General features: G+C 52.6%; 98 protein-coding genes, 1 pseudogene and 1 riboswitch (1 of these 100 only partly in view). Of the genes and pseudogenes, 56 read left to right on the forward strand and 43 right to left on the reverse strand.

The features are described from left to right. The first annotated feature begins 346 nt into the window (after nucleotides 1–346). From MWU62_RS10620 to MWU62_RS10655, 8 genes are all read left to right on the forward strand, one after another. Nucleotides 347–646: an Rpn family recombination-promoting nuclease/putative transposase gene (locus MWU62_RS10620; RefSeq protein ID WP_200364974.1), complete on the forward strand. Its 300-nt coding sequence runs from the start codon at nucleotides 347–349 to the stop codon at nucleotides 644–646. A gap of 100 nt (nucleotides 647–746) precedes the next feature. Further along, the gene (locus MWU62_RS10625; protein ID WP_247114810.1) at nucleotides 747–1,700 is read left to right on the forward strand and encodes a hypothetical protein; all 954 of its coding nucleotides are present in this window, start codon (nucleotides 747–749) and stop codon (nucleotides 1,698–1,700) included. A 221-nt stretch (nucleotides 1,701–1,921) separates the two neighbouring features. Further along, nucleotides 1,922–2,161, forward strand: a complete 240-nt coding sequence (locus tag MWU62_RS10630) for a type II toxin-antitoxin system prevent-host-death family antitoxin (protein WP_200364972.1) — start codon at nucleotides 1,922–1,924, stop codon at nucleotides 2,159–2,161. Nucleotide 2,162: 1 nt separating this feature from the next. Beyond that, a complete protein-coding gene (locus tag MWU62_RS10635) occupies nucleotides 2,163–2,549 on the forward strand; it encodes a type II toxin-antitoxin system VapC family toxin (protein WP_247114811.1) in 387 nt (128 codons plus the stop codon). Nucleotides 2,550–2,879: 330 nt separating this feature from the next. Then, nucleotides 2,880–3,104 (forward strand): Rpn family recombination-promoting nuclease/putative transposase, encoded by a 225-nt coding sequence (locus tag MWU62_RS10640; RefSeq protein ID WP_348645645.1) that lies wholly within the window; start codon nucleotides 2,880–2,882, stop codon nucleotides 3,102–3,104. A gap of 74 nt (nucleotides 3,105–3,178) precedes the next feature. Further along, the gene (locus MWU62_RS10645; protein WP_247114976.1) at nucleotides 3,179–3,475 is read left to right on the forward strand and encodes a hypothetical protein; all 297 of its coding nucleotides are present in this window, start codon (nucleotides 3,179–3,181) and stop codon (nucleotides 3,473–3,475) included. Between the two features lie 175 nt (nucleotides 3,476–3,650). Next, entirely contained in the window at nucleotides 3,651–3,926 is a 276-nt protein-coding gene (locus tag MWU62_RS10650) for a DUF2281 domain-containing protein (protein WP_247114813.1), read from the forward strand. Continuing rightward, complete coding sequence (locus tag MWU62_RS10655) at nucleotides 3,923–4,267, forward strand: type II toxin-antitoxin system PemK/MazF family toxin (protein ID WP_247114814.1); 345 nt, start codon at nucleotides 3,923–3,925, stop codon at nucleotides 4,265–4,267. Before MWU62_RS10650 ends, MWU62_RS10655 begins: the two co-directional genes overlap by 4 nt. A 330-nt stretch (nucleotides 4,268–4,597) precedes the next feature. Here MWU62_RS10655 and MWU62_RS10660 read toward each other — a convergent pair whose 3' ends face one another. From MWU62_RS10660 to MWU62_RS10670, 3 genes are all read right to left on the reverse strand, one after another. Further along, nucleotides 4,598–4,987, reverse strand: coding sequence for a hypothetical protein (locus MWU62_RS10660; protein ID WP_247114815.1), 390 nt, complete (start codon nucleotides 4,985–4,987; stop codon nucleotides 4,598–4,600). A 152-nt stretch (nucleotides 4,988–5,139) separates the two neighbouring features. Further along, nucleotides 5,140–5,415: a type II toxin-antitoxin system RelE/ParE family toxin gene (locus MWU62_RS10665; protein WP_247114816.1), complete on the reverse strand. Its 276-nt coding sequence runs from the start codon at nucleotides 5,413–5,415 to the stop codon at nucleotides 5,140–5,142. Then, on the reverse strand, nucleotides 5,402–5,593 hold the full coding sequence (locus MWU62_RS10670; protein WP_200364976.1) for a stability determinant: 192 nt from the start codon (nucleotides 5,591–5,593) through the stop codon (nucleotides 5,402–5,404). The genes MWU62_RS10665 and MWU62_RS10670 overlap by 14 nt, the downstream gene beginning before the upstream one ends. Nucleotides 5,594–5,984: 391 nt before the next feature. On the opposite strand from MWU62_RS10670, the gene MWU62_RS10675 reads away from it, so the two are divergent. Then, entirely contained in the window at nucleotides 5,985–6,410 is a 426-nt protein-coding gene (locus MWU62_RS10675) for a type II toxin-antitoxin system HicB family antitoxin (protein WP_247114817.1), read from the forward strand. A 15-nt stretch (nucleotides 6,411–6,425) separates the two neighbouring features. Further along, complete coding sequence (locus MWU62_RS10680) at nucleotides 6,426–6,653, forward strand: helix-turn-helix transcriptional regulator (RefSeq protein ID WP_247114818.1); 228 nt, start codon at nucleotides 6,426–6,428, stop codon at nucleotides 6,651–6,653. A gap of 93 nt (nucleotides 6,654–6,746) precedes the next feature. Here MWU62_RS10680 and tviB read toward each other — a convergent pair whose 3' ends face one another. From tviB to MWU62_RS10695, 3 genes are all read right to left on the reverse strand, one after another. After that, the gene (tviB, locus tag MWU62_RS10685) at nucleotides 6,747–8,009 is read right to left on the reverse strand and encodes a Vi polysaccharide biosynthesis UDP-N-acetylglucosamine C-6 dehydrogenase TviB (RefSeq protein WP_247114819.1); all 1,263 of its coding nucleotides are present in this window, start codon (nucleotides 8,007–8,009) and stop codon (nucleotides 6,747–6,749) included. Nucleotides 8,010–8,203: 194 nt separating this feature from the next. Continuing rightward, entirely contained in the window at nucleotides 8,204–9,472 is a 1,269-nt protein-coding gene (locus MWU62_RS10690; RefSeq protein ID WP_247114820.1) for a type II toxin-antitoxin system HipA family toxin, read from the reverse strand. Further along, complete coding sequence (locus tag MWU62_RS10695; protein ID WP_247114821.1) at nucleotides 9,472–9,777, reverse strand: helix-turn-helix transcriptional regulator; 306 nt, start codon at nucleotides 9,775–9,777, stop codon at nucleotides 9,472–9,474. The genes MWU62_RS10690 and MWU62_RS10695 overlap by 1 nt, the downstream gene beginning before the upstream one ends. A gap of 191 nt (nucleotides 9,778–9,968) precedes the next feature. Here MWU62_RS10695 and MWU62_RS10700 point away from each other — a divergent pair, with 191 nt between their 5' ends. Next, nucleotides 9,969–10,664, forward strand: coding sequence for a Fic family protein (locus MWU62_RS10700; protein ID WP_247114822.1), 696 nt, complete (start codon nucleotides 9,969–9,971; stop codon nucleotides 10,662–10,664). A 77-nt stretch (nucleotides 10,665–10,741) separates the two neighbouring features. Here MWU62_RS10700 and MWU62_RS10705 read toward each other — a convergent pair whose 3' ends face one another. The 3 genes from MWU62_RS10705 to MWU62_RS10715 are packed head-to-tail and all read right to left on the reverse strand — an operon-like array spanning nucleotide 10,742 to nucleotide 12,243. Continuing rightward, nucleotides 10,742–11,068 (reverse strand): hypothetical protein, encoded by a 327-nt coding sequence (locus tag MWU62_RS10705; RefSeq protein ID WP_200364943.1) that lies wholly within the window; start codon nucleotides 11,066–11,068, stop codon nucleotides 10,742–10,744. Between the two features lie 60 nt (nucleotides 11,069–11,128). After that, the gene (locus MWU62_RS10710) at nucleotides 11,129–11,824 is read right to left on the reverse strand and encodes a PspA/IM30 family protein (RefSeq protein WP_247114823.1); all 696 of its coding nucleotides are present in this window, start codon (nucleotides 11,822–11,824) and stop codon (nucleotides 11,129–11,131) included. Nucleotides 11,825–11,838: 14 nt separating this feature from the next. Continuing rightward, nucleotides 11,839–12,243, reverse strand: a complete 405-nt coding sequence (locus tag MWU62_RS10715; RefSeq protein ID WP_247114824.1) for a DUF2170 family protein — start codon at nucleotides 12,241–12,243, stop codon at nucleotides 11,839–11,841. A gap of 205 nt (nucleotides 12,244–12,448) precedes the next feature. On the opposite strand from MWU62_RS10715, the gene MWU62_RS10720 reads away from it, so the two are divergent. From MWU62_RS10720 to MWU62_RS10795, 16 genes are all read left to right on the forward strand, one after another. Next, nucleotides 12,449–13,075 (forward strand): hypothetical protein, encoded by a 627-nt coding sequence (locus MWU62_RS10720; RefSeq protein ID WP_247114825.1) that lies wholly within the window; start codon nucleotides 12,449–12,451, stop codon nucleotides 13,073–13,075. Nucleotides 13,076–13,116: 41 nt separating this feature from the next. Further along, nucleotides 13,117–15,120: a hypothetical protein gene (locus MWU62_RS10725; protein ID WP_247114826.1), complete on the forward strand. Its 2,004-nt coding sequence runs from the start codon at nucleotides 13,117–13,119 to the stop codon at nucleotides 15,118–15,120. 99 nt (nucleotides 15,121–15,219) lie between these two features. Further along, nucleotides 15,220–20,496, forward strand: a complete 5,277-nt coding sequence (locus MWU62_RS10730) for a DNA repair ATPase (RefSeq protein WP_247114827.1) — start codon at nucleotides 15,220–15,222, stop codon at nucleotides 20,494–20,496. Nucleotides 20,497–20,558: 62 nt separating this feature from the next. Beyond that, nucleotides 20,559–21,002: a DUF4124 domain-containing protein gene (locus tag MWU62_RS10735; protein ID WP_247114828.1), complete on the forward strand. Its 444-nt coding sequence runs from the start codon at nucleotides 20,559–20,561 to the stop codon at nucleotides 21,000–21,002. 115 nt (nucleotides 21,003–21,117) lie between these two features. Next, complete coding sequence (locus MWU62_RS10740; protein WP_247114829.1) at nucleotides 21,118–22,230, forward strand: AI-2E family transporter; 1,113 nt, start codon at nucleotides 21,118–21,120, stop codon at nucleotides 22,228–22,230. Nucleotides 22,231–22,322: 92 nt separating this feature from the next. After that, nucleotides 22,323–23,468 carry a zinc-binding dehydrogenase gene (locus MWU62_RS10745; RefSeq protein WP_247114830.1) on the forward strand — a complete coding sequence of 382 codons (1,146 nt, stop codon included), beginning with the start codon at nucleotides 22,323–22,325 and terminating at the stop codon, nucleotides 23,466–23,468. Beyond that, nucleotides 23,465–24,508, forward strand: coding sequence for a proline racemase family protein (locus MWU62_RS10750; RefSeq protein WP_247114831.1), 1,044 nt, complete (start codon nucleotides 23,465–23,467; stop codon nucleotides 24,506–24,508). The genes MWU62_RS10745 and MWU62_RS10750 overlap by 4 nt, the downstream gene beginning before the upstream one ends. Nucleotides 24,509–24,601: 93 nt before the next feature. Next, nucleotides 24,602–26,251 carry an AMP-binding protein gene (locus MWU62_RS10755; RefSeq protein ID WP_247114832.1) on the forward strand — a complete coding sequence of 550 codons (1,650 nt, stop codon included), beginning with the start codon at nucleotides 24,602–24,604 and terminating at the stop codon, nucleotides 26,249–26,251. Continuing rightward, nucleotides 26,248–26,673 (forward strand): PaaI family thioesterase, encoded by a 426-nt coding sequence (locus MWU62_RS10760; protein WP_247114833.1) that lies wholly within the window; start codon nucleotides 26,248–26,250, stop codon nucleotides 26,671–26,673. The genes MWU62_RS10755 and MWU62_RS10760 overlap by 4 nt, the downstream gene beginning before the upstream one ends. 78 nt (nucleotides 26,674–26,751) lie before the next feature. Beyond that, complete coding sequence (locus MWU62_RS10765) at nucleotides 26,752–27,546, forward strand: ABC transporter ATP-binding protein (RefSeq protein ID WP_247114834.1); 795 nt, start codon at nucleotides 26,752–26,754, stop codon at nucleotides 27,544–27,546. Further along, a complete protein-coding gene (locus MWU62_RS10770) occupies nucleotides 27,543–28,265 on the forward strand; it encodes an ABC transporter ATP-binding protein (protein WP_216008567.1) in 723 nt (240 codons plus the stop codon). Before MWU62_RS10765 ends, MWU62_RS10770 begins: the two co-directional genes overlap by 4 nt. 81 nt (nucleotides 28,266–28,346) lie before the next feature. Next, nucleotides 28,347–29,558, forward strand: coding sequence for an ABC transporter substrate-binding protein (locus tag MWU62_RS10775; RefSeq protein WP_247114835.1), 1,212 nt, complete (start codon nucleotides 28,347–28,349; stop codon nucleotides 29,556–29,558). A 97-nt stretch (nucleotides 29,559–29,655) separates the two neighbouring features. Beyond that, nucleotides 29,656–30,543: a branched-chain amino acid ABC transporter permease gene (locus MWU62_RS10780; RefSeq protein WP_247114836.1), complete on the forward strand. Its 888-nt coding sequence runs from the start codon at nucleotides 29,656–29,658 to the stop codon at nucleotides 30,541–30,543. A gap of 2 nt (nucleotides 30,544–30,545) precedes the next feature. Further along, nucleotides 30,546–31,541: a branched-chain amino acid ABC transporter permease gene (locus MWU62_RS10785; protein ID WP_247114837.1), complete on the forward strand. Its 996-nt coding sequence runs from the start codon at nucleotides 30,546–30,548 to the stop codon at nucleotides 31,539–31,541. A 316-nt stretch (nucleotides 31,542–31,857) separates the two neighbouring features. Then, on the forward strand, nucleotides 31,858–32,928 hold the full coding sequence (locus MWU62_RS10790; protein ID WP_247114838.1) for an efflux RND transporter periplasmic adaptor subunit: 1,071 nt from the start codon (nucleotides 31,858–31,860) through the stop codon (nucleotides 32,926–32,928). Beyond that, nucleotides 32,925–36,023 (forward strand): multidrug efflux RND transporter permease subunit, encoded by a 3,099-nt coding sequence (locus MWU62_RS10795; protein WP_247114839.1) that lies wholly within the window; start codon nucleotides 32,925–32,927, stop codon nucleotides 36,021–36,023. Before MWU62_RS10790 ends, MWU62_RS10795 begins: the two co-directional genes overlap by 4 nt. 9 nt (nucleotides 36,024–36,032) lie before the next feature. Here MWU62_RS10795 and MWU62_RS10800 read toward each other — a convergent pair whose 3' ends face one another. From MWU62_RS10800 to MWU62_RS10880, 17 genes are all read right to left on the reverse strand, one after another. After that, the gene (locus MWU62_RS10800) at nucleotides 36,033–36,860 is read right to left on the reverse strand and encodes an ABC transporter permease subunit (protein ID WP_247114840.1); all 828 of its coding nucleotides are present in this window, start codon (nucleotides 36,858–36,860) and stop codon (nucleotides 36,033–36,035) included. Next, nucleotides 36,853–37,752, reverse strand: coding sequence for an ABC transporter permease subunit (locus MWU62_RS10805; RefSeq protein WP_247114972.1), 900 nt, complete (start codon nucleotides 37,750–37,752; stop codon nucleotides 36,853–36,855). The genes MWU62_RS10800 and MWU62_RS10805 overlap by 8 nt, the downstream gene beginning before the upstream one ends. Before the next feature lie 34 nt (nucleotides 37,753–37,786). Next, a complete protein-coding gene (potA, locus tag MWU62_RS10810; RefSeq protein ID WP_247114841.1) occupies nucleotides 37,787–38,905 on the reverse strand; it encodes a polyamine ABC transporter ATP-binding protein in 1,119 nt (372 codons plus the stop codon). A gap of 4 nt (nucleotides 38,906–38,909) precedes the next feature. Further along, nucleotides 38,910–40,016: a polyamine ABC transporter substrate-binding protein gene (locus MWU62_RS10815; protein WP_247114842.1), complete on the reverse strand. Its 1,107-nt coding sequence runs from the start codon at nucleotides 40,014–40,016 to the stop codon at nucleotides 38,910–38,912. A 316-nt stretch (nucleotides 40,017–40,332) separates the two neighbouring features. Beyond that, entirely contained in the window at nucleotides 40,333–40,563 is a 231-nt protein-coding gene (locus tag MWU62_RS10820) for a hexameric tyrosine-coordinated heme protein (protein WP_247114843.1), read from the reverse strand. An 87-nt stretch (nucleotides 40,564–40,650) separates the two neighbouring features. Further along, nucleotides 40,651–42,276 (reverse strand): NAD(P)/FAD-dependent oxidoreductase, encoded by a 1,626-nt coding sequence (locus MWU62_RS10825; RefSeq protein ID WP_247114844.1) that lies wholly within the window; start codon nucleotides 42,274–42,276, stop codon nucleotides 40,651–40,653. A 4-nt stretch (nucleotides 42,277–42,280) separates the two neighbouring features. Further along, nucleotides 42,281–42,895 carry a TetR/AcrR family transcriptional regulator gene (locus MWU62_RS10830; RefSeq protein ID WP_247114845.1) on the reverse strand — a complete coding sequence of 205 codons (615 nt, stop codon included), beginning with the start codon at nucleotides 42,893–42,895 and terminating at the stop codon, nucleotides 42,281–42,283. A gap of 154 nt (nucleotides 42,896–43,049) precedes the next feature. Continuing rightward, the gene (locus MWU62_RS10835; RefSeq protein WP_247114846.1) at nucleotides 43,050–44,735 is read right to left on the reverse strand and encodes an AMP-binding protein; all 1,686 of its coding nucleotides are present in this window, start codon (nucleotides 44,733–44,735) and stop codon (nucleotides 43,050–43,052) included. Between the two features lie 50 nt (nucleotides 44,736–44,785). Continuing rightward, nucleotides 44,786–45,364, reverse strand: a complete 579-nt coding sequence (locus MWU62_RS10840; protein ID WP_247114847.1) for a peroxidase-related enzyme — start codon at nucleotides 45,362–45,364, stop codon at nucleotides 44,786–44,788. A 9-nt stretch (nucleotides 45,365–45,373) separates the two neighbouring features. Then, nucleotides 45,374–46,273, reverse strand: coding sequence for a hydroxymethylglutaryl-CoA lyase (locus MWU62_RS10845; RefSeq protein ID WP_247114848.1), 900 nt, complete (start codon nucleotides 46,271–46,273; stop codon nucleotides 45,374–45,376). Continuing rightward, nucleotides 46,273–48,288: an acetyl/propionyl/methylcrotonyl-CoA carboxylase subunit alpha gene (locus MWU62_RS10850; protein ID WP_247114849.1), complete on the reverse strand. Its 2,016-nt coding sequence runs from the start codon at nucleotides 48,286–48,288 to the stop codon at nucleotides 46,273–46,275. The genes MWU62_RS10845 and MWU62_RS10850 overlap by 1 nt, the downstream gene beginning before the upstream one ends. 2 nt (nucleotides 48,289–48,290) lie before the next feature. Then, nucleotides 48,291–49,097, reverse strand: a complete 807-nt coding sequence (locus MWU62_RS10855; protein ID WP_200364868.1) for an enoyl-CoA hydratase-related protein — start codon at nucleotides 49,095–49,097, stop codon at nucleotides 48,291–48,293. Nucleotides 49,098–49,112: 15 nt separating this feature from the next. After that, nucleotides 49,113–50,720 carry a carboxyl transferase domain-containing protein gene (locus MWU62_RS10860; protein WP_247114850.1) on the reverse strand — a complete coding sequence of 536 codons (1,608 nt, stop codon included), beginning with the start codon at nucleotides 50,718–50,720 and terminating at the stop codon, nucleotides 49,113–49,115. A gap of 207 nt (nucleotides 50,721–50,927) precedes the next feature. Then, on the reverse strand, nucleotides 50,928–52,094 hold the full coding sequence (locus MWU62_RS10865; protein ID WP_216008548.1) for an isovaleryl-CoA dehydrogenase: 1,167 nt from the start codon (nucleotides 52,092–52,094) through the stop codon (nucleotides 50,928–50,930). A gap of 59 nt (nucleotides 52,095–52,153) precedes the next feature. After that, the gene (locus MWU62_RS10870) at nucleotides 52,154–52,609 is read right to left on the reverse strand and encodes a MerR family DNA-binding transcriptional regulator (RefSeq protein ID WP_247114852.1); all 456 of its coding nucleotides are present in this window, start codon (nucleotides 52,607–52,609) and stop codon (nucleotides 52,154–52,156) included. Between the two features lie 221 nt (nucleotides 52,610–52,830). Beyond that, on the reverse strand, nucleotides 52,831–54,414 hold the full coding sequence (locus MWU62_RS10875) for a fatty acyl-CoA synthetase (protein WP_247114854.1): 1,584 nt from the start codon (nucleotides 54,412–54,414) through the stop codon (nucleotides 52,831–52,833). Between the two features lie 133 nt (nucleotides 54,415–54,547). Further along, nucleotides 54,548–55,561, reverse strand: coding sequence for an AraC family transcriptional regulator (locus MWU62_RS10880; protein ID WP_247114856.1), 1,014 nt, complete (start codon nucleotides 55,559–55,561; stop codon nucleotides 54,548–54,550). 148 nt (nucleotides 55,562–55,709) lie between these two features. Here MWU62_RS10880 and MWU62_RS10885 point away from each other — a divergent pair, with 148 nt between their 5' ends. The 5 genes from MWU62_RS10885 to MWU62_RS10905 all read left to right on the forward strand — a co-directional run bounded on the left by MWU62_RS10885 (nucleotide 55,710) and on the right by MWU62_RS10905 (nucleotide 61,491). Beyond that, complete coding sequence (locus tag MWU62_RS10885; protein WP_247114858.1) at nucleotides 55,710–56,852, forward strand: acyl-CoA dehydrogenase family protein; 1,143 nt, start codon at nucleotides 55,710–55,712, stop codon at nucleotides 56,850–56,852. A gap of 50 nt (nucleotides 56,853–56,902) precedes the next feature. Beyond that, nucleotides 56,903–58,090, forward strand: coding sequence for a beta-ketothiolase BktB (bktB, locus tag MWU62_RS10890; RefSeq protein WP_247114859.1), 1,188 nt, complete (start codon nucleotides 56,903–56,905; stop codon nucleotides 58,088–58,090). A 109-nt stretch (nucleotides 58,091–58,199) separates the two neighbouring features. Next, nucleotides 58,200–58,961 (forward strand): SDR family NAD(P)-dependent oxidoreductase, encoded by a 762-nt coding sequence (locus MWU62_RS10895; protein ID WP_247114860.1) that lies wholly within the window; start codon nucleotides 58,200–58,202, stop codon nucleotides 58,959–58,961. 26 nt (nucleotides 58,962–58,987) lie between these two features. Then, a complete protein-coding gene (locus tag MWU62_RS10900; protein ID WP_247114861.1) occupies nucleotides 58,988–60,136 on the forward strand; it encodes an acyl-CoA dehydrogenase family protein in 1,149 nt (382 codons plus the stop codon). Nucleotides 60,137–60,309: 173 nt separating this feature from the next. Further along, complete coding sequence (locus MWU62_RS10905; protein ID WP_247114862.1) at nucleotides 60,310–61,491, forward strand: thiolase family protein; 1,182 nt, start codon at nucleotides 60,310–60,312, stop codon at nucleotides 61,489–61,491. A gap of 50 nt (nucleotides 61,492–61,541) precedes the next feature. On the opposite strand, the gene MWU62_RS10910 is transcribed toward MWU62_RS10905, so the two are convergent. Beyond that, nucleotides 61,542–61,823, reverse strand: a complete 282-nt coding sequence (locus MWU62_RS10910; RefSeq protein WP_247114863.1) for an ACT domain-containing protein — start codon at nucleotides 61,821–61,823, stop codon at nucleotides 61,542–61,544. Then, nucleotides 61,820–63,520 carry an acetolactate synthase 2 catalytic subunit gene (gene ilvG / locus MWU62_RS10915; RefSeq protein WP_247114864.1) on the reverse strand — a complete coding sequence of 567 codons (1,701 nt, stop codon included), beginning with the start codon at nucleotides 63,518–63,520 and terminating at the stop codon, nucleotides 61,820–61,822. The genes MWU62_RS10910 and ilvG overlap by 4 nt, the downstream gene beginning before the upstream one ends. Before the next feature lie 336 nt (nucleotides 63,521–63,856). On the opposite strand from ilvG, the gene MWU62_RS10920 reads away from it, so the two are divergent. From MWU62_RS10920 to MWU62_RS10930, 3 genes are all read left to right on the forward strand, one after another. Continuing rightward, complete coding sequence (locus MWU62_RS10920; RefSeq protein ID WP_247114866.1) at nucleotides 63,857–64,939, forward strand: efflux RND transporter periplasmic adaptor subunit; 1,083 nt, start codon at nucleotides 63,857–63,859, stop codon at nucleotides 64,937–64,939. Nucleotides 64,940–64,944: 5 nt separating this feature from the next. Further along, nucleotides 64,945–68,031 (forward strand): efflux RND transporter permease subunit, encoded by a 3,087-nt coding sequence (locus tag MWU62_RS10925; protein WP_247114867.1) that lies wholly within the window; start codon nucleotides 64,945–64,947, stop codon nucleotides 68,029–68,031. Nucleotides 68,032–68,182: 151 nt separating this feature from the next. Further along, the gene (locus MWU62_RS10930; protein WP_247114868.1) at nucleotides 68,183–70,075 is read left to right on the forward strand and encodes a diguanylate cyclase; all 1,893 of its coding nucleotides are present in this window, start codon (nucleotides 68,183–68,185) and stop codon (nucleotides 70,073–70,075) included. On the opposite strand, the gene MWU62_RS10935 is transcribed toward MWU62_RS10930, so the two are convergent. Next, on the reverse strand, nucleotides 70,072–71,520 hold the full coding sequence (locus MWU62_RS10935) for an amidase (protein WP_247114869.1): 1,449 nt from the start codon (nucleotides 71,518–71,520) through the stop codon (nucleotides 70,072–70,074). The genes MWU62_RS10930 and MWU62_RS10935 overlap by 4 nt on opposite strands. A 107-nt stretch (nucleotides 71,521–71,627) precedes the next feature. Then, nucleotides 71,628–72,404: a co-chaperone DjlA gene (gene djlA, locus MWU62_RS10940; protein WP_247114870.1), complete on the reverse strand. Its 777-nt coding sequence runs from the start codon at nucleotides 72,402–72,404 to the stop codon at nucleotides 71,628–71,630. A 143-nt stretch (nucleotides 72,405–72,547) separates the two neighbouring features. Here djlA and alkB point away from each other — a divergent pair, with 143 nt between their 5' ends. Next, nucleotides 72,548–73,198: a DNA oxidative demethylase AlkB gene (gene alkB / locus MWU62_RS10945; RefSeq protein WP_247114871.1), complete on the forward strand. Its 651-nt coding sequence runs from the start codon at nucleotides 72,548–72,550 to the stop codon at nucleotides 73,196–73,198. Between the two features lie 25 nt (nucleotides 73,199–73,223). Here alkB and MWU62_RS10950 read toward each other — a convergent pair whose 3' ends face one another. After that, nucleotides 73,224–74,504, reverse strand: a complete 1,281-nt coding sequence (locus tag MWU62_RS10950) for an MgtC/SapB family protein (RefSeq protein WP_247114872.1) — start codon at nucleotides 74,502–74,504, stop codon at nucleotides 73,224–73,226. Between the two features lie 194 nt (nucleotides 74,505–74,698). Here MWU62_RS10950 and MWU62_RS10955 point away from each other — a divergent pair, with 194 nt between their 5' ends. The 6 genes and pseudogenes from MWU62_RS10955 (at nucleotide 74,699) to MWU62_RS10980 (ending at nucleotide 81,621) form a co-directional block, all read left to right on the forward strand. Next, entirely contained in the window at nucleotides 74,699–76,186 is a 1,488-nt protein-coding gene (locus tag MWU62_RS10955; protein ID WP_247114873.1) for a SulP family inorganic anion transporter, read from the forward strand. Between the two features lies 1 nt (nucleotide 76,187). Further along, entirely contained in the window at nucleotides 76,188–77,081 is an 894-nt protein-coding gene (locus MWU62_RS10960) for a universal stress protein (protein ID WP_247114875.1), read from the forward strand. A gap of 347 nt (nucleotides 77,082–77,428) precedes the next feature. Further along, complete coding sequence (locus tag MWU62_RS10965; RefSeq protein ID WP_247114876.1) at nucleotides 77,429–78,520, forward strand: DUF2156 domain-containing protein; 1,092 nt, start codon at nucleotides 77,429–77,431, stop codon at nucleotides 78,518–78,520. Nucleotides 78,521–78,593: 73 nt separating this feature from the next. Next, nucleotides 78,594–78,799: riboswitch (cobalamin riboswitch) on the forward strand. 164 nt (nucleotides 78,800–78,963) lie between these two features. Then, nucleotides 78,964–80,676 (forward strand): annotated as a pseudogene (locus MWU62_RS10970) (ribonucleoside triphosphate reductase); the annotation flags it as partial. Between the two features lie 92 nt (nucleotides 80,677–80,768). Then, nucleotides 80,769–80,915, forward strand: a complete 147-nt coding sequence (nrdD, locus tag MWU62_RS10975) for an anaerobic ribonucleoside-triphosphate reductase (protein ID WP_247114877.1) — start codon at nucleotides 80,769–80,771, stop codon at nucleotides 80,913–80,915. A 1-nt stretch (nucleotide 80,916) separates the two neighbouring features. Beyond that, on the forward strand, nucleotides 80,917–81,621 hold the full coding sequence (locus tag MWU62_RS10980) for an anaerobic ribonucleoside-triphosphate reductase activating protein (protein ID WP_247114878.1): 705 nt from the start codon (nucleotides 80,917–80,919) through the stop codon (nucleotides 81,619–81,621). Between the two features lie 41 nt (nucleotides 81,622–81,662). On the opposite strand, the gene MWU62_RS10985 is transcribed toward MWU62_RS10980, so the two are convergent. Further along, nucleotides 81,663–83,729 carry a TonB-dependent receptor gene (locus tag MWU62_RS10985; RefSeq protein WP_247114880.1) on the reverse strand — a complete coding sequence of 689 codons (2,067 nt, stop codon included), beginning with the start codon at nucleotides 83,727–83,729 and terminating at the stop codon, nucleotides 81,663–81,665. A gap of 147 nt (nucleotides 83,730–83,876) precedes the next feature. Between MWU62_RS10985 and MWU62_RS10990 the strand changes: the two genes are divergently transcribed. The 4 genes from MWU62_RS10990 to MWU62_RS11005 are packed head-to-tail and all read left to right on the forward strand — an operon-like array spanning nucleotide 83,877 to nucleotide 87,617. After that, on the forward strand, nucleotides 83,877–84,659 hold the full coding sequence (locus MWU62_RS10990; RefSeq protein ID WP_247114881.1) for an ABC transporter permease subunit: 783 nt from the start codon (nucleotides 83,877–83,879) through the stop codon (nucleotides 84,657–84,659). Next, the gene (locus tag MWU62_RS10995; protein WP_247114882.1) at nucleotides 84,626–85,396 is read left to right on the forward strand and encodes an ATP-binding cassette domain-containing protein; all 771 of its coding nucleotides are present in this window, start codon (nucleotides 84,626–84,628) and stop codon (nucleotides 85,394–85,396) included. Before MWU62_RS10990 ends, MWU62_RS10995 begins: the two co-directional genes overlap by 34 nt. After that, the gene (locus MWU62_RS11000; RefSeq protein ID WP_247114883.1) at nucleotides 85,393–86,418 is read left to right on the forward strand and encodes an MqnA/MqnD/SBP family protein; all 1,026 of its coding nucleotides are present in this window, start codon (nucleotides 85,393–85,395) and stop codon (nucleotides 86,416–86,418) included. The genes MWU62_RS10995 and MWU62_RS11000 overlap by 4 nt, the downstream gene beginning before the upstream one ends. Further along, nucleotides 86,415–87,617 (forward strand): NnrS family protein, encoded by a 1,203-nt coding sequence (locus tag MWU62_RS11005; protein WP_247114884.1) that lies wholly within the window; start codon nucleotides 86,415–86,417, stop codon nucleotides 87,615–87,617. Before MWU62_RS11000 ends, MWU62_RS11005 begins: the two co-directional genes overlap by 4 nt. Nucleotides 87,618–87,622: 5 nt before the next feature. Here the strand turns inward: MWU62_RS11005 and trpB are convergent, their stop codons facing one another. Further along, entirely contained in the window at nucleotides 87,623–88,831 is a 1,209-nt protein-coding gene (gene trpB / locus MWU62_RS11010; RefSeq protein ID WP_247114885.1) for a tryptophan synthase subunit beta, read from the reverse strand. A 251-nt stretch (nucleotides 88,832–89,082) separates the two neighbouring features. On the opposite strand from trpB, the gene MWU62_RS11015 reads away from it, so the two are divergent. Next, nucleotides 89,083–91,980: an EAL domain-containing protein gene (locus MWU62_RS11015; protein ID WP_247114886.1), complete on the forward strand. Its 2,898-nt coding sequence runs from the start codon at nucleotides 89,083–89,085 to the stop codon at nucleotides 91,978–91,980. An 18-nt stretch (nucleotides 91,981–91,998) separates the two neighbouring features. Here the strand turns inward: MWU62_RS11015 and MWU62_RS11020 are convergent, their stop codons facing one another. From MWU62_RS11020 to MWU62_RS11030, 3 genes are all read right to left on the reverse strand, one after another. Continuing rightward, nucleotides 91,999–93,192: an NAD(P)/FAD-dependent oxidoreductase gene (locus MWU62_RS11020; RefSeq protein ID WP_247114887.1), complete on the reverse strand. Its 1,194-nt coding sequence runs from the start codon at nucleotides 93,190–93,192 to the stop codon at nucleotides 91,999–92,001. A 61-nt stretch (nucleotides 93,193–93,253) separates the two neighbouring features. After that, complete coding sequence (locus MWU62_RS11025; protein WP_247114889.1) at nucleotides 93,254–94,060, reverse strand: PhzF family phenazine biosynthesis protein; 807 nt, start codon at nucleotides 94,058–94,060, stop codon at nucleotides 93,254–93,256. Then, nucleotides 94,057–94,338 (reverse strand): hypothetical protein, encoded by a 282-nt coding sequence (locus MWU62_RS11030; protein ID WP_216008516.1) that lies wholly within the window; start codon nucleotides 94,336–94,338, stop codon nucleotides 94,057–94,059. The genes MWU62_RS11025 and MWU62_RS11030 overlap by 4 nt, the downstream gene beginning before the upstream one ends. Before the next feature lie 228 nt (nucleotides 94,339–94,566). Here MWU62_RS11030 and MWU62_RS11035 point away from each other — a divergent pair, with 228 nt between their 5' ends. Then, a complete protein-coding gene (locus MWU62_RS11035) occupies nucleotides 94,567–95,982 on the forward strand; it encodes a PLP-dependent aminotransferase family protein (protein WP_247114891.1) in 1,416 nt (471 codons plus the stop codon). On the opposite strand, the gene MWU62_RS11040 is transcribed toward MWU62_RS11035, so the two are convergent. Continuing rightward, a complete protein-coding gene (locus MWU62_RS11040; RefSeq protein WP_247114892.1) occupies nucleotides 95,979–96,626 on the reverse strand; it encodes a response regulator in 648 nt (215 codons plus the stop codon). The two genes, MWU62_RS11035 and MWU62_RS11040, sit on opposite strands and share 4 nt — an antisense overlap. Beyond that, complete coding sequence (locus MWU62_RS11045) at nucleotides 96,619–98,097, reverse strand: ATP-binding protein (protein WP_247114894.1); 1,479 nt, start codon at nucleotides 98,095–98,097, stop codon at nucleotides 96,619–96,621. The genes MWU62_RS11040 and MWU62_RS11045 overlap by 8 nt, the downstream gene beginning before the upstream one ends. A gap of 192 nt (nucleotides 98,098–98,289) precedes the next feature. On the opposite strand from MWU62_RS11045, the gene MWU62_RS11050 reads away from it, so the two are divergent. The 5 genes from MWU62_RS11050 (at nucleotide 98,290) to MWU62_RS11070 (ending at nucleotide 104,582) form a co-directional block, all read left to right on the forward strand. Then, nucleotides 98,290–99,918, forward strand: a complete 1,629-nt coding sequence (locus MWU62_RS11050) for an acyl-CoA synthetase (protein WP_247114895.1) — start codon at nucleotides 98,290–98,292, stop codon at nucleotides 99,916–99,918. Between the two features lie 97 nt (nucleotides 99,919–100,015). Continuing rightward, nucleotides 100,016–101,392 (forward strand): solute carrier family 23 protein, encoded by a 1,377-nt coding sequence (locus MWU62_RS11055; RefSeq protein ID WP_247114896.1) that lies wholly within the window; start codon nucleotides 100,016–100,018, stop codon nucleotides 101,390–101,392. A gap of 231 nt (nucleotides 101,393–101,623) precedes the next feature. Continuing rightward, nucleotides 101,624–102,454: a metal-dependent hydrolase gene (locus MWU62_RS11060; protein WP_247114897.1), complete on the forward strand. Its 831-nt coding sequence runs from the start codon at nucleotides 101,624–101,626 to the stop codon at nucleotides 102,452–102,454. Then, entirely contained in the window at nucleotides 102,451–103,401 is a 951-nt protein-coding gene (locus tag MWU62_RS11065) for a DegV family protein (RefSeq protein WP_247114899.1), read from the forward strand. The genes MWU62_RS11060 and MWU62_RS11065 overlap by 4 nt, the downstream gene beginning before the upstream one ends. Nucleotides 103,402–103,547: 146 nt before the next feature. Further along, nucleotides 103,548–104,582, forward strand: coding sequence for a hypothetical protein (locus MWU62_RS11070; RefSeq protein ID WP_247114900.1), 1,035 nt, complete (start codon nucleotides 103,548–103,550; stop codon nucleotides 104,580–104,582). Between the two features lie 121 nt (nucleotides 104,583–104,703). On the opposite strand, the gene fdxA is transcribed toward MWU62_RS11070, so the two are convergent. Continuing rightward, nucleotides 104,704–105,027, reverse strand: coding sequence for a ferredoxin FdxA (gene fdxA / locus MWU62_RS11075; RefSeq protein WP_247114902.1), 324 nt, complete (start codon nucleotides 105,025–105,027; stop codon nucleotides 104,704–104,706). Nucleotides 105,028–105,174: 147 nt separating this feature from the next. Further along, entirely contained in the window at nucleotides 105,175–107,793 is a 2,619-nt protein-coding gene (mutS, locus tag MWU62_RS11080) for a DNA mismatch repair protein MutS (protein WP_247114904.1), read from the reverse strand. A gap of 82 nt (nucleotides 107,794–107,875) precedes the next feature. Between mutS and MWU62_RS11085 the strand changes: the two genes are divergently transcribed. From MWU62_RS11085 to MWU62_RS11095, 3 genes are all read left to right on the forward strand, one after another. Further along, nucleotides 107,876–108,391, forward strand: a complete 516-nt coding sequence (locus MWU62_RS11085) for a nicotinamide-nucleotide amidohydrolase family protein (RefSeq protein WP_247114905.1) — start codon at nucleotides 107,876–107,878, stop codon at nucleotides 108,389–108,391. Nucleotides 108,392–108,540: 149 nt separating this feature from the next. Continuing rightward, nucleotides 108,541–109,587: a recombinase RecA gene (gene recA, locus MWU62_RS11090; protein ID WP_247114907.1), complete on the forward strand. Its 1,047-nt coding sequence runs from the start codon at nucleotides 108,541–108,543 to the stop codon at nucleotides 109,585–109,587. Between the two features lie 17 nt (nucleotides 109,588–109,604). Then, on the forward strand, nucleotides 109,605–110,075 hold the full coding sequence (locus MWU62_RS11095) for a flavodoxin family protein (protein ID WP_247114909.1): 471 nt from the start codon (nucleotides 109,605–109,607) through the stop codon (nucleotides 110,073–110,075). A gap of 196 nt (nucleotides 110,076–110,271) precedes the next feature. Here the strand turns inward: MWU62_RS11095 and MWU62_RS11100 are convergent, their stop codons facing one another. The 3 genes in view from MWU62_RS11100 to MWU62_RS11110 are tightly spaced (each overlapping or abutting the next) and all read right to left on the reverse strand, a layout consistent with a single transcriptional unit that may run on beyond the window. Continuing rightward, entirely contained in the window at nucleotides 110,272–111,606 is a 1,335-nt protein-coding gene (locus MWU62_RS11100; protein ID WP_247114911.1) for a HAMP domain-containing sensor histidine kinase, read from the reverse strand. Beyond that, on the reverse strand, nucleotides 111,566–112,255 hold the full coding sequence (locus MWU62_RS11105) for a response regulator transcription factor (RefSeq protein ID WP_247114913.1): 690 nt from the start codon (nucleotides 112,253–112,255) through the stop codon (nucleotides 111,566–111,568). Before MWU62_RS11105 ends, MWU62_RS11100 begins: the two co-directional genes overlap by 41 nt. Further along, a protein-coding gene (locus MWU62_RS11110; protein WP_247114914.1) for an efflux RND transporter permease subunit crosses the window boundary here: on the reverse strand, nucleotides 112,249–115,343 show its 3' portion. 73 nt of this gene lie beyond the right edge of the window; only the last 3,095 of its 3,168 coding nucleotides appear in the window; its start codon lies off the right edge, out of view; its stop codon occupies nucleotides 112,249–112,251. Before MWU62_RS11110 ends, MWU62_RS11105 begins: the two co-directional genes overlap by 7 nt.

Below are 115,343 nucleotides of genomic sequence, written 5' to 3' on the forward strand. Positions count from 1 at the left end.
AGTGGCTGGCAGACCAGAATGAACGAAGCTTTGCGGCAATATGTGTCGGAGCACAGTTGAATAACGATCATGGACAGGCACACGTAGCCTGACCTTGGTTTTCAAAGGCCCGGAGGTTTCTGACCAACGGGCCTTTGGCGTTTCTAAGCGTCTATTCGGCGTTACGTCAGAACAGCACCGACATTCCACCGAGATTTCTGGCAATTAGTAGATTTCAGACGAGCGCAACTGTCGGCGGGAGCGCCAATAAGCTGAGGACTAGAGAGAAGGGTTGGCAGTTAGGCCGTTCGTCGCTGCCGTTCAGGGTTTCGATAATCCTGATAACTGTCCTGTTAAGCAAGAATGGGTGAGGCAACTCGATTTCTCCACTCTGGAAAAAGTCAGCGGTTCCTATGTCACCGACGAACTTCGTGACAGGGAAGGCGATGTTATCTGGTGTGTGCGCTGGGGAGAGAGCTGGCTTTATGTGTATTTACTGCTGGAATTTCAGTCTACAGTGGATAAATACATGGCTGTCCGGGTTATGAGCTATCTGGGGCTGCTTTATCAGGATTTGATTCGCCAAAAAAATCTGACGCCTAATGGCAAGCTGCCTCCGGTATTGCCTTTGGTTCTATGCAATGGCGAAAAGCGTAGCCTGCCATAAGTGCTGAGGCTTGGAGCTGTATAAATAAACAGTATTTCTTGATTTCTGTAACAGGTTAAGGCGACAATGTCAGCCCAAGAAATCAGCAAGGAGCGTCATCGTGCCAAGGAATTCGGCCAGCCCACCTACGAGTCATGATCAGAACTTCAAAAACCTGATTCTGGACTATCCGGTTCAAGCTATACAGCTGTTCAGCCCGCAAGAATCGGAAGCGATTACGTGCGAAGCTCGCATTGTTCCGTTAAGGCAAGAGCAGTTAAAGGAACGGCTGGGTAAACGCTTCCGGGAGCTGGATGTGCCGCTACTGGCTGAGTGGCCGGATGGCCGAAGAGAAGCGCTCCTGTTTGTATTAGAGGAAGAGTCTGACCCTAGGCGATTCTCTATTCATCGTTTGGCTCACTATTGTTTGGATCTTGCAGAGCTGTGCAAGACAGACAGAGTTGTGCCGGTGGTGATTTTCCTGAACACCAACGGTAGTGAGGCGCGCCAGCTTTCGTTGGGTAGTGAACGCTATAAATATCTCTGCTTTAATTACATTCGCTGTGCATTGCCGGAACTCAGGGCAGAGGATCACTGGAACAGTAATAACCTCATCGCACGGCTTTGCCTGAGTCTGATGAGTTGGCGGGAAGAGCAGAAATTGGAAGTTTATGCCCGCGCAGTGCAGGGTTTAAGCACGCTAGAGCCCGACCCTGAGAAGCAGCTGAAGTATTTGGACTTCATCGACATCTATACAGCCTTGGATGATAATGAAATGGAATTGTACCAACAGAAATACCCGCAGGAGAGTAGCACCATGGCAAATTTGAGCGACCGGTTACGAGCCGAGGGGATGGAGAAAGGCTTGGAGCAAGGTCTGGAGCAGGGCATGGAAAAAGGCATGCACGAGGGTATTGAAGGCATGTTGCGCAAACAGATTCAGCTTAAATTTGGCCCGATTCCGGCATGGGCGGATGAACGCATCTCTTCCGCGACCAACGAACAGCTGGAAATATGGGTGACGGCAATTTTGTCTGAAGAAACGTTGGAATCGTTGCTCGCTTTGGAGAGTTGATTAGAGCTGGCTATAGATCGCCATGGAAACCTCAAAGGCCCGATGGTTTCTCGGTCAGAGTTGAATTCTGATTACGGAAGTGATCGACCCAAACTGAGGTGTCTACCAGAATGTTCATGGTGTGAGGGTGGTTTCGACTTCTGGGCCTTTGCTGTTCTCTGCTAGATTTACACAGTTATCCGATTTAAACTAACTATTGTAAACTAACCTAGGAGGGGTTCATGGAATCCGTAAATATGCATGAAGCGAAAACCCGGCTCTCGCAGTTGGTTGCCCGGGCTGTGAAAGGAGAGGCGTTCATTATTGCAAAAGCGGGTAAGCCAGTTGTGCGTGTTACGGCAATTGAAGCCCCCGAAACCGGGAAGCAGAGGCGGATTGGTTTCATGGCAGGTGAGTTTCAGGTTCCTGATGATTTCGATCGGATGGAGCAAGATGAGATAACCGAAATGTTCGAGGCCTGATGTGAACCTGCTCCTCGACACCCATGTATTGCTTTGGGCAGCGACCGGGCATCGGAGCTTGTCAGCTGAAGCAGTTGGGCTGATTAGCGATCACGCGAACACTTTATATTTCAGCGCGGCTAGTCTTTGGGAAGTTGTTATAAAAAACAATCTGGGCCGACAAGACTTTCAAGTGAGCCCCAGTATATTGAGGCGGGGGCTTATGGATAACGGCTATCTGGAGTTACCTATAACTTCTCGGCATACGTTGGCCGTGAGTTACCTGCCTGATATTCATAAAGATCCATTTGATCGGATTCTGGTTGCCCAGGCAGAATCTGAGGGCTTTCTATTACTCACTGCTGATGAACTGGTAGCCCGCTACCAAGGTTCTGTTCGGCGAGTGTGATGTGTAGAGGTAGGCTTGGACAGGCACCGCTCCGGGCCCAAACTCAGCCGTTCCAGAATCGACAATGCCTTGTCATCAATAGCGGTTTCAAAGAAGAGCTTCCTCGGTATCCAGAGCTTGAGACTTGAACCGGCTTTCCAACCAATTTGACGGGATCAAGTTGGAACAGCCGGATTTGCCCTTCAATCCATCCCCGCCGGTGTTCATAACATCGGCCTGTCGCTTGATCTTTCCCGTATAGACAGGTGCGGCGTACGCAGCGTGAGATCACGTGATGGAGGGGGTATCTGAAACGCTGACTAGTTCTGCTCGGGCTCTGGGCATGGTGAAATCCTTTCTTATGTCACTGACGAACTTCGTGACAGAGAAGGCGATGTTGTCTGGCGCGTGCGCTGGGGAGAGAGCTGGCTTTATGTGTATTTACTGTTGGAATTTCAGTCTACGGTGGATAAATACATGGCTGTCCGGGTTATGAGCTATCTGGGGCTGCTTTATCAGGATTTGATTCGCCAAAAACATCTGACAGCTAATGGCAAGCTGCCTCCGGTATTCTAGGGCGTCTGGTAGAATGGTTAAAAGCACCGGAGCAAACGTCTTTAAGGCGGGCTTTTGTAGTCTGGATACGCCGGGTGCTGCTGCCTGATAGAATGTCGGGCATGGAATTACCAGAATTCAATAGCCTGCAAGATTTGCACGAGGTACACGATATGTTGTCAGAGCGGATAAAAAAGTGGCCTGACCGTTGGCTTGCGGAGGGTAGGCGAGAAGGCAGGCAAGAAGGTAGGCAAGAAGGTAGGCAGGAAGCCAGACGGGAAATTGCCAGAAACCTGATTGCGAGCACTGATATGAGCGATAGTGCTATTTCTGAGGTATCGTTGTTGCCAGTTGAGGAGGTCGCGAAACTGAGGGTGGAAACTCAGCATTGATTCATGGCTTATGAAACAATCATAAACAGGCACTCATAGCCTGATCTGATTCCCAAGGGCCCGATGGTTCCCACCTCCGGACCTTTGTCGTTTCTGCGGTGCTTATTTTAGAGTGATGGTAAGTCGACGTCGGCTAATCAGATGCTGAATTTGCTTGTGGAAGTTGAAAACCCGCATGGTATCCTTATCCCTATATTCTTTGACAGATGGTGGCACTGTGCAACTTGATGAGCTTCTTATTAAGATTCGCCAGCTTCCGGTAGTGCGCCAGCAGGAAGTTATGGATTTTGTATTGTTTCTGGGGCAGCAATCTAAGCGAGAGAGAGAGGGGCATCACTCAGAGTGGACTGATCAGTCATTCCAAGCCATGAGTATTGATCAAGCTATGCGTGGTCTGGAAGATGAAGCAGAGCTCTATAATGAGGATGATCTGGTGGAGTATTGGCAATGAAGCGTGCTGGCCAGATCGCTCTGATGCCGTTTCCTTATACTAATCTCACGAGCAACAAGAGGCGTCCGGTATTATTGCTTCGAAAACTTAACCAAAAACAAGACGATTGGCTGGTTTGTATGGTTTCGTCGCAGCTTAGGCAGTTGCAGCCCGATCTTGATTGGGTGTTGACGCCAGAGGATAGCGAATTTAACGAGTCTGGCTTGAAAGTTTCAAGTGTTTTTAGGATATGTAGAGTCGCAGTGCTGGATGGTTCCCTGCTGATCGGAAAACTTGGTGCCATTCCAGATGCCCGCCTTCGGGATCTACAGCAGCGTCTGGCTAACTGGATTGTAAATTAAACAATCGTAGACAGGTACTCGAAACCTGACCTGATTCCCAAAGGCCCGGAGGTTTCTGGCCCTCGTATGAATGATCATGGACAGGCACAGGTTGACATGACTTGATCTCAGAAAGATCATGGACAGGCACTCGTAGTCTGCCCTGATTTTCAAAGGCCCACTGGTTTTCGACCTCCGGGCTTTCTATCGTTTCCAGTGTGTGTCTATTCGGCGTTACGTCAAAACAGCACCGAGATTCCATCGAGATTTCTGGAAATTAGTAGATTTCAGACGAGCGTATTTCTCGGCAGGCGCGCCGATAAGCTGGGTAATGCAGAGAAGGGTTGGCAGTTAGGCCGTTCGTCGCTGCCGTTCAGGATTCCGATAATCCTGACAACTGTCCTCAAAAGCGGTTGCCCGGTGGCACCACCGCTCCGGGTCCAAACTCAGCCGTTCCAGAATCGGCAGTGCCTTGTCATCAATAGCGCCGCGTTTGTCATTCCGGCTGATCCGCCCGGTGCAATCCACCAGTTCCAGATAATCTTCAAAGCTGAACAGGATCCCGCGCTGAAAGCCGTTCCGAATCACGCCCTCAAAGCTCAATAGCGGTTTTAGTGGTACTGAAAATTCATTCAGTGCCTGCTGCTCCGTTTGCCGTGCAATTGCATCTGTCAGGTTAAAGGCAGGGTGAATGTGCTCTTTGATGCTGGTGTGTTCAGAGGTTTCGGGCGTCTCGGCCATGGCCTTGTGATAAACAGTTTAGGGGAAGGCACCATGGACAGGCACAGCTTTAGCCTGACCTGAAGCCTGAAGTAAGCTGGGACAGGCGTTAGTCTGTTAGCTTCTCCCTCGACTGATCCGATGATGCCAGGAGGTATTCTAAGCGGCTGATGTCAGGGATATTCCCGGCGCGCGTGGAGCACGTCCAGGATGGCGATATGATCAGAAGTGATGCGATACACCAGCAGGTAGTTAGGGTGAACCACAGCCTCTCGCGTACCAAGGACACGTCCGTGGCGGTAGAGATAGGGGTGCTCAGGTAGCGTTTCAGCGGTCTCCTCGATAGCGTTGACGAGGGCTTCGGCAGCGTAAGGGTTGTGCTCGCTCAGGTAAGTGGCGATTTCCTCAAGCGCATCCAGTGCGTGAGCTCGCCACTCAACCGGTAGCATGTCGGCGCTTTTTGGACTCGATTGTGGCCCGGACACGAGCCATCACTTCGTCATGGGGAACATTGGGGCGTGGATCGTCGAGGCTCTGCTGGATGCGCTCGCGAAACCAGTGGTCGTAACTGTCGGCTTGCTCCTGTGTTTCAAACTCCGAAACGATAGGATCTAATGGGGTGCTCATTATCATTTCTCCTCAAGTACCCCTAGTTTACTCTGGCAGTGAAGAACGGGCAATCATGGACAGACATAGCATAGCCTGACCTGATTTCGGAAAGCCCGATGGTTTCGATCGAGTCGATACCAGCTCTAGTCCTGATGATTTCCAGTTCGAAATTCGAGGCCGAATCGAGATGCCAAGCCACAACCTAAGCCGTAAAGCTCTTACCGCTCAATCAAATCCCTAATCTCATCCAGACACACCTGAGTTGCAGGCTGAAGCAAATCGATGTCGGCCAGTGTTTGTGTGCGTGGTGCAGGGTGCGGATAACTTCTGGCTCGGCTTGTATTGGTGGTTATAGTGTTGCCCAATATTGGTGTTTGGGTGTAATAACCACTAACTTGAGGTAATTACTATGCGTTTCCCAGTAGCACTCCATACAGATGATGGAGAGAACTACAGCGTTACTGTGCCTGATATTGCTGGCTGTTTCTCTGCGGGTGCCAGTGAAGACGAGGCGCTGGATAATGCTCGTGAGGCGATTCTTGGGCACTTTGAACTGTTGGCAGAATTCGGTGAGGAGATCCCAGCTGCAAACTCTATTGCTGAGCATCGTGAAAATCCCGATTTTGAGGGTTCGGTGTGGGGGTTTGTTGAGATCGATGTAACACCATTTCTGGGCAAGGCGGAGAAGATTAATATCACAGTGCCCCGCTTGGTTTTGGTTCAGATTGATAGGTTTGTGAAGGAGCACCCGAACAAGGCCAAGTCCCGCTCGGCGTTTCTATCTGAGGCGGCTTTGGAAAGAATGCGGAAGTTGCGGAGCGAAGCTCAAGCCTAAAGCTGTGAGGATGAAGTGGAACCTGCTGAGATGGTTGCTCGCCTTATCGCTCGAGAAGACCATCCACTAAAGGTCTGGCGCGAGTACCGCGGGTTTACCCAAGAAGCGCTGGGCAGCTCCGCTGGTGTGGGCAAGTCTTATATCGGCCAGATTGAAGCGGGCAATAAGGTTGGCTCGGCTCAGGTGTTGAAGGCGCTTGCGGAAGAACTGCAAGTGGATATGGAGGATTTGTTGCTGGAGTAAAGGATGATCATGAAAGGTCTTTGATGTGTGCATCTAGCAGCTATGGTTCGCCCACGTATTCAAATCGACATCCGCACAGCACTGCATAGCATATTAAAGCCGCAAATCCGCCTTACCCAACGGCAATAAGCCCTTCAGGTCATATAGAACGCCACTATGTTTCAGGTAGCCTCGCAGGTCGTCTGCGCTCATTGATGCATACTCGCTGTGCGCAACCGTCAGAATCACACCATCGTAAGAACCTTGTTCAGGCTGCTCGGTAAGCTTAATACCGTACTCACGTTCGGCCTCGGTGCTGTCGGCCCAGCAGTCTGTGATATCTACCGCGCAACCAAACTCCTGCAACTCTTTCACAACGTCTATGACTCGGGTATTGCGTAAATCCGGGCAGTTTTCTTTAAACGTGAACCCCATTACCAGTACGCGAGCTTTGGCGATGGTGTGCCCGGCTTTGATCATTGCTTTCACCAATTCAGCGGCCACGTATGCTCCCATGCCATCATTAACTCTCCGGCCTGCGAGGATGATTTCAGGGTGATAACCGATAGCTTGGGCTTTGTGGGTTAGGTAATACGGATCTACGCCAATGCAGTGGCCGCCTACTAAGCCGGGTTTGAAAGGTATGAAATTCCATTTGGTGCCAGCTGCTGCCAGAACTTCTTGGGTATCGATGCCTAGCCGGGCAAAGATCATCGCTAGTTCGTTTATCAAAGCAATGTTTAGGTCGCGTTGGGTGTTTTCAATCACTTTGGCTGCTTCTGCCACTTTGATGGAGCTTGCCTTGTGGGTGCCTGCAGTAATAATGCCCGCATATAGGGCATCCACTTCTTCGGCAATGGCAGGCGTAGAGCCAGAGGTGACTTTCATAATGCTGCTTACCCGGTGTTGCTTATCTCCCGGGTTGACTCGCTCCGGGCTGTAACCGGCGTGAAAATCCATATTGAATTTTAGGCCTGATACTTGCTCCAGTACCGGAACGCACACTTCCTCTGTAGCACCGGGGTAAACCGTTGATTCGTAAATCACGATATCGCCGCGCTTGAGCACACTGCCTACGCTCTCACTGGCTGCAATTAGAGGTGTTAGGTTCGGAGTGTTAAAACCATCGATAGGGGTGGGTACGGTTACGATAAACACAGAGCAGTCGGCTATTGCATCCAGCGAATTAGTGAATGTTAGCTGGGTAGCTGCTGCGAGCTCTTCTGGCGAAACTTCACGAGTTAAGTCCCGTCCGTTTTTTAGGTCGGTAATGCGGGTTGTGCTGATGTCGAAGCCAACAACCTGATGCTTTGTGCTAAAGGCCGCTGCCAGAGGAAGACCAACGTAACCCAAGCCTATGATAGCGATTTTTTTCATGGGGTGATCCGGTAGAGAGTGGGTGAGAGGCCATGCAGGATGGGGACGGATTATATCTTGAGTCGCGTATTGTGGACAGGGACGGCTTGGGCTGTAAAGTTAACAGGGGTGAGTACAGCTTAGTTTGATTTGATTTGATTTGATCTCATGTGGCTCGATGGCCTTGACCCCTGAGAAATCAGCGCGTGGCTACGTCATGGAATTCGAAAGTCAGCCTGAAGGTTGCTCCAGTGTTCCGCTAATGACTGTTTGTGGCCTTCGTTCATCGGTAAATCTTTGATGGCGTCTGGCCATAGGCTTTTGGCTTTCTCCATCGTTTCATCTAAATGAGGCTTGATAGCCCGCCAAGGAATGCCTGAGCGCTTTGCCCAGAATTCAAAGTGTTCGTAGGAGGTTGCATACCAAGCCTTGGTCTTCCCTAAATTGAGTGCGTATTGTTTTTCGTTCGTGATATAGGTGCTGGTTGTAACTATGTCATATGCCGGGGAAAGCCTAGGCGTCGCACGATCCGAGTAGAGCAAGCTCCAGTTTTTGAGGTGCGCATCCCCATTGGCAAGCAGTATGTTTATGAGCAACCGTTTCGCGAATTGCTGGGTGTCGGCAAGCCCATCGCCAGAATACTCGTATAGAATTTTGCCAATTTGTTCGTAATTAGCTGAGTTGTATTTTTCGTGAGGGTATTTCACAAGTACCTGAGCAAAATCCTCCATGTGAATCCGTGTATTGCCATCCCGGTCAAAGCGCCTGATGGCAAATGCCAGTTTTTCGTTGGGGAGGTTGATTGGGGGGAGGTTTTCCAGCCTATTCAGTTCAACCAGTTTTATTTCCGGTATGTTGACCCCGGCGAGCGCCGCCAAAGACATGGCTGTATATTCGTTTGCAGGCACTTCTTTGTGCAGTGTTGACGGTGTTTTGATGATCCAGTCGCCAAGCGTGTCATTGTTGGAGAGGTTGTAGCGACCTTCTTTCTCCTTCATCGAGAACTTCATTTGCACGCCAGCCAGTGAAAATTTGTTCTCCATGGAAGCTCTCTCGAGTTGAACAGCTCGCGCTTTACCGTGAGTGTTCAGTACACTATCTGGTACTTCATCTGGTTCCATTGGTTCGGCTACCAAAGCCCCGGGTAGGTCCCGGCCAAGGTATGACAGTATGTGAAATTCGTTATCAATGTGAACTTTGAGCCCTTGAGCGATCAGCTCTCTCAGGGCTCCCTCTGGAAGCAAGTTAGAGAGCACAGGGTGCAGCTTTTGGTGTCTTGTCCAAGGTTCGTCCATCAAAGCTTTTGCGCGCGGAAACGCTGGGTGTGCAGTTAAGCTAAATGTAGGGCGGTTGGTGTCGTTCGTGAACTCCTCAGCAAAAGTCAGTACGTTTCGACCGTTTTGAAATCCTGCTAGATAGCCCACCAGCCTGCCATGCAAGGTCAGTTTGAGCACACCCATTTCGCCAACGTAGTCATTACCCATCAATCATCCCCCAGCAAGCCCTTCCAGGGATCGTCATGCAAGTCTTTATTGGCATCTTCTCTGAATGGGTCTGATGCTTTCTGCTCCAACACTGCAATCACTGCACCAAGCTTGTCTTTGGGGATAAGCATTAGTTCGCTGCTGAGCGCTTGCGCTATGAGTTCCAGAGTGTCCAGTCTGGGATTCCCTTTGGACTCCAGTCGTTGATACTGCTGGCGAGAGATGCCGGCGCGCAACAGCATGTCGCTCTGCTTGAGGCCAAGTGCCAGTCGCCGCTTTTTAAGTTGCTGAAGTATGGTAGTCATTACTGTCAACTTTTCTATTGCTTTTTTGTCTGAATGAAACATGTTAGGTGCTTTCACAGCGATAAGCAACTAATGTGTTGCTTGTGCTTAAGTGGCGCCATGAAGGTGCCCAAACTAACAGTTTGATCTCGCAGAGTGTTAGATTATCCGCTACCAAAACAGCTAACACTTTTGTTCTTTTCGGAGATGAAATGCCAAGCCCAGAGGACACCTACTGGCTCATGCGTCCGAACCGTGAAAAAGCACTTATGCTAGCGCAGCGAGCTGTGTCAGTGTTTGTTTATGATGCTGTGCGTTTGGAGGGCATCAATTTCACCCTGCCCGAAGTCCAAACCTTATTGCAGGGTGTTACCGTTGGAGGTCATAAGCTGAGTGATCAGCAAATCGCCGTTAATCAGGGCGAGGCTTGGAAAAGGCTGTTTCAGATGATTCGGGAGAAACGCTTCGGAGTAACCAAAGCCTGTGCTAGGGAATTGCATGGGGTCGCTGCAAAAGAAGACGCGTTGGAGTGGGGCTGTTTTCGCAGCGGCTCCGTTTTAATTGCGGGTACTGACTATGAACCCCCAGAGGCACATGAGTTGCCGGAACGGTTTGATCAAATGGTTGATCAGATGCAGATGAACGACGTATATGATCAAGCAATCCACCTGTTCCTGACTATGGCTCGCTGCCAGTTCTTTTACGATGTAAATAAGCGCATGGGGCGCTTTATGATGAATGGCCATCTGCTGAGCAACGGTTACCCTGCCATCAACATCCCTGCCTCAAGGCAGCTTGAATTTAACGAGCTAATGCTTCGTTTCTACGAATCTGGCGATCAGGCCGAAATGAACACCTTTGTTCGTAGCTGTATGGACGAGCGCGCTGTGCGCATTATGAAAGAGTGATTGGGCCACAGAGGTAGTGGGGGCGATGGCTACCGTGCTTAACTCCTTAAGTAGATGAAGTCACACACAAGGTTACTCTAAGCCTCAGTCAAATAATTACCAGCAAACACCTGCAAATCTTCCGACACCCGTTGTCGAATCGTCGTTCTGTCGAGCGGATCAAGGCCATACTTCTCGGCGAGCAGTTCAAAGTCTTCATCTTTTAGCGTGATGGTTAATCGGGGTCTGGCCCGGTTTTTTTGATAGGGCAGTTGCAGCACCTTGCGCACCATATCTGAGGTGGACATATCCTGTAGTGCGGCCGATACGCGAAACGCTCGCTGAATGTCGTTGGAGAGATCGAAGGCCATTTGTACGGCCTGAACAGCTTTCTCTTCCTTTGACCAGTCCGGTGGTGTAGCCATGGGATTAACCTGAGGTTTGCGCCCTAGTACTTCGATATGAAAAGTACGAGGGCGCTAATTTTACTGGGCGGGTTTGTCTTTCAGGCGAGCAAGTACGCTGTCAATTGCATCTTGTTCGCCATCGATGCCAGCCGCTTTCAGCTTTTCGTCCAAGTCAGCGCCAGTCAGTTCTTTTTCGAGGGTAGTGCTGGCGGTTTGCCGGTCTTCTTCCCGGGCTTGCCGCTCACGAATACGCTCAAGGGTTTCCTTGGCAGTGCTCAGAGAAGACTGTTGGCTGTTGATGTTGGTATCAATCTGAGCGGTGGTGCGTAGCACTCGCTCATTAGTTTTCACCACCTGCAGCTCTCGGCGATAGTCGGCGAGTTGCTTTTCAGCCCGTTGAACTCGCTCTTTGATGCTATCAATGCGCTGCTGCAGTATCTCTCGGGTCTGGGTCAGTTCGGCTCCACGGCGCTCATGGCCAACAATGCGCTCGGCCACTTCTCTTGCCAGTTCTTCCTGGCCTGCTGTGATGGCTTTGCGGGCATCTTGCTCGCGTTTGCTGGCGCTGTCTTGCTCAGAACGGATTTGCCGAGCCAAAGAGGCGGATTCTGCCATTAAGGCGGCGAGTTCCTGTTTTGCTTGCTTCAGTTCTTGCTCAGAGTCCCGCAGTTCTTGTTCCAGAATGCGGTTGCCTTGGCTATCTACAACAGCTTCGCCTAGCTCATTCACGCTGCCGCGCATTGCGGTTAGAATTTTATTCAGTACAGATCTCATGTCTCAGCCCTCACTTAAGCCAGATAGTCTTCAAACGTCTGTAACAAGTCGATGGCATTCTCGGCCAGTGTTACCAGCTCTTGCATGATTTCGGCTGCGCCGGAGGTCGGGCTGAGAGCGCCATATACCACATAGTGATCACCGGTTTTTCCAAGTGAGCTAAGGGGCATGGGTACGCTGAGTCGTAGCATGTTGTCATGCAGTTCGTTTACACGTTGCGGGAGCAGCTCTTGCTCTTCAAAAAGGTACGCAAGGCACAGAATTTGAGTGTCGGTTACCGTAACGTACACCGGTGTTTCTTCCGCTCCGGAAACCGTTACCTGAAGCACCGGTTCTTCTCCGGCTATTGGCATGACGTCGAAGGTTCGGCCGGCATGCGTAGAGTCACCCAGAGTTAGGGTGAGAGTTTGAATATCCACGAATAGCTCCTTCCTGTGGCGTTGAATCGATTCGGCCGATTCGGACGAACCTTGTCCTGCTGCTTGACATTTTATGTCAATAATTTGAGTCTATACCTCGCAATTAAACATTTGCAAGAAATAGTTTAATTGCGATATAACGACGGTCTTGATTGACACAAACTGTCATTTTTTGATTTCACCAGAATGGATAGTCTGGTTGCGTATGGAAACATTCTTCGAAACTGCTTTTTCCTTCCCTACAGTGGTTTTCTCCATACTGTTGAGTGTGGCCATCATTTATTGGCTGATCTCCCTTTTTGGAATGGGGGATATCGAGGCAGATGGCGATATTGATGCCAGTGGCGATTTTAGCGGTCTGATGGTGACGCTTGGGCTTCAGGGCGTGCCTTTGCCCTTGGTGCTCACGCTCTTATTTTTGACTGGTTGGTTAATCAGTTACTTTGTTGACCTTATTTTCGGTGCTTCGATTCCTGGCGGCCTGCTGCACTGGTTGTACGGAGCGGCTGTTATTTTTGCGGCTTTAGTCCTTGGGCTATTGGCTACTTCGGTGTTGGTGCGTCCACTGCGGCCGCTATTTCGTCGGGCGTTTCTGCAGCCGCTACAAAAACGCATTGTTGGTACGCCTTGTGTGGTAATTTCTTCAGCGGTTACTGAGGTTTCAGGCCGTGGTGAAGCCATTCTTGATGGCGCTCACCTTGTTCTTCAAATACGTAGTCATTCACCGCTTTCCCATCGGGAAGGGGCGGTCATTATTGAACACATTCCGGATGAAAACGCTTGGTGGGTTGTTCCGGAATCCGAATTTTATACCGGTGATTCTGCCGGATAACCCAGCGCTTTTATTTTTAACCAGCTTAGGAGAAATGCTAAATGGATTTATCGTGGATGATGCCAGTACTCACGACCATCGGTGTTCTGGTCTTACTGATACTGGGTGTGCTTACCCTGTTCAAGGCGTTCTATCGCAAGGTCGATCAGGGGCAGGCTCTGATTGTGAACGATCTTTCTCCTACGCCGAAGGTCTACTTCACTGGTGCCATGGTGCTGCCGGTTATTCACCGTGCCGAGACCATGAAGATCTCGGTTATTACTCTGGAATTGAATCGAACTGGTAAGGAAGGGTTGATCTGTAAAGACAACCTGCGCGCAGATATCACCGTCGCCTTCTACTTGCGCGTTAATGAAACCCCGGAAGATGTCTTGCGGGTGGCGAAATCTGTAGGAGTTGGCCGAGCATCTGATCGCGATGCGGTAAATACGCTGTTTAACGCCAAGTTCAGTGAAGCTCTGAAAACGGTTGGTAAAAAGCTGGAGTTCATGCAGCTTTTTGAGGAACGCCAGCATTTCCGTGATTCCATCATTGAAACCATTGGCGAAGATCTTAATGGCTACATTCTTGAAGACGTTGCCATCGATTATCTGGAACAAACGCCGAAAACCTCTCTGGACCCCAACAATATTCTCGATTCTGAGGGTATCAAACGGATTACAGAGATCACCGCATTCCATAATGTGGAGACAAACCGTTTAGAGCGCGATCAAGAGCTAGAAATTCAGCGGAAAAATGTATCTGCACGCGAGGCGTCGCTGGAGCTGGAGCGCAGTCAGGCAGACGCAGAAGCCCGCCAACGCCGTGAAATTGAGACCCTGCAAGCTCGTGAAACATCTGAAACCGAGCAGGTACGTGAACAAGAGCGCGCCCGTGCCGAAGCAGCCCGCATCAAGACAGACGAAGAGTTGGCCATTGCGGAAGAAAACAAGCAACGCCAAATTGAAATGGCCATGAAAGCTCGCGAGCGCGCGGTCCAAATTGAAGAAGTGCGCATTCGCCAGGCCCGTGAGCTGGAAGATGTAAACCGTGAGCGCGCGGTTGAAATCGAGCGAATTGGCATGGAAAAAGCCCTTGAAGGCGAGCGCAAGGAAATTGCAGACATTACCAGTCAGCGAATTGCGGTTGAACGCAATGTGGCTGAGGAAGAAGAGAACATAAAAGATGTTCGCAACCGTTCCGAGGCAGAGCGGTTGAAGGTCACCAAGGTTGTAGCTGCGGAAGCGGATGCCGATGAGCTTAAGCTGATGGATGTGAAAGCGGCAGAAGCCGCGTTTGAACGCTCCAAGTTGGAAGCGGAGAAAATCCGCGTAACGGCTCAGGCGGAGTTGGATGCAGCTGAGAAGCAGTCCATAGCGGATGAAAAGCGCGCTCGTGGTCGTCAGGCAATGTCTGCCTCTGACGGGTTGGCCGAGGCTCAGGTTAAAGAGGCTCAGGCGTCTGCCATTCGGGCGGATGGTGTGGCCCGGGCCGATGTTAAGTCGGCGACCGCCAAAGCGGATGAAGAAGCCGGCATGGCTGAGGTTCGGGTGTTGGAGCAGCGCCTTGAAACGGAAGCCATGGGCGAAGAGAAGCTGGGTCTGGCGAGAGCGGATGCCCGCAAGGCCATGGTGTTTGCGGATGCTGAAGGTGAAGAGCGCATGGGCCACGCCAAAGCGGATGCCCGTGAAGCTATGGCGAAAGCCGAAGCGTCTGGCTTGGTAGAGAAGCTGAAGGCTTACAACGACATGTCTGAAGAAGCTCGTCACTTCGAAGAATTCCGTATGAACTTGGAAGTTCATGAGAAGGAGGTGATGGCTAAGATTGAAGCTCACCAAACCGGTATTCTGGAAAATGGCCGCGTAATGGCCGCCGCGTTGAAAGATGCCAAGTTTGAGATGATCGGTGGTGATGGCGGCATTTTCGAGAAGTTTGCTCAAGGGTTGGGCTATGGTAAGAGCGTGCAGGGGGTGCTGGATAAATCCCCGTCGCTGCAAGCTGCTTTAGCGGGCATAGCTGGGCGAGCTGCTGGTGAAAAGCCAAACATCAGTTCTGAAACGGCTTAATAGATTACGCACCACCCATGTCTGATCTGACGTTGGTGGTGTGTATCTTCTTTCAGCTCTTTCAGAGTTCCCTTTTCCCTCCGTTCAGGATGATTTGGTATGTCGACGGACCGCACCGGCCTTGAGAGCATCGTTCAAGAAGGCTCTGCCTTCGAAACCATTCAGCGCCGTTTAAAAGAGCAGGGTGAGCAGCTTCGCGAGCAGGTTTCAGGGCTCAATCAGGCCCGTGAAGAAATTTTTGGCAGCGCTGGAATGAGTGTGCTTGGGCGCGCTCGGGTTAGAACTGAGAACAACGCCATCGCTAGGGATGTGGTGCGCCTTGGAGATAAGCTGCTGTTTGGTTTTAACCTGCAGCTTGGGTTGCGGAAAACCCTAGAACTGGATGATGTTTTTTGCCTTTACCACCTAAATGATAGCGACGGTGGCTTTGAGATGACCGAAGCCGCCATAGAGGGCACCTTCCTGACAGATGCTCGGTTTGCTACAGATTTTCGCGAACTGCAGCAGTATTACAATACCGCCACTTTGTCTCAGTTAGTCATCCTCAAGGGTATGCTGCTGATGACGTTTCGCATCGGTGACAAGCTGAGTGATTTACGGGTTTTCCGCTGGGAACTTAAGTCCAATGGTGAGGTTAACCGCTACATAGACAACCGGGGAGAGCGGGACCTTACTTTCCCGGATAGGTACAGTTTCCCTTGGAAAACGGTTGGTCGCGACTCTCAGGTACAGGGGCGTTCTCCACACCTGAACATCGCCGATACGCTGTTTGTGGATAACCTGAGGGGCAACATTACCTTCAAGGTAGAGAACAACACAGCGACTGGTGAAGGCATTTATGCAGACCCGGTAGATTCCGATTCCCAGTCCCTGGACGATGCCACATTCGACTATGCGGATTTGGGCGAGATACTGTTGGTCCGAATTCAGCCGTTCAATGAAGAGCGGTGGCGCTATTACCTGTTCAATCGCACTCAGCGGAACATTGAGCGGGTTGATAGCATGGCGGGTTCTGTGGCGTTGTTACCGGATAACCACGGGCTTATCTTTCCCTCGGGTTTTTACCTCACCACCGGCGATCTAAAAACCTTCCAAATTCCCGAAGGGGATTTCCGCCTCAAACGCTCGTTGCGCTCGCCTAACGGTGAGGATGTGCTGTATGTGTTTTTTGAACAGCTCACCGGGCAGGTGATTCTTTTCCGCTATAACTTAATCCGCAAGCAGGCGGATGTGCCACTGATAGGGCACGGCTTTGCATTGTTCGAAAACGGGCATTTGGTGGTTTTCAGCGCCGACAAGGAACCCGCTCTGGTTCACCCGTTGCAGGTTTGGGAAACACCGTTTACCTCAGAGAGTTTTCATGCTCAAGCCAATGTTGCCAACGACTCAGAGCTGGCGCGCATTGGTAACCCGGATTTGGTGCGTGGTATTGCCGAGTTGAATACCGTTATTACTCTGGTTGAAGCCAAAGGTGCCAGTGAGCGGCATTTCACGGCTTTGATTCGCACGCTTGATCGTGTTCTCGATCAGTTTTATTGGCTGACAGCAGCGCAAGATGAAGCGCTGTTTGCCGGTTTGCATGAGCAATTAGGCACTATTCGTAATACTGCCGAGCTGGTACTGGATGAGTACGAAAAAGTTCAGAGTATTCGCGCTCAAACAGAAGCCGCAATCAACGAGGTGGCGGATGTCCAAAGCGCCTTGATGCGGGACTTGAAGCCAGACAGCTGGCAAGCGCCAGATCAGTTCGTAGGCTATTTGGCCCGGCTGCGGGAACACCGGGGCCGGGTGCGAACGCTGAACGATCGCCGCTATGCAGATAAGGCCAGCATAGACCGGCTGGAGCAAGAGTTGGCAGAAGCCGAAGAGCGCTTGACCGAACGCACCTTCCGTTTCCTTGCATCACCGGAAGCCCTTGAGGGTTACCGCAAAACCCTGACAGAACTGCAAGCCGATCTGGCTGAGGCTGAGAGCCGCGACGCCTTGAAAGATATTGTGGAACGGTATCGAGAGCTGACTACCGGTCTGGATATGATTCAAGGAATGCTCGCTTCCATGGCGGGAAACGATGCAACGCTGGAAACCGCCATTACCGACAACATTTCAGGTATATACGCCAGCATTAATCAACAGCGTTCGGAAGCGGAAATCCGCCTGAAAGAGCAAGGCAGTGCAGAAGCCAGAGCCCAGTTTGCCGCCCGCATTCGTTTGTTTGAACAGAGTCTGGCGAACGGCGTCAGCTCGCTTTCCGATGTGCGGGAATGCGATGGGTTGATGACTCGCATGCTCGATCAGCTGCAAGAGCTTGAAAGCCAATTTGGCGAATACGATGAATTTCTCGCCGCCGTGTTGGAACAGCGAGAGAACGCCCACGAAAGTATTGAAGCTCGGCGCCAGCAGCTACAGGACCAGCGCCAACGCCGAGTGACAACCCTGACGGATGCGGCTGAACGCATATTGAAAAACGTCAATCGTCGAACCGAACGCTTTACCAGTGTGGAAGAGTTGCACGCCTTTTTTGCGTCCGATGCCATGGTTGCGCGCTTGCGTAGCATGGCCGAGGAATTGCAGGAACTGGGCTCGGCTATGGAAGCCGATGATTGTTTGGGCCAGTTAAAAGCCGCTCAAGACACCGCCCTGCGCAGCGTTCGTGACAAAGCCGATATCTTTGAAGATGGTGGGGCCGTCATACGCCTCGGCAAACACAAGTTCAGCGTGAACCAGCAGGAACTGGATCTCACACTCATTCCCCGGGATGACCATGTGCTGCTGCATTTGACCGGCACCCAGTATTACGAGCGGTTGGATGAGCCGGAGCTGGATCGCCTGCGCAGCTACTGGAATATGAGTCAGCCGTCTGAGTCTGGCAAGGTTTACCGGGGGGAATACCTAGCTGCTCTGGTGATTGAAGAGTTCCGGAAATCACAGGATTTACCAGTTAACGTCGCTGATATTGAAGAGCTTACCGGCTATATTCGCACATTTGCATCGCCTCGCTACCGCGAAGGCTATGAAAAAGGTATTCACGACCACGATGCCGCGCTGATTGTTAGCACTCTCTGGCCAGCTATTCAAAATGCGGGGTTACTACGCTTTAGCCCGAAAGCACGGGCGCTTGCCATGTTGTTCTGGGCCGATCTGAGCCAGCAGAAGGTTTTCGCACAGCAGTTACGTTCACGTTGTTTGTCTGCGGGCATACTCAGCCGCATGATGCAGTCAGATGAGTTGTTGCAGGCCTTGGAGCAAGAAGTTGGCCCCAAACTCTTGGAATACATAGAAACCCACAAACTTATCTTGGCTGAAAAGGGCAGTGCCGAACGCACCTTGTTGAACTCGGCTGCTGAGTATCTGGTTTTGCAACTGGCAGAAGAGTCGGAAGCGTTTGAAATCACTCGTTATGCCGGAGAGCTGGCGGAAGGCTTTACTGTAGCTCTGAAACGGGATAACCAGTTTGCACAGTATGAGAACGCCCTGAGTGTGATTGCCGACCAGCCCGCTGCGCGCTGGAGCATAACCAGTCACTGGCTGAGAGCCTGGATGGGCAAAACGGAGCAGCAACACCTATTGCATTACCTGCCGGAAGTGGTGGCAGTGCTCAACGCAGAGGAAGCGATCACTACGGCGGTGCGCAGTGTTGAGCTGGCGTTTCAGGTTGAAGGTTTGCTTGGCCAGCACTCGAATATCAATGAGCGCGCCCTGAGTTTGCAGCTGGATGAATTCGAAGAACGCCTGCGTTATCACCGACAAGAAATCATCGCTGGTTGGCAGCAACTTCAGGATGTTCGTCACAGCATACTGGAAAAATGGCGTGATCAGTTGCGCCTTGAGGAATATCGGCCCCGGCCGCTGTCTTCGTTTGTTCGTAACAAGCTCATCAGTGAAAGCTATCTGCCTATCATTGGCGACAACCTGGCCAAGCAAATGGGCACCGCTGGCGAAGATCGACGCACCGACCAGTCCGGCCTGTTAATGATGATCTCGCCGCCCGGTTACGGTAAAACCACCTTAATGGAGTATGTGGCCAATCGGCTGGGCCTGATCTTTATGAAGATCAACTGCCCCAGTCTGGGCCATGATGTGTCCTCTCTGGATCCGGAGAAGGCACCGCATTCCACAGCGAAGGCAGAGTTGGTTAAGCTCAATCTGGCGCTGGAAATGGGCAATAACGTGATGCTGTATCTGGATGATATCCAGCACACCCATCCTGAATTCCTGCAAAAGTTTATCTCTCTGTGTGACGGCACCCGGCGCATTGAAGGCGTATGGCGGGGCCGTACCAGCACTTACGATATGCGCGGCAAACGCTTTTGCGTAGTCATGGCTGGTAACCCCTATACGGAAAGCGGCGAAGTGTTCAAAGTGCCCGATATGCTGGCAAACCGGGCGGATATCTACAACTTGGGGGATGTGCTATCGGGCATGGAGCACGCTTTTGAGTTGTCCTATATCGAAAACAGCCTGAGTGCCAACCGGGTGCTGGCACCTTTAGCTACCCGGGGCATGGCGGATTTCTACCGGTTTGCGGATCTGGCGGCAGGCAAGACCGTGGCAGATTCAGATTTCGAGCACGATTACAGTGCTGCTGAACGGGATGAAATTGTCTCCTTGCTTCAGAAAATGATCCGTGTTCGGGAAACCGTGCTGCGGGTAAATCAGGCATACATTGCGTCCAGCGCCCAAGCCGAAGCCTATCGCACCGAGCCTACCTTTAAGCTGCAGGGTAGTTACCGGAATATGAATAAACTTGCGGAGAAGTTGTCGCCGGTGATGAGCGACAAAGAACTGGAAGCTCTGATTGATGATCACTATCAGGGCGAATCCCAGTTGCTGACCCAAGGCGCAGAAGAGAACCTGCTTAAACTCAAGCAAATGCGCGGGACCATCACGGAAGCCGAAGCGAGCCGTTGGCAAGCCATTTGCGAAGAGTACCGGCGTCGCCAGCAGGCGGGAGGCGATGAGGAAACCGGCGTTAAGGTTGTACGCCAGCTCGGCCTGATTGCTGAGCAAATGCAGCAACTAGGGCAGCAGTTGATTGCTGGCATGGCTGGTCAAAAAGGTTCAGAGCAGAGTTTCGACAAAGCTCTCGGGGAGTTGTCTCGCTCCCTCGAAAACGGGCTAACCGAAGGCTTGCAGTCTGTGCAACTAAACCCTGCTGTAACAGTAAACTTGGATAGCCCGCCGCAGGTCGGTGAGGCGCTCACGGCATTCGCGCGGATTTTTGAAGAATCTCTTGTTCCGTTGGTAAAACTGATGGACGGCAAGCTGGGTTTGGACTTAAAAACCCAGCGGGAAATGAGCCGTGTGTTAAGAGTGATCGGTGAGTTGCAAGATAAGTTGCTATCTCAGGATTCAGCAACGAACAATACAAATTTATAATCGAAATCGCTGTACTCTGCACACAGCATGTAAATCCAATACCAACATAGGGATCACAACCAATGAAGGGAATCATAATTTCTATATTACTCTTATCCGCCTCTCTGGCTCACGCGGGCACCTATCGCTGGGTTGATGAGAACGGGCAAACTCATTTCGGTGATAGGCCGCCCCAAAACGTTGTGACTGATGAGGTTCGCTTAAAGGCTGCTCCGCCGTCTGTTGATGCGGAAGCCCTTGCGCGTAAACAACGTTTGAATGAGTTTCTTCAAAATAGTGAAAAAGAGCGTGAAGCCCGGTCAAAGGTTGTGGCTGAGCAGGAGGCTAATGCTGCGAAGCAAAAAGCTTACTGTGAGGGTATGCAAGCCCGGCTGAAGTATCTTGCGAGGGTTTCAGGTATCTATGAGTTGAACAAGGAAGGTGAGCGGGTTTTTGTGAATGACGAAGAGAACGAACGCATTCGCAAAGAGTTCAAAGCGCGCTTACAGAGAGAGTGTGGCGTGTAAGTCTGCTCAGTTTTATTGCCTCTGCCGCCGTGTAGGTGCTTGTGTAATGCGCTAAAGCCTTGCCAGAGGTACACTACTTGGCCTGAATGCTAGCTGATAGGCTTATGGGTACCTTATGGAAAATGAACACGATTCAAGTGAACAGGGCAACGCCAAAGCTAAGAAGACGCTAGCGGACCTTTCCACCCCCATTTATGGCTTGTTTATTCTGGGTGTGCTTTACACCTTGTATCTGGCCCATCAGATTGTCCTGCCGATGATTCTGGCGCTTCTCTTAAGCCTGCTGTTATCGCCTCTTGCTACGCGTATGTGTTCGGGGTTGCGTATGCCTCGGGTAGTGAGTTCACTGATACTGGTGTTGCTTGTGCTTGCAGGTATCGCCGGTGTGTCGATGGCTGTGGCAACACCTGCGCTTGAGTGGGCGGGTAAGGCTCCAGAGGGAATTTCCCGTTTGCTGGTTGGGGAAAGCGAGCTTAAGCGACAGATAAATAAGGTAACTGAGTCAGCCCAGAAGGTGGAAGACTCGGTGAATGAACTCTCTGATACTGGCGGCAAAAAGGCAGCAGTAGAGCCCACAACGGTGGTTCTACAAACGGACTCTTGGCGCGCCCAGCTTATGAATAAAGCCCGTGACGGGGTTGCGGGTTTAGCGCTGGCTATGGCGCTTACGTACTTCTTGCTGGTTAGTGGTGATAGGTTGGTGCTCAATTTTGTACGGCAGCTGCCACGGCGTCACCGCAGAAGAGTATTGCGTATTAGCCGAGATTCTCAGCACCAAATCGCCCAGTATCTGGCGGTACTGGGTATCAGTAACACCTCTGTTGGTGTGGCAACCGGCCTTATGGCTTGGGCAATTGGCTTGCCAGATCCAGCTGTATGGGGATTGGTAGCCGGGTTAGCCCGCTTCATTCCTTATCTTGGTGTTATTCTCACCATTCTGCTGTTGGCGGTTGTCTCGGCGGTAAGCTTGGATACTTTATGGATGATGGCCATTGCTCCCGTTGGTTATCTTGCCTTGACCACTATGGTGGGCTTTTTCATCGAGCCTTGGATACACGGCTTTCGCATGTCGATTAACCCGGTGATTATTTTCGTTTCGATCTTTTTTTGGGGTTGGCTCTGGGGGCCTGTAGGCGTGTTGCTGGCGGTGCCGCTGATGACTGTTATACAGGTTGTACTAAAGCAGATCCCCAAGCTGCGGCCTATTTACAAGGTCATTGCCCAGTAGTTTAGAGGGTGGGCATTCCCTGACAGCTGCCAAAATCTCTCCTACTCTAAGTGGATTGGTTTTGTTTTGCAGGCAGGGGGGATCACCTAGTCATGACTCCAAACACCATGAAGGCCATGGTTCTCACCGGCCATGGCGGTATTGAAAAACTTGAGTATAAAAGCGTACCCACGCCGTCTCCTGCGGCCGGCGAGGTGTTGGTACAGGTAACCGCTACCGCCAAAAACAATACAGACCGCAAAGCCCGGGAAGGGTTATATCCCACCAAAAAAGGTGAAACCACCTCATTCCAGATGGGCGGCAAGCCTACGCTGATTTTTCCCCGAATTCAGGGTGCCGATATTGCTGGCCGCGTAGTGGCTGTGGGCGAGGGCGTGGAGCCTAGCCGTATTGGCGAGAGGGGGCTGCTAGATTTCAATATGTATGGCAATGCCCGCAGGGATATCAATTTAACCCCCGATTATTATGGCCATGGTGCAGACGGCGGCTACGCCGAGTACGTGGCTGTTCCTTCAGATCAATTCCACGTTGTGCCAAACAAAGATTTGAGCGATGCCCAGATAGCTGCGATGGGAATGTGTTCCTATCAAACGGCTATGCACATGCTCACCTCTGCTAACGTAGAGGCCGGGGAACGTATTTTGGTTACCGGTGCAAGCGGCGGTGTTGGTACGGCACTGATCCAGCTTTGCCGAATTATGGGTGCCGTTCCTTACGCGTTAAGTACGCCGGATAAAACTGCGGCTCTTAAGTCGTTGGGCGCCGAATCTGTATTTGATCGCTCCGAAATGGACGGCTTTGTTGAGCGTGTAAAGGCCCAAACAGGCGGTAAACCTTTTGATGCGGTAATGGACTTGGTAGGCGGCGAGATGACTGACCGCTTCATCGACGCCATGATTTTCGATATGAACACTCGCAGCACTTATCCTCGCCTGAGCATCGCGGGTGCCAGTGGTGGCAATGTTAGTGAAATCCTGTGGACACGAATTTATCTGTATCAGGTAAAACTCTTCGGGGTTTCACACGGTACGCGAGAAGAGGCCGAGCAGCTGGTGGATTGGATTCGCGAAGGGCGGCTCAAGCCAGTTCTGCACGGTGCTTTTCGGCTCTCTGAATTACACCAAGCAGAGCGCTACTTTATGAATCGTGGCAGCAATTATCTCGGCAAGATTGTGATTGTGCCGGATTCCCTGTGGGAAGAGCACGGCCAACTCTGGTCGTTGGAGAAAGGCGCATGAAGCAGGAATTGACGATTCAGCTAATGGATACCCATGCTGGCGGTGATGTAAGTCGAATTGTGACGGGAGGTATCATCCCCCTGCCGGGCGACAGTGTGCGGGCGCAAATGGAGTACCTTCGCGATCAAGCCGATGGTTTGCGAAAGCTGCTGTTGGAAGAGCCTTACGGTATTCCGGAGATGTCTGTGGATTTGTTGGTTCCTCCGTCAGATCCGAGTGCTGCGGTCGGATACATCATTATGGAAGTGATGGGTTACCCGATTTATTCCGGCTCTAACACCATCTGTACGGCAACGGCGGTTTTGGAAGCTGGAATCGTGCCCAAAAAGGAGGGCAAGCAGAGCTTTTTACTGGAGTCCCCCGCAGGCCTTGTTCGCATAGAAGCGCTGGTGGAAAACGGCGTGGTCGAAGCGATAACCTGCGAAGGCCTGCCAAGCTATATCCATACCTATCAAACCAGTATCGATGTGCCATCACTTGGCACAGTCACTTACAGTGTGGCCTACAGCGGCGGCTTCTACGCATTGGTGGACGCAAAATCACTGGGTTTTGATCTTTCGGTCGATGAAGAACGTGAACTCGCAGTTGCAGCCCATGCCATTGTTGAAGCGATTCAGGCCGAACGGGGTTTTTCCCATTACACCCTGGGCGACGTGGGGCCATTGCCATTTCTGCACTTTATGGGGCCGGTACACCAAGTGGCAGAGGGCTACTATCGTTCCCGTTCTGCAACCTACGTGCATCCCGGCGTTATCTGCAGAAGCACCACCGGAACCGGCACCTCGGCGCGGCTTGCTCTTATGAATCATGAGGGGCTCATTCGCCCCGGAGACAAACTTGAAACCATCTCGTTGCGTGAGACGGGTTTTATTGGTGAGTTTTCTGGCGTAGAGCAGGCGGGCGAGTATCAGGTTGTGAAAAATAACATCACTGGTAAGGGTTATGTTTTAGCGCGTTCGGATATTGTTGTGAACTGTGATGACTCTTTAGTGGACTGCGATGGGCTTCGTCATGTCCTCGGGAATTACTCGCTTTTTTGAAGCGCATTCGCCTAAAGTTTACCTTTACGTAAAGTGCGAGCTATGGTAAATCTTCATCTATGCATTCAATGATAATAATAGCAGGAGCAGATAATGAGCCTTCCGGAATACGCCGACGTTTACCGCAATTTTGACCCTGCCGCTCTGGAAGCGGAGATCTTGGACGGAAGCCTTGAAAACGGGCTGAACGTTTGCCATGAAATGTGTGATAAGTGGGCTACTGACCCGCAAAAAGTCGCACTTTTCTATGAAACTATTGATGGCAGTGACGGCAAGCTGACCTTTGCGGAACTGAAAGAGCAGTCTGCACGTTTTGCGAACTATCTGGTTTCTCAGGGTATTGGCAAGGGTGATCGAGTTGCAGGGCTTTTACCGAGAACTCCGGAACTCCTTATCGTTATTGCCGGTGCACTGCGCGTAGGTGCTGTGTACCAGCCGCTGTTTACTGCATTCGGTTCTGGCGCTATTGAATACCGCCTTGAACGTGCGGCCACCAAGTTGGTCGTTACAGACCCCGCCAACTACTCTAAGCTCACTGAAGTGAAGGATTGCCCGCCCGTTATTTGTGTTGATGCAGAAAAAGCCGATGCAGGTGTTCGCGATTTCTACAGCGCACTTAACGAACAAAGTGATGATTTCGAGCCTGTGTTGATCAAAGGCACTGACCCATTCTTGCAGATGTTTACCTCGGGTACAGTTGGCAAGTCTAAAGGGGTTGCTGTGCCGGCTCGTGCTCTATTAGCTTTCTATGTTTATATGAGAGACGCCATCGACCTGCGCGATGACGATGTTTTTTGGAACGTTGCGGATCCCGGTTGGGCCTATGGCCTTTATTACGCAGTAGTTGGGCCGCTGCTGATGGGCCATGCCACCCATTTCAATCCGGGCGCATTTACCCCGGAATCCACCTACGACATGATCCGCAAGTACAAGATTACCAATCTGGCCGCTGCACCAACGGCTTACCGACTTCTTAAAGCCAACGATCATGTATTGCCCGAAGGCGAGAACCTTGGCCTACGTGTCGCCAGTAGTGCCGGTGAGCCTTTGAACCCAGAGGTCGTTAACTGGATTAAGAACCGCCATTATTGCCCGGTTATGGACCACTACGGCCAGACTGAAACCGGCATGACTTGCTGCAACTTCCATGCGCTCAAGCATCCGGTGCGCCAAGGTTCAATGGGTTATTCGTCGCCGGGCCACAAAGTGGTCGCCCTGAACGAGAAGAATGAAGAGGTAGGTGAGGGCGAAGTAGGGCAAATCGCTGTTGATGTGAAAGCCTCTCCGCTGTTCCACTTCGACGGTTATACTTGGGGCGAAAAAGACCCCTTCGTGAAGGGCTATTACCTCACGGGCGATATGGCGATTTGCCATGGCGATGGCAGCTTCTCATTCAGCGGCCGAGACGATGACATCATTACAACGGCGGGATACCGGGTTGGCCCGGCGGATGTGGAGAGCACCTTGCTGGAGCATGCCGCGGTTGCGGAGTCTGGAGTGGTCGCCAAGCCCGATGAAAAACGCGGCTCTATCATAAAAGCCTATGTGGTTATCAAGGGTGACGAGGCTCCGGCGGACGAACAGGTTCTGCGGGATGAGCTTCAGGAGCTTGTCCGTCGTCGCCTTTCCACACATGCCTTCCCCCGTGAAATTGAATTTGTTGATGAGCTCCCGAAAACACCCAGCGGTAAAATTCAGCGCTTTGTGTTGCGTAACAAAGCTCAGGAAGAGTCGGCTTCATGAAGGTGACACTTGAGGAGCTGAACAGGTTTCTTCAGGAGCAGTTCCCCCAGGGAGCTGCTTACGGCAGTTTGCAAAAGCTGGGGGATGGTTGGGCCGAGATGACACTGGATGTGGATGATGGGCACCTCAGGCCGGGTGGAACTGTGTCTGGCCCGGTAATGATGGGGCTGGCAGATGTCACCGTTTATGCCGCTTTGCTCAGTAAAATCGGGCTTGTGCCGCTGGCGGTAACCACCAACCTGAACATTAACTTTCTGCGCAAACCACAAGCGCACACGCCCATTCGTGCGAAAGCCACTATGCTCAAAGTTGGCCGCACAATGGGAGTTGGCGAGGTGTTCGTTTATTCGGAAGGTGTTGATGAACCCGTTGCCCACTCAACCATGACTTACTCGATACCACCTGAAAAACATCAGAATTAGGTTGACGTACACGTAAACGTCAATTTAATCTGGTTATAACGTATAACAGTAAAACAATAACAAAAGGTAAATTGGCTCATGAGTGACCAGTACGTTCTGGAGACCCGAAACCTTGTTAAAGAATTTAAGGGTTTTATAGCGGTCAACGACGTGAATCTTCAGGTTCAGGAAGGCCACATTCACGCCCTTATTGGGCCCAATGGTGCTGGCAAAACAACGGTCTTCAACCTGCTAACAAAGTTTCTGATTCCCACCCGTGGCCAAATCCTGTTCAACGGGGAAGACATCACTTCTACAAAATCCGCGCAAATTGCCCGTAAAGGGGTTGTTCGTTCGTTCCAGATTTCAGCGGTTTTCCCGCACATGACGGCTTTGGAAAACATTCGGGTTGCTCTGCAAGGCTTCGAGGGTACTTCGTACAGTTTCTGGAAATCCGGTGCGTCCCTTAACCGGCTGAATGAGCGCAGCATGGAATTGTTAGAATCTGTAGGCCTTGCCGAGTATGCCAATACCACAACTGTAGAATTGGCATACGGCCGCAAGCGGGCACTGGAGCTTGCGACCACTCTTGCGATGGAGCCAAAGCTGATGCTGTTGGATGAACCTACGCAGGGCATGGGCGCCGAGGACGTAGACCGGGTGGTTGAGCTGGTGCGTAAGGCTGCTAAAGGCCGCACGGTATTGATGGTTGAACACAATCTGAGTGTTGTTAGTAAGCTGTGTGACCGAATTACGGTTCTGGCTCAAGGCTCAGTGCTAACCGAAGGTGATTACGAAACGGTTTCTGCCGACCCTAGAGTGCGCGAAGTGTATATGGGAACAGGTGCCAGCGGTGAGCGTGGCGCGGTCGCCGAAGCGGAGGCCAGCCAATGAACACAGATGCGACTCGGAACTACGAGCAACTGAATATATCCGGCCTGCATGCCTATTATGGTGAGTCCCACATTTTGCATGGGGTAGATTTAGTCGTTCACCGTGGCGAATTGGTTACGCTTCTTGGTCGGAATGGCGCCGGGCGTAGCACTACCCTGAAGGCGATCATGAATATGGTGGGCCGTCGTACCGGCTCCATCATGGTCAACGGAGAAGAAACCATGTCGTGCGCTCCGCACCATATCGCCAGAATGGGAGTGGGGTATTGCCCTGAGCATCGCGGTATTTTTGCCTCGCTCAACGTGCATGAGAATCTTACGCTGCCACCGATAGTGCGCAGTGGCGGCATGAGCCTCGAAGAAATTTACTCAATGTTCCCCAACCTCTACGAGCGTCGCTTTAGTCAGGGCACCAAGCTATCCGGTGGTGAGCAGCAAATGCTGGCGCTAGCGCGGATTCTGCGTACCGGTGCCAATATGTTGCTGCTCGACGAAATTACCGAAGGCCTTGCCCCGGTTATTGTGGAAAAACTGGGTCATGTTCTAACCCAGCTCAAGGAAAAAGGGCTGACCATCGTATTGGTGGAGCAAAATTTCCACTTCGCAGCGCCTTTGGCTGATCGACACTACGTTGTTGAGCATGGGCGGATTGTGGAAGAAGTCCGTGCCGATGAACTGAGTGCCAAGCAGTCGGTGCTGGATGGCTATTTGGGGGTGTGATCCTGAATAGGCAAGAACGCAAGACATAACAAGACCAACAATAAACATGAACTAATGCAACACAGTAGCGGAGATACAACAATGACAATGATGAAAAAGCTTCTGACTTCAGCGATTGCCTCAACCCTAATGGCCAGTGGTGCTCAGGCTGCCATTTCAAACGATACCGTTAAGATTGGGTATCTGGCGGACATGTCTGGCACATACCGGGATCTCGCAGGGCCTAACGGTCAGTCTGCTCTTGAAATGGCTATCGCAGACTTTGGCGGAAGCGTAAAGGGCAAGAAAATTGAGATCGTCAGCGCTGATGACCGCAACAGCCCTGATACTTCTTCCAGTACCGTTCGCCGTTGGGTAGAAAACGAAAACGTAGACATGGTCGCAGGTATGGTGGCTTCCTCGGTTTCCATCGCGGTTAGCAAGATTCTGGAGGAAAACGATAAGCTTGGTATTATCTCGGGCTCCGCAGCTTCCAGTATCACAAACGAGCACTGCACCCCCAACCATATCCATTATGTGTATGACACCTATCCTCTGGCGAATGGCACCGCGAGTGCCGTCGTTAAAGAAGGTGGAAAAAGCTGGTATTTGCTGACAGCTGATTACGCTTTTGGCCACTCACTGGAAAGCGACGTAAGGCGCGTTGTGGAGGCTAACGGAGGTGAGGTTGTTGGTGCCATTCGTCACCCGTTCCCGACACAGGATTTCTCTTCTTTCGTGCTACAGGCTCAAGCTTCCGGTGCTGATGTGGTCGGTCTTGCAAACGCCGGTGCGGATACCACCAACGCAATCACCACTGCCAGTGAGTTCGGCGTAACTCAATCGGGCCAGACTCTTGCGGCCCTGCTGTTGTTTTTGACCGACGTTCACGCACTGGGCGCGCAAACCGCTCAGGGAATCCAGCTGACTACCGGTTGGTACTGGGACATGAATGAAGAGACCCGCGAGTGGTCGGATCGTTTCATGGACAAAACCGGTGTGCGTCCGACCATGGTTCACGCGGGTATCTATTCAAGCACCATTCAATACTTAAAAGCTGTCGAGGCTACAGGCTCTGACGACGCGCAAACGGTGCGCAAGCAGATGATGGATACGCCGATCAACGACATGTTCGCGAAGAACGGTAAGATTCGTATCGATGGCCGCATGGTTCACGATATGTATCTGGCCGAGGTAAAAACACCTGCTGAATCTAAGAACGAGTGGGATCTTTACAAGATTCTTCGCACGATTCCAGCAGAAGAGTCTTACCGTCCGCTTTCCGAGAGCAAGTGCAAACTGGTTAAAAACTAAAGTGTGCGGCCTTAGCAGAGCCCTATGGGTGCGCTGCTAAGGCCAAACCGACAATAAGCCAAATACCAACCTCTGTGCTGCCTCTGGAGTTAGCCCAATGTCCATGATTTTCGGCGTTCCTTTAGCTGTGCTTTCTGGCCAGCTACTGATCGGAATCATAAACGGTGCATTTTACGCCCTGTTGAGCCTCGGGCTCGCGGTTATCTTCGGCTTGCTGAAGATTATCAATTTCGCCCACGGCGCCATGTATATGCTTGGCGCCATGGTTACGGTTCTTATGTTCAATGCTTTGGGCGTTAGCTACTGGGTGGCGCTCTTTATGGCTCCACTGTTGGTGGGTGCGTTTGGCGTTGTTATTGAGTACTTTCTTCTGCGTCGTATTGCTGGTCAGGATCATATTTACAGCCTGCTTTTGACCTTCGGTGTTGCCCTTATTATTCAGGGCGTACTTATTAATTGGTTTGGAGTGTCTGGGCTGCGTTATGCCATGCCAGACATGTTCAAAGGCGGGATCAATCTCGGGTTCATGTTCATGCCGTACTATCGTGCATGGGTTATTGTGGCCGCACTTTTGGTGTGTTTTGGCACTTGGTTTGTTATTGAGAAAACCAAGTTGGGCGCTTACCTGCGTGCCGGAACCGAGGACTCCCAGCTAATGCAGGGGTTCGGAATCAACGTACCGCTGCTAATCAGCCTAACCTATGGATTTGGTGTTGCACTGGCGGCCTTTGCGGGTGTGCTGGCTGCTCCTATCTATTCCGTGACGCCGGTGATGGGCTCCACTACTTTGATTGTGGTGTTTGCGGTGGTGGTTATCGGCGGCATGGGCTCAATTGGCGGAGCCATCATTACGGGCATCCTTATGGGTGTTATTGAGGGCCTTACCAAAACGTTTTATCCCCCGGCTTCATCTGCGGTCATTTTTCTGGTCATGGTTTTGGTACTAATGTTCCGGCCCAGTGGCTTGTTTGGCAAAGAGGCATAATCATGGACCAATCAGCAAAGATTGCCGACATCCATAAGTCGATTGTAAAAGAGCAGGCCGCGCAAGAGCGCAAGCGCCTCATGTTGAATGCAGCTTTGTTGCTTCTTCTGCTTGCAGCTCCGTTTGCAATATATCCGGTCTTCCTAATGAAGATTCTGTGCTTCGCCTTGTTTGCGGTGGCATTTAACCTTCTTTTTGGGTTTACCGGCTTGCTTTCATTCGGTCATGCGGCCTTTCTTGCTGCTGGCGGATATACCACGGGTTATCTGCTCAGCAACTACTCGGGGTTATCTACCGAGCTAGGTATTATTGCGGGCACGCTAGCGGCTACGTTTCTGGGGCTTGGATTTGCGCTCTTGTCTATTCGGCGGCAGGGTATCTACTTTGCGATGGTTACCTTGGCGTTGGCGCAGTTGGTGTTCTTCTTTTTCGTGCAGTCGGAATTTACGGGCGGAGAAGATGGCATGCACGGCATTCCCAGAGGCCACCTTTTGGGTGTTATAGATCTGGAAAACAACCTGAGTATGTATTATTTCGTGCTGGCGGTATTCATCGGGTGCTACCTGTTGGTTCAGCGGATTGTTAGCAGCCCTTATGGGCAGGTGTTGAAAGCGATCAAGCAGAACGAGCCCAGAGCCGTATCACTGGGCTATAACGTTGATCGTTACAAAGTGCTGGCGTTTGTTATCTCAGCCGCTCTGGCTGGGCTTGCGGGCTCCATGAAGTCTGTGGTGTTCCAGTTAGCCTCGTTGAACGACGCGCACTGGCACATGTCTGGAGAAGTAATCCTCATGACTCTGGTTGGCGGCATGGGCACTCTGCTTGGGCCGGTCATCGGTGCAACTTTTGTGGTCAACATTGAGTATCACCTCTCGCAAGGCCCCCTTCGGGACTGGGTTGATCCGATTCTTGGGGGTGTATTCGTTATTACTGTGCTTGCCTTCCGAAGCGGTATTGTTGGCGAGATACAGAAATTTGTACGGAAGAATATAGGGTAGTGAGAGTAGGTTGAGTTTAGCTGGCAGGCTTGGGCTTAGGAGGCGGTATAACCTGTTGCAACCTACAGCCTAAAGCCTTCGAATTGAGTTTTTGGTATCGGTTCAATGTAGAATCTAAGCTGAATAGAGGCTCTTCCAAACAGGCTGGAGAGCCCATCTACCCATTTATCAGGGAATTTCAATGTTCAGCTTCTCGCCTCCGTGTTCGCTCAAGCAAACCCAATGGATTTTATTGGCGGTTTGCGTCCCTTTATTTTTGGCTGCTTGCTCAGAGCCCACAGCGCCATCAAAAACAACAGCTCCCTCGGTATCTGTTGTGGCGGTTGAAAGCACCGAGGTGCGACCCTCCCGAGATTTTGTGGCGCGCACTGCAGCGTCTGCAAAAGCTGGCCTAACCCCACGCATTGAAGCTGAAATCAAAGAGATTTTGTTCCGTGAAGGCTCCCGGGTGAACGAAGGGGAAACCCTAGTTCGCTTGGAAGCAACTCGCGCCAACGCGGATATTCAACAGACCAGAGCTGAGTTAGCGGCAGCCAAGGCAGAAGTTGATTCCGCCCGCAGAAACCTGAAACGTGGTGAGGATGTTGCTGGGAAAGGTTATTTGTCGGATGCCGACCTAGATAAGTTAAAGGATCGTTTCAGCGCCGCACAAAGCCGTTTGGAAACCGCAGAAGCTGCGGTTCAAAAAGCTGGTCTCAATCTGGAATACACAGAAATCAAGGCTCCCTTCGATGGCTGGATTGGCAGGCTAAATTACGATGTCGGCGCCGTTGTCAGTCCTGCAAGTGGGCCGATTGCCGAGGTGCTGGTAACGGACCCGATCTACGTTGAGTTCCAGCTTGATGAATCCGACTATGTGGCATTCCGCCGCGCAGGTACTGCCGCAGGCGAGGATATCGCCAACTCTCTTTCATTGCGTCTGACGCTGCCCGATGGTGGCTTTTACAATCAAGACGGCAAAGTGAGCTTTGCAGACGTGCAAACCAATGCCAGTACCGGCACCGTGGATATGCGGGCGGAATTTGCCAATCCGAATGCGGTTCTGCTTCCCGGGTTATACGTTACGCTCCGAATTGAAGGCCGTGCCGGAGAGGCTCAGGTGCTTGTTCCGCAAGTGGCTATTCAGGAAACCATTGAAGGCAAGTTTGTTCTGGTTGTAAACGATGAGCAGATGGTTTCTCAGCGGTTTATTCAAACCGGGCCGCGTTTGGGTGCCATGCTGGCAACAGAGAGTGGCCTTGAAGCCGGTGAACGAGTGATTGTTGAGGGCTTACAGAAAGTTCGAACGGGCGTAACCGTCAATCCGGTTGTGAAGCAGATAAACCCTGAAACTGGTGTGCTTACGGATAGCGCAAAGCCCAAGAAAGAAGGTGAGGCTGAGCAATGATCAGCCGCACGTTTATTCATCGGCCCAAGTTTGCCTTTGTTATCTCCATCCTGATCTCCCTTGCAGGGCTTCTGGCCTTGCAGGTGCTCCCGGTGAATATGTACCCCGATATGGCGCCGCCGAAAATCCGTGTGGCTGCTGTGCTGCCCGGGGGCAGTGCGCAAATTGTTGAAGAAGCCGTTATTCGCCCCATCGAGCAGCAGCTCAACGGCGTTGAGGACATGATTTATATTGAATCGACCGCCTCTGACGACGGTACGGCAATGATTACGCTGACGTTTGAGAGCGGCACGGATACAGATATTGCACAGGTGAATGTGCAGAACCGGGTGGCTCTAGCAGAGCCCTTCCTGCCTCAGGAGGTTCGGCGACAAGGGGTTACGGTCAGCAAGCAAACCGGCAACATGCTGATGGGTATTAACCTTGTTTCGGACCGCCCGGCTCTGGATGCGGTGTTTTTGAGTAACTACGCCTCAAGCAATTTGGTCGAGGCTTTGGGCCGGGTTTCGGGAGTTGCGTCTGCAGAAGTAATGGGCGCGAAGGACTACAGCATGCGCATCTGGCTTGACCCACGTCGTATGCAGTCGTTGGGGGTTACCGTTGCGGAAATTGTTGCCGCCATTCAGGAGCAGAACCAGATTGTAGCGTCAGGCAAACTGGGCCAAGAGCCGGTTCCGGAGGGTCAGCAGTTTGTTTACAGCATTCAGAGCAAGGAACGCCTTACAGACCCCGACGAATTTGCCCAGACCATTATCCGTGCCAAGGAGAGCGGTGGGTTTTTACGCCTTAACGACGTGGCGCGGATCGAGTTGGGGTCTCGGTCTTACACCTCTACTGCCAAACTGAATAATCAGGATACGGCGTTTGTGGTGATCTACCAGTTGCCAGATGCCAACGCTCTGGAAGTCGCAGGCAGAGTAAAAGAAACCGTTGATGAGTTCGCCAAGAGTTTCCCCGACGGCGTTTCACATAGTGTGCTGTTTGATTCTACTGAGTTCATCAGCCGGTCCATCAAAGAGGTGGCAATCACTCTGCTTCAGGCTGTTGCACTGGTTATTCTGGTGGTATTTCTGTTTTTGCAAAGCTTTCGCGCGACTCTGGTTCCCGCCATAGCGATCCCCGTTTCTCTTATTGGCACCTTCGCGATTATGGCGGTGATGGGGTATTCCATAAACATCATCACGCTGTTCGGGCTGGTGCTGGCGATCGGTATTGTGGTGGACGACGCCATCGTGGTGGTGGAGAACGTTGAGCGTATCCTTGAAGAGGAAAAGCTGCCGATCAAGGAAGCGGTGGAAAAAGCCATGAGCCAGGTCACCGGGCCTATCGTTGCGACCACACTGGTACTGCTGGCGGTATTTGTGCCTGTGGCGTTCATGCCAGGTATAACGGGCAAGCTCTATCAACAGTTCTCCGTCACTATCTCTGTGGCGGTCATTATTTCATCCATCAATGCGCTTACATTGAGCCCGGCGCTGTGTGCGACCTTGCTGGGCCACGGCGGCAAAGCCACTATTGGGTGGATGCAGCCGGTCGAGCGATTCATTTCTTTCAGTACGAAGGGCTACTCGGGGCTGGTGTCGAGGCTTCTCCGCAAGGGTATTTTAGTGGGCGTTGCACTCCTCGCCATACTGGGTGTCAGTGCCGGGCTTTTCAAATCTATACCGCTGGCGTTTGTGCCACCGGAAGATCAGGGCTTTCTGTTTGTGGATGTGCAGCTTCCGGTTGCGGCGTCCCAGCAACGCACCGATGTGGTACTTGAGAAGATCACCGACGTGGTGCTGGAGGACCCGGCGGTTACAGACTTTATTACGGTTTCCGGGTTTTCATTGATGAGCGGTGCGGGCTCCAACAATGGGCTCGGCATCGTGGTGCTCAAGGATTGGTCTGAGCGGGAACAACCAGAGCTGGGTTTAGGCGCAACGATACCGCGTATGTATGGTCGGCTTGCGGCCATTCCAGAAGCTCAGGTTATGGTATTCAACGCACCGCCCATTCCCGGGATTGGTGTTGCTGCCGGTTTTGATTACCGCTTGCAGGACAATCTAGGGCGTGATGTTTCCGAACTTACTCAGGTAATGAACGGGCTGATCTTCGAGGCAAACCAACGTGAAGAGCTGTCGCGGGTTTACAGTACCTACCGTGCCAACATTCCCCAGTATCTTCTGGAGGTTGATCGCAATAAGGCAAAAGCCCTGGGCATTCAGCTATCGGATATTTTCTCCACGCTGCAGGCCCAACTTGGATCGCTGTATGTGAATGACTTCACCCGCTTCGGTAAAAACTACCGGGTACAACTGCAGGCGGAAGGGGAATTCCGGCAGGGGCCAGAGGACTTGTCCTATTATTCTGTTCGCAACCGAGACGGTGATATGGTGCCGCTCTCGACTTTGGCCACGCTGAAACCGGTGTTGGGGCCTTCCAGTATTGCCCACTTTAATTTGAAACGGTCTGTGACCATTTCGGGTGAGGCAGCACCGGGCTTTGCCAGTGGGGATGCCATCACAGTTATGGAAGAGCTTTCGAAACAACTGCCGCAAGGTTATGAGTTCAGCTGGTCGGGGCAGAGCTTGCAGGAAATACAGGCGGGTAATCTAGCCATTGTGATTTTCATGCTGGCGATTGTATTCGTGTATCTGTTTTTGGTTGCACAGTACGAGAGTTGGGCTCTGCCTGTTGCCGTTATTGGAGCTGTACCCATCGCCATATTTGGTGCACTGGCGGGGCTGTGGCTAACCGGCCTTGCGAACAACATTTATGCGCAGGTGGGGTTGGTGCTGTTGATTGGGTTATCCACCAAAACAGCCATTTTGATTGTTGAGTTTGCCATGCAGCTACGCAAATCCGGGATGAGTGCGATAGAGGCAGCGAACAAGGCGGCGGTATTGCGATTCAGGGCGGTGCTGATGACCGCCCTGTCGTTTGTGCTGGGTGTTCTTCCATTGGTGTTTGCGACCGGTGCCGGTGCAGGCAGCCGCGTCAGCCTGGGTATTACCGTGCTGAGCGGCATGATTGCAGCAACCGTACTGGGAACGCTTCTGGTGCCTATTTTTTATAAATGGGTGCAGATAGTTCGGGATCGCAAGGAGGCCTGACTTTCCCGATCAGGAAAGGCGCCCACTGCGGCGCCTTTTTTCGTTTCTGCGCATCACGTACCAGGCGATAAACGCCACCACGGATACCGTGAGAATAATCAGCGTGGCCAGTGCGTTGATCTTTGGGGATACACCCATTCGTACCGACGAGAACACCACCATTGGCAAGGTGGTGGAGCCGGGGCCGGATACAAAGCTGGCAATCACCAGATCGTCCAGCGACAGGGTGAACGCCAGCAACCAGCCGGATACCAGGGCAGGCGCGATCACCGGCAGGGTGACCACAAAGAATGTCTTCAGGGGTGTACAGCCCAGATCCATGGCGGCTTCCTCAATGGAGCGATCCACCTCTTGCAGTCGGGCACTCACAACCACTGCCACATAGGCGCTGCAGAAAGTGGTGTGTGCAATCCATATGGTCACCATTCCACGATCTGCCGGCCAGCCAGTCAGTTCCGCCAGTTGAACAAACAGCAGCAGCAGCGACAAACCGGTGATCACTTCTGGCATAACCAGAGGAGCGGTAATCATGCCAGACAGCAACGTACGCCCGCGCATGCGCTTGAATCGGGTGATCACAAACGCACACAGGGTGCCCAGGCACATGGCCATGCTGGCGGAGTAGAAGGCGATTTTAAGGCTCATCCACACGGCCGATAGTATCTGCTGGTCTTCAAACAGGGCGCTGTACCAGTGGGTGGAGAAGCCTGCCCACACGGACACCAGCCGGGATGCGTTGAACGAATACACGATCAGCACAAACATGGGCAGGTACAAAAATAGCAGGCCCAGAACCAGCATGACTTTGGAGAAGCTGATACCGCGAGCATTAACCATTCTTCGACATCTCCCGACTCTGGAAGCGGTGGAACAATATAATCGGCACTAATAGCAGTGCCAGCATGACAATGGCCAACGCTGAGGCGACAGGCCAGTCGCGGTTGTTGAAGAACTCTTCCCACAACACCTTGCCGATCATCAGCGTATCCGGGCCGCCGAGCAGCTCAGGAATTACGAACTCACCGACAGCGGGAATGAATACCAGCATACAGCCCGCCAAAATACCGGCCTTGGATAAAGGCAGGGTAATGGCCCAGAAGGTCGTAATGCTGCGGCAGCCGAGGTCTGATGCGGCTTCCAGCAGACGCAGGTCCAGCTTCACCAGGTTGGTGAAAATGGGCAGCACCATAAACGGCAAGTAGGCATAGGTAATGCCGAGAATCACTGCAAAGTTGGTGTTCAGCATTTTCAGCGGCTCGTCGATCAACCCGAGCCAGAGCAGGAAGCTGTTCAGCAAACCCTGATTGCCGAGGATGCCCATCCAGGCGTAAACCCGAATCAGGAACGAGGTCCATGAGGGCAGCATCACCATCAGCAGAAGCACTAACTGCCAGTGCTTTGGAGCCCGGGCCATAGCGTAGGCCATAGGGTAGCCAATCAGCAGGCAGGCGATGGTGGAGATGAGCGCGGTTTTCACCGAGCCCCAATAAGCTGCAACGTACAGGCTGTCGGACAGCAGGAATAGATAGTTTCCGAAATTCACCACCACCGACAGGGTGTTTTCTGCCAGCCGGAATACCGGCTCGTAAGGCGGTATGGCCATCACGGCCGACGTCAGGCTGATTTTCAGGATCAGCGCGAACGGCAGCAGGAAAAACAGCAACAGCCACGCGAACGGAATGCCAAACAGCACCCGGCGGTGGAACAGCAATGTACGCACCCGCGCCATCAAGGGCGCGGGAATCGGATTCCTGTTCATGGCATTAATTCCAAAGCAGGATGGGGCTGGAGGCTTCCCAGGAAACGAACACGGTGTCGCCCCAGGTTGGCCGTTCACCGCGGCGTTCCACGTTCGCCATGGTGGCCTGCACACGCTTGCCGCTGGCCAGCTTCACGTAATAGGAGGTGATGTCGCCCAGATACGCGATGTTCTCCACCGTGCCCTTGCTCCAGTTGAATTCACCTTCGGGTTTGTCTGGCGTCAGGTAAATTTTTTCCGGGCGCAGGGCAATCAGCGTATTGGTGTTTTCTGCCGATGTGGTCACGCCCCGGTCAATGTATACCTGTGCGTCCAGCAAGCCGCTGGTTAGCAAAATGCTGTCGGAGTTGTCTTCCTCGATGCTGGCCTCAAAGATATTCACCGAGCCAATAAACTCTGCCGTCATGCGGCTGTTTGGGCTTTCGTAAATATCGATGGGTGAGCCCACTTGTGCAATCTGTCCAAAGGACATAATGGCAATGCGGCTGGCCATGGTCATGGCTTCTTCCTGATCGTGGGTCACCATCAGGCAGGTGGCGCCCACTTTCTCCAGAATATCCACCAGCTCAAGCTGCATCTCTGTACGCAGCTTTTTATCGAGCGCACCCATAGGCTCATCCAGAAGCAGGAGCTTCGGGCGTTTTGCCAGTGAGCGAGCCAGCGCAACCCGCTGCTGTTGGCCACCGGAAAGCTGCTGCGGACGACGCTTGGCGTAGGGCTCCATTTTGACCAGCTTGAGCATGGCCGCCACCCGGTCGCGAATCTCGTCCTTCGGCAGCTTGTCCTGTTTCAGGCCCATGGCAATGTTCTGCTCCACGGTCATGTGCGGGAACAGTGCGTAAGACTGGAACATCATATTGGTTGGGCGCAAATAGGGAGGCAGGGCCGTAATGTCCTGACCGTCCAGCACAATACGACCGCTATCCGGTGTCTCAAAGCCAGCCAGCATGCGTAGCAGTGTGGATTTACCAGAGCCGGAACCGCCCAGAAGCGCGAATATCTCGCCCTTGTGGATGTCCAGATCTACGTCGTCCACCGCCAGTGTGCTGTCAAAGCTTTTTGATACGCCACGAATGCTGAGTAACACCTCCGCTTTCGCGGAGGTGTTGATGCCGTTAACCACGCCCTTAACGCCCGGACTTAACGCTGGTCCAGGTGCGGGTCATCAGGCGCTGTGTGTCCTGAGGCCGACCTTCCATGATGTAGAGCTTTTTCATCACATCATCCGTAGGGTAAATGCTGGTGTCGTTAAGGATTTCTGCATCCACAAATTCATCGGCTGCCTTGCTCGGGTTGGCGTACCACACATAGTTGGTCACCTCAGCGATGATCTCTGGCTTCATAAGAAAGTTGACCAGCTTGTGGGCATTCTCAACATTGGGCGCGCCAGCGGGGATGGTCATCATATCGAACCACAGCACCGCGCCCTCTTTTGGAATGGTGTAGCGGATTTCGTTGCCGTTTTTGGCTTCCTCGGCACGAGCAGCCGCCTGCAGAATGTCGCCGGAATAGCCGGCAGCCACGCACAGGTCGCCATTAGCCAGGTCGCCAATGTATCGGGACGAGTGGAAGTAGGTAATGTTCGGCCGCACGGCCTTGATCACGTCGCCACCCTTTTTGATGTCTTCGGCGTTGTTGCTGTTCGGGTTCAAGCCTGCGTAGGCCATAGCAGCCCGCACCATTTCTTCACCGGAATCCAGCATGGCAATGCCGCAGCCGCCTTTGGCCAGCTTGGCCGTTACTTCAGGATCAAATACCAGCGCCCAAGAATCTGTGGGTGCTGTGTCGCCCAGGATTTTCTGGATGCGGCCAGCGTTGTAGCCATAGCCGTTGGTTCCCCAAAGATAGGGAATGGAGAACTGGCTGCCCGGGTCCACTTTTTCCAGTTGGGCCATCAGATCCGGATTCAGATTGGCCATGTTCGGCAGTTTGTCGTGATCCAGAGCCACAAAAGCCTTGGCAGAGATCTGCTTGGCAACGTAGTGGTTTGAAGGTACGACCAGGTCGTAGCCAGAGCGGCCAGACAGCAGCGCGGCTTCAAGAACCTCGTTACTGTCGTAAACGTCGTAAACGACCTTTATACCGGTTTCTTTGGTGAACTTTGTCAGGGTGTTCTCGGCAACGTAGTCAGACCAGTTATACACACGCACTTCTTCTGCGGCGATTGTAGAAGAGGCACACAGAGACAACGCAACGGAGGCGGCCAGCGCCTGTGGCTTACACAACTTGAACATTGGATAACGTCCCTCACTGAAAAGGGATGGATACAAAGCGTGCAGGACGCACGCGGTGTTGTGCAGGTCTGCTGAGGGAAGGCCGCGGGTGCGACTCCTTTGAGGCTTGTCCTGAAAAACGGCGGTGGGGCTATGGTTTATGGCACCGACCGAATTCGCGGGATATTTAACACGAGAATGCGTGGCGCGCTACAAATATCTTGCTGGAGTGTGCGGGGGTTGTACCTATGAGGATTTATCGGCATCAAGAACTACTCCCACGGTGCCGGCGTTTACAGCTCTCGGGCACCGTGAAAGAGTGCTTGAATGGCAGATGTCATCCACGCCAATAGTTGTTGGCCGCCGCTACCGTCTGAAAGTTAACGGCGATGACGTGCGAGGCGGCGGTTAGCCCATCCGCAGAATTTGCGTATTCGGGCCTCAGCTTTTTGAGGGTATCCATATCCGGCTGGGTGTATTTCACACCGCGACGGCTAAGGGTAATGGCAAGCTCATAGCCTTGCTGCGGAGTATCGGTAATCAACGAGGGTAGCCAAGTATCAGTCATTTTAAATGCCTTTTTGTTTGGGTTCGCCGAAAGAGTAGCAGACGACACGCGGTTTTGCGCATCGTCTATATCAAGGCAAGCTCTTTGTTAGCCTACAAACATTTTCTTGGCAAGCGGGATGCCTTTCAGACCGCTCACGGCAACGGTTGTCAGCAAACCACCTAGCATGGCGCCTACTACTCCGGCGGTCATGATGTCCTGGCCGGTGAGGTACAGGCCGGGTATGCGGGTCTTGGGCTTTAGCCAGTCCTGCTCGAAGCGGTCGGGAGTATGGTCCAGGCCATAGATTTCACCTTCGCTGTAGCGGCAGAAATAGTCTGTGGACAGGGGCGTGGATAGCTCGTAGTAATCCACTTTGCCTTCCAGATGCGGGAACTTCTCATAGAGCTTCGCAAGCAGGCGCTGGGCATACTCTTCCTTCTTGGCTTCATAGTCGTCACCGCGCTTGCCCCAAGGCTTGTCGGCCCACTCCTCGTACCACTTGAAGGGGCCGGGTGCCACAATCTCAATGGTGGCGCGACCAGGGTAGCGCTCCAGAAAGCTGGGGTCTTTCGCCGAGGGGAACGAAATATAGGTTAGCGAAATATCGCTGTTATCCGGATCTTCCTCGAAGTCTTTCACATGTTTTTCGTAGTCTGTGCCGGGGTAAATCCAGTAGTTGGTTTTCGGCAGGCCTAAATTCTCTGCAGTATCTTCCAGGCCGATGTACAGGCAGTTACTGGCCATGGAGCGCTTAACGGTTTTCAGTTTGTCCTGATAGTAGCCCCATTCAGGCGCGTCTTTTGGCAGCAGCTTGTTGAAGGTGTTGAATACGCCAGCGTTGCTGATGACCAGTGGCGAGCGAATCTCTGCACCGTCGGCCATGCGAACGCCCACGGCTTTGCCTTTCTCGATGAGAATCTCGGTCACATCAGCGTAGGTAAAGACTTCGCCGCCGCTTTGCTGAACCACCGGGATAATAGTCTTGGCCATTTCAGAGGCGCCACCAATTGGGTAGTAGCCGCCGTGCAGGTAATGGCGGGCGATGAGTGAGTGGACAATGAAGCTGGATTGGGCTGGTGGCAGGCCGTTGTCGCCCCACTGGCCGGTAAGCACGGCAATCAGCTCCTGATTGCTGGTGATGCCTCCAAGCACTTCGCGGGTAGGCTTGTTAAGGAACTCTGGCGCCTTACGTTTCGCAAGCATGCTTAGTGGTCCAAGAGCCAGACTTGGCAATACTTTGCTCAGAACAACCGCCGGCATGGCCTTGGACACCTGACGCAGATACCCCAGATAGGTATCGATGGCCTTTTCTTCTTCCGGGAAAGCTTTCACCAGCTCGGCACGGAATTCCTCGGGGCCAGCAATCAGATCCACATGCTTCTCACCGATGTAGATACGGTCGTAGTTGGCGTCCATTGGCGCCCATTTCAACTGACCGTCCGTGATGTGGTCGAACAGCCGCTTGCCCATGGTGTGGTCTGCACCCATGTCGCCGATATAGTGAACACCTACGTCCCACTCGTAACCGTTCCGGTCATAGCTGTGGGTGAAGCCGCCGGCGGTGTAGTGCTGTTCAAGAACGAGCACCTTTTTGCCCATCTTGCTCATGCAAGCAGCTGCGGTCAGGCCGCCGATGCCGGAGCCAATGATGATGGCATCGTAGGGGCCGTCCAGACGTTTTTCACGATAACGTTTGCCAACGCGGAGGGTGCTGGGTTTTGGGCTGCTCATGGTATTAGTCCTGTTGTGATTGTTGTTGCTTGTTCGACCGGGATCCATCCAGCAGCAAGCTGAGTACGCCTTCGGTCAACATGGGTTCGGCTTTTGCGCCGGGCAAATGGCCATCGATGGTGAGCTGCGACAGCCCGTGCACCAGAGACCAGGCGGCGGCTGTCATCAGCGAAACAGGTGAGGGCTTGAGGTAGCCCAGATCGCGGGCACGGGCCACGGTGTTTTCCAGAATCTGAAACGCCCCTTTGCCTGCTGCATCCAAACGCGGATGCGCGCCCTTGGGTAACACCCGACCTCCGAACATTAAGCGGTATAGGTTGGGTTCTTCCTGAGCAAAGGCTACGTACACTAGCCCAATCTCGATCAATGCCTCGCGCGGTGCTTCCTGATTCACCGCTTGCAAGCGATCACGCAGGGATTCGAACCCGCCAATGGCGAGCTCGGCCAATAGTGTTTCGCGGTCTGAGAAGTGCCGATACAGTGCTGGAGCGCTAACGCCGAGTTGCTTGGCCAGAGCCCGTAAGCTGAGGGCCGTATCCCCGTGGGTTCTGAGCGTGTCGAGGGCCAACAAGTGAGCTTGAAGCTGGAGGTCCCCGTGATGGTAGGCCGGTTTTGTCATGAGTTATTTGAACTGGGTTAATGTTATCGGTGGTAACAATGTTAACTTCGATAACATCATGAAATCGAGCGGTAGTCAAACAGATTTTCTAAGGCCAAAAAAAGCCCCGGTGGCCAGTTAAGGCAAACCGGGGCTTGCGTGTGCTTTAGGCTGTTTACCTCAGCCCCATCTCCTCAATGGAGATTTCACGCATTTTAAACTTCTGGATCTTGCCCGTTACCGTCATGGGGAACTCATCCACGAATTTGTAATTCCGTGGGATTTTGAAGTGGGCAATCTTGCCTTTGCAGAAAGCCATCAGGCCATCGGCATCTACCGGCTCTGCATCGGGTCGCAGTTTTACCCAAGCAATCAGTTCCTCACCGTATTTGTCATCGGGTATGCCGGTTACTTGCACTTCCTCGATGGAGGGATGGGTGTAGAGGAATTCCTCGACTTCTTTCGGGTAGATGTTTTCGCCACCGCGAATCACCATGTCCTTGATGCGGCCAACGATCTGGATATAGCCTTCATCGTCCATGGTGGCTAGGTCGCCCGTATGCATCCAGCCAGAGGCGTCGATGGCTTCTCGGGTTTTCTCTTCGTTGTTCCAGTACTTCAGCATTACGCTGTAGCCGCGGGTGCATAGCTCGCCAATCTCGCCACGAGGTAATACGTTACCCGTACCTGGGTCAACAATTTTGGTTTCCAGATGCGGTTGGGTGCGGCCCACGGTAGTGACCTGTTTCTCGAAAGGGTCGAGTGAGCTGGTCTGGGTGGACACCGGGCTGGTTTCAGTCATGCCATAGGCGATCTGAACCTCTTTCATGTTCATCTTGCCATTGACCTTCTTCATCACTTCCGCCGGGCAGATGGACCCTGCCATGATGCCGGTGCGCAAGGTTGAAAGATCGTAGGAATCAAACTCGGGCTCGGCTAGTTCTGCTATGAACATGGTAGGCACGCCGTAGAGTGCCGTAGCCCTCTCCTGATGCACCGCCTGCAGTACCGCTTTGGGCTCAAAGCCTTCACCCGGATAGATCATAGTTGAGCCATGGGTTATACAGCCCAGATTGCCCATCACCATGCCGAAGCAGTGGTAAAGAGGCACGGGGATAACCAGTCGGTCCTTATCGGTTAGAATCTGGCTTTCACCCACAAAGAATCCGTTGTTCAGGATGTTGTGGTGGGTGAGGGTGGCGCCTTTGGGGTTGCCAGTGGTGCCGGATGTGAACTGTATATTGATGGGGTCGTCGAACTGGAGCTGACTCTGAACTTTATCGACTTCTTCTTGGCTTACGTCGTTGGCAAAGCCGGTAAATTCATTCCAGCTCCACATGCCCGCATGCTTTTCTGTGTCCAGATTGATGACCGCACGCAGGTCTGAAACCCTCTGGGCTTTGAGCTTGCCCGGAGTGCTGGCTTTCAGCTCGGGCGCCAGATCGTACAGTGTTTTCCGGTAATCAGAGGCTTTAAAGCTGTCTGCGGTTACCAGCACGCTGATGCCCGCCAGGTTTAAGGCGTATTCCAGTTCGTGTAGGCCGTAAGCAGGGTTGATGTTGACCAGAATGGCACCCACTTTTGCGGTTGCAAACTGGGTAACGGTCCACTCGTAACGGTTGGGTGCCCATATACCTACGCGGTCGCCGCGCTTAACGCCAATGGCGAGAAAGGCCCGGGCCGCTTCGTTTACCTTGGCAAGGAACTCTTTGTAGGTCCAGCGTATGTCTTGATGCAAGCACACAAGGGCTTCGGTGTCAGGGTATTTAGCGGCGGTACGGTCAAGCATTTCGCCAATGGTCATGCCCAGAAGCGGTGTGTTGGAGGTGCCGCTGCTGTAGCTTGGAAGAGTCTGGTTCATGTTTGCCTCCATTTGTTTTTGTGGTCGAGGTCTGGGAGTTATGGTGCCGGTTAACGGCTCTGTTTGTGATATTCCGGGTTCGGTCGCATGTCACTGGCAATCGCCACGCGGTTCGACATGTTGTAAAAGCCGATTACGTTGCTAAGGTCCCAGATTCCGCGGTCACTAAAGCCTGCATCCCGCAGTGCCTGTACTTCGTCTTCAGCCACCGTTGCTGGAGAACGTGTAAGGTGGGATGCAAAATCCAGCATGGCGCGCTGGCGCTTATCGAGTTTCGCTGAGCGGTAATTCATCACCAGATGTTCGCCAAGGGCGGGGTCGCCGCTCAAAACTCTTACTGCTGCGCCATGGGCTACGAGGCAGTAAAAGCACTTGTTTTCGGATGAAACCACGACCGCAACCATTTCCCTTTCGAGTTTGCTCAGCTCGCTTTCACCCATCATCAGTTCGTTATAGAACCGTGTGAAACCGTCTAGCTGGTTCAGGTTTTGGCTGAACGCGGTGAGCACATTGGGAACCATGCCCAGCTTTTCCTGACATATTTCAAAATACTTACGGACATCATCAGGTAGATCGTTCATGTCCGGGATTGGGAGGTCTAGAGCGACAACGTCTTTTTTATTAGTCATGTCAGATCCTTAGGGTTGTAGAGCCTGGCCCACTTTTGAGCCGTTATGACGGTTGAGCTGGCTGCTGATCCAATCACCTGTAGCCACTAATTTATTCAAATCTACACCTGTGCCGATACCAAGTCCCTCAAGCATATAGAGCACATCTTCGGTGGCGACGTTGCCGGAGGCGCCTTTGGCGTAAGGGCAGCCGCCAAGGCCTGCAACTGAGGCATCAAGAACTGCCACACCTTCTTCAAGCACTGCATAAAGGTTGGCCAATGCCTGTCCGTAGGTGTCGTGGAAGTGTGCAGCCAAGCGTTCAACGGGCACCTGTTTTACCACTGCTTCCAGCATACGCTTTGCTTTCAGTGGAGTACCTACACCAATGGTATCGCCCAGCGAAATCTCATAGCAGCCCATGTCGGCTAACGCTTTGGCAACGTTTGCTACTTGTTCAGGCGCAATTTCCCCTTCATAGGGACAGCCAAGCACGGTTGATACATAACCTCTAACTGGAATCTTGTGCTTATTTGCGGCTTCCATCACTGGTAGGAAGCGCTCAAGACTCTCAGCGATAGAGCAGTTGATGTTCTTCTGGCTAAAGGATTCAGAGGCTGCACCGAATACCGCTACTTCATCCACGCCTGCTGCCAGGGCATTCTCGAAGCCTCTGAGGTTGGGAGTCAAAACCGAATAGCGCACACCGGCTTTACGTTTGATACCTGCCATTACGTCAGCGGCATCACCCATTTGTGGCACCCATTTGGGTGACACAAAGCTGGCGGACTCAATATGGTTGAGGCCGCAATCAGCAAGCCGTTCGATCAGTTGGGTTTTGATGCCTGTGGCGATCACCGGCCCCGATTCGTTTTGCAAACCGTCCCGGGGGCTCATTTCAACCAGCCGCGCCTGTTTTGGAAAGGCCATCAGCCTGCCTCCTCATCGCTCTGCTCAGCGTTCGTTTCTGCAACCTCGATGGCAATTAGCTCTGCGCCTTCAGAAACCTGCTCACCTTCATTGAAGAAAACTTCGCTTACAACGCCGTCTGCCGGAGCCTTGATAGCGTGCTCCATTTTCATAGCTTCCATGATGACAAGCGTTTGGCCAGCGGTGACCTTGTCGCCTACTTTTGCCTGAACCGCCACGATTGCGCCGTTCATAGGTGCAGTAAGGCCGCCTTCGGGTGCCATATCATCGGACACGTAGCTTTCCCGATAGAGGGTGCACTGGAAGGTGTCGCCTTCGTAAAAGAGTACGAGCTGATTGTTGTGCAGGTTGCCGTGGATGCTGATGCGATGGCCATTGATGACGGCTTGCAGTGAATCGTCATCAAGCTTGGCGGTGAGGTTATAAACGCTACTATCTACAGATACTTGATAGTGGTCGTCTTTCTCCAGAACTTTCAGCTCATGTATGTTATCGCCCACTTGCAGTTGCAGGGGTTGAGCGTATTCCGAGTTCACACGCCAGCTGTTACGGCGACCGAACGGCGACCAGGGATCGGTGCTCACAGAGTCGGCGGATTTGCGCTCTTCCAACACAAAACCTGCTGCTAGAACCAGTGCTTTGTGGGTGTCGAGTTTTGATTTCGGGAAGAGCAATTCCCGGTGGCTGTCGATAAAACCGGTTGTAAGATCTGCTTCCCGGAATGGCTGGGAGTCGGCCAGCGCGTGCAGGAACCGAATATTGGTTTTAACACCTGCAATCCGGTAATGCTCAAGCGCCTGAACCATGCGGTTGATGGCTTGATCTCGGGTTTCGTCCCACACAATCAATTTGGCGATCATCGGGTCGTAGTGGATGCTGATTTCATCGCCTTCGATAACGCCGGTGTCCACCCGCACATGGGCACTTTCGTCGGGCGTGCTCAGGTAGCGCAGATTACCAGTGGCCGGGAGGAAATCTTGATCCGGGTCTTCGGCATAAATTCGGGCTTCCAGGGCATGGCCGCGGGTTTTGACCTGAGCCTGCTCTAGTGGCAAGGGTTCACCCCAGGCGACTTTTAACTGCCATTCCACTAAATCCTGCCCTGTCACCATTTCGGTCACCGGGTGCTCAACTTGTAGGCGGGTGTTCATTTCCATAAAGAAGAACGAGCCGTCCACATCGTAAAGAAACTCTACGGTGCCAGCGCCTACATAATCGATGGCTTGTGCCGCTTTAACAGCCGCTTCCCCCATGGCTTTGCGGGTGTCTTCGCTTAGCCCGGGTGCCGGTGCTTCTTCCAGAACTTTTTGGTGGCGGCGCTGAACCGAGCAGTCACGTTCGGCCAGATATACGCCATTGCCGCTTTGGTCGCAGAACACTTGAATCTCAACGTGGCGCGGCTGGGTCAGATAGCGCTCTATGAGCATATCCGGGTTGCCGAAGGCATTCTTGGCTTCGCGTTTAGCGGCGGCGAGGGCGTCATCAAACTCGCCTATGTTCTCAACCACGCGCATGCCTTTACCACCGCCACCGGCAACGGCTTTTAGCAGTAGCGGGAAGCCGCATTTTTCTGCTTCGGCACGAAGGGTTTCCGGGGTTTGGTCGTCGCCGTGATAACCGGGCACCAGAGGTACACCGGCTTTTTCCATAATGGCCTTGGCGGCGGATTTGGAACCCATTGCCGCAATGGCGGAAGAGGGCGGTCCGATAAAGACGATGCCATTGGCTTCGCAGGCTTCGGCAAACCCGGTGTTTTCCGAGAGAAACCCGTAGCCTGGGTGGATAGCCTGAGCACCACTGCGTTTGGCGATTTCGATGATTTTTTCACCGCGCAGATAACTTTCCGAGCTAGGAGCCGGGCCGATATGGAAGGCTTCGTCTGCCATGGCGACATGGTGGGCGTTGGCGTCTGCATCGGAATAAACGGCGACACAGCGGATACCCATGCGGTGTGCTGTTTGGATAATCCGGCAGGCGATTTCGCCGCGGTTGGCAATGAGGATTTTGCTGAACATGGTTAGTTGCTCTCCGGAATCCAGTTGGCGCGGCGTTTGTTCAGGAAGGCGCTTAGACCCTCCTGACCTTCTTTGCCTACGCGGATATCAGCGATGCGATGTGCGGTGTCGTCAATCACGTTGCTATCAATAGGTTTGTGGCTGACGGCAAATACCAAGCTCTTGGCGGCCTTCATGGCTTCGGGGCCATTCTGGGCTAATTGTGTCAGCATTTCGTCACATCGGGCGTTCATGGCATCAACATCGTCACAGACAATATGCACAAGGCCGTGTTGCTCGGCGGTTCGGGCGCTAAAGACTTCCGCTGAAATGAAGTAGCGACGGGCCTGACGCTCGCCAATGGCGCGCACCACGTAGGGACTTATCACAGCCGGGATCAAGCCAAGTTTTACCTCACTCAAGCAAAAGCTGGATGTTTCTGTAGCAATAACTATGTCGCAACATGCTGCAAGGCCGACGGCACCGCCGTAGGCAGCCCCCTGAACAAGCCCGATGACGGGTTTGCTGAGGTGGTTCAAACAGTCCATCAGGCGCGCTAGTTGGCGTGAATCTTCTAGGTTTTCTTGCTGGCTGTTGTCTGCCATACGGCGCATCCAGCCCAGATCTGCGCCCGCTGAGAAGTGTTTGCCTTCGGAACGTAGGACCACCACTTTGGTCTCACTATCGGCGTCTACTTCTGTTATCGCACTGATAAGCTGTTGGATAATCAGGTCATCAAAGGCGTTGCGTTTGTCTGGCCGGTTCAGAACAATTTCTGTTACGCCTTGAGCGCGGCGGTTGAGTAGAACGGCGGATTCCTGTTCTGTCATGATCATTCTCCCCGATTACATCCGGAACACGCCGAAGCGTGTGGGCTTCGCCGGCCGGTTAAGGGTGGCAGAGAGACTGAGGGCAACCACTTCCCGGGTTTGTGCCGGGTCGATTACGCCGTCATCCCACAGGCGGGCGCTGGCATAATAAGGGTGGCCTTGCTCTTCGTAGGTATCGGTGATCGGCTTTTTGAACGCGGCCTCTTCTTCGGCGCTCCACTCTTGGCCTTTACGCTCCATGCCATCACGGCGAACCTGAGCCAGTACGCCTGCGGCCTGTTCGCCACCCATTACGGATATGCGAGCATTTGGCCACATCCACAGGAAGTCGGGGCTGTAGGCGCGGCCACACATGCCGTAGTTGCCAGCGCCATAGCTGCCACCGATCAGTACGGTGATTTTGGGTACGTTGGCGCAAGCAACGGCCATGACCATTTTGGCGCCGTGCTTGGCGATGCCTTCGGCTTCGTACTTTTGGCCGACCATAAAGCCGGTTATGTTTTGCAGGAACAGCAGCGGGATATTGCGCTGGCAGCAGAGTTCGATGAAGTGCGCGCCTTTTTGTGCAGACTCGCTGAACAATATGCCGTTGTTAGCGATGATGCCGACCGGGTAGCCATGAATGTGGGCAAAGCCGGTGACTAGAGTTTGGCCATAGTAGCGTTTGAATTCGTCAAACTCGGAGCCGTCTACGGTGCGTGCAATCACGTCGCGCACGTCGAAGGGCTTGCGCAGGTCGGTGCCGACAATGCCGTAGATTTCTGCAGGGTCGTAAAGGGGCGCTTTTGGCTTGCGGATTTCAACCGGTACCGGTTTTTTGCGATTCAGGTTGGAGACGCAGCGGCGGGCTATTTCCAGCGCGTGGGCATCGTTTTCGGCGTAATGGTCTGCAACGCCAGAAATTTTGCAGTGTACGTCGGCTCCACCGAGGTCTTCTGCGGTAACGACTTCACCGGTGGCAGCTTTTACCAGCGGTGGGCCAGCCAGGAAGATGGTGCCTTGGTTGCGTACGATGATGGACTCATCGGCCATGGCGGGTACATAGGCTCCACCAGCCGTACACAGGCCCATTACGACGGCGATTTGCGGTATGTCGTCGGCGGACATGCGGGCTTGGTTGTAGAAGATGCGGCCAAAGTGGTCACGATCGGGGAATACTTCGTCTTGCCTTGGTAGGTTGGCACCGCCAGAGTCTACTAGGTAGATGCAGGGCAGGCGGTTTTCCAGGGCAATTTCTTGGGCGCGCAGATGTTTTTTGACGGTCAGTGGGTAGTAGCTGCCGCCTTTAACTGTGGCGTCGTTGGCGATGATCATGCATTCGGTGCCGGAGACGCGGCCTACGCCTGCGATAACGCCTGCTGCGGGGACTTCTTCACCGTAGACGTTGTAGGCGGCAAATTGGCCTATTTCGAGGAAGGGGGAACCGTCGTCTAGTAGGTGGTTAATTCGATCTCTTGGCAGGAGTTTGCCGCGGGCGATGTGGCGTTCCTGATAGGAGGGACCGCCACCTTGTTGGATGGTGGCGACTTTTTCCCGCAGGTCTGCGACGGCTTCTGCCATGGCGGTTTGCTTGGCCTGAAACTCTTCAGATCTTGGGTTTATTTTGCTTTGGAGTATTGTCATGGTTTCCTGACCTGGTTGCGTCGGGACTTCGGGGTTGGCGGGGTGTCTTTCCGGGAAGCGCTACGAGCACATCCATGTGGGCTTGTCTGTGGCCATCCTTGGCCACAGACATTCCCGGAAAGACACCCCGCCAACCCCTTGATGTACCTTGGTGTTGGCCATCCAAAGCAAATTTGCTTTGGCGGGTGACTGGATAGAAACGACTGTTTAGTTGTTCAGGAACAGTTCCCGACCGATCAGCATGCGCCGAATTTCGGATGTGCCCGCGCCGATTTCATAAAGCTTGGCATCCCGCAGCAATCGGCCTGTGGGGTATTCATTGATGTAACCGTTGCCGCCCAGTAGCTGGATGGCGTCGAGGGCCAGTTTTGTGGCCATTTCGGCTGAGTAGAGAATTGCGCCGGCGGAGTCTTTGCGCGTGGTTTCGCCGCGGTCGGCAGACTGAGCCACCATGTAAACGTAGGACTTGGCGGTGTTCATGAAGGTGTACATGTCGGCAATTTTGCCCTGAACCAGTTGGAATTCGCCGATGGCTTTTTCGAACTGTTTGCGCTCGCGAACGTAGGGGATTACAACGTCCATGGCTGCCTGCATAATGCCTAGCGGGCCGCCTGCTAGTACGAGGCGTTCATAGTCTAGGCCGCTCATGAGTACTTTTGCGCCTTTGCCTACTTCGCCCAGTACGTTTTCTTTGGGCACTTTGCAGTCTTGGAAGACCAGTTCGCAGGTGTTGGAGCCGCGCATGCCGAGTTTGTCGAGTTTCTGGTGTCGACTGAAGCCTTCGTAGTCGCGTTCTACGATGAAGGCGGTGACGCCCTTTGAGCCAGCTTTTACGTCGGTTTTTGCGTAGATGACGTACACGTGGGCGTCGGGGCCGTTGGTGATCCACATTTTGTTGCCGTTCAGCACGTAGTGGTCGCCGGCGTCTTTAGCGTTGAGTTTCATGGAGATAACGTCGGAGCCGGCGTTGGGCTCAGACATTGCCAATGCGCCAATGTGGTCGCCGCTGACGAGTTTGGGTAGGTATTTTTGTTTTTGCTCTTCGGTTCCGTTTCTATGTATCTGGTTTACGCATAGGTTGGAGTGGGCGCCGTAAGACAGGCCAACGGAGGCTGATGCGCGGCTGATTTCTTCCACGGCAATCACGTGTGCGAGGTAACCCATGCCTGAGCCGCCATAAGCTTCATCCACCGTAATACCCAGAAGGCCCATGTCACCGAATTTTTTCCAGAGATCCATGGGGAACTCGTTGGTGCGGTCGATTTCTTCGGCGCGGGGGGCGATTTCAGATGCAGCGAATCCGTTGATTTGCTCGCGCAGCATGTCGAGTGTTTCGCCAAGGCCGAAGTTGAGTTCTGAGTATTGTGATTTCATGTTTGATTGCCTTTTGTTCTGCCAGATGCGTGGTTGGAAATAGGTTGTTTGGCTAGAGATCAACTGTTGTCAGTTTTTTTCGCAACATTTTCTGGTTCGTCATTAGCCGGAGCTTGTTGTTTTTTCTTCTTTTGCAGTTCGGTGAGGGCTTCACGACAGCGGGCCTCGGCGGTGTCGATTTCCATTTCTGCCATGGCTATGTCGCTTTTTTGCTGCTCCATGTGAGCGCGCTTGTTGCTCAGTATAGTTAGCATTTTTAGTAGCTGCTTTTCATTCCCGGTCGGGGTTTCATCCCACAGTTCGAAAAGCTCTCTGGTTTCAGCAAGCGAAAAGCCCATGCGCTTTCCTCGGAGAATTAGCTTGAGGCGCACTTTGTCTTTGGTGCTGAATATGCGCGTTTGCCCGCGCCGTGTCGGTTTCAATAGCCCCTGATCTTCATAAAAACGAATGCTTCGCGTTGTTACGTCAAACTCGCTGGAGAGTTCGCCGATACTGAATGTTCTTTTTTTGATCATGGCGGTTTCCTTCTTTTAGCCTAGATTAGAGTAAGTTTACGTTAACGTAAAGTGTCTGGTGGGGCCAAAGGGGTGCTAAAACGGCGTAACGGGTTAGGCGCACGTTAAAGAAGGGCGCTTAATGAAGAGCCCGAAGTGACGGAGAGAATATCAGACGGTAGGCATTTGGTCAGGCTCCCTGAGGAGAAAGAGAGAGCCTGACGTCTTCGCAATACAGTGTGTTACGAGAAGTCTTCTCTTAGCTTCCTTTTTAACAGCTTGCCTGCGGTGTTCTTGGGTAGCTGATCTGCAAAATGAATATGTTTCGGCACCTTGAAGCTTGCGAGTTTTGAACGCGCATGGCTCATTAAGGCGTCTGAATCTTCAGCGTGTCCGTCTTTGAGCACCACAATTGCGCAGATAGCCTCAATCCATTTTTCATCGGGCACGCCTATCACAGCAACTTCTGCCACGGATTCGTGTTGGTACAGGGCTTCCTCTACATCACGGCTGGCAACCAGAACACCGCCGGTATTCACCACGTCTTTAATGCGGTCAACAATGTAAATATAGCCCTCTTCATCCTGATAGCCCAGATCGCCAGAATGGAACCAGCCGCCTTTGAAGGCTTCTTCGGTTGCTTCGGGCTTGGCCCAGTAACCGACCATTAGTTGAGGGGACTGGTGTACCAGTTCACCTTGTTCACCGGGCTTGCAGTCTATGCCAGTCACCGGGTCCACTATGCGGGTCATTACCGTTTGCATGGGGCGGCCAGCAGAGGAAGGTCGGTCAGCATGTTCTTCCGGGAGTAGAACGGTTGCCAGTGGTGCAATTTCACTTTGGCCGTAACAGTTGTAAAGGCCTGCGTTCGGTAATTTTTCACCCAGCTCTTTCACGACCTGTCCGGGCATGATAGAAGCGCCATAGTAGAGTTTGTCCATATGCTGGAGTTTGTCCTGACTGAACCCCGGGTTCTGCAGCAGTGCAATCCATACGGTGGGTGGCGCGAAAAAGGCATTGAGTTGTTCGCGGGCCAATAGCCCGAGAATAGCGTCAGGCGTTGGCGTGTTGATCAGTCGGCTGTAGCCACCGCTGAGTAGCATGGGCATGGAAAACACGTGCATTTGTGCAGAGTGGTAAAGGGGCAAGGCTGCGAGAGAGCGGTCGCTGGCGCGGATGTTCAAATGGTACTGGCAGGCGCTGTAGTGGCTCATTAGCGAGCGGTGGGTGTGCATGGCGCCTTTGGGGTCGGAGGTTGTGCCGGAGGTATAAAGAATCTGCACAACGTCTGTGTCTGCAAGCTCTATGTTCGGTGCAGAATCGTCTCCGTCTGTAAGTGCGAGCGCCAGTATGTCCGGGGTGTTGTCGTATTGCCCATTATGAAGAGTCCCGTAAGTTCCAACCTCCACAGTGCTTTTAACTTCATCTACTTGAGGTTGCAGATCCGTATCGAAAAACAGGGCCTTGCACCCAGATTGGTTCACTACATAGGTCAACTCTTTGCCAATCAACGCATAGTTAACTGGCACATGAATCAGTCCAGCTTTAGTGCAGGCAAGCCAAAGTAATAGGTAGGCATCTGAGTTTTTGCCATAAGCGCCAACACGATCGCCTTTGGTGAGCCCAAGCTCAATAAGGCGGTGAGCCAGACGGTTTGAGGATGTGTGAATGTCAGAGTAGGTCCAGATACGATCTTCGAAGGCCAGAGCTGTGCGCTTGCCATGAGTGCGCGCGGAGCGGGCGAGGGCGTCACCTATAGTGTTGCGTAGTGCCCGGGCAATGCCTGCTGGCAAAGAGCTGGAGGCCGTTGTCTTATGGGTGTTCATTCAAGTACCTCTGTTGGTGTTTTTATACTGGTATCGCTGGCATTAACGCAAACAAGCACTGGCTCGGGGAATGACCTGTCAGGTCGAAAAAATTGACCCAATCGGCCAAGTAATTGCATTTTTTACATGCTTTTTAGTTAGCCCATTGCGAGGGCGATTTGCCCGTCCAGCGCTTGAAGGCGCGGCAGAACGAGGCGGTTTCCGAGAAGCCGACCCGCTCGCTGATGTCTGCCACGCTTAGGTTTTCTGTACTCATGAGTTTAATTGCGTACTCCCTCCGCAGACTGTTTTTGATCAGGCGTAGGGAGGTGCCTTCTTCCTGCAACTTGCGGCCTATGCTTCTTGGAGTCATGTGCAGTAGCTCTGCAATGTCACCCAGGCTGGGCATGTTGTTCAGGCTCTGGCTTGCCAGCAAGGCGCGAACACGGTTACGCAGGCTGTCGTCGATATCGGGCCTGTGCAGGATGTAGGCTGGTGCCTCCTTCAGAAACACCTCCAGCTCTGCTTCGCTCCGGGTTATAGGGAGTTGCAGGTATTTTTCATGCAGAGAAAAACCGCATACAGGCTCGTTAAACTGCAACTCCGCCGGGAACATAGCGCGATACTCCTTAACATGTTTCGGCGCGGGGTAACTGAAGCAGGTGGTGGCGAACGGGATCTGTTGGTCCACCAGCCAGCAGGCGAATCGCTGCCACATAAGAAGTAGGAATTCCTGTAACATGTGGTCTGTATCTTTGCTGGCATCTTCGAGACTAAGACGGAAAAACACCAGTTTGTTGCTGTCGCTTTCGCCCAGACCGATATCAACGTTGTTGCAGGCAACGCTGTATACCCGGGCACTTTTGCGCAGTACGGCCCCCAGAGAAGCTGAGCCAAGGCAGTAGTCTGCCATCAGCGCGAAGGTGCCGTTTTTGCAGGGGCTTGTTGAGAGCCCCATAAATTCATCGCGGGTTGCTCGCCACACGCTCTTAATCAATTGGGTGAGCTGTCGCTCTGTAATGAGTTGCTCGGGCTTGTTGATCCAGTCGGCCGGAATACCTGCCTTGCCCAGAAGAATGTCTTTGCTAGCCCCTTGTCTTTCGGCCCCGCGAATGGAAGCGTGCAGATAGTGGTTGGCGATGTGGGATATGGATTGCGGTTTCGGCATATCTACGGATGATCATGTGCGTATTGTGTCAATTTTTTCGGCTTGTACGGCCATTCCAGAGGAGCAGGATAACCCTTTAAATGTTTGGCTGCCTGACTAATCGGTTTGTTGATGGGTTTGCTAATTAAAGTTACTTAAGAGGTTACCTATGTCCGGACACCAAGAAGATACCGCACTGTTCCATGAAATGATAAACCGGGTCTTAGATAAGGAAATCGCGCCGCACTACGAACAGTGGGAGGAACAATCTGCAATCCCGCGCTCGGTTTGGAACACGCTGGGTCAGGCTGGCATGCTTGGCATAGATATGCCTGAAGAATACGGGGGAGCTGGTGCGAGCTTTGAAATCTCGCAGCTCGCAATCTCGGAGATCGCCCGCAAAGGCTTTGGCGGTCTGGCCGGTGGCTACAACATTCACGCCAATATAGTCATGCCCTATCTTCTACACCTTGGTACACAGGCCCAGAAACAGCACTATCTCCCGGCGATGATTCGCGGTGATATTCTCAGTGCAATAGCCATGACTGAGCCGGGCGCCGGTAGCGATCTGGCGGCTATGCGCACCACGGCGCAGCGCACGGAAAAAGGTTATGTGATCAATGGTGCCAAGGTATTTATTACCAATGGTTTGCACGCCGAACTGGTGATTGTATGTGCCAAAACCGATCCCCAAGCCGGTGCTAAAGGTGTTTCCCTGTTTCTTGTGGATACCAGCTTGTCCGGGTTTTCCCGCGGGAAGGGCATTCGTAAAATAGGTCAGCATGCCAGTGATACGGCAGAGCTTTTTTTCTCTGATCTTTTGGTGCCCCATGATGCGCTGCTTGGCGAGGAGGGCAAGGGCTTTGCCTATCTCATGCAGGAGTTGCCCCGGGAACGTTTGGGCGTAGGTGCACAAGCGGTGGGCGCAACTGAAGGCGTGCTGGCGCTGACTCTGGATTATGTGCAACAACGCCATGCCTTTGGCCAGCGGGTTGCGGATTTTCAGAATACCCGGTTCAAACTGGCTGAAGCCAAGGCGCGGCTTGAGATGGCAAAAGCCTATTTGAATCAATGCATCGGAAGCTACCTGAAAGGCGAGATGGGGCCAACGGAAGCCGCCATACTTAAACTGATGCTCACAGAAATGCAGTGTGATATCGCCAACGAGTGCTTGCAGCTATTTGGCGGCTACGGGTATACCTTGGAGTATCCTGTATCGCGGTTCTTTGTGGATGCCCGAGTGCAGACAATTTACGCTGGCACCTCTGAAATTATGAAAGAAGTGATTGCCCGCTCCATGTTGGGTAAATAGATTAGGCGTTTTGTGGAATTCCAGTCATCCAGATATTGAGGAAAAAAGCAATGAAACTTACTGATGTTGTCATTCTCGACGGTGCCCGCACCGCCATCGGTGGCTTTGGCGGCAGCCTGAGCTCCCTAAGCCCAGCTGAGCTTGGAACCTGCGCAGCCAAAGAAGCCATTAGCCGCTCTGGTGTGCCTGCGGAAGATATCGATCATTCGGTGTTCGGTCACATTATCCCTACTGGCCCGGCCGATGCTTATGTAGCCCGCCACATTGGCCTGAACTCAGGCCTGCAGAAAGGTTCGGCGGCGTTCAACGTAAACCGCCTTTGTGGTTCCGGCGTACAGTCGGTTATCAGTGCCGCGCAGATGATCATGATGGGCGACAGCAAGATTGCTCTGGCTGGCGGCACGGAAAGCATGAGCCAAGGCGCCTATGTTCTGCCCAACGTTCGCAAAGGTTTGCGGATGGGTGACGGGAAAGCGGTTGATATGACTCTGGGAACTCTTACCGATCCGTTTGGCAGTGGCCACATGGGCATGACTGCTGAGCGTATTGCAGAAAAGTATGGCCTAACCCGCGAAGATTTGGATGCGTTTTCTGCAGAAAGCCATCGTCGGGCCAGCCAAGCTATTGAGCAAGGGTACTTTAAAGAACAAATCGTACCTGTAACCGTAAAACAGGGGCGTAAAGAGGTTGTTTTCGAGCAGGATGAACATGTGCGTGCGGGCACCACAGCCGAAAGCCTTGGCGGCTTGAAACCGGCCTTCACAAAAGACGGCATAGTTACTCCAGGCAATGCCTCAGGTATTAACGATGGCGCAGCCGCCATGGTGCTGACCAGCGCAGCCGAAGCGGAAAAACGCGGCCTCAAAGCCCGTGCACGCATTGTGGGTTATGCCTTTGCGGGCGTAGACCCGAGCGTAATGGGGCTTGGACCAATCCCTGCGGTGCGGACCGTATTGGAAAAAACCGGCCTCAGCGTGGCCGATCTGGATGTGATCGAATCCAATGAAGCTTTTGCAGCTCAAGCGCTGGCGGTAAGCAAGGAGTTGGGCTTGCCAGCGGATAAGGTTAACCCGAACGGCGGTGCCGTTGCATTGGGCCATCCAGTGGGCGCTACCGGCTCCATTATTATCATTAAAACCATTGCTGAGCTTGAGCGCACTGGTGGGCGATATGGCCTTATAACCATGTGCATCGGCGGCGGTCAGGGCATTGCGTTAATCGTTGAGCGCATTAACTGATGTGACAGGCAGATTTCTTTTTAAGGTTGAATTGGGTACAGTTTACGTCAACGTAAACATTAATGCGGGCCGGTTCAGCCTATAACACCCAATTTGAAGGGAGAAGTTGATGGAATTCAATAATGTACCAGCCGTTGTAACAGGTGGCGCTTCAGGGCTTGGTGAGGGCGCGGCTCGGGCTCTGGCTGCTGCTGGCTGCAAAGTAGCGATCTTGGACCTGCAAAAAGAGCAGGGTGAGAAGGTTGCAGCGGATATAGGCGGAATCTTTGTGCACTGCGACGTGAGCTCCGCTGAAAGCGCGGAAGCGGCAATAGCTGCTGCCCGTGAAGCCCACGGCCTTTGTGGCATTGCGGTGAATTGCGCAGGCATTGGCCCCGCGGCCAAGATTCTGGGGCGCGATGGTGTAATGCCGCTAGAGAGCTTTAGCAAGGTTATACAGATCAACCTGATTGGCACCTTCAACATCCTAAGGCTTGCTGCCGGCGATATGGCCCAGCGCGAGCCTAATGCTGACGGCGAACGCGGTGTGATCATCAACACGGCGTCAGTGGCGGCTTACGAAGGGCAAATAGGGCAGGCAGCTTACAGTGCTTCCAAAGGCGGAGTTGTGGGTTTAACGATTCAATCGGCCCGTGAGCTTGCCCGCGAAGGCATCCGTGTGAACACCATTGCACCAGGCCTATTCATGACCCCCATGATGTCCGGCATGCCGCAAGAGGTTCAGGACAGCTTGGCGGCAACTCTGCCGTTCCCGAAACGTCTGGGCGAGCCTGCTGAGTTTGGAATGATGGTGGACCAGATGGTGCGCAACCCCATTTTGAACGGCGAAACCATCCGGCTGGACTGCGCTTTGCGCATGGCGCCTAGATAAATTCACTACCCTTAAAGGAGAGCGCAATGACAAACACGGTAGATCAAGAAGAACTGGCTCTGTTCCGTTCATCTGTCATCAAGGCTTTGGAAACAGAAGTTGCGCCCCATTACGAGGCTTGGGAAAAGACCGGCCTTGTACCCCGTGACCTTTGGACCACTCTTGGCGATGCAGGCATGCTGTGCGTCGACATTCCCGAGGATTGCGGCGGCTGTGGCGCGCCTTTCCAGTACTCTGTGGTTGTTGGCGAAGAGCTGGCACGCATGGGGTTTGGTGCGCTCTCCACCAACGTAATGGTGCATTCGGATATCGTTGCTCCCTACATCAGCCATTTGGGGAATGAAGCACAAAAGCAACAATGGCTGCCAAAAATGGTGTCGGGAGAGGTGGTGGGCGCCATTGCCATGACCGAGCCGGGTGCCGGAAGTGATTTGCAAGCCATGCGCACGAGTGCAGTGCGCGATGGCGACGACTATATTCTGAACGGATCGAAAACCTTCATCACCAATGGCCAGCATGCGGACATGGTGATTGTTGCTGCGAAAACCGACCCTGCAGCCGGTGCCAAAGGTATCAGCCTGTTTCTGGTGGACACCAGTCTGCCCGGATACAGCAAAGGGCGGAATCTCGACAAGATAGGCCAGCACAGTGGCGATACCTCTGAGCTATTCTTCTCCGATATGCGTGTGCCAGCATCGGCGCTTATTGGCGAAGAGGGTAAGGGGTTTGTTTATCTGATGCAGGAACTGCCGCGGGAGCGGTTGGTTATAGGTGCGCTTGGCGTAGCTGCGGCCAGAGGAGCGCTAGATCTAACCATTGCATACGCCCAAGAGCGGGAGTTGTTCGGGCAAAAACTGGCCCAACTGCAGAACACCCGTTTTGAAATCGCCCGCATGGAAACCGATTATCAGGTTAACAAGGCGTTTGTAGCCCAATGCATCAGCCAGTACGAAGCCGGTGAGCTGGATGCACCCACCGCCTCCATGGCCAAATACAGCGCCACCGAAATGCAGTGCCGTGTTGCAGATGGCTGCTTACAGTTGTTTGGCGGCTATGGCTACACCACCGAATACCCCATTTCCCGTGCCTTTATGGATGCACGTGTGCAGCGCATATACGGCGGCGCCTCGGAAGTGATGAAGGAGATTATCGCCCGATCGGTTCTAGGTCGCTAATCTTTTAAATCCTGCGAACAGATATAAACGTTGAACGGGCAGGTGCGGGTGGCTCTTCAGAAACCGTCAAAAGCCATGGATGGCTTTTGTCGAGCGTACAGGGATGTATTTACAGCGTGTTTCTGAAGGGCCACCCGCACCTGCCCGCGCTCCCAAACCTGAGGACAGTCTCCATGAAAGAAAACGATGTAGTAATAGCAGGCTCCGCCCGAACGCCTATGGGCGGAATGATGGGATCCCTGAGTTCTGTGCGCTCTCCCGAGTTAGGCGCCACAGCCATCAAAGCTGCCATTGAGCGCAGCGGACTGCAGCCTGTGGATGTTCAAGAAGTGATCATGGGTTGCGTTTTGCCTGCCGGATTGGGTCAGGCCCCTGCTCGTCAGGCTTCCCGTGGCGCAGGTATTCCGGACAGCTCTGGTTGCACCACTGTGAACAAAATGTGCGGTTCCGGTATGCAAGCAGTGATCATGGCCCATGATCAGATTAAAGCTGGCACCAACAATATTATGATTGCTGGAGGCATGGAGAACATGAGTCAAGCACCATACCTGCTACCAAAAGCACGTGGCGGTATGCGTATGGGCCATGGACAGGTAATGGACAGCATGTTCCTCGATGGACTGGAAGATGCCTACGAAGGCGGCCTGATGGGCGTGTTTGCCCAGAAGAGCGCAGACGACTACAAAATTACCCGCGAACAAATGGATGATTTTGCCATTCGCTCTCTGGAGCGCGCCAATGCGGCCATCAACAATGGCTGGTTCGAGCCGGAAATCTGCCCTGTGACCGTATCCGCCCGTGGTGACGATACTCAGGTGAGCGTGGACGAACAACCCGGGAATGCTCGGCCCGAGAAAATCCCCAACCTGAAACCGGCGTTCAAAAAAGACGGTACCGTAACGGCAGCCAACGCCAGCTCCATCAGCGATGGTGCCTCGGCTCTGCTGCTCGCCTCGGCTGAGGAAGCAAAAGCACGCGGCCTGACTGCTCAGGCAAAAATTGTCGCCCACGCCACTCACGCCCAGCTGCCCGCTGAGTTCACACTGGCCCCCATCGGTGCCATTGAGAAAGTTCTGAAAAAGGCAGGATGGACCAAGGAAGATGTAGATCTGTTTGAGATCAATGAAGCCTTCGCCGTTGTTTCCCTATTGGCGATCAACGAGCTGGAACTGGATGCAGACAAGGTGAACATCTACGGCGGCGCCTGTGCGTTAGGGCACCCCATCGGCTCCTCCGGCTCGCGAATCCTAGTCACGCTAATGAACGCTCTAAAGCAGAAAGGCCTGAAGCGCGGCGTTGCCTCTCTGTGTATTGGCGGCGGCGAGGCGACAGCGGTTGCTATCGAGCTGATCTGATGCTTTATAAGAAGGGCAAGTAACGGCTTGCTTGCCCTTCTTACGCAGAATCACGCAATTCGACTTGCGGCAGCCACCACCGGCGCCGCAAGCTTAACCTCCGCTACGGTGTGTAGCTTTTCAAGCTGAGACTGAAGCATAGCCACAGGGCGGGAGCCCTGAATGGTTAGCGCGATATCCAGCGCCCCGTCTGCGGTCTCCACCGCCATCTTCGCAATGCGAAACCCCCTGATGCGAACCACTTGGCACAAGCGCTCAAGTGCTGCGGCTTCGTGATTCATACGGCAAGTAATGGTATAGCTTGTTGCATTATGGCTGCTCTCGGTCTTCATGCGGTCATCTCCTTTTTGTCCGCTGCAGTGCGGCGAGTTTCATCAATCATCTCTTTGTTGCTTCCGCCCGGCTTAACGATTGGCCAAACGTTTTCTTCGCGGGCAATAGCAACGTGCAGCAGCATAGGGCCGCTGTAAGCCAGTATGGTTTCAATTCCTCGCCGTACCTGATCTGTGCGCTCAATCTTCAGGGCGGGAATATCGAATGCCCGGGCCATGGCAACAAAATCCGGGTTGTCATCGAGGTTAATTTGGCTTTCCCGATTGTTGTAGAATAGCTCCTGTTGTTGACGAACCATGCCCAAACATTGGTTGTCCATAATGATCAATTTAACGGGCAGGTTATATCGGCGAATAGTGGCTAGCTCCTGTGCGTTCATCATGAAGGAGCCATCGCCGGTAACATTGATAACCGTGCTATCGCGATTGGCAAACTGTGCGCCTATAGCCGCTGGCAATCCAAAACCCATAGTTCCGAGGCCCCCACTGGTAAGGTGGTGCCGTGGGTGATCAAACTGGTAATGCTGGGCAACCCACATCTGGTGCTGGCCAACATCACAGGCAATGATGGTGTCGTCTGGTGCGGTGCGAGAAAGCTGGCTGATAAAAGCTGGGCCGGTAATAGGCGCCAAGGGCTCTTCGTTATCTGCTGCCTGAAACCCACCCGTTGTACGCCAGGCTTGGCACTGCTTGCGCCAATCGTTGATTGCCAGAGGGGTTTCCCTAAGAGCGCGGGTCAGTTCACCTAGAATGGTGTTTAGATCCCCGCGAAGCGCAATGTCAGCACTTCGGAGTTTATTGAATTCTGCTGCATCGGCATCGATGTGAATTGTTCGGGCATTGGGTGCGAAGCCATCGAGCTTGCCGGTAGCGCGGTCATCCAAACGCGCACCAATAACCAGTAATAGGTCGCATTCGTCTACCGCTCTGTTGGCAGCGCGGGAACCGTGCATTCCCAACATGCCGAGGTTGTGGGCACTGTGTTTGCCGGAGTTTCCTATACCTTTAAGGGTTACTACTGCGGGCATCTCGGAACACTCGGTAAACGCCCGAAAGCTTTCCTCTGCGTGGGCCAAGCTAATCCCGCCACCGCTATAAAGCAGCGGCTTACGAGCGGCGCGCAACAAAGCTATCGCGCTTTCGAGATCGGGGCAGGTGGCATTTGGCTGTGCCTGTGTATTCATCCGTGCAGCGGTTACGTCCTCGAGTAATATGTCTTTAGGAATATCGATCCAAACCGGCCCTGGCCGACCGCTTTGTGCGAGGTCCATGGCTTCTTCAAGAATTCCGGGTAGCTCGGCTGCGTTATCAATCAAATAACTGTGCTTTACGATGCCAAGCGTCATACCCAAAACATCGGTTTCCTGAAAGGCATCGGTGCCAATAAGCGCCGATGGAACCTGACCGGTAATAACCAACATAGGGATAGAATCCCGGTGCGCATTGGCAACACCGGTAATCAGGTTGGTGGCACCCGGGCCGGATGTGGTAATACAAACCCCCAGCTTGCCGCTGGCCCGGGCGTAGCCATCGGCGGCCAGAGCGCAGCCTTGCTCGTGGCGACAGAGCACATGCTCCACACGCACATCGTCCACCAGCGCATCGTACAGCGGCATGATGCAGCCACCGGGATAACCGAAAACCGTTTGGATGTTGTGGCGATGGAATGCGTCGAGAATGTGCTGTGCGCCGTTCATTATCGTGTTCCCTATTTTTTTCTTTCGCAAAAAAGAAACCCCCGGGACCTTTCGGTGCCGGGGGTTTCTGGTGTTTGTGTCAGGTTTGTCGCTATCTCACCCGATTATCCACGCAAAATCCCCCGGAAGGTATCACTACCACGAGGACTAGGACTGCAAGGATAATTACTGAGTTAAGGTTCATAAAACGGACAATCTGCTCTGAATTCGATCAATGATTCTGTGTAGAATCTACCCCACGATTTAAACCGGTTGCAACCGTTTAATCGTTTTATTTTTCAAACAACGCCGCTTTCTGAGCTGTTGTTCACCAAATTCAGGCTGTGTAGGTACTTAATGAGCAAAGTAAAATGGAGTTCGCTGGGTCTGTCCGTGGTCGTTGTGATCGCGTTGATTATCTGGATGGCAACCGGCGAACTCAAAGAGGCCAGTACTGAAGCACCTGCAGAACCCGAGGTTATAGAGCAGGAGCGAACACGGGTTCAGGTGACCACTCTCAATGCACAGCTATACGAGCCGGGCTTGTTGTTGCAGGGCCAACTGGAACCCTGGAGTGCGGTTACCCTGAGCGCACGGGTTGCAGGTACGGTGGAGTCCATTGCTGCAGAACTTGGCGATACAGTAAACGCTGGAGACGTGCTTTTAACCTTGTCTGAAGATGGCCGGGGCGCTGGGGTTCAGCGTTGGCAGGCGCGGGTTAAAAAGCTGGAAGCGGATTTGTCAGCAGCGCAAAAGCTTGGTTCTAGAAACTTGGCTTCCCAGTCGGAAATTCTTAATGTTGAAAGCGAATTAGCGGCGGCGCGCGCGGAATTGAAAAGCGCGCAGCTCGCCGTTTCCCACCTTAGACCCACAGCACCCTTTGAGGGTGTGATCAATCGTAAACACGTTGACGCTGGCAGTCTGGTTCAGGTGGGTTCGTCCTTGTATGAACTGGTGCGCATAGATCGTCTCAAGGCCAGAGGGCAGGTGCCCCAGCAGTCTGTTGCACAAGTCGCACCGGGCCAAAGCGTGCGGGTGCGACCACTGGATGGAGAGGCGCTAGATGGGGTGGTTACCTTTGTGGCGAGTGCTGCAAATCCTGAAACCCGGAGTTTTGCGGTTGAGATTGCCGTGGAGAACCCGGAGCGGAAACGTATCGCTGGCGGTAGCGCTAACCTTAGGGTTGCCCTGGCTGATGTGCAAGCCACGTTTATTTCTCCGGCGTATCTCTCACTTGGCGACGATGGTCGTCCGGGTGTGAAGTATGTGGATGAGCAAAACCGAGTCGTTTTCCGCAACGTGAGGTTGCTCAGTGTGTCTACCGAAGGCGCCTGGGTGACAGGCTTGCCAGACGAGACTCGCCTGATTACCCGGGGTGCCGGTTTTGTTAGTGAGGGCGAGCAAGTAGAAGCTGTAGACGCCTCCGAAGAGCGGGGCTAGACACTATGCGCGCACTTATTTTTGCGGCCATAGACCGCAGCCGAACCACGTTGCTGACACTGTTTTTCCTAACGCTTGGCGGTATTGCTGCATTTCAGGCTATCCCGCGAGAGGCTAACCCAGACGTTACCATTCCCATGATTTATATCTCCATGACACTGGAAGGTATAAGCCCGGAAGATGCGGAGCGGTTGCTAGTGCGCCCCATGGAACAGGAGCTGCGCTCTCTTGAGGGCGTAAAAGAAATGCGTGGTACAGCATCTGAAGGACATGCTTCTGTGATGCTGGAATTCGATGCTGGCTTTGATCCGGACACCGCTTTGCAAGACGTTCGGGAAAAAGTGGATACCGCCCGCAGCAAGCTACCTCGGGAAGCTGACGAACCACGGGTGAATGAAATCAACGTTTCTTTGTTTCCGGTGCTCTCCATTGGCTTGTCCGGGCCTTTGTCTGAACGCGAGCTGATCACGGTTGCCCGTGGGCTTCAGGATGCTATAGAAGCGATTCCTGAAGTTCTGGAGGTGGAGATCGGCGGCGACCGGGAAGATCTGCTGGAAATTATTGTGGATCCTCAGGTATTGGAAGGCTACGGCATAGATTTTGACCAGCTCGGCAGCCTAGTGACCCGCAATAATCAGCTAGTGGCAGCTGGGTCACTGGATACCGGCAATGGTCGTATGACGCTTAAAGTACCCGGTGTTATTGAGAATATTGAAGACGTTATGTCCATGCCTATAAAAGTTGATGGCGATACCGTGGTCACCTTCGGCGATGTCGCCATGCTACAGCGTACCTTCAAAGACCCGACCGGGTTTGCACGTATTAATGGTGAGCCAGCCGTAGTGCTGGAAGTATCCAAACGCAGCGGGGCTAACATCATTGAAACCGTGGCTGAGGTGCGGGAGTTAATCGCCCGCGCGCAGCCGCAACTGCCAGAGGCTTTGGATGTACGGTACATCATGGATCAATCCGATGAGGTTCGCGACCTGCTGAGCGATCTGCTCAACAACGTATTGACTGCCATAGTGTTGGTTATCATCGTAATTATTGCCACCATGGGGCCACGCTCTGCCTTGCTGGTGGGGCTTACCATTCCGGGCGCCTTCCTAACCGGCATTCTGGTTATCTGGACCATGGGTCTTACCCTCAACATAGTGGTACTTTTCAGCCTTATTCTTGTTGCCGGAATGCTGGTGGACGGAGCCATTGTGGTATCGGAACTTGCAGACCGGAACCTGTCTGAAGGGCATACCGTAAAAGGCGCTTGGGCGGAAGCCGCAAGCCGAATGGCTTGGCCGATAATTGCGTCTACCGCAACCACCCTTGCGGTGTTTGTACCGCTTCTGTTTTGGCCTGGGGTGGTTGGCGAGTTCATGAAATTCCTACCCATCACCGTAATCATCTGCTTGATAGCTTCTCTCGCCATGGCTCTGGTGTTTTTACCGGTACTAGGCGGCGTAAGCGGCGGACGCCGTGCACGCACCGTCAGTGAAAATGGCCGTGTGATGCAGGGCTATCGCAAGGTGCTTTCCACACTGCTCTCATATCCCGGCTTTACACTGGTGGGCGTTTTGGGCGTGGTTGTGTTGGTGTACGTCGCCTACGGAAAATTCAACCATGGCATCGAATTTTTCCCCAGCGTAGAGCCAGATTCTGCTCAGGTGCAGATTCGCGCCCGGGGTGACCTCTCTGTGATAGAACGGGACGCCATTGTGCGTAAGGTTGAGGGGCGTTTGCAGGGCATGCCGGAGGTGAAAGCGGTTTATGCGCGTTCCATGCTGAGCACCAGCACGCAAATGGCACCGGATGTGATTGGTGTGCTCCAGTTCCAGTTTACCGACTGGTTTACCCGTCGCCCGGCAAGCGCCATTCTCGATGATTTTCTGGCGCGCACGAAGGATATTCCGGGCATTGAGTTGGAGTTTCGCGAACAGGAAAACGGCCCGGCTGGCGGTAAACCGATAGAACTTCAAATAAGCAGCCGGGACAGCACCAAACTCAACGGTTATGTGGATCAAATCGAAGATCAAATGCGCGCCCAAGGCGGCTTTGTGGATATTGAAGATGACCGAAGCTTGCCGGGCATTGAGTGGCGACTGGAAGTGGATAGGGAAGCGGCTGCCCGTTTCGGAACCGATGTGCTTAGCATTGGCAGCGCCGTTCGTTTGGTTACCAACGGTTTGGTTTTAGCTACGTTCCGACCGGAAGATGTACGTGATGAGGTAGACATTGCCGTGCGGGTTCCCAACAACTGGCGTGAGTTGGATCATTTACAGCGTCAAACGATTAACACAGCCCGGGGGCAGGTGCCTCTATCGCAATTTCTCGATCTGCAACCGGGACATAAAACCGGCAGCATTGCCCGGGTAGATGGTCAGCGAACCATCACCATCAAATCCGATATTCAGCCGGGCGAACAGGTAGATAGCTTGCTGAAAGGGTTGCAAGCCAAACTTCCTGAGACTCCGGAGGGGGTGTCGGTAAAGTTTGCGGGTGAAAACGAAGACCAGCAGCAGGCTTCTAATTTCTTGATCAGTGCATTTTTGATCGCGATTGCCATGATGCTTCTTATTCTGGTGACCCAATTCAACTCGCTCTATCAGAGCTTTCTCATTCTTTCGGCGATTGTTCTCTCCACGGCGGGTGTGCTTCTGGGGTTACTGCTGAACGGCCAGTCTTTTGGGATCGTAATGGTGGGTATGGGCATTATCGCGTTGGCGGGTATTGTTGTGAACAACAACATCATTCTTATCGATACTTACAATCAGATGAAGGAAGACGGTATGGAGGCCTATGAGGCAGCGCTTGAAACCAGCTGCCTGCGTTTGCGCCCCGTATTACTAACCGCTGTTACCACGGTGCTTGGGTTGATGCCAATGGTGCTAAGTGTGAACGTGGACCTGCTCACTCCCTCTCTAGGGCTGGGCGCACCATCAACTCAATGGTGGGCCCAGCTTTCCAGCGCTATCGCCGGAGGCCTGGCATTTGCCACCATTCTGACACTGCTGTTAACACCGGCGATGCTGGTGTTGGGTGAGCGAGTGGGGCAGGCTGTTCGTAAGATGTTTCGTCGCACACAATCAGTGCAGTGATGTAGATCAACCGCATTATGAGTGCGGTTTGTAGCTTTTTTTGTTGATTTGCGCCAATTAGTACGATCAGAAGGTAAAAACCTGAACCTTAGGTCATACTTCTAGCACAACGTTAAGTTACATATAGGTCTGCGTAAAATCGGAGCTGGTTTTGCAAAAACATTTTGGGCTGTTGTGCATATTCATTTTACTGTTTATGTCCGTGTCGGCATTCTCTGCTGATCAGGAGGCCATGTGGGGAAAACACTCTACGCGCATGGAATTGGCCAGCTACGTCGACTATTGGCAAGAGCCAGCAGTAGGGCGCGCAGGTATTTCCGAAATTACTCGTTTGGGTAGCGATGTCTGGACTCGTAATGGCAGTGATAGCGTCAATCTCGGCTATGGTCAGCACGTTTACTGGTTTCGGATGGGGCTGGAGAATGTCACTGGCAGCGAAGCCAATACGTTTCTTGAGATAGGTTATCCGGTCCTCGACCACATCGAAGTATATATCAACCCGAGCCAACAGTTAGAAGAGCCGCTGATTTTGGGCGATAAACAGCCCTTTTATGACAGACCAATTTTGCATCGCAATTTTGTTGTACCCATCACTCTTGCTCCCAAAGAGAAAACTACGATTTACCTTCGTGTAAAAACCACCAGCTCTATGCAGGTTCCACTGACGCTGTGGAATCAAAATGCATTCTATTCAGTAGAGCAGGCTCGGAGCATGTTTGAAGGGCTTTATTACGGCATTGTTCTGGTCATGATTCTGTATAACCTGTTTGTGTTTCTAGCAGTCGGGGAGCGTAGTTTCCTTCATTATGTTGGGTTCATGGTTGCTATGCCGCTATTCCTCTCCAGCTTCCACGGAGTGGCGTTTCAGTATCTTTGGCCGGAAGCAACCTGGTGGAATGACCAATCTATTATCGTTTTTCTCAGCTTAGTGGTGCTGTTCGGAGGAATCTTCACGATCAAATTTATCAACGTTACCCGAGAAAACCACCCTGTGCTAAACCCGTGGACGCAGGGTATTGTAATAGCCGCAGGGTTGATGGCTGTCAGTGGCTTTTTGATACCTTATAAATACCTAATTCTACCAACAATATTAGTGGCCTCTGTCGGCTGCTCAACCTTGTTGTTACTGAGTATTGTCCGGTGGGTTAAAAAAGATCCGGCCGCCCGGTACTACACGCTGGCTTGGGTGTTCGTGCTGTCTGGCGGGCTTGTACTGGCGCTCAGCAAGTTTACGCTGCTGCCCAGCAACCTGCTGACGGAGAATGCTACTCAGGTTGGCTCTGCCCTTGGTGTTATCTTGCTGTCCATTGCCCTGGCAGATCGTCTAAACAAAGACAAGAAGCGAGTTTTTGAGGCCCAACAAGGGCTTTTGCGCGAGGAGCGCAAGGCTCGGGTTGCTCAGGCGAAAACTTTGGAAATACAACGAGAAGCCAACGCGTTGCTTGAAGAGAGAGTGCAAGAGCGTACTCGCGATCTTGAGCGGTTGAACTCGCAACTGTTGGAGTTGAGCTCAACTGACGCGTTAACAGAGCTTAAAAATCGCGGTCACTTTGACAGAGAGTTTCAGTCTGCGGTGGTGCATGCCTACCGGCACCAAGAGCCCCTTTCACTTTTGTTACTCGACATTGATTACTTCAAACAATTTAACGATAACCATGGCCACTTGGTGGGAGATGATTGCCTGAAGATGGTCGCTCAATGTGTGCGGCAGCTGGTAACGCGGCCTCAGGATCTGGCTGCACGTTATGGTGGTGAAGAGTTTGTTGTACTGCTGCCCAACACGCCACATAAAGGCGCCGTTGACGTTGCGGAGCGAATTCGTAAAGCCGTTGAAAAGATGGCTTTTCCGCTGTCGGGGCAAACACTTCATCTTACGATCAGTGTGGGTGTGTGTTCAGAGCTACCTGCCAGCGCAGACGCCACTGAAGCGCTTTTCAGCAAAGCAGATGAAGCTTTGTATCAGGCCAAAGCCAACGGGCGTAATTGTGTGGTGGCTTGGTCCGCGTCCAGCGAGGACGCAGCCACAGCTAACGTTCAGGCCTAGCCCATCGGTGCGGCCCAAGGTGAGTATTCAGACTCTAGAGCAAACGCCAGTTCCAGTAGTGTGCGCTCATCGCCGTGTTTGCCCATGAGCTGTACTGAAATTGGCAGATTGTCGGGCGTCATGGCCATGGGAATGGACAGAGCGGGCGAGCCGGTAACATTGGCTAGCGGTGTAAAATTCGCGTATCGGGTAAGGCGATCAAACAGTACATCGAAAGGTACTTTAGGGGTGAGATGACCCAGCTTAGGAGTGGTGTGCCCCAATGTTGGTGTCAGCACCGCATCAAAGTCTGTTATGGCATTGGCGTATTCGAATCTGGCACGGCGCAAACGCCATAGAACCGCAGGCATCCGATAAAAGCCTCGCTTGAACATTTTGTCTAGGCCCTGAGTGAGGCCGTCTACCCGTCGCTTGTCGAAATCCGGGTGAATCATCTTGCGACCGTTCATCTTCATTCCGAAGGCCAGCAATCCCCAGTACAGGGCAAAATCATCAGGGAAGCTTGAATTCACCGGAGTATCAACAGACTCCACAACGTGCCCCTGAGCTTCCAGTTTGCGGGCAGTCGCTTCTACGGTGCGTCGCGTCATGTCATCGGTCTTGTGGCCGTTGATGGAATCGATGACCAGGCCAATTTTCAGCCGTTTGTCCGATGAGCCTTCCACTCTGCCAATGGCTGGCAGCTTGGGGTTGCGTAAATACCGCTCTGCTTGATAGAAAAAGTTCGCGGTATCCCTAACTGAACGGGAAACCACACCGTCACTAAGAATATCGACGGGTAGTGAATGTGAGGCATCGTTCAAAATAAGCCGGCCACGAGTTGGCTTCAGGCCTATCAGTCCGCAGACAGCCGCTGGAATTCGAATGGAACCGCCACCATCGTTAGCATGGGCAATAGGAACAGCTCCGCTCGCTACCAATGCAGCCGCGCCGCCCGAAGAGGCGCCGCTGGAGTAGGCCAGATTCCATGGGTTGCGGGTAGGTGCGTCATGAACCGGCTCGGTAGAAGCATTGAACCCGAACTCCGGCATGGTGGATTTGCCAAGACACAAAAAGCCCTGAGCCAGCATCTGTTGTGCGAAAGGGCTCGTGTGATCTACCGGGCGCCCCTCAGGCACCGAGGCTGAACCCTGACGTGTTGGCATGCCCTCGACATTCGTGTTGTCCTTAATAAAAGTAGGCACACCAGTGAAAAATGGTGCATCTGCTAGGCTTTTCTCTTTATCCAGCTTTGCCGCAGCCTCAAGCATCTGCTGATAGCGCTCTGCAGCAACCCCGTGAACCAGTGGTTCGGCTTTTTGCAATCGGTCAATGGCTGCCTGGGTTACCTCGGTAACGGACACCTCCCGGTTGCGGATGCGCCCTGCGAGGGCGGTCGCATCGTCGTTGCCAAGGGCATCGTTGGTGAACGTATTGGCAGTTTGCGGGGAATCAGAAACTGGCATTCGAGGCTTCTCCGTTATGGTTTGCGGCAGCTCAATTTCAAGCAACTTAATGGAGTGTCACTTTACTCGAACGCAAAACCTGAGGACATGTCATTTCAGGTATGAGTTCACAAGCTATTTCCCCGTGATTCCTTGATCACATCATAAGCATGGGTGATTTCCTGTGTACGTTCTTCTGCCATTTCACGCATGCTTTCCGGAAGACCCCGCCCGGCAAGCTTATCTGGATGGTTCTCGCTCATTAGCTTGCGGTACACCTTTTTCAGCTCTGCATCGCTGATTGATGGAGAAACTCCAAGAACTTTATAGGCATCGTCGGTTTGTTGTGCGGTAGATCGTTGGCCGCCAGTCTGGCCCGCGTGCGCGCCACGTAACATGGCTTCCAGCTGATCTACTTGGCTTTCAGGTAGGCCAAGGCCGCGAGCAACACGAACAAGCATCTCATGCTCTGCTGGATGAACAACACCGTCGGCCGCAACTGCGGAAACTTGCACCTGTAGAAACATCTGTAGGAAAGCAGGCTGGCCACCGCTGATGGTCAAAAAGTGGTTCAGTTCGGCATCCAGATCAAAACCATCGGCTTTACCACGGCTGAAGGCAGCTTTCGCCGTCGCCCGCTGAGCTTCGTTTAACCGAAAGCGCACGAACATGGCTTCTGCCATTTGGATTTCGTCTTTCGAAACAACGCCATCGGCTTTGCACAGGGCGCCCATAACCGCAAACACAGATTCAATAAAGCCCGATTGAATGTTCTGGAGTTTTCCAATCAGGCGGGTTTTCAGCCGGTTAAGCAAAAATGCGCCAAGAGCGGCCCCCACAAGAAAGCCGGGGAATTTGCCAAAGGCGTAACCAATCAAACCACCAATGATCATTGCAAACAGCATTAAAGCGTCCTTTAGGAATTATGGATAAGGCTACAGAATATACGTGTTTTTCGGCGGATCTTCATGAACAGGCTTTCATTCAGGCCATCTGTTTTTATTAGGGCTTGTATGCGGGCCTGTTTTTTGTGATAAACATACCATTTATGACGCTTGACCTGTTCGCAGACCTACCTATTGAAGCCTTCACCGAGCACCTCTCGGAAGGTGCACTTGTGCTTAGGCAGTTTGCCACGACACAGGCGCATGATCTGCTGAATGAAATTAGCCAGATAATAGCCTTAGCGCCTTTTCGACACATGACTACACCCGGCGGACACAGTATGTCTGCGGCCATGAGTTGTTGTGGAAGTTACGGCTGGGTGACCGATGCGCGAGGGTATCGCTATCAGCGGGAAGACCCCAGTTCTGGCAAACCTTGGCCGGTAATGCCCTCTGCCTTTGCCAATTTGGCCCAATCAGCTGCCCAGAAAGCGGGCTACGCCGATTTCATCCCGGATTCCTGCCTTATCAATCGGTATAAGCCCGGTGCAAAAATGGGGCTGCATCAGGACAAAAACGAGCGCGATTTCACCCAGCCGATTGTGTCTGTGTCGCTTGGCTTGCCTCAAGTGTTTCATTTCGGAGGGCTGGTGCGCAGTGAGCGGCCAAGAAGTATTCCGCTCAGCCATGGCGATGTGGTGGTCTGGGGTGGGCCGTCACGATTGCGTTATCACGGTGTGCTCACGCTCAAGGCAGGAGAACACCCGTTGACTGGCTCTTACCGATATAATCTCACGTTCCGCTGTGCCGGTTAACAATTTGTGATTCAGGCAACTTTGGTTATTGAAACCCTGCTACCAAAAGCCCCGCTGCCAGTGATAGCAGCATAGGTCCGGCGACATAAAACCCGATTTTGCGGTTGCCGATCACCCAAGCCATGCCAGACTTAACCAGATTGTTGGTGGCCGCAGCAATAACAATACCGATAACAGCTGCATCCATTGCTAGACCGTTGTTCGACATGCGGGTGAGCGATAAGGTGATGGCGTCTACATCAGCAATGCCTGAGGTGGCCGCCAACATATAGATACCGGTATCTCCCAGCCAGTTCTTCAAGAAATCGCCCAATAGCAGAATAGCCGTTAGCAACATGCCGAAAACCAAAGCGGACTTCAGGTCTAAAGGATTCTGGTTAAGTGTTGGCTGGCTAACCTGAGCTGTGCCGGAGTTTCTGCGCCATATAATGATTGCCGGTATATAGAGCAGCATTGTCATAACGGCTACAGGCCCGACCAGACTTGGCAACAACTCCCGGTTGATAATGAAACAGTACACCAGAATGCGGGGGAACATGGTGCCGCAGGCAATCAGAATGCCTGTAGCAAATTGGGCATTCAGTTCCGGGTGTCTGTCAGCCTGACGGGCAAAGTGCAGGGTGAGGGCAGTGGAAGAACTCAAGCCCGCAAACAGGCTGGTAAAAAGGATACCTTTGCTGGTGCCTGCCATTCGCATGGCAAAATAACCCACGAAAGAGATGGATGCGATCATTACCACCATCCACCAAATCTCACGGGGGTTTAGCACGCCACCAGGGCCCAATTGTTCGTTGGGCAGTAAGGGCAGCATTACAACCGAAATAACCAGAAGTTTGAGTGCTGCATCTAATTCGTGGGCTTGAAGCTTGTGCACCCAGCCGTGAATTTCATTTTTGTTATCGAGAATAATGGCTGTTATTACTGCAGCGGATGTTGCCATCACCGGGTCGACGGCCACCGCTATGGCACCAAAGCAGAAGGTGAGCACCATGCTCACCATGCCGGTGATGCTGAAGTTACGAATATGATCGAGTCGCTCGCTGTAAGCCACAATCGCCATTGCGACCACGCTGAGTAGAAGAACAGGAAATGCCCATACAGTAACCTCCTGCGCCAGCACTGCAGAAATGCCGCCCAGAAGACCAATAAGAGAGAAGGTGCGAATACCGGCTATGCGCTCGCCGGATTTTTGTTCGCGCGATCCCCAGCCCCGCTCCAAACCTATGATCGCGCCCAGTAGAAGGGCTACGGCAAGGTTAAATGTGGTCTGGTTTGCGATAAGAAACTGGGATGCAACATCGTCCATGAACGAATGAAACTCCTTTCGGGTGTAGGTGTTGCCGGGATAATAACAGCCAGCAAGGCTTGGAGGACAGGCGCCCTTACGCCGGAACCCGTATTTTGATAGAATTCGCGCCCTTTATTTTGCCGTAATCCGCAATTCAAGCAACGGCAATCCTATCCCCATTAAACAGTGCAGTTACCCGGGTACCCAGAGCTATGTTAAATACAATGAAAGCCGAATGGTTTTCCAATATTAAGGGCGATTTGCTCGCCGGGATCGTGGTTGCCCTTGCGTTGATTCCGGAAGCAATTGCTTTTTCGATCATCGCAGGCGTCGATCCCAAAGTAGGGCTATATGCCTCGTTTTGTATTGCCGTGATCATTGCTTTTGTGGGTGGTCGCCCGGGCATGATCTCAGCGGCAACCGGTGCTATGGCGTTGCTGATGGTAACGCTGGTTAAGGAGCATGGCCTCGAATACCTGATGGCGGCAACCCTGTTAACCGGTGTAATCCAAATTCTGGCCGGTTGGCTGAAGCTCGGTAGCCTAATGCGATTTGTATCGCGCTCGGTGGTAACTGGTTTTGTGAATGCTCTGGCTATCCTAATCTTTATGGCGCAGCTGCCCGAACTAACGAACGTAACCTGGCATGTTTACGCCATGACAGCGGCCGGGCTGGGTATTATTTACCTGTTCCCCCATGTGCCGATGCTGGGCAAATTGCTGCCCTCGCCACTGATTTGCATTGTGGCGCTGACTATTGTTGCGGTGTTGTTCAATATAGACGTGCGCACGGTGGGTGATATGGGCGAACTGCCCGATACACTGCCCATATTCCTCTGGCCTGACGTGCCGCTGAACCTTGAAACCCTGATGATTATCCTGCCGTACTCTATTCCACTGGCCGTGGTGGGCTTACTGGAATCTATGATGACTGCCACCATTGTGGATGATTTGACCGACACGGAGAGTGACCGCAACCGCGAATGCCGGGGGCAGGGCATTGCCAACATCGGGTCTGGCCTGTTCGGTGGTATGGCTGGCTGCGCGATGATTGGGCAATCGGTTATCAACGTAAAATCTGGTGGGCGCGGTCGGCTTTCTACGTTCACCGCAGGTGTGTTCCTGATGGTGATGATTGTGGTGTTGGACGACATATTGGTGCAGATTCCCATGGCTGCTTTGGTTGCAGTTATGATCATGGTGTCTATCGGTACCTTCTCTTGGGAGTCTATCCGCAATCTGAAAACCCACCCTCTCTCCACCAATATCGTTATGCTGGTCACCGTGTGCGTGGTGGTTGTAACTCACAATCTCGCGCTTGGTGTGTTTGCCGGTGTTCTACTCGCCGCGCTGTTTTTCGCCAACAAAATCGGGCACTTTATGGAAGTGCAGTCCACTTTGGATGAAGAATCGGGCACCCGCACCTATAAGGTTATGGGTCAGGTATTTTTTAGCTCATCGGAAAAATTTCTTGCGGCCTTTGATTTCCGCGAAGTGGTCGATAAAGTGGTTATAGATGTGAGTCGTGCCCATTTTTGGGACATTACTGCTGTGGGCGCGCTCGACAAAGTAGTCATCAAGTTCCGTCGAGACGGTGCAGAGGTGGAGGTGATAGGTATGAATCAGGCCAGCGCTACCATCGTCGACCGTTTTGGTGTGCACGATAAGCCGGAAGGCATTGATCAGCTGATGGGCCATTAATATGCAAGATACAAACGTAAATTCCCAAGCAACCGAGCAGGATGCGTTGCACGTTGTGGCTTGTGTGGATGGCTCCCGCGCAGCGCCAGCGGTATGTGATTATGCGGCCTGGGCAAGCAAGCATATGGGGTCACCGCTAACGCTCCTGCATGTACTCGATGAAGAACGTTATCCGTCAGAGCCAGACCTTGCTGGCAACATTGGCTTGGGTAGTCGTGAACATCTGCTGGATGAATTGGCGCAGCTGGATCGTAAACGCGCCAAATTGGCGCTGGAGCACGGGAACCATTTGTTGGATGAGGCCGCCCATAGGTTGCAGAATGCCGGTGTTAGCGCGATCAAAAAGCGCCAGCGCCACGGTGATTTAACCGAATCCCTACTCGCCATTGAAGATGAAACACGATTAGTTGTGATGGGCTTACACGGCGAAAGCAGTTCGGATCGGGAGACTCGCGTTGGCAGCCAACTCGAAACCGTAATCCGCAGTGTACATAGGCCGATTTTACTAGTGCCAGACGAATTTTCAACGCCGCGCACGGCCATGCTCGCGTTCGACGGCAGTGCCACAGCGTTTAGAGGCGTAGAACTCTTGGCTGGCAGCCCGGTACTCAAAGGCATGCCCTTGCACCTAGTGATGGTCGGGTCAGACACTAAAGAGCATTGGGGCCAGCTGGAGAAGGCGAAGCTGATGCTGGCAACGATTGATGCTGATATCACGCTTACCATACTGGCTGGCGATGTGGAGCAGGCTCTGCACAGGTATCAGGAAAAGCACGGTATCGACATCACCGTTATGGGTGCCTACGGCCACTCCCGTATTCGCCAGTTCTTTGTTGGCAGCACTACTACAAATATGCTGAGAACAGCAGAAAAACCGCTGGTTATTCTTCGTTAGTTCACCTTGATGGTTTTGAGCTTGTTAAGGCTCGATGAGGATTGGCGTGCCATCACTTACTGCGCGCCAAATCTCCTCAACTATTCAACTGCGAGCAAAGCAAAACCTCTAAGCCTAAAAGGATTGTCTGACAATTAATTTTCCCATTAAAACAGCAGGTTGCGTGAGTTTTGTGATAAGCGTCATGCTTGTCGAGTAAACTGGCTGCGCAAGTTCACAGTTTCCACTAATAACTCTCCGTTAATTCGTAACAGCATGTAACTTGGGTTCTGTCTGCAGGTAAGGCTCTATCGATAGGTCGGTATTTATAGTGTTACCGGCCGAGTACTTTCGCAAGGAGAATTCAGATGGCCCATGCACCCTCCCCGGATGCCGGGATTCGATATCGAGAACATTTGGCCCAAGGCTCCAGTCAGGAGCTGATGAAGCGTTATGGGCGCCAGTCCAGCGCCTATTTTACGCTACAGTCAGGCGCTGAACGGTTTGGTATTGAGGGTGTAGGGTTTGTGGCTTATGCACCGGTCAGAACACTTCTGGGCAGAGTGAATGTGGTGTTTGCCAACCCTGTGTGTGCCGATCAGAGCCGGCGCGGGCTCTTGCGAGAATTCTTGAACAATGTACCAGGGCGTGCTCTTTTTGTGGGTATTGACGGTGGCGCAGCAGAGGATCTTCGGGCGTTGGGGCACACCATCAATGAAATGGGTACAGAATTTTCATTTCGCATTCCCAGTTTCAGTGTAGCGGGCAAGAACAAGAAACAACTGCGGCATGCGGCCAACCTTGGGAAACGTCAAAACCTAACAGTTATTGAACAGACCGAAGATGAAGCCGACCTGACTAGCGCCTTGCGCATCTCTGAGGCTTGGCGGCGGAACAAAGTGGTGAAGCAGCGGGAGCTTCGGTTACTGACACGCCCGCCGGAGTTTGGCGATGAGTGGGGCGTGCGCAAGTTCTACTGCTATCAGGAAGGTCGTTTGTTGGGGTATGTGTTTTTTGACCCGTTCTTTCAGGATGGCAAGGTTATTGGTTATACCGCCAATGTTTTGCGGCAAGATACCGGCAACAGCCCCAGCGGATTATTGGATTACATTATTCTGGAAGCTATGAAGGTTTTTGAGACGGAAGGCGTTGAGCAAATCTCTCTCGGTATTTCTCCGGTTTATAACGTTCAACCTTGCCCGGGTGATAGCAAATTGGTGCGTAGTGTTTGCCGTTTGTTGTACGAGAAAGGCAACAGATTTTATGCTTTCAAGGCATTGAGTTATCACAAATCTCGTTACCGTGCGAACGAAACTAAGTGGTTTATGGCTTATAAGGATACACCGGTACTGACCATGCTTTGGACGGTTCTCCGGGGTACCGGCATTCTGGGGCGCCCACCTCTGATTACTGGCGGTACCGAACGGCACCCCAATGTTCCTGTTTCGGTAACACTCTGACTGCTGAAACAAGCCCAAGAGCTACCTTAAGGTGTTAATCATATATTTCTATTGCGACTTATTTTTTTGGCGTATATAGTGATCGTGTCTTGGCTTTCCACTATATGTTGTGTTTTGTGGTGGGGAATCCGGTGAGACTCCGGAGCTGACGCGCAGCGGTATTGGGGAACAAACGTGGCAATGAAGACACTGGTGAAAACCGGGAAGTCGCCACGTAAGGCAGAGCTGAAAGGTTCACGCCCCTGAGTCCGAAGACCAGCCAAGACACTCAACACTGCACCTTCGCGACTCAGGGTAAACAGTTGGCAAGTTACACGGGGCAACTATCCGTTGGATAACCCTATGTGAACGGCCTCCTGTGTATGCGAAGGGAATATACCTGACGCGATACCAGGAGTCGTAACATGCCAGCTTTCCCCGCAACCCCCGAGCCAGTTGAACCTTCGTTACTGGATATCTCGGCAACCGTCAGCGAATATCTCCAACGAAGCGATTGGCGAGTCAATGCCAATGCCAATCAGGGCTACTCTCTGGGTGGCCTGATTCTGAACACTGCCGGAAAAGTCATCGCCAACTATTGGCTTAATGATGTCTATACACAAGCCATCGGTCAGGCGCACCGTGAGGCAGACCTTCATATACACGATCTAGATATGTTGAGTGGCTACTGTGCTGGCTGGTCGCTGCGTACCTTATTGCATGAAGGCCTTAACGGCGTGCCCGGTAAGGTGGAGTCAGCACCCCCGAAGCACTTATCGAGCGCCATCGGCCAGATGGTAAACTTCTTGGGTACGCTGCAAAACGAATGGGCCGGAGCTCAAGCCTTCAGCTCTTTCGATACCTACTTGGCACCTTTTATCCGCAAGGATAATCTGGATTACGAAACAGTACGCCAGTGCATTCAAGAGTTTGTTTACAACCTCAACGTGCCTTCACGCTGGGGCACCCAAACGCCCTTTACCAACATCACCTTTGATTGGGTTTGCCCGGAGGATCTACGAGAGCAGATACCGGTCATTGCCGGTGAAGAGATGCCTTTTAGCTACGGTGATCTGCAGTTAGAAATGGATCTGATCAACCGAGCCTACATTGAGGTGATGGCTGCTGGAGACAGTAAAAATCGGGTATTCACTTTCCCGATTCCTACCTACAACATTACTCGGGATTTTGACTGGGAATCTGAAAATGCCCAGCGCCTGTTTGAAATGACAGCCCGATACGGTCTGCCGTACTTTCAAAATTTCCTCAACTCAGATCTTGAACCCAGCATGGTTCGCTCTATGTGTTGCCGCCTGCAACTGGACCTGAGAGAACTTCTAAAGCGTGGCAACGGTTTGTTTGGTTCAGCAGAACAAACGGGATCTCTCGGCGTGGTAACGATTAACTGTGCCCGGCTGGGGTATTTATACAAAGGCCGCAAGCAGGCGCTATATGCCCGGTTAGATGAACTGATGGCGTTGGCACGGGATAGTCTGGAAACAAAGCGCGAGACTATCAGTCAGCATATGGCCGAGGGGTTACTGCCCTATAGTCAACGTTATTTGGGTACTTTACGGAATCATTTTTCTACCATTGGAGTGAATGGTCTAAACGAAATGATTCGAAATTATTCGGGCGACCGCGAGGACATTGCTACCGAGTGGGGCAGAGAGTTTGCGCTGGAATTGTTGGATCACGTTCGGGATCGAATGAAGGAGTTTCAAGAACAGACCGGCAACCTTTACAACCTTGAAGCAACCCCGGCAGAAGGCACCACCTATCGCTTTGCCAAGGAAGACCAAAAACGCTTTCCGAACATTCTGCAGGCGGGAACGCATGATGCACCTTATTACACCAATTCCAGTCAACTGCCCGTAGGTTTTACTGATGACCCGTTTGAAGCGCTGAACCTGCAGGATGAGCTGCAAACACGCTACACCGGCGGCACGGTTTTACACCTCTATATGCGCGAACGTATCAGTGATGCGGCCACCTGTGGCCGGTTTGTTCGGCGTGTCTTGGAAAATTATCGACTGCCGTATATCACGGTAACGCCCACATTCTCCATTTGCCCTGTGCATGGCTATCTCAACGGCGAGCACGAGTTCTGTCCCAAATGTGATGAGTTGCTGATGGCGGGCAAGAATACGCAAATGGCTGCTGCAGCTATTGCCTGAATTTCGGAGCACCGCTCCGGTATAGACGGTGGGTCGCTACGAGCAAAGCAACCTACCGAATTTCCCAGAGAAGTAAATGTAAAGGAGATGTTATGGAAAACCAGAAGCTACCCAACGAGAATCAACGCCAACGCTGTGAAGTATGGACGCGGGTTATGGGCTACCACCGCCCTGTTTCTGCCTTTAACAAAGGCAAGCAATCAGAACACCACGAACGTACTCATTTTAGGGAGCGTTGATATGCTTGCGGATAACTTGGTAATAGGCGGTATGACAGCCTTTTCTACCGTTGATTATCCGCAACATCTGGCGACAACCCTGTTTCTACAGGGTTGTCCCTGGCGTTGCCATTATTGCCACAATCCGCACTTCATTCCGTTAAAACCGGTGGATGGCGCACCTACATGGCAAAGGGTTTGTAGCCACCTTAAGCGGCGCAAAGGGTTGCTAGATGCCGTGGTATTCAGCGGGGGAGAGCCCACGATTCAGAAAGCACTGTTACCCGCTCTGCAGCAAACCCGGGATATGGGGTTTCGGAACGGGCTTCACACGGGGGCGCCCAGTGTAAAATCGCTCCGCCCGTTATTGCCATGGCTGGATTGGGTAGGCTTGGATATCAAAGCACTGCCTTCAGGGTACCAACCCGTAACTACTTGTAGCCGCTCAGGTATAGATAGCTGGGCCGCCATTGATGCGTTGATGGACTCAGAGGTTAGTTTTGAATGCCGAATGACGTGGCATAGCGCTCTGCACAGTATTGAGCAGGTGTTGGAAATCAGCGAACAATTGGCAAACAGGGGGGTAAGGCGGTTCTCAGTACAAGTGGCCCGTACCGCACAAATGCTGAATCCAACGTTGGGGGAGAGCTATATCGCGACACCTGACATCGAAAAACTCCGGTATGCGTTAGCGGCCATATCAGAGGAGTTTGATGTGCGGGCTTGATTCAGGGCTCCAGCTTTCGGAGCCCTTTGGCGTTGTCTGAGTTAAAAATTACTCTCAAGTCTTGCAACAAGACCTCTGCCAGGTGACAGAATGTCACCGTCAGTAAGGTGAGCTCGATACTGTTTGTCCAGCAGGTTGTTGCCTTCTAAGGTGACTTTGAGGTTGTTCAAATTGCCTATTGAATCAAAGTTCCACCCTAGCGTTATATCCACGGTCGCGTAGCCGGGCGTGGTGGTTTCTGTATTGTTAGAGAAGGTATCTGCAGTTCTATCCTGTTCTGCTACCGCACGAACCTGGCCGTGCCAATTGAATCCCGGGCGGGATTGCTGGCCTACGCCAAGGGTCAATTCTGGAGCGGGCATCTGGTATAACGGCTCATTGTCCTGTTTGTTTTCACCTCGAAGCCAGGTGAGGCTGCCGTCGATATCGATAGATGGTGCTGTGCTGACCATTGCCTCTAGAGGCATGATGAAACCAGCTTCCGCCCCGTAAATTGTTACTTCATCCAGATTTTCCGTTTGTTTTATCGGCAGGTTGTTGGCCGGGTTGTTGGTACCCGTTACTCGGCCCGCGATGTAGTCATCAATTCGGGTATAAAATACCGCAAGCTGATACTCACCAAAGCGACCACGGCCCTTGAGGCCAATCTCTGCACTGGTGGATTTTTCCGGGTCGAGTTGGGGGTTCCCTTTGTGGAAATAGCCGTCGCCACGGGATGCGTCTTCAAAACGCTCCCGCATATCTGGGGCTCGGTAGGCTGTCCCTACTGAGATGAAGGGGTTGACCATAGCGCTCAGGTTGTAGATGGCGCCGGTTGACCAGGAAAGGGTTTCGGCACTGCTTTCCAAGCCGGTCGTTCGCGCGCCCGGGCCGTTGCCCACTATTCGGGCATCGCCAGTAACTTTGTCATATCGGGCACCGAATTGAATGTTCCAGTTGCCTATCGCTATATCGTCTTGAACAAACACGCCTTGGCTTTGTATTTCCCCATCTCGAAATGGTGAGTTGGACATGGCTGTGTTCGACATCGGTGGGTTGTAGGTAAAACGTGCAGGGTCTGCCGTCATCTCCCAGACCTCCAGCCCAACAGTAACCAGATGGGCATTGCCAAGGGGCATTCTATACTGCGCTTTTGCACCATCGGTATCAAAGCTGACGTCGTTCCACACCTGATTTCTATCTTTAAAATCCCAAAATGCTCTTATCTGCCGCTCAACATTCTGTTGATAAATACTGGCTTCCAGTGTTCCTGGCCCGATTGAGCCTTCGTAGCCTAGCTCAGTCAGGGTTCTGGTCTGTTTGGGGGAGTGAATTATGAGTGTGCCATTACCGCCAGGACCCGCTTTTGCCGAGCCGGGGTACCAGACATCACGATCCTCGTGTTTTTGCAGGTTCAGGGTCAGCTTTTGATCATCGCTGAGCCTATAGGCGTACTTGGCGAGAAAGGACTCCGAGCGGTAACCGCTTTTATCGACATTACCGGCTGGGGTTTCGTAGTCGTCTACATCTTTAACGGCTGCTCCGAGAACCAGACCATGATCTTTGCTTGAGAGTTTAACTAGGGCTCCGCCAGCAAGGCTGCTGTCTACCGTTCCCGTGCTACCAGAGAGTCGGCCGTGAACCTCTTCAGTCTCTGAGAATGTCGCTTCCGGAGTGCGCAGGTTTATAGCGCCACCAAGGGCCCCTGTACCATGCTGAACAGAGCCAGGCCCTTTAACTACCTCAACACTATCCAACAGACTCATGGCCGCAAGAGACGCAATGGCACCTTGAGGTTGGGCTGAATTAAGTCGTACGCCGTCTATCAGCATAACAACGCTTTCTTTTTTTAACCCACGAATGACCGGATTACCGCCCCAGGCGCCACCGTCGCCCTGAACGGCAAGGCCAGGTTTTCCTCTAAACAAATCACCAGCGGTTTTCGCTGCGGCTACTTCATCAGTCGCCAGTTTTTCTACAGTGCTGGCCGTTTCGAGAGTGTCAGACTCGTATCCTTTCGCCGTGACGACGAGTTCATTTAGTTGTGCTGGCTGTGAGAATGCTGGTACCGCGAAGGTTGTAGTGGATGACACTAAAGCAATGGCAATGCTCAATCGGCTGGGGGTCATGAAAGCTCCGAGGATGATGTGTGTAATACGCAAATAAAAACCATTATCAATAATAATCTAAGTGCAAATGAATATCATTTGAGTTTTATCAAGTAATCATGGGAAAGTAACGTTTACCCTAATCTCTTGATCAAAGAGCGTTGAACTATGAGTCGTCTGATCCGAACCGGTATGAGTTGGGGTGGCAGCCTTACCGGTATGTTGTTGTTTGTGGCTTTATGGGAGTGGGGGAGCTTGAAGTACGGTAGCTTTTTACTACCGGGGCCGAGAGATGCTCTTCTTTCTATACAGGGTTTTTGGCGACAGGGTGAGCTTTTGACTGCGGTCTGGGCCACAACCTGGCGGGCAATGACCGGGTTTGCTTTGGCATCTTTGGCCGGTTTGATACTAGGCTTGCTGGCCGGCCTGTCTCACACGCTTGGGAGAGCGCTGGAGCCGGTATCAACCGTTCTATTGGGGATTCCTCCGATCGCCTGGATTGTGCTAGCTATTTTGTGGTTTGGGAGCGGGTCGATGGCAGCTATCTACACAGTTGCCGCAACAACCTTGCCCGTCACGTTTGCGGGTGCCCAGATAGGTGCGCGCACGCTTGATAAACGGTTGCAGGAGATGGGCGATGTTTACCGTGTTCCGGTTTGGATGCGTTTGTGGGATTTCTATCTGCCTCATATCGTTTCATATGTGTTTCCGGCGTTGATTACGGCTCTGGGCGTGGCTTGGAAGGTGACAGTCATGGCGGAATTGTTTGCCACAGAAAACGGTGTGGGCGCTGGTCTGGCGATGGCCCGAGTGAATCTCGATACAGCTGGCGCCATGGGGTGGATTTTGGTTGTAGTGGCACTCTTGTTGATTGCTGAACATGGCTTTTTGCGACCGCTACAAAAGAAAATGGAACCATGGCGCCAGAGCATATCGCAGGCAAAATCATGATGGAACTTCGCAATGCTTCATTGCAGCTTGGGCCGAATAGAATCCTTGAGGGCATCAACTTTAGTGTCCAGCCAGGTGAGTCAGTTTGTCTTGTCGGCCCGTCGGGGTGCGGCAAAACCAGTTTACTGAGGCTGGCAGCCGGGCTAGTCGATATTTCCGGTGGCGCAGTGGAAAACCGTTTTGCCTGCACGGCGGCAGTATTTCAGGAACCGCGGCTGCTACCCTGGCGGCGCATGTTGGACAATATTGCGCTGGGCCTGAAAGCCAGAGGTGTCCCACGAAAAGAGCGTCTGGAGATAGCACGAGAGTTGGCAGATTCAGTCGGTCTTGAAGATAAATACACATTATTCCCTCACGAACTCTCCGGCGGTATGCAGCAGAGGGTGGCTTTAGCACGGGCACTGGCTGTAGGGGCTGATCTGCTACTGCTGGATGAGCCGTTCAGTGCTTTGGATGTCGGGCTGCGAAATGAAGCTCAGGAGTTAGTGCAGCGTCTCGTGGTTGATCGTGGGATTGCCAGTTTGTTGGTGACGCATGATTTAACCGAAGCCTTGCGATTGGCTCACCGTGTTGTCGTTATCTCGGGTTCCCCTGGTCATATAGTTTACGAGCATCGAGTAGATGAGCCATTTGCGAGCAGGACTCAGTCCTGGCTCTATGAAGCTGCAGCTCATTTGTTGAGGCAGCCTGTGGTTAATGAGAGTTTCCTTTATAAACCCCAATCGGAGGTAGCATGAACCCGTTAAATCGTCGTGATTTACTGAAATTGGCTGCCAGCGCGACGCTATTAACGGCTTTGCCTTTCCAGCGTGCCATTGCGCAGACATCCGGTCAGCTTGTCGCAGCAACACCCTACGGCATTCCACAGGTGATTTTGGCGAGAGCGCTGGAAGACCCCGCCGTGCAAGAGCTGATTCCAAAACGGGAGTTGAAAGCGTGGAAGGACCCCGACCAACTTCGTGCCTGGTTAGCCAGAGCAGAGGTGATGCTTACCGCGACACCCACGAATGTGGCCGCTAACCTCTATAACCGTGGTGTTCCCCTTGTACTAATGAATGTAAATGTATGGGGTACTCTCGGTATGCTCGGGTTGAAAGAAAAGGGCCCCTTGCAATCCGTGAAGGATCTTGCCGGTCGCCATGTGGGTGTGCCTTGGCGTGGCGATATGCCAGATCTGGTATTTCGGTATCTTCTCGGGAAAGCGGGTTTGGAAGTAGGTCGGGATCTTAAAGTAAGCTACCAGTCGAGCCCTTTCGAAACCGTACAAATGTTTGTTGCCCAACGCCTCGATGCAGCCGTTTTACCTGAACCCATGCGCACAGCTACTCGATTGCAGGCTGCACAGTTTGGCCAGTTACCGACTGAGCTGGATTTACAAGAAGAGTGGGCGCGACTTACTGGTGAAATAAAGGGGCTGCCGCAAGCCGGAGTTGTTTGTCGCCGAGAGCTTCTGGGTCAATATCCTGAGCAGGTTGCGGTAATACAAGGTGCCATCAGACGCGCAGTGGACTGGGTGGCAGCTAAGCCTAATGACGCGGCGGTGGTTGGGAGCCAAAACTCTCCTTTAGCTACCAAGGTGTTTGAAGGGGCAATACCTCGAACTCAAATTAGGATGGCCTCTGCTGCAGAGTCTCGACCACAGCTTGAGTCCTTCTTTACTGCGCTTACAGACCTCTCCAGCGGATTTATCGGCGGCAAACTGCCCGACAATGATTTCTATCTTCCGGAGACAGCTACAAAAGCTGAAGGCAAAGCATGAAAACTGGAATAGCAGGCTTTCAAAGCCCTTGGCTTGCCTATGGGTTTCGGCCATTCTTTTTGTTGGCGGCTCTTTACGCTCCGTTTGCATTGGTTCCGTGGGTAGGTACGCTGCTTCAACAATTTACCTTGCCCATGGCGATGATGCCTATCCTTTGGCATGGCCATGAAATGCTGTTCGGGTTTGCCAGCGCTGCGTTGGTGGGCTTTTTATTAACCTCTATTCCATCCTGGGCGGGCGTACCCCATGTTCAAGGTAAAGCGCTTGCTGCTCTGGTTGTTTTATGGCTTCTGGGCAGGCTGGCATTTTGGTTGTCAGCAAGCCTACCGGGAGTCTTGATTGCAGCATTAAATATTGCATTTCCACTTTCCGTAATTTTCTGGGCAATGCCAGCTTTGCTATCTGCAACAGGGCGTAAACACCTAAGTATAGGTGTTGTATTACTGGCATTTGTCCTAATTCAGGGGCTGTTCTATTTAGGCTGGCTTTGGCCAGAATTAGCGTTGTTATCGCCTCAAGCTGCTCTTAACACTGCGGTAAATGTATTGCTTGTTTTGATCGCGCTGACAGCGTCACGCATAGTGCGGGTGGTTGCGATGGCCGCAAGAAATGAGGTTGGGGAAACTGGCCCAGTGCGTTTGACACCTGCCCGTGAGTATCTAGCAATTGTTTCCCTTATCTTTTACGTTGTGGCCGATATGCTTGCATCAGGGCACCCAGTTACCGGCTGGATTGCGCTGGCAGCCGCAGCCGCTCAGGCAGACAGGTTGAGCGAGTGGCCATGGGGTAAGGCCATGGGCAAATTATATTTGTTACTACTGACAACGGCTTACCTATGGATGATTGCTGGCTTGTTTCTAGTGGGTATCAGCGCATTGGTGGATAGCTTGCCTGGCTACGCCGGCCGTCACGCACTTTCTGTTGGCGCGGCTGGCACCGCTATTCTGGCTGTATTCTGCATTGCCGGGCTAAGGCATACGGGGCGTTCGCTGACTATGCCAAGTCTTATCTGGCCAGCACTGGGTGCGCTTTTTCTTACCGCATTGCTGCGCACCCTCGTGCCGATCTGGTGGCCAGAGATGTATTTGTTGGCTGGCGTTGGCTTGCCGTTTTTGCTGTGGTTGATTGCGTACTTACTGTACGTGATCGCTTATGCACGGTTTTTAGTTAGTGTGCGTGCAGATGGGCTACCCGGTTGACCGATTTAGTTCAGCCCCAGCTTCTCCGCCACGTAGTCGGCATCTTTGTCCCCACGGCCTGAAAGGTTAACCAGTATCGATTGTTCCTGCGACAGTTTAGGTGCCTCACGTATAGCCCAAGCTACAGCATGGGCGCTTTCCAACGCAGGAATGATCCCTTCTACTCGTGACAGCATCATGAAAGCGTCCAAGCACTCCGTGTCATCGGCGCTGGCGTATTCCACTCGGCCCAGATCTTTCAGGTAACTGTGCTGAGGACCGCTCCCCGGGTAGTCTAGCCCGGAAGCGATGGAATGGACTGGCAGCGGGTTGCCTTCGTCGTCTTCGAGCACATAACAGGCCATGCCGTGTATCTGGCCCGGCTTACCAAGGGTCATGGTGGCCGCGTGGCGTTTTGTGTCGAGCCCTTCTCCGGCGGGTTCGACGCCTATCAGTTTGACGCTTTCATCGTTCAAGAAAGCCGTAAAAATGCCCATAGCGTTAGAGCCGCCGCCTACACAGGCTGCTATGTAATTCGGTAGCTTGCTGTAGCGCTCCAGAAACTGCTCGCGGGCTTCGCGACCCACCACGGATTGAAAATCACGAACCATACCCGGGAAAGGGTGTGGCCCAACGACTGAGCCAATTGCATAAATAAAGTTGTGTGGGTCTTTAAGGTACTCATCAAATGCGCTATCAACAGCGTCTTTTAGGGTCGCTGTGCCGCGAGTGACTGGAATTAACGTCGCCCCAAGAATTTTCATCTTGGTTACATTTGGGTGCTCTTTGGCAATATCCACAGTGCCCATGTGGATCTCGCAAGGAATGCCCACTAGAGCGCAAGCAGTTGCCAAGGCAACGCCATGCTGGCCAGCGCCAGTCTCTGCAATCACCTTGGTTTTGTTCATGAACTTCGCCAATAAGGCTTCACCCAAACAGTGATTTATTTTATGAGCGCCAGTGTGGTTCAGGTCTTCACGTTTCAGATAGATGCGGGCGCCTCCGAGTTTTTCGGATAACCGCCGTGCATAAAAAATCGGGCTCGGCCGGCCTACGTAATCTGCCAACAGATAGGCCAACTCTTCCTGAAAATCCTTACGTTGACGGATTTCCTGATAGGCGACACTGATTTCGTCCATTACCTGCTTCATTTCCGGCGGCACAAACTGCCCGCCAAATTCACCAAAAAAGCCGTGTGCGTCGGGTAGGTTATCGTAGGGTGAGGAGGTGCTCATATAGGGTGTCTCGCGCGAATTTATGAGGCAATCATAGCGCTCTCATGGGAGTCGCTCAAATACTACTCGGAAAGACTGCGTTTGCTCATTCGATGACAACCTGAATTCAAGTCAAATGATGCAATGTGGAGGATGCATTGAGAAAAGCTCAAAAAATTGATGCATGTCAAAATGATGGCCATATGTATATATGACTATTAAAAGAATATAAATAAATAACGAAAAAAACTATCCAGGTAGCGGGGCTTGCAATGGACCGTGAGTACCTACTCAAGAGGCAAGAGTTTACGTCTCCTTCCTTTGAGCAGCGCAGTCAAGGCGTGTTTCGGTTAACTCTGGGCCGCAAGCTGGCGTTGGTGGCGCTGGTTTTTTTGGTTCTGTGGAGTGTTCATGCCGGTGTCGGTTATTTTGGAACGAGTCAGGTCGCATCCTTTAGCGGGCTTGTGAACGAGGCTGGTAAGCTGCGAATGCATAGTCAGCGTATCGCGTTGCTATCGATCGTTTGTGTGGCTAATGACGCAAGGGAACGTGCTACCGGCCCATCTTGTGCTGATGCTATCAAGCAGAGTATCGATGGCTATGAGACGAGCCTTCAAGTCTTGAAGGCTGCCCCCTTTTCATTGTTGTTCGAAAGCGATCGTCAGCAGATTAAAATGAACGTTGAAGAGTTACAGGCTGCTTGGGCCAAGTATCGCGTTGCTGCTGAACTCGTGCTCAAACGCTTGCCTACGGGCGGATTTTCTGCTCAACAACAGTATCTTGAATCGAATAACGAGCAGTTGTTGGCCCGGGCGCAAACTCTGACCGAACTGTTGGTTGCAAGCCAGCGTCGTGCTCAGGGTCTGCAGCACAAGGTATTAAACGCATTGCAGTTTTCAGGATTACTTCTGTTAATTGGAATTACATTTACAGGTTACCGGCAGGGCGTGCGCCCCTTGCGTAACCTGGCGCTTCTAGCGCGCCAATCCGAACTGGGTGATTACGGATGGCACCTCGAGTATCAGGCTGGAGATGAAGTAGGCGAACTGGTTGACGCCTTTAACAAGAGTAACCATAGAACCCGGCATCTTCTCGATCAGTTGCGGGAGGAGGCGGAGGTCGCGCGGTGTGCTGAAATAGAAACCGACAGCATCTTGGAGTCTGCTGCAGATGGGATAATCATCAGTTCGGGTGATGGAAACATTGTTCGGATGAATCGGGAGGCCGAGCGAATTTTCGGATACCCGCGAGAAGAGCTGTTGGGGCGAAATATTGATGACTTGGTTCCGCATCGTTATCGAAAGGCTCACAGTGCCAATCACAGTCACTATATCAGCCAGCCAAAAGCTCGAGCGATGGGGGGCACCATCGCTGCTTTGCGCAAGGATGGCAAAGAGGTACCGGTAGAGATTAGCCTCAGCCCGGTAAGCGATAGTAGTCAGCACCGAGTGATCGCGGTGGTTCGGGATGCTACCCAGCGGTTGAAAATGGAGGCAGACCGGCAGCGCCTTTTGTCGATCCTTGATGCAACGCCAGACATCACTGCCATGTTTACGAAAGATCGGAAGCTGATATACCTCAACCCGGCAGGGCGGAGACTGCTTAGAGGAATTCACACTGAAGACGTCGCGAATCAAAAGCTGGATGATTTGTTAACCTCTGCTTCACTGCGACTGATACGCGAACAGGCCTTGCCCAAGGCTTTGTCTGATGGTCTTTGGAGTGGAGAACTTAAGCTATGGAGCGAGTCGGCAGGAGAAATTCCTGTTTTGTTACTACTGATTGCCCACAGCAGCGGCGACGAAAATGAACGTCATTTGTCGGCAATTGCTAGAAACATTAGCGAGCGCAAGCGGTTTGAAGCAGAGCTGTTGCAGCGAGCCACCCATGATGAGTTGACCGGTCTGGCTAACCGAACATTGTTTGAGGATCGTCTTGAGCAAGCTCTTAATCAGTCGCAGCGGAATAACCTGATGGTAGCTGTAGTGTTCATTGATCTCGATAACTTTAAGTTGGTTAACGATACGATGGGGCATGCAGTTGGTGACATGTTGCTACGTGAAATTGGGCGCCGACTAGAGACGCACTTGCGTAAGCATGACACCAAAGCCCGTCTGGGGGGAGATGAATTTACGGTTATTCTGGAACGTCTATCTAAGCCTGAAGATGCCATTACCATTGTAAGAAACCTGGGCGAGGTCCTGCGGCAGCCGATGCTGCTGATGGGACGGGAGTTTACTGTGACCACCAGCATGGGGGTTAGCATGTCTCCTTCTGATGGAAGTGATCCTGAAACCTTATTAATGCATGCCGATACAGCAATGTATCAGGCTAAATCAGCAGGGCGAAATAGGCATTGCTTTTTTGTGCCTGAGATGAATATAGAGGTCTCAGAGCGCCTGAATATTGAAAATGACTTACGACATGCTCTAGCTCACGATGAATTGAGGTTGCACTATCAGCCAGTGGTCGATGCTAAAAACAAAATGATTGTTGGTTGTGAGGCGCTGTTGAGATGGCAGCATCCCAAGCACGGGTTTATGCAGCCAGACCGGTTCATTCCCATAGCCGAGGAAAGTGACCTCATTATCGACATTGGGCAGTGGGTGTTAGAGCAAGCATGCCAGCAAGCTAGAAAGTGGCAGGATTTGGGGATTATGTCTGGTTTCGTGGCTGTTAATGTCTCTGCGCGCCAGTTGCGTGAGCCAGCATTAACACAGACGGTAGAGAAGGCTTTAGAGCTTAGTGGCCTGTCGCCACAGAAGCTTGAACTAGAGTTGACTGAAGGGAGTGTTTTGCAGGAAACGATCATGGCTCGCCAGATACTTGATGAAATTCAGGGGCTTGGGGTGAGGTTGGTGGCAGATGACTTTGGCACGGGGTATTCGAGTCTGAGTTTTTTGAAACTGTTCCGGTTCGATAAGGTGAAAATCGATCGCGAGTTCGTGCGCGATATGCTCTCTGATCGGGGTGATGCCGCCATCGTCAAGGCAACCATAGCCATGGCGCATGCGTTTGGCGCAACGGCTGTTGGGGAAGGGGTGGAAGAGATTTCTCAGATAGACACTCTGCGTAACATCGGCTGCGATCAATTGCAGGGATATTTTTTGGGGAAACCCATGCCAGTACAAGTACTAAATGACTTTTTGCAATCAAATTTGTCGGAATAAATAGACAGTGCTTACCCCTTAAACGGCTAGCCCCGCCGCCACCCCCGAAGCCCAGGCCCATTGAAAATTGTGCCCACCCAAGTGCCCCGTCACATCCACAACCTCGCCGATAAAATACAAGTTCGGATGCTCCAGTACGGCCATGGTTTTCGACGAAAGCTGGCGGGTGTCGACGCCGCCTAAGGTAACTTCTGCCGTTCGGTATCCCTCTGTGCCTGCCGGCTTAACGTTCCACTGGCCCAGCGTTTCCGAGATCTTTTCAAGATCGCTGTTCTTATAGTTCTGCATAGGGCCTTCCCACCGGTGTAGCTCGCTAAAGGTCTGTGCGAATCGCTTAGGCAAATGTTGGATAAGATATTGGGCGATGGTTGATTGTGGCTTTTGTTTGCGCAGAGATTCTAAATCTTCGCGAATGTTGCGTTCAGGCAGCAGATTGATGGTTAGCGGGTCGCCGGGTTGCCAGAAACTAGAGATTTGCAGCATTGATGGCCCGCTTAACCCACGATGTGTTACCAGCATGGGTTCACGGAAATGGTGGTTGTTGCAGGACGCTTCCACGGGGCAGCTAACACCAGAGAGCGGGGCCAGTTGTTGCTTCAATTCGGGATGCAGGGTGAAAGGCACAAGCCCAGCCCGGGTGGGCAGAATAGTAAGCCCGAATTGCCGTGCGACTTCGTAGCCAAAACCTGTGGCGCCCATGGTGGGTATGGAAAGGCCGCCACAGGCGATAACCAGAGATTCGCAGGTGAGGGTGCCTGAACTGCTGTTAACGCGGTAGTTTCCAGCGCTCTGGGTAATGTTTTTTACGCTGGTTTTCATGCGAATTTCAGCTCCGGCCCATTCGCATTCCGTCAGCAGCATGGCCAGTATTTCTTTCGCGCTGTCTTTGCAGAACAGTTGGCCAGCGGCTTTTTCTTCGTGCTCAATGCCGTGGCGCTCAACAAGATCCAGAAAATTCTGAGGGGTATAGCGCTTAAGGGCGGAAATACAAAAGCGCGGATTATCCGATAGAAAATTGCTAGGCGTACTGTTCAGGTTGGTGAAGTTGCAACGCCCGCCACCAGACATGAGAATTTTTTTCCCCGGCTTGTTGGCGTGATCAATTACCAACACCTTGCGCCCGCGATAACCTGCTGTGGCGGCGCACATGAGGCCAGCGGCTCCGGCGCCGATAATGATCACATCGTACTGGTTGCTGGAACTTGCCGTCATTGCTGCTCGCCGGTTGGTTTGTGTGGCGCGCAGTATACCAGCCTCATAGCTTTGGTTCGGCTCATTCCAGATGAACCGCTCCTTCCATATAAAACGCAGCCTGCCCGGCGATTGCAACTCGGTCGCCTTTGAGCTCGCAGCGCAACACTCCGCCCCGTTCAGACAACTGCCTAGCTTCCAGTTTGGTTTTTCCGAGCTTTTCGGCCCAGTAGGGCACTAAAGCGCTGTGAATCGAGCCGGTAACAGGGTCTTCATCAATGCCGGAGCCAGGTACGAAATATCGGCTCACGAAATCAACCTGATCGCCGGGCGCAGTGATAATCAGGCCCTTATTGCCTAGCTGCTTGAGTATTCGCATATCTGGTTGCGCTGCTATTACAGCAGCCTCGTTTTCCAGAACGACCATATAATTGGTGTCGTTCGTTACGTGGAACGCTGCTTCGGGCGCAGTGCCAAGAGCTTCAATGATAATCTTCGGCGTTTTCTGTTCTTCAATCCGGAGGTTTGGAAAGTCCAAAACCAGCCAGTTGTCTGTGGTCATGTGAACGCCCAAAGGGCCACTTTTGGAATGAAAGCGAATCAGGCTTTCGCCCCAACCTAACTTGTTAAAAATGACCCAAGCGCTAGCCTGAGTAGCGTGCCCGCAAAGCGGTACTTCTACGCGCGGAGTGAACCAGCGTATATGAAAATCTGCGCCCTCACGGTCAGCCTCACGCACAAAAAACGCCGTTTCCGCCAAATTATTTTCGGCGGCCAGTGCCTGCAAGGTTTCGTCCGGAAGCCAGCTTTCTAGAGGCATAACGGCGGCGGGGTTACCCTTGAAAATGTCGCTGGTAAACGCGTCTACCTGATAAATAGGGTAAGTCATGTTCTATTCTCCGGAAGCAAACGCTTAGCGTAGTGGTGAGCTTTGTAGCTGGCAAACTGAGCAAGTTCACGGGCACTGTAAAAATGGAGTTCGGGCAGGGCGGTGTGGTGTGTTGCCACCCAGTGTTCCTGATCCACTTTATTCACAGAAAACCCTAAATGTTCCAGCCATTGGTGGCTAGTTTTCCCTCCGTCCTCAAATAATGACGGAACGTTTGGCTGAAACCCGAAAAGATTGTTACGTGTTGCCGCCTGTGCGTGATTATTTGCTATGCCCATGATGAAACTCCTTCTTTTGTTTGCGATGTAGTCATTGTCCTCCTGTGCATACAGCCATAACAGATTCAGATAATATGATTTTGAACCGGTACAGAATGGTTGTTGCGCAATCTGTACCGGTTATTTTTGCCGGTATCTGTACTCTTCTCGTTGGATGCCGATCTGCTGCAATGGCAGCTCGCGAGCCGCTAAAGGCAAGTGAATGAGTGATTAAGCGAGGCAAATCGAATGGGTGTTCTCTATAACCAAGTAGCAGATAGGCTGCAGGCGCTGATACAAGACGGCGTATACCGTGATGGCGACCGCCTGCCGGGTGTACGGATATTAAGCAAACAGATGGAAGTAAGTATTTCAACGGTACTGCAGGCGCACCAAACCCTAGAGGCCCGAGGTTACCTCCAAGCCCGGGAGCGCAGCGGGTATTTTGTGCGCTTACCTCTCGTTGATGTGCCAGAGCCGGTTATGCGTAAGCATAGGGGCAAGCCTGTCCCTGTTAGTGCGCGCGAGATGACTTTGGACTTGTGTGCAGATGAGCAGAAGCGCATGGTGCCGCTGGCGACCGCCGTTCCCCATGCTGACTTTCTGCCGTTGCGGCAGATTCAGCAGAGCACGATGTGGGCGGCACGGCATGGCCTTGAGACGCTGGACTATGCGTTCCCCGGCAAAGAGTCACTGCGCCGACAGATTGCGCAGCGTATGGCTTCTGTGGGTGTTCCGGTTACGCCAGATGATGTTCTTGTCACCAACGGTGCTCAGGAAGCTATTATCTTGGGTCTGCGTGCCGTTACCCAGCCCGGGGACATTGTTGCCGTTGAGTCGCCATCGTTTCCGGGTATTCTTCAGGCTCTTGAAGTGGTCGGGCTGCGAGCGATAGAAATACCCACTCACCCATCCGATGGCCTTAGCCTTGAAGGTTTGCAGCTCGCTTTGGAGCAGTGGCCCCTGAAAGCCTGTGTGGTGGTGAGCAATCACAGCAACCCTATGGGAGCCAGAATGCCGGACGAGCGCAAGAAGCAGCTTGTGTCCATGCTGGCCGCCGCTGATGTGCCTTTGATTGAAGACGACATATACGGGGACCTTTATCACACAGGAGAAAGGCCAAGACCTGCCAAGGCCTTTGATTGCGCCGATAACGTGATTTACTGCAACTCTTTTTCAAAGACCATTTCACCCGGGCTTAGGCTGGGTTGGATGTTGCCCGGTCGCCACATGGCAGGTGCCCGGCAGCAAAAATACTTTTCCAACCTGGCGACATCGTCTATTCCGCAAATGGCGGTTGCGAACTTTCTTGAACAAGGCGGATACGATCGCTATCTACGCTCAGCCCGACAGAACTACCGCGAGGCGATAGAGCGCATGAGGGCTGCTGTGGCACGTTCATTTCCAGTAGGTACGGCAGTCAGCAGGCCTCAGGGTGGCTTTGTACTCTGGGTGCAATTGCCTGCTGGCGTTTCCGGCACACGGGTTTATCACCGTGCTCGTGCAGAGAATATCAATGTGGCGCCGGGCCTGATGTTCTCGATTTCAGGGAAGTTTGAATCATGCCTCCGGCTAAACGGCGGTAATCCCTGGTGCGAGAGAATTGATCAAGCCATTGCGAGACTTGGTGCATTGACCCATGAAGAGCTGGCGCTGAATGCCTAAGGGCGCAGGTTCAATGGGTCAATCAACCCAGCGGTCACTGCTATCCCTGTAACATCGGGCAGTCGTTCCGCACCCAGTCGCTTCATGACGCGCGCCCGGTAAAGATCAATCGTTTTGACGCTCACTCCCAGTTGCTCAGCAATTTCCCTGCTGATATAGCCTTGCGCCATAGGTAGAAAAACATCTCGTTCGCGGCGCGTAAGTGCTGAGATGAGCGCATCAGTTTGTTCGTCGCCCTGCTGCAGATTGTTGGAGTGCTGATGAGCTTCCAGCGCCTGTTGCACGCTGTCTAGCAATAGCTGCTCATTGAATGGCTTTTCAATGAAATCAAAGGCACCGGATTTAAAGGCCCGGACCACAATGGGCACATCGGCATGGCCAGAAACAAAAATAATCGGTAACTCAATACCACGCTTTTGCAGCTCCTCTTGAACATTTAGCCCGCCGAGGCCAGGCATTCTTACATCGAGCACTACGCAGCCTCCCTTGCTATGTTCCAGTGCATCAAGGAACTTTCGCCCGTCGCTATAAGCTCTTACGTTTAAACCGACAGACTCTAGTAGCCACTGAGTTGACTCCAGCATGCCAGCATCGTCATCAACAACGTAAACAGTGGGGGTGCCGGGTGTTGGTTGGTTACTCATTAGGAGCAGTCTCCATGCTTTGTATACGTTTGTTTGCGGGTGCTGCCGGGAAACGACAGGTTAAGGTAAGGCCACCTGTTGGAGCTGCCTGAGCGTCCAAAAAACCACCAAAGCCTTCAATAATCGAGCGGCTCATGGAAAGGCCGAGCCCCAGCCCCTGAGGTTTACTGGTGTAAAAAGGCTGGAACATTTGCCTGATTCCCTGCTCATCAAGGCCGGGGCCTTCGTCTGTTACATCAATCAGCGTTTCGCCTTCGCTGTTTATCGACGTTGAGATGATCAGACGGGAACCTTCGTTATCCCGTTGATTGGTATGCGCTTCGGCATTTGCTTCCATACCATTACGGATCAAATTGATCAGTACCTGCTCCAGCAACACCGGGTCAGCGATAATTGTTGGTTCGCACTTAGCAGGTGTGCAGATAATATCGACGTTGTTTTTGTCAGCCTCCCATTGGCAAAGGCGGGTGACATTCATGATCGTTTCGTTTAGTTGGACAGCCGCTGTCCGCTTCTGACCTTTGCGCAGGAACGCGCGTAAGTGCTTGATGACTTCTGAAGCGCGATTGGCATGGTGGATAATTTTCTCAAGTCCGTCACCAACACGCTCAAGGTGTTCCGGGTGTGTGTCGGCATTTTTCAGATAGCGTTGGCTGGCGCTGGCAAAGTTGACGATGGTTGCCAGAGGCTGGTTCATCTCGTGGGCAATGCTGGACGCTAACTCCCCAAGTGCAGCAAGCCGGGCAGTGCGGGCAAGCTCGTCGGCCAAACGGCGGTTGTTGTCTTCCGACGCTACCCTTGCCGTGATGTCTCTGGATACGCTGACCACCTCAACCACTGCGCCGGTATAGGTTTCTCTAATAGCCCGGCTTGCGATTTCGAACCAACGTTTACTCCCATCACGGTGGGTTAAGTCCAACGTCATGGTGGCATAGCCATCATCTCTCAAACGGTTGCGCGTCTCCGTTAGCTGTCGGGTGGCGCTGTCACTCTGAAAAATGTCCTCTAGTAACTTGCCCCTAAGCTCCTCTGGCCAATACCCAAGCAAGCGCCATGACGCCTGTGTTGCGTCGATAAAGCGCCCATCCGGAGCATGCCGTGAAATTAGATCGGTGGTGTTTTCGGTGATTACCCGGTAGAGACGATTCGATCGGACGGCTTGCTCGTGGGTCAGAACGTCCGCGGTGGCATCCCGCCCCCGGGCGAGCACCTGGCCAGTTTGCAGGCAGGGAATAAACGTCCATTTCAGGATGGTGTGGTTGATTCGGGTTTCGACATCTTCAATAGCTCGGGCTTGTTCCAGCGCGGCCTTAACCAAAGCCTGAACATTTGTTGGCAGCAGGCCAGAGGCGTTTGTCAGATCATGTTCTATCCACAATTCCTTTGCCGCCAGATTGCCTTGTAAGACGTTCCCGAGCTTATCCAGCCTCAGCCCGGGTTGCGGGTCTGCATCTGACAAACTAATACTCATAGTGGCAACCGTATGTTTCGAAAAATGAGAGGTATAGTATTTGCACTATAATACGTTGGTGTAATTTCTAGTTTTCGTTCGATTTTATATTATTCTGACTATAAAAAGACTATGAGTAGTCTAACGATTTTGCTGAATACGCCACAAGAACAACAGTCTCACAGACGGCAGACTCACCGAGAGGAATACCCCATGACCTCAATCTTCGATCAGGGCCTTACGCCCCTTGATGCTAATTACGCAGTTCAATCGCCGATTGATTTTATCGAGCGCACAGCCAGCGTTTACCCGGACTATCCCGCTATTATTCATGGGGCTATCCGCTATAACTGGGCCCAAACTTACGATCGCTCCCGGCGGCTTGCTTCGGCGCTGAAAGGCCGTGGTATTGATCGTGGGGACACCGTGGCTGCCATGTTGCCAAATATTCCAGCCATGGTGGAGTGCCACTTCGGTGTGCCGATGATCGGCGCTGTTCTGAACACTCTGAATGTGCGCCTGGATGCAGAGGCCATTGCATTTATGCTGGAGCACGGCGAAGCAAAAGCTGTTATTGCCGATCGCGAGTTTGGTGATGTGGTGCGCGATGCCGTCAGCCGCTTGGAAAACAAACCGCTGGTTATTGATGTGGACGATCCCGAATACGGTGAGGGTGTTCAGGTCAGTGACTTGGACTACGAAGCGTTTTTGCAGGAAGGTGATCCAAACTTCCAGTGGAGCTTTCCGGACAATGAGTGGGACGCCATATCGTTGAACTATACGTCCGGCACCACAGGCAACCCGAAAGGGGTGGTTTATCACCATCGTGGCGCTTACATCAATGCCTTGGGTAATCAGGCTGTGTGGTCGATGGGAATGCACCCGGTGTACCTGTGGACTCTACCAATGTTCCACTGCAACGGTTGGTGCTTTCCATGGACAATTACTGCTATGGCAGGAACTCATGTTTGCTTGCGCAGAGTTGATCCAGAAAAAATACTACAGTTGATTCGCGACCATCAGGTTACACACATGTGCGGCGCACCCATCGTGCTGAACGCCTTGCTGAATGTACCTGCAGAATCTAAGGCTGGTATTGATCACGAAGTTCGTTCGATGACAGCTGGCGCTGCGCCCCCTGCCCAAGTGATAGGTGCGGTGGAGGAAATGGGCATCAAAGTGACTCATGTTTACGGCTTAACGGAAGTTTATGGCCCGGTGACCGTGTGCGCGTGGAAATCTGAGTGGGATGATCTGCCATTACATGATCGAGCGAAGATAAAAGCCCGCCAAGGCGTGCGCTATCACACCCTCGCGGGCACCATGGTGGGCGATCCGAATACCATGGAAGCTGTGCCCAAAGATGGCAAAACCATTGGCGAGATATTCTTGCGCGGCAATACCGTTATGAAGGGTTATCTGAAAAACCCGAAAGCCACTGAGGAAGCCTTCCGTGGCGGCTGGTTCCATACGGGCGACCTAGCCGTATGGCACGAAGACGGTTATATGGAAATCAAGGATCGCCTGAAGGACATCATCATTTCTGGCGGTGAGAACATATCGACCATCGAAGTTGAAGATACGTTATATCGACACCCTGCTGTTCTTGAGGCCGCTGTTGTTGCGCGTCCAGACGAGAAATGGGGCGAGACGCCTTGCGCCTTTGTGACCCTGAAGCCAGAGGCCGGAGATGTGAGCGAGGAGGAGATTATTAACTTCTGCCGCGAGCATCTGGCTCGTTTTAAAGTACCCAAGACTATCGTTTTCTCGGAGCTGCCCAAAACCTCCACGGGCAAGATCCAGAAGTTCGTACTAAGGGATCAAGCCAAAGAGCTTCACTAACCTCCCAAAGGGCAGCGCCAACTCTGGCGCTGCCGGATACCACACCACAATAACCTAATCGGGCACGCGCTGAGCGACTGTGCCGGGAGACTCTGTTATGCAAATGTTCCATCGAAAAAACGGGGAAGAGCAGCCGTTCTGGTCTGCGGGTCCTTTCAAAATCCGCCTTCCTTTTGTGCATTATCGCTGGGAATTTGCGGAAATGGTCCAAGCACTGATCATGTTTGTGGTTAGCTTGGCCATGATCCCTCTGCTGCAAAAATACCTCGGCGTGCCTTATGACGTGGCACTTGCCTATGCGGTTATTTGCGGTATTGGCTTTATGCTACCGGCCTTGCTGGGGGTGCCACTGGTGCCGGGCTGGATCACGCCGGGTATTCCCGTTGTGTTGCTTTTTCTGAGTGACTTCGAGCCGGGCCCCGAGGCTATACAAGCGATGTTCGCCCTGCAGTTTTTGGTGTTTATTATCTTCTTGTTTCTGGGCGTTACCCGGTTGGGGAGCAAACTGGTTGATCTTATTCCCCGGTCTATGAAGGGCGGCATTATTATTGGTGCGGGTATCGCAGCTCTGATGGGCGAAATTGAAGTAGGCGGTCGCGTGGCCAATACGCCTATATCGCTGATTGTTGGCGGCCTGGTTTGTTTGTATCTCATGTTTTCTGTGTCGTTCAAGGGCTTTGTTGAGAGCAACTCCTTTGCCCGCAAGATAGCCAACTACGGCATGGTGCCCGGTATGGTTGTGGCTATTCTCGTGGGTTTTGCCACAGGCGAATACGAAGTACCGAATGTTGAGTGGGGCATCACCAAACCCGCTTTTGACGAGTTGTGGAACTATCTGCCGTTTACTGTCGGGTTCCCCGACCCCAAAGTCTTCCTGTATGCCATTCCGACCGCGGTCATCGCTTACATTATTGCCTTCGGTGATATTGTAGTGGGCCAGTCCCTGATGAACCGTGTGGATCACCTTCGTAAAGATGAGGACATCGACAACAGCATAGACCGTGTGCATTTGGTAACGGCCATCCGTAACGGCGGTCATGCTTTCTTTGCGCCTTACCCTGGGCTGGCTGGCCCAATTTGGACCGCCGTAACCGCCACCATGGCTGAGCGTTACAAGTATGGCCGCAATGCCATGGACTCCATCTACAGTGGTGGCGGCACCTTCTGGATTACCGGCTTTATTGCTCTGTTTATCTTACCGTTGGTGAGCTTTTTCCAGCCGGTATTACCCATTGCCTTGTCTTTGACGCTCTTGCTGACCGGCTACATCTGTTTAATGGTGGGTTTGGAACAGTTGGAAAATAACACTGAGCGGGGCATTGCTGGCACCATGGGTGTGGTATTGGCCGTCTATGGAGCGGGCTGGGGCCTTGGGACCGGAGTGGTACTCTACTTACTGATAGAGCGAACCAAACTGATTGGCTTTACTCCAGATCCCGAAGCGCCGGGTGTGGAAGAGGCAAGCAAGGATTGAAGTTTTGGCCTCCGGCTTCAGTTGGAGGCAGTTTAGAGTCTGTGTGTCTTTGGGAGGCGAAATGCCTCCCCTTTTTTTGCCTGTAACTTTTGAATGACAGTGTGTCATTTTGTGACAACCTGTCCGTTTTTCTGGCTTGCCCCTTTCTTCTGCCTTGCTCCCGGTACTAAACTGCCTATATTGATGATTTTTTGCTCACTGCTCAAAAGACATAATAAAAAGGAGGCAGTTATGACAATAAGCTCTACCCCCGATGGCGTGTCCGTTAAACCACGGCACCTGCACTTTGATGTCAGCGAAGATCTAAAAACGCTCTGGCATGGCGATGATGCATTCCGTACCGCGTTTTTCAATGCCTTGTCGCTCCAGTTTCCGGATGGCGAACAGCAGTTTATCAATGCAGTTAGGCTATATCGGGACAAAATTGAGGACCCGAAACTCAAGGCCGAGATTCGTGGGTTTATTGGTCAGGAAGCCTTACATAGCCGGGAGCACAAAGCTTACAACGAGGCTTTGAAAGCGCGCGGTTATGATATTGATAGGCTCGACCAACGTTTTCGCAAGCACATGGAGTGGGTTGGAAAGCTTCCACCCAGTCGGCAGCTGGCGGGCACTTGCGGTGCCGAGCATTACACGGCGGTGCTGGCGAATGCCATTCTCAGCCACCCCGAATGGTTAGAGGGTGCAACGCCGGTTATGGCGCAACTCTGGCGTTGGCATGCCATCGAAGAAACCGAGCACAAGTCGGTGGCGTTTGATGTTTACCGGGTGTGTGTGGGAAATGAGCGCTTAAGGCGGATTATTTTTCTATTTGTGACTTGGAACTTTTTTAAATACACCTTTCTGAATACCTGCAGCCTACTAAAAACAGACGGCAAGTTTTGGAGCCTTCGTACTTGGGCTGGCGGGCTGAATTTTCTGTGGGGAAAACCCGGCATTTTACGCCAATGTTTGCCTGAGTTTTTGGCATATTTCCGCAAAGGTTTTCACCCGTGGCAGCAGGACAACAGAGCGCTTTTGGAGAAAAATCTGCAGGAGTTGGATACGGGAGGCGTGGCATGAAGGTAGGGCTGATCATCGATTCTGCTTGCGATTTACCTTACGAGTTCAGCCGCAAGCATGACTTGTTTATTCTCCCGGTGACGGCCGTTATTGATGGTGAGACATATATCGACGAGCATGACCCTGTAAGAACCCAAGAGTTTTATCAGAGCGGGTTGTTGCAAAAAGGCCACCATGCCGAAACCCACGCGTTTTCCACTGAGCAGATCCATGACCTGTTCATGCAAAAAATTGTTCCTCAGTTTGATGTCGCCATTTGTGAGACGGTGACCCGCAGCAGAAGTTTGGTTTTTCAGAATGCCTCAGAAGCCATGAATAGCGTGATGGCTAATTACGAGCAGGCGCGTGCGGCTTCCGGCCGCGAAGGTAAGTTTTCGATGAGAGTGATTGATAGTAAGCAGATCTTTGCGGGGCAGGGGTTGCTGGCGGCTCATACGCTCAAGCTCATCGGTCAAAAACTCTCCAAGAATGCATTGCGGAACGAGGTAGAAAGGTTCTCGGACAAAATATTTACCTGCGTAATTCCTCGGGATCTCCATTACATTCGCGAGCGCGCCAGACGCCGTGGCGACAAGAGCATATCCGGCGTTGTGGCTTTTTTGGGTAAAGCTTTGAACATTACCCCGGTCATTTTTGGTCAGGGCGTGGAGGGCCAGCCGGTTGCGAAAACCCGCAGTTTCGATATGGCGGTAGAGAAAGTAATGAACTACGCCACTGCAAGAGTTGAAGCCGGGCTACTTACACCCTACGTAAGCTTGTCTTGCAGTCTGAGCTGGACGGAGATTGAAGATCTGCCCGGCCTTAATCAGCTTAGAAATGCTTGTGAAAAAAGCGGTGTTGAGTTGTTGCTTTCACAAATGGGCATCACCAGCAGTATTTATGTTGGGCCCGGCAGTCTGTGCTTGGCGCTGGCGGCAGAGCCGCATAATTTCAGTGATTTTCAATAATAGCCTCAACTGCGGCAGGTACTGGCCCGGCCGCAGCAAGTCGACCGCATTTATGGCGAACCCGTCTTTAATCTCTTCGTGTTAGCCTCCCGGTATCCAGTTCAAGTTAAGCTGAGTTTCATCATAACAACAGGGCCGTGAATACCATGAGCAAGGATAAAATCGATCCAGCCAGTCAACTGCTGGAATTGCACGTGAAGCACGAAGTTGCCTCACTAAAAGGCGCTAAACTCCGCAAGTTTCTCAATCAGGAGGTTAGCGAGATTCTCGACCACGCAGGCACTATCACGCTGAATCGCATAGCCTCGAAAAAACAGGTGATGGAGACCATTCAGCGGGTTGTTGTGGACATGGAATTGGATGCTGGCATCCCTGAGCTGGCGGGTGAGATGGCCACCGAGGTGCTCAATGCACCGGTTCAGGCAAACACGGTATTGAGTGACATTATCACCCGTGAGCAAGCCACGGGCTTTGTGGAAGAAATGCTTGAGTTGCGCCAGCAGCGCGAACGGATAATCAGCGAAATCATGGCTCACCCGGTCTATCAGGAGCTGGTTTCAAATGTGGTCTATCAGGGCATTGTTAACTATCTCTATGAAGACAACCTGATCACCAAATCGGTACCCGGTGTTGGGTCCATGATGAAGTTTGGTAAGCGCATGGCTAACAAAGCCGTGCCCGGGCTGGATGAAACCTTTGAACGCAGACTAAAAGCTTGGCTTTCCGATAGTTTGCCGGGGCTGATTAATCGCAGTGAGCAGTTCCTACAGCGCGCACTTTCCGATGATGAAGTGCGGGATACGGTTATGGCAGCTTGGGTTGCTGTAGAGGATCGCACGGTTGGCGAGCTTCGCGAAGGCCTTGGCGATGTTGAGCTGCAAGCATTTGTGGTGCTGGGCTATGAATTCTGGCTACAGTTCCGGAAAACAGCCTACTTTCAAGGCTGTGCTCAGGCAGTGGTTGCGCACCTGTTTGTGAAATACGGTGATCGACCACTGACCGACCTGCTTGGTGATCTGGGTGTTACCCGCGAGGTGATTATTGCTGAGGTGGACGCCTGGGCTATCCCTGTAATTGGCCTGCTGCAAGAAGAAGGTTATATTGAAGCGCTCGTGCGCAGGAGACTATCGACTTTTTATAAATCCGCTGCGGCACGCAAAATACTGGAGCCGTCTGCTTAAGGCCTGCTGGGTTTTATCAGTTCTCAGTTAGCTATTTAGAGCGCACAAACAAAAAAGGGAAGCCGTTAACGGCCTCCCTTTTTTGTTTAGACCCTACGGGTACCGCATGGCCTGATTGTGATCATTTTTCCAGATACTGGAGTTTGTTGGGCTTGCCATCCCACTCTTCGGCTTCTGGAAGCGGATCTTTCTTTTCTGTGATGTTGGGCCACTTGCCCGCCAGATCGGCGTTAATCTCAACAAACTCAACCTGATCGGCTGGCAACTCATCTTCTGAGAAGATCGCTTCGGCCGGGCACTCGGGTTCACACAGAGCACAATCGATACACTCGTCCGGGTCGATTACCAGAAAGTTTGGCCCTTCATAGAAACAATCTACCGGGCATACTTCCACGCAGTCTGTGTATTTGCACTTGATGCAGTTATCGGTAACGATAAACGCCATAATCAGATCCCTGGTCCAGTGGTCAATCTCATCCGGAGCATGTTGTCAGGCTCCATGGTTATATTTAATGGGCGATATTGTAGGGAGCAGCCCGCACTGCCGCAAGCGTCTGGCCGCTATAACCTTATTACTCAGGTCAATTTCCCCTCAATTTTTCAATAATTTTTTCAATTCATAGAGCCGGTTCATGGCTTCTCTGGGGGATAAGTCGTCCAGATCGAGGCTTTTTAAAGCGTCTTCAACAGCGCTGGGCTCTGCACTGGCAAACATATCACCTTGGTATACGGTTTGGGTGGGTATTGCTGGCTGTCTTTTGGGTGACTCTGCGACGGATTTAGATGCAATGGTTGCAGGTACAGCGCTGCCCTCTAGCAATTTTAACTGCGCCTTGGCGTTGCCTATAACACTCTGAGGTACGCCTGCCAGTTTCGCGACTTGCAGGCCATAGCTCTGGCTGGCGGGGCCTTCGTGTACATTGTGCAGGAATACGATGCTGTCGTCGTGCTCTGTTGCTGTGAGGTGCACGTTCACTGCGAGCTCAAGATCGTCTGCAAGCTGCGTAAGTTCAAAGTAGTGAGTAGCAAACAGGGTGTAACAGCGAATTTCTTTTGCCAAATGTTCTGCAGTCGCCCAAGCCAGAGACAAACCATCAAAGGTGCTCGTGCCCCGGCCCACTTCGTCCATCAGTACAATGCTGAGTTCAGTGGCATTATGCAGAATGTTCGCGGTTTCGGTCATTTCCACCATAAAGGTCGAACGCCCGCCAGCGATATCATCCGATGACCCCATCCGAGTAAAGATTCGATCAACCGGCCCCAGTACGGCGCGATTGGCGGGCACAAAACTCCCGGTGTAAGCCAACAAAGCGATCAGCGCCGCTTGGCGCATGTAGGTGGACTTACCGCCCATGTTGGGGCCGGTAATAACCAGCATGCGGCGCTGCGTATCCATTAGCAGGTTGTTGGGTACGAAAGGCTCATCCAGAAGCTGTTCAACCACCGGGTGGCGGGCATCCTCAACATCAAACCCCGGGGCATCACGAAACTCCGGTGCAACAAAGCGTAAGGTGGTGGCGCGTTCAGCGAAGTTGCTGATCACATCCAGCTCTGACAACGCCTGTGCGGCATCCTGCAGGGGGGCGAGTTGTTCGGCAACGGTTTCTAACACCTCGTCATAAAGTGCTTTTTCTCTAGCCAACGCACGGCTCTTGGCACTTAAAGCTTTGTCTTCGAACTCTTTCAGCTCCGGTGTAATAAAACGTTCTGCGTTCTTTAGAGTCTGACGGCGGATGTAATCCACCGGAGCTTGAGCAGACTGAGCCCGGCTGATTTCGATGTAGTAGCCGTGTACCCGGTTGTAGCCAACCTTCAAGGTGCTTATACCGGTGCGCTGCCGTTCACGGGTTTCGACATCCAACAGGTACTGACCCGCGTTCTCGCTGATGTTACGCAGCTCGTCCAGTTCTTCATCAAAGCCCTCTCGAATCACCCCGCCTTCGCGAATTACGACGGGAGGGTTGTCGATAATCGCGCGCTCCAGCATGTCGGCGAGCTCGGGGTATTCGCCTATTACCGTCGCGAGCTTAACAATGTGGTGGGAGTTAACCGGCTTTAGGGCTTTCTGTAATTCTGGCAGTGCATGAAAGGCGTCCCGCAAGCGCGCAAGGTCTCTCGGGCGGGCCGAGCGCAGGGCCACACGAGCGAGCACACGTTCAATATCGCCGACGGTTTTGAGCAAGTCGTGTACAGGCTCGTAATGGAAGCCTTCAAGCAGGGCGGATACGGCTTGCTGGCGTTGCTGAACCACATTTACATCCCGCAGAGGTCGGTTTAGCCAGCGCCGCAACTCGCGGCCGCCCATAGAAGTAGCGGTTTTATCCATTACCCAGGCCAGTGTGTGCTGATGGCCGCCCATAAGATTAATGTCGATTTCTAGGTTGCGGCGGCTGGTAGCATCGAGAACCACCGCTTCATCCCGGCGTTCCCGGGTGAGTTTGCGAATGTGGGGTAGGGCAGTGCGCTGAGTTTCTTTCGCGTATTGCAACAGGCAACCAGCTGCACAAATAGCCAAGCTTAGATCTTCGCAGCCGAAGCCGGTGAGGTCGCGAACCTGCAGTTGCTGGGTGAGTACCCGGCGCGCAGTATCCGATTCAAAAAGCCAGGGGCCTTGGCGCCGAATGCCGGTAAGCCCAGCGACAACGTCCGGGTAGGGGAAATCTTCGCTGATAAGAATCTCCGCTGGGCGTAGCCGTTGCAGTTCGCCTTGTAGGGCTTCCAGACTATCCAGTTCTGAAACAACAAAACGACCGCTGGAGATATCCAGTGAGGCAAAACCGAAGTGCTCGCGCTGATGGTAGATTGCAGCTAGCAAGTTGTCGCGGCGGTCTTCCAGGTAGGCGTCGTCGCTTAGAGTGCCCGGGGTAACAATTCTAACCACCTGGCGATCTACCGGGCCTTTGCTGGTTGCCGGGTCGCCAATTTGCTCAACTATGGCAATGGATTGACCGGCGCGGACCAGACGGGCAATGTAGCCTTCAGATGAATGAAACGGGATACCCGCCATGGGAATCGGGTTACCGCCGGATTGCCCCCTTGCTGTGAGGGTAATATCCATTAACTCTGCGGCTTTCTTGGCGTCGTCATAAAACAGCTCGTAAAAGTCACCCATGCGGTAGAACACCAACTCATCCGGGTGCTGGCCCTTGATTTTGAGGTATTGCTGCATCATGGGAGTGTGCTGGGGTTTGCTGTTTTGAGCTGCTGACATGGACGAGTCCGGATAATCTTGCTTTGGATGAAGCCACGGATTGTAAGAAAATAACGCCCGTGATGAAACGAGGGAGACCATTATGCCTGCCACTGACCACGAACTCGAACACGCAGGAAACCAGTTGGCTGATGAATTGCTAAAAGCTGGGCTCACGGTAGTTACTGCGGAAAGCTGCACTGGTGGCTGGGTGGCCAAGGTGTTGACCGATAAAGCGGGATCTTCCGCCTACGTGATAGGCGGTCTGGTTACCTACAGCAATGAGGCGAAGCAAAAACTTCTGAGTGTTACCGGTAGGTCGCTGGACAACCACGGAGCCGTAAGCGAACCGGTGGTTCGCGAAATGGTTGCCGGTGCACTGGCAACAACCGGGGCGGATGTTGCAGTTGCGATTAGCGGCGTAGCAGGGCCCGGTGGTGGTTCTGAGGAAAAGCCGGTAGGAACAGTTTGGTTTGCCTGGGGGAGTGGTATCGAGAGTACCGAAGCGGTTGTTCAGCATTTCGCTGGCGACCGTGATCAGGTGCGTCGACAGGCGGTTCTCTTTGCCCTGCAAGGTGTTAGGGAGTTTTTGAAACAAACCTGTAGGCTTTCACAATAACAGGGGTTGGCCTCTTCTTCGGGGTATGTTTTAATACTGTTCAAATATACAGGGAATCTGCTGTAACCACTGTACGGCTTCCTGTTTAACTATATCTCCACCGGCTTGACTACAGTGCCGTTGGCCAAGGCAACAGAGGGTTTACACTGATGGAAGACAATCGCAAAAAAGCATTGAGCGCAGCATTAGGCCAGATTGAACGGCAGTTTGGTAAAGGCGCCGTGATGAAAATGGGTGATCAGCCCCGCGAAGCCATTCCTGCAGTCTCCACCGGGTCCCTTGGCTTGGACGTTGCTTTGGGTATAGGTGGCTTGCCTTACGGTCGAATCGTGGAGATTTACGGCCCTGAAAGCTCCGGTAAAACAACGCTGACTCTTCAAGTAATCGCCGAAGCACAAAAAGCCGGAAAGACCTGTGCGTTTATCGATGCTGAGCACGCGCTAGACCCCATCTACGCAGAAAAACTCGGCGTTAATGTTGATGACTTGTTGGTTTCCCAGCCGGATACCGGTGAGCAGGCGCTGGAGATCGCCGACATGCTGGTGCGCTCCAACGCAGTTGACGTCATCATTGTTGATTCTGTTGCTGCTCTTACGCCAAAGGCAGAAATTGAAGGCGAAATGGGCGATAGCCACGTTGGCCTGCAGGCCCGCCTAATGTCGCAAGCATTGCGTAAGCTCACGGGTAACGTGAAGCATGCCAACTGCTTGATGGTATTTATCAACCAGATCCGTATGAAGATTGGTGTGATGTTTGGTTCCCCGGAAACCACGACCGGTGGTAACGCTCTGAAGTTCTACTCATCCGTGCGTTTGGATATCCGTCGCATCGGTGCTGTGAAAGACGGCGATGAAGTAGTGGGTAACGAAACCCGTGTGAAAGTGGTTAAGAACAAAGTGTCTCCTCCTTTCCGTCAAGCAGAGTTCCAAATTCTCTACGGTAAGGGCATTTATCACATGGCTGAAGTGCTCGATATGGGTGTGAAAGAGGGCTTCGTAGACAAGTCTGGTGCTTGGTACGCCTATAACGGTGATAAAATCGGCCAAGGCAAAGCCAATGCCTGCAAGTTCTTGGAAGAGAATCTTGAAATGGCACAGGAAATTGAGGCAAAAGTGCGCGAAAGGCTGATGCCCAAGCCGTCAGCCAAAGACGCTGCCGCGGAAGCTCCTGCTGAAGCGAACGGTGAACTGCTCTAAGACAGCGTGAGGTGCATATGGACCGAAAAAAGAAATTACTTATCGTATCCCATGCTCCTTCCCCGAATACTCTCACCCTGCGCGACGCAGTCGCGCGGGGTGCAGGGCACGAAGATATCGAAAACGTAGAAGTAACCTTGCTGGCGCCATTAGACGCTGGTCCGGATGATGTTCTTGCCTGTGATGCCATTATCCTCGGCACCACTGAAAATCTAGGTTATATGAGCGGCGCTTTGAAGGACTTCTTTGATCGCAGCTACTACCCATGCCTAGAGAAAACCCAAGCTCTCCCATTTGCTTACTACATACGCGCTGGCCACGATGGCACCGGTACTCGCAGGGCAATAGAGAGCATTACTACCGGCTTAAAATGGCGCCTAGTTCAAGAGCCTGTTATCTGTCGGGGGGAGTTTCAGGAGGAGTTTGTTGACCAATGTGAGGAGCTTGGAATGTCGATAGCAGCCAGCTTAGAGGCGGGGATTATCTGAGGTGCTCTGCCGAGAAAAGCATTAAGCATCAGCTAACATGTCCTGCTTCTCATATGGCAATAGCCAGCTTGAGCAGGCGTTCCAACGCACTGAACCGGTCTGGCTACATAGGAGGGGCCACCTACCACGGCAACAATATGTCAAAATACCGTTCCGATCATCATGTAATCGGACGGCTCTAAATTGAGGGCAATTGTTAATTTTCGGGCCGGGTTCCAATTTTAACAGTCACGCAATGGAGATTCTCGTGGCGAGTGGCTGTGTAATGCCATCCGATCCTTTGACTGAGGGTTGTTGTCAGTTCCAGGCCCAGACCATAACCCGTGTTTTCTGACGATGCCGGGGACTGGTTTTGCACATCCGGTTCTGCCGGGTTGCTGATCGCAACCCTGTCTTCCTTCTGATCGATAACAACGATCCCCTCCCAGCAGTGCTGATAAGCGTTCCGAATCAGATTGCCGAGAATGATGCGTGCCGGCACCAAAGGAACGGTGCAGCTGTACGGGGAGGTACTAATCTCCGTGGTCACGGGCTTTCCGGCCAAAAGATACGACATTTCAGCAGCCAATTCCCGTACCAACTCTGACAGGTCGACAACCTCGGACTGAAGCGGCGTGTCTGGTTCATGATTCAACCAGAGCAGCGTCTCGGTAAGATGCTTCATAGTCAGACTAGCGCGGTCGATACGATCGACGATGCTCTGCTCGTCTTCGAACTTTTCGCGCTTTTGCGTCAGTTTTCGTTGCAGTTCGATGTTGGAACGAATCGTACTGATGGGTGTCCGGAGTTCATGGCTGGCGTGTCTGAGAAACCGCCGTTCACGCTCCACCGCTTGCTGCACTGTTGAAAGGCTGTTTCGGATAAGTTCCGCCATTTCATTCAGCTCAGGATAAGAAAAATCCGGCACCGGATCCGAGAGTTTTTCGTTGTCGAGGGAATGAGTCCAGGCGCGCAGCGCTGTCATGGGGCGAGACACGTGCCACAGAAGCAGCCAGCCAACGATAGAAACGAAACCAATCACCAGAATACTGACGGTTAGCGCGAACACTCGGTTTTGCCGAGAGGCTTGAGGTAGCACCTCCGAGGCTTGTCGAGGTGTCACGTTCTGGCTCATGTAAAGTGGGCCGTGAGCGGTATCGTCGCGCATTGCAAAGACGATTGACTTCGGACGGCTGAACCAGGCGCTATCTGCTTGCTTAAATAACTGGCCAGACTTGCCCGGCCCATTCGGAAAAGCACGAAGAGCATAATCCGGCATGTCGCTCCATTGTGTTGCAACATCAAAACCGCTGAACTCTCTGACCTGCTCGCTTTCCACTGCGCCAAACACCTCACTGAACGTTCGAGCAGCTTTTTCCATATTGCCTGCCATTGCCGCATCCAGCCCCCGAATAAAGTGTTCCTTTGAGACCAGCGAATAGGCGAGGGCCAGGATGAGGCCCAAAGCCAGAAAGGAGGCTATCAGAACCGCTCTGAGGCTAATCCCCGATCTACGCATTTGTTTTGCCTGTTCCCGGAGGTTTGATGGCAAAGCCGACTCCGCTAATGGTGTGCAGAAGCGGTTCGGCAAAGGGGCCGTCGACGGCCTTGCGGAGGTTATATATGTGAACTTTCAAGCTATTGCTGTCGGGGTGCTCGTCGCCCCACGCAGCATCCATCAACTCCTCACGAGATACCGGGGACGGTGAGGCACGCATCAGGCGTTCGAGCAGGCGCCAGCTCGTGGGCGACAGTTTCAGGGCATGACCGTTTCGCTGCACGTTCTTGTCACTGAGGTTCATCTGCAGATCGCCGCAGGTGAGCTTCTGGATCTGACCGCTGCGCCTGTGTGAAAGCGCCCGGACTCTGGCCAACAGCTCCTCCATTTCGAAGGGTTTGACCAGATAATCGTCGGTGCCGGCGTTAAACCCCTGTAGCTTATCGTCAAGTTGGTCACGCGCTGTCAGCATCAGTACGGGGGTATCGTTGCCATGCTCCCGCAAACGCTGACAAAGCCCAAGGCCGTCCAGGCGAGGCATATTAATATCGAGCAACAGCACGTCGTAGCTGTTTTGTTCGATCAGAGTGAGCGCTGCAATACCGTTACTGACGTGGTCACAGATGAACCCCTCCAGCTCCAGATATTGCACCAACGTCTGGGCCAGGTCGAGATCGTCTTCGGCCAATAACAACTTCAGCATGGATCGGACTCTTGTTTAACTGGCCTCACAGTAGACCAACGGCGAATATCTGTGAACCTTTCGGTCACGTCGTGCTGAATAGCGACCAGTACAGGTATCAGAATGAGGGTGATGACGGTTGCGAACATAATCCCGTATCCCAATGCCACGGCGGCCGGTATCAGAAACTGTGCCTGTGCTGATGTTTCGAACAGCAGAGGCGCTAGGCCGGCGAAGGTTGTGACTGACGTCAAAAGAACCGCGCGCAGACGGCTCCTGCAAGCTTTACTGATCGCTTCGATCTGATGGTCTGCATCGGGTTTCAGTTCATTGTAACGGGATACCAATAAAAGGCTGTCATTCACGACAACACCACTGAGCGCAATAATACCATTGAGCGACAGAATGCTGATGGAAAGATCGTTCATCCAGTGCCCCAGGATTGCTCCGACAATTCCGAACGGAATGGCGGTCATAATGAGGACGGGCTGAATGTAGGATTTCAGAGGGATCGCCAGCAGCATGTAGATGACAAGCATGGCGATCATGAACACGTGCACCATGGAATTCTGTGTTTCTGCCTGCTGCTCCGCTTCACCGGCAAAATTGATATCCAGTCCCGGGTATTGCCGCTCCAGTGTTGGAACCAGATCCTGCTGCAGGCTGGCGACCAGCTCGGACGCCGACAGCATGTCCTTGTCCACCTCGGCGGAGAGATAAAGCGCCCGCTTACCGTTAATGCGAGTGATGATGTCCCGGGAGTAGCCGTAGGTGACCTTGGCAACACTGGACAGTGGAAGCACGGTGCCGTCGTCTGTGCGGATGTTGGCATTCAGTACGTCAGTCGGATTTTCCCGGGCCCCCTCCGGGTAGCGGACTTTAACCTCTACTTCGTCGTTGCTGCGCTGGAAGCGTTGAACAACCTGACCACTGAAGGCCTGGAGCACTTGCCGGGCCAGATTATCGGTACTCAAGCCCAGGGCTTTTCCTTGAGCGTTGAGTTCAAGGAGCAGGCGGGGCTGGCTGGCTTCGATAGTGTCTTCAATACCACTGACCGCCGGGATAGTTGAGAGCTGTTCCTTTATGTCCCGACCGGCTGCTGTCAGCAATTCATCGTCATTAGCCCTGAGTTCAATCCGAAGCGCGTCTACCGTTTCGCGCCGGCTCGCGACGCTCAGGGTTCGCACACCCTCAGGCAGACCAGCGCTACGTCTCCATTGGTTGGAAAACGTGTTGAGATCGTATGGGGAATCTTGCGCCAACTCTATCGTGACTGTTCCAGACTGGTCACTTTCGGAGAGTAACTGCAGGTTGGCGATGCCGGTTTCTACTTCCACGTTGGCGCGCTTAATGAGTTGCTCATCCACTTGATAAGCTTTTTGCTCCAGAGCAAGCAGTGCGGAATGAGTCAGGCCAAAACTGGCGTCGGTTTCCATGCTGACGTTTGCCCGGACTGTGTCACCAGGTATGTTCGGAAAAAAACTGGTCTTGACGGTACCGTTAAAAGGCATCGCCATAACCAGCACAAATAAAGCAAGGAATAAAACCAGAACGGCATACCGGTAAGTAAGTGCCCAGTCGATAACCGATTTATAGATCCGGTCGTTGAACCACTGAAGCCCGGAATCGGCTCCCTGCTGGATGCGTCGCCAGACTTCAAGGAACGGGTTGCCACCGGCTCTACGGTGGGTGTTCAGGTGTGCCAGGTGAGCCGGCAGAATGAGCTTCGACTCAACAATCGACAACAAAAGACAAATAGTGACAACGGTAGCGAACTGGGCGTAGATCTGTCCAAGCCTGCCGCTGAGATTCGACAGAGAATAGAAAGCCACTACGGTTGTAAACACGCCAAAGAGTGTAGGCACTGCCACTCGCAGGGTGCCTCGAATGGTATTGCGAAGGGTATCGCCTTCCTGTTTGCGCACGGTGTAAATGCTTTCGCCCACAACCACGGCATCATCCACCACAATTCCCAACGCCATGATGAAACCAAAGGTGGTGAACTCGTTCAGTGAAAGACCGGCAAACCGGTCGCCCATGAAATACAGGGTTCCGAAGAAGATAAATGGCAAACCCATGGATACCCAGAAAGCCACCGTCAGGTTCAGGAACACCGCCAGCAGAACGAACACCATCAAAATGCCGGTCAGTGCGTTGCTAACGAGCAGATCCAGCCGCTCACTGATAGAGGTGCTCCTGTCGTACCAGCTGGTAAGCTCTACACCCTGTGGCAGAGCTCCGTTGCCATGCCATTCCTCGGCCACCTGTTTGGCGGCTTCAACCGTGTCGGTGATGTCATCTAGGCCAGTGGTGATCACTTGCAGCGCAACGCTGTTTTCGCCGGCAAAGCGGGACAACACAGCGGTACCATCGTCGTAGGTCTCGTTAATAGAGGCGACATCACCCAAAGCGACAATCACGCCATCGCTGCTGGTGATTAGAGGAATGGCTGCAAATTCTTCTTTAAGGTAAGCCTGTTGCGAAGCTTTCAGTTGCAGATAGACCTGTTCATTTTTAAGGACCGCCGTCATCGTGCTGGAGGAACCCTGATTGATCGCATCTTCGACATCGGACAGGGATAATCCGTAGGCCTGTAGTCGCCCCTCATCGATCTCTATCGACATCATGGGGTCAAGCCAACCCGATTTGCTGACCCGGCTGATTGTAGGCTTTGCAAGCAAGTCAGATTTCAGCTCTTCGGCCAGTTGTTGCAGAGTGTGGCGGTCTGCTTCGCCATGTAGCTGCAACCAGAGCGAGTGCTCTGCACGTTCCGCTTTTTCGATAACCGGGCTTTCAGCGTCGGCCGGAAACGTGGAAATGGCATCCACCTTGTTTTTGACATCTCGTAACAACACATCCAGGTCGTAATCGCTTTGCTTTTCGACAGTGACTGTCGTGCCGCTGGCAGACGATGTGCTGGTAATGTCATCAATACCGTTAACATCTTCAAGTTGTTCTTCAATCTTGATGGCCAGCCCTTCCTCCGACTGCTGGGCTGAGCCACTGTCGTAAGTGACCGAGATGGTCAGGCTGTCCGGCTCGATGCTAGGGAATGCTTCTTTACGAAGATCTCCCGCCTGGAGAACACCAAGGCCAATGACCAGGACCA

Source organism: Marinobacter sp. S6332, assembly GCF_023016045.1.
Lineage (GTDB): Bacteria > Pseudomonadota > Gammaproteobacteria > Pseudomonadales > Oleiphilaceae > Marinobacter.

Excerpts from the sequence above, each read along its gene's own strand:
- MWU62_RS10630 (WP_200364972.1), top strand. The coding sequence starts at position 1,922 with ATGGAATCCGTAAATATGCATGAAGCGAAAACCCGGCTCTCGCAGTTG.
- MWU62_RS10650 (WP_247114813.1), top strand. The coding sequence starts at position 3,651 with ATGGTATCCTTATCCCTATATTCTTTGACAGATGGTGGCACTGTGCAA.
- MWU62_RS10655 (WP_247114814.1), top strand. The coding sequence starts at position 3,923 with ATGAAGCGTGCTGGCCAGATCGCTCTGATGCCGTTTCCTTATACTAAT.
- MWU62_RS10660 (WP_247114815.1), bottom strand. The coding sequence starts at position 4,987 with ATGGCCGAGACGCCCGAAACCTCTGAACACACCAGCATCAAAGAGCAC.
- MWU62_RS10665 (WP_247114816.1), bottom strand. The coding sequence starts at position 5,415 with ATGCTACCGGTTGAGTGGCGAGCTCACGCACTGGATGCGCTTGAGGAA.
- MWU62_RS10670 (WP_200364976.1), bottom strand. The coding sequence starts at position 5,593 with ATGAGCACCCCATTAGATCCTATCGTTTCGGAGTTTGAAACACAGGAG.
- MWU62_RS10675 (WP_247114817.1), top strand. The coding sequence starts at position 5,985 with ATGCGTTTCCCAGTAGCACTCCATACAGATGATGGAGAGAACTACAGC.
- tviB (WP_247114819.1), bottom strand. The coding sequence starts at position 8,009 with ATGAAAAAAATCGCTATCATAGGCTTGGGTTACGTTGGTCTTCCTCTG.
- MWU62_RS10690 (WP_247114820.1), bottom strand. The coding sequence starts at position 9,472 with ATGGGTAATGACTACGTTGGCGAAATGGGTGTGCTCAAACTGACCTTG.
- MWU62_RS10695 (WP_247114821.1), bottom strand. The coding sequence starts at position 9,777 with ATGACTACCATACTTCAGCAACTTAAAAAGCGGCGACTGGCACTTGGC.
- MWU62_RS10700 (WP_247114822.1), top strand. The coding sequence starts at position 9,969 with ATGCCAAGCCCAGAGGACACCTACTGGCTCATGCGTCCGAACCGTGAA.
- MWU62_RS10705 (WP_200364943.1), bottom strand. The coding sequence starts at position 11,068 with ATGGCTACACCACCGGACTGGTCAAAGGAAGAGAAAGCTGTTCAGGCC.
- MWU62_RS10710 (WP_247114823.1), bottom strand. The coding sequence starts at position 11,824 with ATGAGATCTGTACTGAATAAAATTCTAACCGCAATGCGCGGCAGCGTG.
- MWU62_RS10720 (WP_247114825.1), top strand. The coding sequence starts at position 12,449 with ATGGAAACATTCTTCGAAACTGCTTTTTCCTTCCCTACAGTGGTTTTC.
- MWU62_RS10725 (WP_247114826.1), top strand. The coding sequence starts at position 13,117 with ATGGATTTATCGTGGATGATGCCAGTACTCACGACCATCGGTGTTCTG.
- MWU62_RS10730 (WP_247114827.1), top strand. The coding sequence starts at position 15,220 with ATGTCGACGGACCGCACCGGCCTTGAGAGCATCGTTCAAGAAGGCTCT.
- MWU62_RS10735 (WP_247114828.1), top strand. The coding sequence starts at position 20,559 with ATGAAGGGAATCATAATTTCTATATTACTCTTATCCGCCTCTCTGGCT.
- MWU62_RS10740 (WP_247114829.1), top strand. The coding sequence starts at position 21,118 with ATGGAAAATGAACACGATTCAAGTGAACAGGGCAACGCCAAAGCTAAG.
- MWU62_RS10745 (WP_247114830.1), top strand. The coding sequence starts at position 22,323 with ATGACTCCAAACACCATGAAGGCCATGGTTCTCACCGGCCATGGCGGT.
- MWU62_RS10750 (WP_247114831.1), top strand. The coding sequence starts at position 23,465 with ATGAAGCAGGAATTGACGATTCAGCTAATGGATACCCATGCTGGCGGT.
- MWU62_RS10755 (WP_247114832.1), top strand. The coding sequence starts at position 24,602 with ATGAGCCTTCCGGAATACGCCGACGTTTACCGCAATTTTGACCCTGCC.
- MWU62_RS10760 (WP_247114833.1), top strand. The coding sequence starts at position 26,248 with ATGAAGGTGACACTTGAGGAGCTGAACAGGTTTCTTCAGGAGCAGTTC.
- MWU62_RS10765 (WP_247114834.1), top strand. The coding sequence starts at position 26,752 with ATGAGTGACCAGTACGTTCTGGAGACCCGAAACCTTGTTAAAGAATTT.
- MWU62_RS10770 (WP_216008567.1), top strand. The coding sequence starts at position 27,543 with ATGAACACAGATGCGACTCGGAACTACGAGCAACTGAATATATCCGGC.
- MWU62_RS10775 (WP_247114835.1), top strand. The coding sequence starts at position 28,347 with ATGACAATGATGAAAAAGCTTCTGACTTCAGCGATTGCCTCAACCCTA.
- MWU62_RS10780 (WP_247114836.1), top strand. The coding sequence starts at position 29,656 with ATGTCCATGATTTTCGGCGTTCCTTTAGCTGTGCTTTCTGGCCAGCTA.
- MWU62_RS10785 (WP_247114837.1), top strand. The coding sequence starts at position 30,546 with ATGGACCAATCAGCAAAGATTGCCGACATCCATAAGTCGATTGTAAAA.
- MWU62_RS10795 (WP_247114839.1), top strand. The coding sequence starts at position 32,925 with ATGATCAGCCGCACGTTTATTCATCGGCCCAAGTTTGCCTTTGTTATC.
- MWU62_RS10800 (WP_247114840.1), bottom strand. The coding sequence starts at position 36,860 with ATGGTTAATGCTCGCGGTATCAGCTTCTCCAAAGTCATGCTGGTTCTG.
- MWU62_RS10805 (WP_247114972.1), bottom strand. The coding sequence starts at position 37,752 with ATGGCGCGGGTGCGTACATTGCTGTTCCACCGCCGGGTGCTGTTTGGC.
- MWU62_RS10815 (WP_247114842.1), bottom strand. The coding sequence starts at position 40,016 with ATGTTCAAGTTGTGTAAGCCACAGGCGCTGGCCGCCTCCGTTGCGTTG.
- MWU62_RS10820 (WP_247114843.1), bottom strand. The coding sequence starts at position 40,563 with ATGACTGATACTTGGCTACCCTCGTTGATTACCGATACTCCGCAGCAA.
- MWU62_RS10825 (WP_247114844.1), bottom strand. The coding sequence starts at position 42,276 with ATGAGCAGCCCAAAACCCAGCACCCTCCGCGTTGGCAAACGTTATCGT.
- MWU62_RS10830 (WP_247114845.1), bottom strand. The coding sequence starts at position 42,895 with ATGACAAAACCGGCCTACCATCACGGGGACCTCCAGCTTCAAGCTCAC.
- MWU62_RS10835 (WP_247114846.1), bottom strand. The coding sequence starts at position 44,735 with ATGAACCAGACTCTTCCAAGCTACAGCAGCGGCACCTCCAACACACCG.
- MWU62_RS10840 (WP_247114847.1), bottom strand. The coding sequence starts at position 45,364 with ATGACTAATAAAAAAGACGTTGTCGCTCTAGACCTCCCAATCCCGGAC.
- MWU62_RS10845 (WP_247114848.1), bottom strand. The coding sequence starts at position 46,273 with ATGGCCTTTCCAAAACAGGCGCGGCTGGTTGAAATGAGCCCCCGGGAC.
- MWU62_RS10850 (WP_247114849.1), bottom strand. The coding sequence starts at position 48,288 with ATGTTCAGCAAAATCCTCATTGCCAACCGCGGCGAAATCGCCTGCCGG.
- MWU62_RS10855 (WP_200364868.1), bottom strand. The coding sequence starts at position 49,097 with ATGACAGAACAGGAATCCGCCGTTCTACTCAACCGCCGCGCTCAAGGC.
- MWU62_RS10860 (WP_247114850.1), bottom strand. The coding sequence starts at position 50,720 with ATGACAATACTCCAAAGCAAAATAAACCCAAGATCTGAAGAGTTTCAG.
- MWU62_RS10865 (WP_216008548.1), bottom strand. The coding sequence starts at position 52,094 with ATGAAATCACAATACTCAGAACTCAACTTCGGCCTTGGCGAAACACTC.
- MWU62_RS10870 (WP_247114852.1), bottom strand. The coding sequence starts at position 52,609 with ATGATCAAAAAAAGAACATTCAGTATCGGCGAACTCTCCAGCGAGTTT.
- MWU62_RS10875 (WP_247114854.1), bottom strand. The coding sequence starts at position 54,414 with ATGAACACCCATAAGACAACGGCCTCCAGCTCTTTGCCAGCAGGCATT.
- MWU62_RS10880 (WP_247114856.1), bottom strand. The coding sequence starts at position 55,561 with ATGCCGAAACCGCAATCCATATCCCACATCGCCAACCACTATCTGCAC.
- MWU62_RS10885 (WP_247114858.1), top strand. The coding sequence starts at position 55,710 with ATGTCCGGACACCAAGAAGATACCGCACTGTTCCATGAAATGATAAAC.
- bktB (WP_247114859.1), top strand. The coding sequence starts at position 56,903 with ATGAAACTTACTGATGTTGTCATTCTCGACGGTGCCCGCACCGCCATC.
- MWU62_RS10895 (WP_247114860.1), top strand. The coding sequence starts at position 58,200 with ATGGAATTCAATAATGTACCAGCCGTTGTAACAGGTGGCGCTTCAGGG.
- MWU62_RS10900 (WP_247114861.1), top strand. The coding sequence starts at position 58,988 with ATGACAAACACGGTAGATCAAGAAGAACTGGCTCTGTTCCGTTCATCT.
- MWU62_RS10905 (WP_247114862.1), top strand. The coding sequence starts at position 60,310 with ATGAAAGAAAACGATGTAGTAATAGCAGGCTCCGCCCGAACGCCTATG.
- MWU62_RS10910 (WP_247114863.1), bottom strand. The coding sequence starts at position 61,823 with ATGAAGACCGAGAGCAGCCATAATGCAACAAGCTATACCATTACTTGC.
- ilvG (WP_247114864.1), bottom strand. The coding sequence starts at position 63,520 with ATGAACGGCGCACAGCACATTCTCGACGCATTCCATCGCCACAACATC.
- MWU62_RS10920 (WP_247114866.1), top strand. The coding sequence starts at position 63,857 with ATGAGCAAAGTAAAATGGAGTTCGCTGGGTCTGTCCGTGGTCGTTGTG.
- MWU62_RS10925 (WP_247114867.1), top strand. The coding sequence starts at position 64,945 with ATGCGCGCACTTATTTTTGCGGCCATAGACCGCAGCCGAACCACGTTG.
- MWU62_RS10935 (WP_247114869.1), bottom strand. The coding sequence starts at position 71,520 with ATGCCAGTTTCTGATTCCCCGCAAACTGCCAATACGTTCACCAACGAT.
- djlA (WP_247114870.1), bottom strand. The coding sequence starts at position 72,404 with ATGCTGTTTGCAATGATCATTGGTGGTTTGATTGGTTACGCCTTTGGC.
- alkB (WP_247114871.1), top strand. The coding sequence starts at position 72,548 with ATGACGCTTGACCTGTTCGCAGACCTACCTATTGAAGCCTTCACCGAG.
- MWU62_RS10950 (WP_247114872.1), bottom strand. The coding sequence starts at position 74,504 with ATGGACGATGTTGCATCCCAGTTTCTTATCGCAAACCAGACCACATTT.
- MWU62_RS10955 (WP_247114873.1), top strand. The coding sequence starts at position 74,699 with ATGTTAAATACAATGAAAGCCGAATGGTTTTCCAATATTAAGGGCGAT.
- MWU62_RS10960 (WP_247114875.1), top strand. The coding sequence starts at position 76,188 with ATGCAAGATACAAACGTAAATTCCCAAGCAACCGAGCAGGATGCGTTG.
- MWU62_RS10965 (WP_247114876.1), top strand. The coding sequence starts at position 77,429 with ATGGCCCATGCACCCTCCCCGGATGCCGGGATTCGATATCGAGAACAT.
- nrdD (WP_247114877.1), top strand. The coding sequence starts at position 80,769 with ATGGAAAACCAGAAGCTACCCAACGAGAATCAACGCCAACGCTGTGAA.
- MWU62_RS10980 (WP_247114878.1), top strand. The coding sequence starts at position 80,917 with ATGCTTGCGGATAACTTGGTAATAGGCGGTATGACAGCCTTTTCTACC.
- MWU62_RS10985 (WP_247114880.1), bottom strand. The coding sequence starts at position 83,729 with ATGACCCCCAGCCGATTGAGCATTGCCATTGCTTTAGTGTCATCCACT.
- MWU62_RS10990 (WP_247114881.1), top strand. The coding sequence starts at position 83,877 with ATGAGTCGTCTGATCCGAACCGGTATGAGTTGGGGTGGCAGCCTTACC.
- MWU62_RS10995 (WP_247114882.1), top strand. The coding sequence starts at position 84,626 with ATGGCGCCAGAGCATATCGCAGGCAAAATCATGATGGAACTTCGCAAT.
- MWU62_RS11000 (WP_247114883.1), top strand. The coding sequence starts at position 85,393 with ATGAACCCGTTAAATCGTCGTGATTTACTGAAATTGGCTGCCAGCGCG.
- MWU62_RS11005 (WP_247114884.1), top strand. The coding sequence starts at position 86,415 with ATGAAAACTGGAATAGCAGGCTTTCAAAGCCCTTGGCTTGCCTATGGG.
- trpB (WP_247114885.1), bottom strand. The coding sequence starts at position 88,831 with ATGAGCACCTCCTCACCCTACGATAACCTACCCGACGCACACGGCTTT.
- MWU62_RS11015 (WP_247114886.1), top strand. The coding sequence starts at position 89,083 with ATGGACCGTGAGTACCTACTCAAGAGGCAAGAGTTTACGTCTCCTTCC.
- MWU62_RS11020 (WP_247114887.1), bottom strand. The coding sequence starts at position 93,192 with ATGACGGCAAGTTCCAGCAACCAGTACGATGTGATCATTATCGGCGCC.
- MWU62_RS11025 (WP_247114889.1), bottom strand. The coding sequence starts at position 94,060 with ATGACTTACCCTATTTATCAGGTAGACGCGTTTACCAGCGACATTTTC.
- MWU62_RS11030 (WP_216008516.1), bottom strand. The coding sequence starts at position 94,338 with ATGGGCATAGCAAATAATCACGCACAGGCGGCAACACGTAACAATCTT.
- MWU62_RS11035 (WP_247114891.1), top strand. The coding sequence starts at position 94,567 with ATGGGTGTTCTCTATAACCAAGTAGCAGATAGGCTGCAGGCGCTGATA.
- MWU62_RS11040 (WP_247114892.1), bottom strand. The coding sequence starts at position 96,626 with ATGAGTAACCAACCAACACCCGGCACCCCCACTGTTTACGTTGTTGAT.
- MWU62_RS11045 (WP_247114894.1), bottom strand. The coding sequence starts at position 98,097 with ATGAGTATTAGTTTGTCAGATGCAGACCCGCAACCCGGGCTGAGGCTG.
- MWU62_RS11050 (WP_247114895.1), top strand. The coding sequence starts at position 98,290 with ATGACCTCAATCTTCGATCAGGGCCTTACGCCCCTTGATGCTAATTAC.
- MWU62_RS11055 (WP_247114896.1), top strand. The coding sequence starts at position 100,016 with ATGCAAATGTTCCATCGAAAAAACGGGGAAGAGCAGCCGTTCTGGTCT.
- MWU62_RS11060 (WP_247114897.1), top strand. The coding sequence starts at position 101,624 with ATGACAATAAGCTCTACCCCCGATGGCGTGTCCGTTAAACCACGGCAC.
- MWU62_RS11065 (WP_247114899.1), top strand. The coding sequence starts at position 102,451 with ATGAAGGTAGGGCTGATCATCGATTCTGCTTGCGATTTACCTTACGAG.
- MWU62_RS11070 (WP_247114900.1), top strand. The coding sequence starts at position 103,548 with ATGAGCAAGGATAAAATCGATCCAGCCAGTCAACTGCTGGAATTGCAC.
- fdxA (WP_247114902.1), bottom strand. The coding sequence starts at position 105,027 with ATGGCGTTTATCGTTACCGATAACTGCATCAAGTGCAAATACACAGAC.
- mutS (WP_247114904.1), bottom strand. The coding sequence starts at position 107,793 with ATGTCAGCAGCTCAAAACAGCAAACCCCAGCACACTCCCATGATGCAG.
- MWU62_RS11085 (WP_247114905.1), top strand. The coding sequence starts at position 107,876 with ATGCCTGCCACTGACCACGAACTCGAACACGCAGGAAACCAGTTGGCT.
- recA (WP_247114907.1), top strand. The coding sequence starts at position 108,541 with ATGGAAGACAATCGCAAAAAAGCATTGAGCGCAGCATTAGGCCAGATT.
- MWU62_RS11095 (WP_247114909.1), top strand. The coding sequence starts at position 109,605 with ATGGACCGAAAAAAGAAATTACTTATCGTATCCCATGCTCCTTCCCCG.
- MWU62_RS11105 (WP_247114913.1), bottom strand. The coding sequence starts at position 112,255 with ATGCTGAAGTTGTTATTGGCCGAAGACGATCTCGACCTGGCCCAGACG.